The 115,343-nt window shown below is 65.2% G+C and carries 71 protein-coding genes, 1 tRNA gene and 3 pseudogenes (2 of these 75 cut by a window edge); 50 read left to right on the top strand and 25 right to left on the bottom strand.

Features of this window, described 5'->3' with window-relative positions:
- The 22 genes and pseudogenes from Q5Z10_RS15620 to Q5Z10_RS15525 all read left to right on the top strand — a co-directional run.
- On the top strand, nucleotides 1–2,694 hold the 3' portion of the coding sequence (locus Q5Z10_RS15620; protein ID WP_303636301.1) for a type I polyketide synthase. 2,481 nt of this gene lie to the left of the window's left edge; the window shows 2,694 of its 5,175 coding nt (coding positions 2,482–5,175); its start codon lies off the left edge, out of view; it ends in the stop codon at nucleotides 2,692–2,694.
- Nucleotides 2,694–10,967: a non-ribosomal peptide synthetase gene (locus tag Q5Z10_RS15615; protein WP_303636300.1), complete on the top strand. Its 8,274-nt coding sequence runs from the start codon at nucleotides 2,694–2,696 to the stop codon at nucleotides 10,965–10,967. Before Q5Z10_RS15620 ends, Q5Z10_RS15615 begins: the two co-directional genes overlap by 1 nt.
- A 70-nt stretch (nucleotides 10,968–11,037) precedes the next feature.
- On the top strand, nucleotides 11,038–12,114 hold the full coding sequence (locus Q5Z10_RS15610; protein WP_303636299.1) for a class I SAM-dependent methyltransferase: 1,077 nt from the start codon (nucleotides 11,038–11,040) through the stop codon (nucleotides 12,112–12,114).
- A 31-nt stretch (nucleotides 12,115–12,145) separates the two neighbouring features.
- A complete protein-coding gene (locus Q5Z10_RS15605; RefSeq protein ID WP_303636298.1) occupies nucleotides 12,146–13,165 on the top strand; it encodes a TauD/TfdA family dioxygenase in 1,020 nt (339 codons plus the stop codon).
- A gap of 356 nt (nucleotides 13,166–13,521) precedes the next feature.
- Nucleotides 13,522–23,628, top strand: coding sequence for a non-ribosomal peptide synthetase (locus Q5Z10_RS15600; RefSeq protein ID WP_303636297.1), 10,107 nt, complete (start codon nucleotides 13,522–13,524; stop codon nucleotides 23,626–23,628).
- 40 nt (nucleotides 23,629–23,668) lie between these two features.
- Entirely contained in the window at nucleotides 23,669–24,541 is an 873-nt protein-coding gene (locus Q5Z10_RS15595) for a thioesterase domain-containing protein (RefSeq protein ID WP_100461230.1), read from the top strand.
- A 175-nt stretch (nucleotides 24,542–24,716) separates the two neighbouring features.
- Nucleotides 24,717–27,911: a non-ribosomal peptide synthetase gene (locus tag Q5Z10_RS15590; RefSeq protein WP_303636296.1), complete on the top strand. Its 3,195-nt coding sequence runs from the start codon at nucleotides 24,717–24,719 to the stop codon at nucleotides 27,909–27,911.
- Between the two features lie 28 nt (nucleotides 27,912–27,939).
- Nucleotides 27,940–29,589, top strand: a complete 1,650-nt coding sequence (locus Q5Z10_RS15585; protein ID WP_303636295.1) for a cyclic peptide export ABC transporter — start codon at nucleotides 27,940–27,942, stop codon at nucleotides 29,587–29,589.
- Nucleotides 29,590–29,620: 31 nt separating this feature from the next.
- Nucleotides 29,621–31,054 (top strand): annotated as a pseudogene (locus tag Q5Z10_RS21475) (condensation domain-containing protein); the annotation flags it as partial.
- A gap of 9 nt (nucleotides 31,055–31,063) precedes the next feature.
- Nucleotides 31,064–32,416, top strand: a pseudogene (locus Q5Z10_RS21470) (amino acid adenylation domain-containing protein); the annotation flags it as partial.
- Entirely contained in the window at nucleotides 32,393–33,049 is a 657-nt protein-coding gene (locus Q5Z10_RS21465; RefSeq protein WP_503457464.1) for a phosphopantetheine-binding protein, read from the top strand. The pseudogene Q5Z10_RS21470 and the gene Q5Z10_RS21465, both read left to right, overlap by 24 nt.
- Nucleotides 33,046–36,537: a non-ribosomal peptide synthetase gene (locus Q5Z10_RS15575; RefSeq protein WP_303636293.1), complete on the top strand. Its 3,492-nt coding sequence runs from the start codon at nucleotides 33,046–33,048 to the stop codon at nucleotides 36,535–36,537. The genes Q5Z10_RS21465 and Q5Z10_RS15575 overlap by 4 nt, the downstream gene beginning before the upstream one ends.
- Nucleotides 36,538–36,976: 439 nt before the next feature.
- Nucleotides 36,977–37,873: a nicotianamine synthase family protein gene (locus tag Q5Z10_RS15570; protein ID WP_303636292.1), complete on the top strand. Its 897-nt coding sequence runs from the start codon at nucleotides 36,977–36,979 to the stop codon at nucleotides 37,871–37,873.
- On the top strand, nucleotides 37,870–39,372 hold the full coding sequence (locus Q5Z10_RS15565; protein ID WP_303636291.1) for an AMP-binding protein: 1,503 nt from the start codon (nucleotides 37,870–37,872) through the stop codon (nucleotides 39,370–39,372). The genes Q5Z10_RS15570 and Q5Z10_RS15565 overlap by 4 nt, the downstream gene beginning before the upstream one ends.
- Nucleotides 39,369–39,635 (top strand): acyl carrier protein, encoded by a 267-nt coding sequence (locus tag Q5Z10_RS15560; protein ID WP_303636290.1) that lies wholly within the window; start codon nucleotides 39,369–39,371, stop codon nucleotides 39,633–39,635. Before Q5Z10_RS15565 ends, Q5Z10_RS15560 begins: the two co-directional genes overlap by 4 nt.
- A gap of 3 nt (nucleotides 39,636–39,638) precedes the next feature.
- A complete protein-coding gene (locus Q5Z10_RS15555; protein WP_303636289.1) occupies nucleotides 39,639–40,631 on the top strand; it encodes an amidohydrolase family protein in 993 nt (330 codons plus the stop codon).
- On the top strand, nucleotides 40,628–41,881 hold the full coding sequence (locus Q5Z10_RS15550) for a GNAT family N-acetyltransferase (protein WP_197629713.1): 1,254 nt from the start codon (nucleotides 40,628–40,630) through the stop codon (nucleotides 41,879–41,881). The genes Q5Z10_RS15555 and Q5Z10_RS15550 overlap by 4 nt, the downstream gene beginning before the upstream one ends.
- On the top strand, nucleotides 41,871–42,815 hold the full coding sequence (locus tag Q5Z10_RS15545) for a 3-oxoacyl-[acyl-carrier-protein] synthase III C-terminal domain-containing protein (RefSeq protein WP_162291988.1): 945 nt from the start codon (nucleotides 41,871–41,873) through the stop codon (nucleotides 42,813–42,815). The genes Q5Z10_RS15550 and Q5Z10_RS15545 overlap by 11 nt, the downstream gene beginning before the upstream one ends.
- Before the next feature lie 15 nt (nucleotides 42,816–42,830).
- Nucleotides 42,831–43,274 (top strand): hypothetical protein, encoded by a 444-nt coding sequence (locus tag Q5Z10_RS15540; RefSeq protein WP_100461208.1) that lies wholly within the window; start codon nucleotides 42,831–42,833, stop codon nucleotides 43,272–43,274.
- A 106-nt stretch (nucleotides 43,275–43,380) separates the two neighbouring features.
- Nucleotides 43,381–44,682, top strand: a complete 1,302-nt coding sequence (locus tag Q5Z10_RS15535) for an ABC transporter permease (protein WP_303636288.1) — start codon at nucleotides 43,381–43,383, stop codon at nucleotides 44,680–44,682.
- Between the two features lie 8 nt (nucleotides 44,683–44,690).
- Nucleotides 44,691–45,950, top strand: coding sequence for an ABC transporter permease (locus Q5Z10_RS15530; protein ID WP_303636287.1), 1,260 nt, complete (start codon nucleotides 44,691–44,693; stop codon nucleotides 45,948–45,950).
- A gap of 78 nt (nucleotides 45,951–46,028) precedes the next feature.
- Entirely contained in the window at nucleotides 46,029–48,329 is a 2,301-nt protein-coding gene (locus tag Q5Z10_RS15525) for a M20/M25/M40 family metallo-hydrolase (RefSeq protein WP_303636286.1), read from the top strand.
- Between the two features lie 237 nt (nucleotides 48,330–48,566).
- Here the strand turns inward: Q5Z10_RS15525 and Q5Z10_RS21445 are convergent.
- The 4 genes and pseudogenes from Q5Z10_RS21445 to trxA form a co-directional block, all read right to left on the bottom strand.
- Nucleotides 48,567–48,692 (bottom strand): annotated as a pseudogene (locus Q5Z10_RS21445) (coiled-coil domain-containing protein); the annotation flags it as partial.
- A 167-nt stretch (nucleotides 48,693–48,859) separates the two neighbouring features.
- Nucleotides 48,860–50,494, bottom strand: a complete 1,635-nt coding sequence (locus Q5Z10_RS15515) for a CHASE2 domain-containing protein (protein WP_303636285.1) — start codon at nucleotides 50,492–50,494, stop codon at nucleotides 48,860–48,862.
- On the bottom strand, nucleotides 50,491–52,191 hold the full coding sequence (locus tag Q5Z10_RS15510) for a FecR family protein (protein ID WP_345783969.1): 1,701 nt from the start codon (nucleotides 52,189–52,191) through the stop codon (nucleotides 50,491–50,493). The genes Q5Z10_RS15515 and Q5Z10_RS15510 overlap by 4 nt, the downstream gene beginning before the upstream one ends.
- 106 nt (nucleotides 52,192–52,297) lie before the next feature.
- On the bottom strand, nucleotides 52,298–53,155 hold the full coding sequence (gene trxA / locus Q5Z10_RS15505) for a thioredoxin (RefSeq protein WP_303636283.1): 858 nt from the start codon (nucleotides 53,153–53,155) through the stop codon (nucleotides 52,298–52,300).
- Between the two features lie 122 nt (nucleotides 53,156–53,277).
- Here trxA and Q5Z10_RS15500 point away from each other — a divergent pair, with 122 nt between their 5' ends.
- The 8 genes from Q5Z10_RS15500 to Q5Z10_RS15465 all read left to right on the top strand — a co-directional run bounded on the left by Q5Z10_RS15500 (nucleotide 53,278) and on the right by Q5Z10_RS15465 (nucleotide 60,167).
- The gene (locus Q5Z10_RS15500) at nucleotides 53,278–53,880 is read left to right on the top strand and encodes a DUF998 domain-containing protein (protein ID WP_303636282.1); all 603 of its coding nucleotides are present in this window, start codon (nucleotides 53,278–53,280) and stop codon (nucleotides 53,878–53,880) included.
- A gap of 105 nt (nucleotides 53,881–53,985) precedes the next feature.
- Nucleotides 53,986–56,628, top strand: coding sequence for a leucine--tRNA ligase (gene leuS / locus Q5Z10_RS15495; protein WP_303636281.1), 2,643 nt, complete (start codon nucleotides 53,986–53,988; stop codon nucleotides 56,626–56,628).
- 139 nt (nucleotides 56,629–56,767) lie between these two features.
- Nucleotides 56,768–57,343 (top strand): LPS-assembly lipoprotein LptE, encoded by a 576-nt coding sequence (locus tag Q5Z10_RS15490; protein WP_303636280.1) that lies wholly within the window; start codon nucleotides 56,768–56,770, stop codon nucleotides 57,341–57,343.
- 12 nt (nucleotides 57,344–57,355) lie between these two features.
- On the top strand, nucleotides 57,356–58,393 hold the full coding sequence (gene holA, locus Q5Z10_RS15485; RefSeq protein ID WP_303636279.1) for a DNA polymerase III subunit delta: 1,038 nt from the start codon (nucleotides 57,356–57,358) through the stop codon (nucleotides 58,391–58,393).
- A 3-nt stretch (nucleotides 58,394–58,396) separates the two neighbouring features.
- Complete coding sequence (gene nadD / locus Q5Z10_RS15480) at nucleotides 58,397–59,062, top strand: nicotinate-nucleotide adenylyltransferase (protein ID WP_303636278.1); 666 nt, start codon at nucleotides 58,397–58,399, stop codon at nucleotides 59,060–59,062.
- A 58-nt stretch (nucleotides 59,063–59,120) separates the two neighbouring features.
- The gene (rsfS, locus tag Q5Z10_RS15475; protein WP_303636277.1) at nucleotides 59,121–59,534 is read left to right on the top strand and encodes a ribosome silencing factor; all 414 of its coding nucleotides are present in this window, start codon (nucleotides 59,121–59,123) and stop codon (nucleotides 59,532–59,534) included.
- Nucleotides 59,535–59,597: 63 nt separating this feature from the next.
- Nucleotides 59,598–60,068 carry a 23S rRNA (pseudouridine(1915)-N(3))-methyltransferase RlmH gene (gene rlmH / locus Q5Z10_RS15470; protein WP_019662111.1) on the top strand — a complete coding sequence of 157 codons (471 nt, stop codon included), beginning with the start codon at nucleotides 59,598–59,600 and terminating at the stop codon, nucleotides 60,066–60,068.
- A 22-nt stretch (nucleotides 60,069–60,090) separates the two neighbouring features.
- Nucleotides 60,091–60,167, top strand: a tRNA-Asn gene (locus Q5Z10_RS15465).
- A 64-nt stretch (nucleotides 60,168–60,231) separates the two neighbouring features.
- Here Q5Z10_RS15465 and Q5Z10_RS15460 read toward each other — a convergent pair.
- The 4 genes from Q5Z10_RS15460 to Q5Z10_RS15445 form a co-directional block, all read right to left on the bottom strand.
- Nucleotides 60,232–61,653, bottom strand: coding sequence for a basic amino acid/polyamine antiporter (locus Q5Z10_RS15460; protein ID WP_303636276.1), 1,422 nt, complete (start codon nucleotides 61,651–61,653; stop codon nucleotides 60,232–60,234).
- Nucleotides 61,654–61,756: 103 nt separating this feature from the next.
- The gene (locus tag Q5Z10_RS15455; RefSeq protein ID WP_303636275.1) at nucleotides 61,757–64,570 is read right to left on the bottom strand and encodes a TonB-dependent receptor; all 2,814 of its coding nucleotides are present in this window, start codon (nucleotides 64,568–64,570) and stop codon (nucleotides 61,757–61,759) included.
- Nucleotides 64,571–64,787: 217 nt separating this feature from the next.
- A complete protein-coding gene (locus Q5Z10_RS15450; protein WP_303636274.1) occupies nucleotides 64,788–65,447 on the bottom strand; it encodes an energy transducer TonB in 660 nt (219 codons plus the stop codon).
- Between the two features lie 319 nt (nucleotides 65,448–65,766).
- Complete coding sequence (locus Q5Z10_RS15445) at nucleotides 65,767–66,504, bottom strand: SIMPL domain-containing protein (RefSeq protein WP_303636273.1); 738 nt, start codon at nucleotides 66,502–66,504, stop codon at nucleotides 65,767–65,769.
- 130 nt (nucleotides 66,505–66,634) lie between these two features.
- Between Q5Z10_RS15445 and Q5Z10_RS15440 the strand changes: the two genes are divergently transcribed.
- The 4 genes from Q5Z10_RS15440 (at nucleotide 66,635) to tldD (ending at nucleotide 74,123) form a co-directional block, all read left to right on the top strand.
- Nucleotides 66,635–67,243 (top strand): Maf family nucleotide pyrophosphatase, encoded by a 609-nt coding sequence (locus tag Q5Z10_RS15440; RefSeq protein WP_303636272.1) that lies wholly within the window; start codon nucleotides 66,635–66,637, stop codon nucleotides 67,241–67,243.
- Entirely contained in the window at nucleotides 67,236–68,723 is a 1,488-nt protein-coding gene (gene rng, locus Q5Z10_RS15435) for a ribonuclease G (protein ID WP_303636271.1), read from the top strand. Before Q5Z10_RS15440 ends, rng begins: the two co-directional genes overlap by 8 nt.
- Before the next feature lie 30 nt (nucleotides 68,724–68,753).
- The gene (locus Q5Z10_RS15430) at nucleotides 68,754–72,614 is read left to right on the top strand and encodes a YhdP family protein (protein ID WP_303636270.1); all 3,861 of its coding nucleotides are present in this window, start codon (nucleotides 68,754–68,756) and stop codon (nucleotides 72,612–72,614) included.
- Between the two features lie 63 nt (nucleotides 72,615–72,677).
- Nucleotides 72,678–74,123, top strand: coding sequence for a metalloprotease TldD (tldD, locus tag Q5Z10_RS15425; protein WP_303636269.1), 1,446 nt, complete (start codon nucleotides 72,678–72,680; stop codon nucleotides 74,121–74,123).
- Nucleotides 74,124–74,164: 41 nt separating this feature from the next.
- On the opposite strand, the gene yjgA is transcribed toward tldD, so the two are convergent.
- On the bottom strand, nucleotides 74,165–74,755 hold the full coding sequence (gene yjgA / locus Q5Z10_RS15420) for a ribosome biogenesis factor YjgA (RefSeq protein ID WP_303636268.1): 591 nt from the start codon (nucleotides 74,753–74,755) through the stop codon (nucleotides 74,165–74,167).
- Nucleotides 74,756–74,823: 68 nt separating this feature from the next.
- On the opposite strand from yjgA, the gene pmbA reads away from it, so the two are divergent.
- Both pmbA and Q5Z10_RS15410 read left to right on the top strand, forming a co-directional pair.
- Complete coding sequence (pmbA, locus tag Q5Z10_RS15415) at nucleotides 74,824–76,191, top strand: metalloprotease PmbA (protein ID WP_303636267.1); 1,368 nt, start codon at nucleotides 74,824–74,826, stop codon at nucleotides 76,189–76,191.
- An 87-nt stretch (nucleotides 76,192–76,278) separates the two neighbouring features.
- A complete protein-coding gene (locus tag Q5Z10_RS15410; protein WP_303636266.1) occupies nucleotides 76,279–76,647 on the top strand; it encodes a DUF4870 domain-containing protein in 369 nt (122 codons plus the stop codon).
- Nucleotides 76,648–76,761: 114 nt separating this feature from the next.
- Here Q5Z10_RS15410 and Q5Z10_RS15405 read toward each other — a convergent pair whose 3' ends face one another.
- The 5 genes from Q5Z10_RS15405 to Q5Z10_RS15385 all read right to left on the bottom strand — a co-directional run bounded on the left by Q5Z10_RS15405 (nucleotide 76,762) and on the right by Q5Z10_RS15385 (nucleotide 81,710).
- Complete coding sequence (locus Q5Z10_RS15405; RefSeq protein ID WP_303636265.1) at nucleotides 76,762–77,640, bottom strand: polyprenyl synthetase family protein; 879 nt, start codon at nucleotides 77,638–77,640, stop codon at nucleotides 76,762–76,764.
- Nucleotides 77,630–77,890, bottom strand: a complete 261-nt coding sequence (locus tag Q5Z10_RS15400) for an exodeoxyribonuclease VII small subunit (protein ID WP_099843229.1) — start codon at nucleotides 77,888–77,890, stop codon at nucleotides 77,630–77,632. Before Q5Z10_RS15400 ends, Q5Z10_RS15405 begins: the two co-directional genes overlap by 11 nt.
- Nucleotides 77,891–77,926: 36 nt before the next feature.
- On the bottom strand, nucleotides 77,927–79,213 hold the full coding sequence (gene tilS / locus Q5Z10_RS15395; protein ID WP_303636264.1) for a tRNA lysidine(34) synthetase TilS: 1,287 nt from the start codon (nucleotides 79,211–79,213) through the stop codon (nucleotides 77,927–77,929).
- Between the two features lie 248 nt (nucleotides 79,214–79,461).
- On the bottom strand, nucleotides 79,462–80,007 hold the full coding sequence (locus Q5Z10_RS15390) for a WG repeat-containing protein (RefSeq protein ID WP_303636263.1): 546 nt from the start codon (nucleotides 80,005–80,007) through the stop codon (nucleotides 79,462–79,464).
- Nucleotides 80,004–81,710 (bottom strand): alkaline phosphatase, encoded by a 1,707-nt coding sequence (locus Q5Z10_RS15385; RefSeq protein WP_303636262.1) that lies wholly within the window; start codon nucleotides 81,708–81,710, stop codon nucleotides 80,004–80,006. Before Q5Z10_RS15385 ends, Q5Z10_RS15390 begins: the two co-directional genes overlap by 4 nt.
- 154 nt (nucleotides 81,711–81,864) lie before the next feature.
- On the opposite strand from Q5Z10_RS15385, the gene Q5Z10_RS15380 reads away from it, so the two are divergent.
- The 7 genes from Q5Z10_RS15380 (at nucleotide 81,865) to Q5Z10_RS15350 (ending at nucleotide 88,960) form a co-directional block, all read left to right on the top strand.
- The gene (locus tag Q5Z10_RS15380; protein ID WP_303636261.1) at nucleotides 81,865–83,199 is read left to right on the top strand and encodes a dicarboxylate/amino acid:cation symporter; all 1,335 of its coding nucleotides are present in this window, start codon (nucleotides 81,865–81,867) and stop codon (nucleotides 83,197–83,199) included.
- A gap of 273 nt (nucleotides 83,200–83,472) precedes the next feature.
- Nucleotides 83,473–83,967: a FapA family amyloid fibril periplasmic chaperone gene (locus tag Q5Z10_RS15375; protein WP_345783998.1), complete on the top strand. Its 495-nt coding sequence runs from the start codon at nucleotides 83,473–83,475 to the stop codon at nucleotides 83,965–83,967.
- A 17-nt stretch (nucleotides 83,968–83,984) separates the two neighbouring features.
- Complete coding sequence (locus Q5Z10_RS15370; protein WP_303639203.1) at nucleotides 83,985–84,587, top strand: FapB/FapC family functional amyloid domain-containing protein; 603 nt, start codon at nucleotides 83,985–83,987, stop codon at nucleotides 84,585–84,587.
- Between the two features lie 43 nt (nucleotides 84,588–84,630).
- Nucleotides 84,631–86,016 (top strand): FapB/FapC family functional amyloid domain-containing protein, encoded by a 1,386-nt coding sequence (locus tag Q5Z10_RS15365; protein WP_303636259.1) that lies wholly within the window; start codon nucleotides 84,631–84,633, stop codon nucleotides 86,014–86,016.
- A gap of 138 nt (nucleotides 86,017–86,154) precedes the next feature.
- Nucleotides 86,155–86,859 carry a C39 family peptidase gene (locus Q5Z10_RS15360; protein ID WP_303636258.1) on the top strand — a complete coding sequence of 235 codons (705 nt, stop codon included), beginning with the start codon at nucleotides 86,155–86,157 and terminating at the stop codon, nucleotides 86,857–86,859.
- Between the two features lie 13 nt (nucleotides 86,860–86,872).
- Nucleotides 86,873–87,625 carry a hypothetical protein gene (locus tag Q5Z10_RS15355; protein WP_303636257.1) on the top strand — a complete coding sequence of 251 codons (753 nt, stop codon included), beginning with the start codon at nucleotides 86,873–86,875 and terminating at the stop codon, nucleotides 87,623–87,625.
- Nucleotides 87,626–87,670: 45 nt separating this feature from the next.
- Complete coding sequence (locus tag Q5Z10_RS15350; protein ID WP_303636256.1) at nucleotides 87,671–88,960, top strand: transporter; 1,290 nt, start codon at nucleotides 87,671–87,673, stop codon at nucleotides 88,958–88,960.
- A gap of 51 nt (nucleotides 88,961–89,011) precedes the next feature.
- Here the strand turns inward: Q5Z10_RS15350 and Q5Z10_RS15345 are convergent, their stop codons facing one another.
- The 3 genes from Q5Z10_RS15345 to Q5Z10_RS15335 form a co-directional block, all read right to left on the bottom strand.
- The gene (locus Q5Z10_RS15345; protein WP_303636255.1) at nucleotides 89,012–90,364 is read right to left on the bottom strand and encodes a sigma-54 interaction domain-containing protein; all 1,353 of its coding nucleotides are present in this window, start codon (nucleotides 90,362–90,364) and stop codon (nucleotides 89,012–89,014) included.
- Between the two features lie 259 nt (nucleotides 90,365–90,623).
- Complete coding sequence (locus tag Q5Z10_RS15340) at nucleotides 90,624–91,373, bottom strand: C40 family peptidase (protein ID WP_442758921.1); 750 nt, start codon at nucleotides 91,371–91,373, stop codon at nucleotides 90,624–90,626.
- A gap of 131 nt (nucleotides 91,374–91,504) precedes the next feature.
- A complete protein-coding gene (locus Q5Z10_RS15335; RefSeq protein WP_303639201.1) occupies nucleotides 91,505–92,044 on the bottom strand; it encodes a C40 family peptidase in 540 nt (179 codons plus the stop codon).
- Nucleotides 92,045–92,155: 111 nt separating this feature from the next.
- Here Q5Z10_RS15335 and Q5Z10_RS15330 point away from each other — a divergent pair, with 111 nt between their 5' ends.
- The 6 genes from Q5Z10_RS15330 (at nucleotide 92,156) to Q5Z10_RS15305 (ending at nucleotide 97,738) form a co-directional block, all read left to right on the top strand.
- A complete protein-coding gene (locus Q5Z10_RS15330) occupies nucleotides 92,156–92,638 on the top strand; it encodes an FKBP-type peptidyl-prolyl cis-trans isomerase (RefSeq protein WP_303636254.1) in 483 nt (160 codons plus the stop codon).
- Nucleotides 92,639–92,737: 99 nt separating this feature from the next.
- Complete coding sequence (locus tag Q5Z10_RS15325) at nucleotides 92,738–93,982, top strand: DUF418 domain-containing protein (RefSeq protein ID WP_303636253.1); 1,245 nt, start codon at nucleotides 92,738–92,740, stop codon at nucleotides 93,980–93,982.
- 212 nt (nucleotides 93,983–94,194) lie between these two features.
- The gene (gorA, locus tag Q5Z10_RS15320) at nucleotides 94,195–95,553 is read left to right on the top strand and encodes a glutathione-disulfide reductase (RefSeq protein WP_303636252.1); all 1,359 of its coding nucleotides are present in this window, start codon (nucleotides 94,195–94,197) and stop codon (nucleotides 95,551–95,553) included.
- A gap of 161 nt (nucleotides 95,554–95,714) precedes the next feature.
- Nucleotides 95,715–96,635: a DMT family transporter gene (locus tag Q5Z10_RS15315; RefSeq protein ID WP_303636251.1), complete on the top strand. Its 921-nt coding sequence runs from the start codon at nucleotides 95,715–95,717 to the stop codon at nucleotides 96,633–96,635.
- A complete protein-coding gene (locus tag Q5Z10_RS15310; protein ID WP_303636250.1) occupies nucleotides 96,542–96,970 on the top strand; it encodes an MGMT family protein in 429 nt (142 codons plus the stop codon). The genes Q5Z10_RS15315 and Q5Z10_RS15310 overlap by 94 nt, the downstream gene beginning before the upstream one ends.
- Nucleotides 96,971–97,063: 93 nt before the next feature.
- On the top strand, nucleotides 97,064–97,738 hold the full coding sequence (locus Q5Z10_RS15305) for a rhomboid family intramembrane serine protease (RefSeq protein ID WP_303636249.1): 675 nt from the start codon (nucleotides 97,064–97,066) through the stop codon (nucleotides 97,736–97,738).
- A 50-nt stretch (nucleotides 97,739–97,788) separates the two neighbouring features.
- Here Q5Z10_RS15305 and Q5Z10_RS15300 read toward each other — a convergent pair whose 3' ends face one another.
- Both Q5Z10_RS15300 and Q5Z10_RS15295 read right to left on the bottom strand, forming a co-directional pair.
- The gene (locus Q5Z10_RS15300) at nucleotides 97,789–99,375 is read right to left on the bottom strand and encodes a phytoene desaturase family protein (RefSeq protein WP_303636248.1); all 1,587 of its coding nucleotides are present in this window, start codon (nucleotides 99,373–99,375) and stop codon (nucleotides 97,789–97,791) included.
- Entirely contained in the window at nucleotides 99,372–99,854 is a 483-nt protein-coding gene (locus Q5Z10_RS15295) for a VOC family protein (RefSeq protein WP_303636247.1), read from the bottom strand. Before Q5Z10_RS15295 ends, Q5Z10_RS15300 begins: the two co-directional genes overlap by 4 nt.
- 50 nt (nucleotides 99,855–99,904) lie before the next feature.
- On the opposite strand from Q5Z10_RS15295, the gene Q5Z10_RS15290 reads away from it, so the two are divergent.
- Nucleotides 99,905–101,635 carry a saccharopine dehydrogenase family protein gene (locus Q5Z10_RS15290; protein ID WP_303636246.1) on the top strand — a complete coding sequence of 577 codons (1,731 nt, stop codon included), beginning with the start codon at nucleotides 99,905–99,907 and terminating at the stop codon, nucleotides 101,633–101,635.
- Between the two features lie 121 nt (nucleotides 101,636–101,756).
- On the opposite strand, the gene Q5Z10_RS15285 is transcribed toward Q5Z10_RS15290, so the two are convergent.
- The 6 genes from Q5Z10_RS15285 to Q5Z10_RS15260 all read right to left on the bottom strand — a co-directional run.
- Complete coding sequence (locus Q5Z10_RS15285) at nucleotides 101,757–103,763, bottom strand: M13 family metallopeptidase (RefSeq protein WP_303636245.1); 2,007 nt, start codon at nucleotides 103,761–103,763, stop codon at nucleotides 101,757–101,759.
- A 418-nt stretch (nucleotides 103,764–104,181) separates the two neighbouring features.
- Nucleotides 104,182–106,281 carry a M13 family metallopeptidase gene (locus Q5Z10_RS15280; protein WP_303636244.1) on the bottom strand — a complete coding sequence of 700 codons (2,100 nt, stop codon included), beginning with the start codon at nucleotides 106,279–106,281 and terminating at the stop codon, nucleotides 104,182–104,184.
- Nucleotides 106,282–106,468: 187 nt separating this feature from the next.
- On the bottom strand, nucleotides 106,469–109,330 hold the full coding sequence (locus tag Q5Z10_RS15275; RefSeq protein WP_303636243.1) for a TonB-dependent receptor domain-containing protein: 2,862 nt from the start codon (nucleotides 109,328–109,330) through the stop codon (nucleotides 106,469–106,471).
- Between the two features lie 181 nt (nucleotides 109,331–109,511).
- Complete coding sequence (locus Q5Z10_RS15270; protein WP_303636242.1) at nucleotides 109,512–111,542, bottom strand: alpha/beta hydrolase family protein; 2,031 nt, start codon at nucleotides 111,540–111,542, stop codon at nucleotides 109,512–109,514.
- 153 nt (nucleotides 111,543–111,695) lie between these two features.
- Nucleotides 111,696–114,500, bottom strand: a complete 2,805-nt coding sequence (locus tag Q5Z10_RS15265) for a TonB-dependent receptor domain-containing protein (RefSeq protein ID WP_303636241.1) — start codon at nucleotides 114,498–114,500, stop codon at nucleotides 111,696–111,698.
- A gap of 445 nt (nucleotides 114,501–114,945) precedes the next feature.
- Nucleotides 114,946–115,343 carry the 3' portion of a TonB-dependent receptor domain-containing protein gene (locus Q5Z10_RS15260; RefSeq protein ID WP_303636240.1) on the bottom strand. Its footprint extends 2,401 nt past the window's final position, so the window shows 398 of its 2,799 coding nt (coding positions 2,402–2,799); its start codon lies off the right edge, out of view — the gene reads right to left on this strand; the stop codon is at nucleotides 114,946–114,948.

Below are 115,343 nucleotides of genomic sequence, written 5' to 3'. Positions count from 1 at the left end.
ATCGGGCACAGCCTGGGCGAATACGTAGCCGCCTGCCTGGCGGGCGTATTCGACCTGCGCAGTGCCCTGGGCCTGGTGGCGGCACGCGGTCGGCTCATGCAGAACGTGCCTGCAGGCGCGATGCTTTCCTGCCGTCTGACCGAGTCAGAGCTTCAGCCTTTGCTGGCTGCCACGGGATGCTCGCTTGCTGCAGTGAACAGTGCGGTGGATATGGTGGCCGCCGGAGATGTCGAGGCGATTGCACGGTTGCGCGCCCTGCTGGAGGCGCGCGATATCCGCTGTGGCGCCCTGCACACCTCGCATGCGTTCCACTCCTGGATGATGGATCCGGTGCTCGACGCCTTCCGTGCGGAGCTGGCTCACGTCGAGTTCAAGCCGCCGACGCGCCCATTCGTGTCAAACCTGACCGGCGCCTTCATCGAAGATGCGGAGGCGACCTCCATTGAGTACTGGCTCTCTCATCTGCGCGGAACGGTTCGCTTTGATGCCGGCATCGGCACGCTGCTGGAAGATGAGCACTTCATCGCCCCTGCCAGGGTGATGGTGGAGATGGGCCCCGGGATGACCTTGAGCTCACTCGTACACAGGCAGCGGCTGCAACCGCAGTCGATCGTCTCGACGCTACGTCCGGCGCAGGCGATGGAGAACGACAATGACGTACTGCAGCGGGCTCTCGGGCAGTTGTGGCTGGCGGGCGTGGACATTGACTGGCTGGCGGTACATCGCCATGCACCCCGGCGGCGGGTGCCGCTGCCGACCTATCCGTTTGAACGCCAGCGCTATTGGGTAGGCGCACAGAAGGCGCCAGTCGCGCTGAGCGTTGCGGGGAAGGCGGCACGCGTTGAGGACTGGTTCTACGAACCTGCGTGGCGCCTGCAATCGGTGTCGCTGCGGCCACCTGCGGACGCCCGGTCCGGCCTGGGCTGGTTGCTGTTCGCCGACAGTGCCGGTGTGGCCGACGCGATGGCAGCCAGTCTGAGCGAAGCTGGCGAGACGGTCACGCTGGTGCGCAGGGCAGGCCAACCGGCCGCAGCGCGCGCCGACGCTGGCTTGGTCATCCAGTCACCCGAGCGGGCCATTGAGTACAGGCAGTTGCTCGAGCGATTGGATGAGCGTGGCGTAGCCGTCACCAACATCGTCCATCTGTGGAGTCTGGAGGCATCAAGCACGTTCGATGTGGTGCAAAGCCTCGGGACCTACAGCCTGCTCGCGTTGACGCAGGCGTTGATGGCTTCACCTTCAGCGCGCGCAGTTGAGCTGACCATCGTGACCCAGGGTGCGTGGCGAGTCACAGGAAACGAAGCACTGGTGCCGGCCCAGGCCACGATAGGCGGCTTGGCAAAGGTGATTCCGCAGGAATCCGGCGTTCGCTGCTTCCAGGTCGACGTCGCCACGGCGGACAACACCGCGCCACTTCAGCCTGACGCCCTGGCTGCCCGGCTTATCAGGGAAGCTGCCTCGCACGGCCCGGACCGCGAGCAGGAAGTCGCCTTGCGTGGTGCACAGCGCTGGAGCAGGCATTATCACGCCGCGCGCAGCCCGCAGGGGCCCGTGCGTACATTGCGCCAGGGCGGGGTGTACCTGATCACTGGAGGGCTTGGGAACATTGGCCTGGCCTTGGCCGACTACCTGGCAGGGACGGTACAGGCCAAGCTTGTGCTGGTGACCCGGAACGCGTTTCCGCCGCGGAGCAGCTGGTCTGCCCACCTGGCCAACAGATCGACCGCGCCCCAACTCCTGCACCGCCTGCAGGCGCTCGCCGCGCTTGAGTCCAGCGGGGCCGAGATAGAGATCGTCACCGCTGACGCTGCCGACGTTCAGCAACTGGACGACGTGTTCGCACAGGCGCATGCCAGGTTCGGTCGCGTCGACGGCGTGATCCACTGCGCTGGCCAGGTGCACGATGCGATGGTCGGGCTGCAGGAACTGTCGCCTGCGCATTTCCAAGCCCAGTACCAGGCCAAAGTCCATGGCCTGCTGGCGCTCGAACACGTGCTCTCCGGCTACAGCGTCGATTTCTGCATGGTCATGTCCTCGTTGTCAGCGGTGCTGGGTGGCCTCGGATTCGGCGCGTACGCGGCAGGCAACGCGTTCGCTGATGCCTTCGTCAACGACCTCCACAGCCGGGGCGACGAGCGCTGGCTGAGCGTGAACTGGGACGGGTGGGCATTCGGCCCGTTGCCTGCGGGGGACACCTTCAGCATGACCGCCAGCGAAGGCCAGCAGGCGTTCGCGCAAGCCTTGCGAAGCGCCTGCGTGCCGCAGCTGGTCAATTCCACGGGGCTGCTTGCAGACCGGCTGCAGAAGTGGGTCGAACGTGATGTGCCGGCGCAGACAGCCGTGCAATCCCATGCACGCCCGGAGCTCGATTCGCACTTTGTCGGGCCACGCAATGCCATCGAGGGGCGGCTGGCCGATTCGTGGCAAACACTGCTCGGCATCGATCAAGTAGGCGTGCACGACAACTTCTTCGCGCTTGGCGGGGATTCATTACTCGCCACTCGTGTAATCAGCATGATCCGGCACGAGTTCGGGGTAAGTGACAAAGTGTTCTCACTGAAGGATTTCTTTGTGAAGCCGGAAGTCGGGGCCATCGCTTTCAAGATCGGTTCGCATTTAGAGGGGGTTGAGGCAGAAATGCGTAAGAACCAGCTGGTCGAGGCCGGAATGCAGGCAGAAGAGGGAATCTTGTGATGAAGACGGCGGAGCAGATCGTCGCGGATGCGACAGCCCATGGCGTGGTGCTGTACGTCAAGGAGGGGCAGTTGGCCTACGTCGCCGAAGCGGGGCGCTTTCCCGAGGACCTGAAAGAGGAGATCCGTGGCAGCCGGGATGCCATCGTAGCGATGCTTTCGGCCCGGGCAGCCGAAGAACTGGCCCGGATGCCGCCGGCCGTTCTCTCCATCGACGCTGTGCCAAGGCAGGAGCATATGCCGGTCTCGTACGCCCAGCACCAGGTCTGGCTCGCCGACCAGATGGATCCCGGTGGCGCGCGATTCAACATGTCGATGGCGCTGCGGCTGCAGGGGGAACTGCGGCAGGACGCACTGCACTTCGCGTTGGACGAACTGGTCAGGCGCCATGAAGTACTGCGTACCGTCTATATCCGGGTCGCTGATGCGCCTTTCCAGTGCATCCAGCCGGCGCGACCGGTGCCGGTCATGTACATCGACCTGACATCGCTGCCGGAGCCCGAGCGTGCGCAGGCGTTCGCTCGGCACCAGCGCGAGGAAGGGCGATCCGGCTTTGACCTTGCTACGGACCTGATGTTGCGGGTACGTCTTGTCGCCACCGCGCCACAGCAAGCAGTCGCGCTGCTCACCGTGCACCACATCGCCTCCGATGGCTGGTCGATGGGCTTGCTGATCCGCGAATTCGTCGAGTACTACACCGCGTACGTGGAGGGTCGGCCGGCCCGATGCGAACCCCTGACCATCCAGTACGCTGACTACGCAAGCTGGCAACGTGTGAACATGGAAGGCGAGGTGAGCGCCGGGCAACTGGGCTACTGGCGTGAGCAGCTGAGTGGCGTGCGCGAAGGGCCCGTTCTCTCCACTGACAAGCCGCGCCCGGCGCGAAGCTCGCTTCGTGCTGGCATCAAGGCCACCCCCCTTGGCACGCGGCTGTCCGCTGAAGTGCAGCGGCTTGCAGCCGCGTGCGGCGTCACTCCGTATATTGTGCTGCAGACCGCGTTCGCGCTGCTGATAGGGCGCTGGAGTGGACATGCCGATATCGTCATCGGCACGCCGGTGGCAGGGCGTACTGACAGGGCCGTCGAGCCGCTCATCGGATTGTTCGTCAACCTGCTGGCGTTGCGGACACGAATCTTCGACACGGACACGTTCACGACGCTCCTTGCGCGCAACCGCGAGACCATCCTGGACGCCTACGCCCATCAGGACCTGCCTTTCGAGCTGGTCGTGGAGGATGTGCTGAGCAAGCGGGATCCGAGGGCGTTTCCCCTGTTCCAGACGGTGTTCAACCTGCAGAACATCGGGCAGGACAAATTGCTGCTGCCCGGCCTTGAGGTAACAGGCCAGAACGCTGAGACAGTTGCAAAATTCGACCTTGAAGTGACGGTCGAAGAGGGGGCTGAGGGATTGTGGGTGCAATGGAAGTATGCGGCCGATCTGTTTGATCCATCCACCGCTGGGGCGCTGGCAGAGTGCTACCTGGAGCTGTTGCAGGGAATTGTCGCCGACCCCGGCCGTCCGGTGTCCTCGCTTGCCGAAGCGGCAGGCATCGCAGTGCTTGCTGCCGAAAGCCGCATCGCGCCCGCTGTGTCGACGGAAGCCGAGGCTGTAGAGACGCCCTTCACCGAACCGACGACGGCGACCGAACATCTGATGGCTTCGTTGTGGCAGCGGGTCCTCGGCCATGGGCGGATCAGCACGCAAGCCAATTTCTTCGACCTGGATGGCAATTCGCTGAAGGCCATGCGCCTGGCCACGCTGGTGGCGGAAGCATTCCACGTGCCGGCATCGGTTCGCGCACTGTTTGAGAACCCGACCATTGCCGCGCTGGGTCGCCATGTTGACGCACTTGCGCCGCAGGAGTCGGCGCGTATTCCGGTGGTGCCCGCTGACCAGCCCGTGCCCCTGTCGTTCGCGCAGCAACGGTTGTGGTTCATCGACCAGCTCAACGGCGGCAGCGCCCACTACAACATGCCTGTCATGCTTCGTGTGCATGGAGAACTCAGCGTGACAGCTGTGCAGAGCAGCTTGAATGCCATCATGGCGAGGCACGCGACGCTGCGGACTGTCTTCTCACAAACCAGTGAGGGGCCGGTGCAGCTCGTCCAACCCTGGTCAGCCCTGCCGCTTCCGATCGTTGATCTCCAGGCGCTGAATGCATCCGAACAGGAGCAGGCGGTGTCTGACGCCGTGCGCGCCGAAGCCGCTGCTGCATTCGATCTGGCCAGGGACGCCATGCTCAGGGCGAAGCTGCTGTCGTTGTCGGCGCGCGAACACATACTCATCATCGTGGTGCACCACATCGCCTCGGACGGCTGGTCCATGGACATCCTCCAGCGGGAGTTCGTGGCGCTGTACCAGGCATACCTTGAAGGGCGCGAGGCGAATCTGCCGGCATTGGACACAACGTATGCGGACTACGCATGCTGGCAGCAGGAATCGCTCACGCATGAAACGCTGGAGAGCCAAAGAAACTACTGGGATGCGCTGCTGCGTGGTGCCCCTGCCATGCATAGCCTGCCGCTTGACAGGCCGCGCCCGCCACGCCAGGAGTTCGCCAGCGCGCTGTGCCGGCGTACCGTTGGCAAGGCACTGCTGGACGACCTGGGATTGCTCGGCAAGCGCCACGACGCCACGTTGTTCATGGTGCTCCAGGCGACCTTCGTACTGCTTCTGTCACGCTGGAGCCAGCAGGAGGACATCGTCATTGCCTGCCCCACTGCGGGCCGCACGAACAGCCAGTTGGAGGGCCTGATCGGATTCTTCGTCAACACGCTGGCCTTCCGCCATGCGCTTCCGCCGGAGAAGAAATTTGAAGAACTGCTCGTGGAATGTCGGCAACAGGTGCTCGAGGCATTCGCCCGGCAGGATTTCCCCTTTGAAATGCTCGTCGAGCAGCTGCAGCCGGAACGGAGCCTCAGCCACACCCCCCTGACCCAGGTGCTCTTTACCCTCCACAGCGAAGACCAGGCCGAACCGCCAGCGCTTGACCTGCGTATCGAAGCTGCCGGTGGCGCTGACCCGCTGACCAAGTTCGATATTGAACTGCTGGCCATCGTAAAGGAGGGTGGCATTCAACTGGAGTGGCGCTACGCCTGCAGCCTGTTCGATGCTTCGACAATCACGCGCATGGCAGACAGCTTCGAGGTCCTGCTGCAATCGGTCGTCGATGCACCGGACCAGCGACTTGCTGCGCTGCCGGTCCTTGGTGCCCAGGAGCGCGAGCGCGCCCTGTTCGCCTTCAACGATACCGGGCGCGGGTTCCCCGACCAGGCGTTGATCCACGAGCTGTTCGAGTCGGTCGCTTCGGCACGCGCTGCGTCCACGGCCGTCATCTTCGAGGAGCAGTCCCTCAGCTATTGCGAACTCAACGAGCGGTCGAACCAGGTCGCGCACGCCTTGTTGGCGCTGGGGGTCGAACCCGACAGCCGGGTCGCCATATGCACGGAACGAAGCCTGGATCTGGTTGTTGGCCTGCTGGGCATCCTCAAGTCCGGCGCCGCTTACGTTCCGCTCGACCCAGGCTATCCCATGGAGCGCTTGGCTTACATGCTGCACGACTGCGCTCCCGCCGCGCTGGTCACCAACGTGCGCGCCACCCAGCTCCTGCCTGCGCTCGACATCCCGGTCCTGTGTCTGGACGACGCCGAGAGCGTCAAGTTGCTGCTCCGGCAGCCACGGCACAACCCTGATCCGCGCACGTTGGGACTCGGCTCGCGGAACCTCGCCTATGTCATCTACACGTCGGGTTCAACGGGCCTCCCCAAAGGCGTCATGAACGAACACCGCGCCGTGGTGAACCGATTGCTGTGGGCAAAAGACGCGTACTCATTGCGCACCGATGATCGCGTGCTTCAGAAGACACCATTCGGGTTCGACGTTTCGGTCTGGGAATTCTTCCTTCCGTTGTTGTCGGGCGCGGTCCTTGTCATCGCCCGCCCAGGAGGTCATCAGGAGCCGGACTATCTGGTCGATCTGATCGGCTCAGCTGGCATCACCATGCTCCACTTCGTACCCTCCATGCTGCCCGCGTTCCTTGAGCACGCTCACGTGGACGCCTGCAGGACGGTCCGGCGCATCCTGTGCAGCGGCGAGGCGTTGCCGTTCCCGATGCAGCAACAGGTCATGCAGCACCTGCCGGGCGTGGAGCTTCACAACCTGTACGGCCCGACCGAAGCGGCCATCGACGTGACGGCCTGGCGATGCGAAGCGGGCAGGTACGATGGCTTCGTACCCATCGGCGCTCCGATCGCGAACGTCCGGATCTACATCCTGGATGCACAGCGGGAGCCGGTGCCGGTCGGCGCGCCGGGAGAGCTGTATATCGCCGGTGTTGGCGTGGCACGTGGCTATCTGAACCGGGAGGAGCTCACCCGCGAGCGGTTTGTGAGCGACAGGTTCGATACGGATCCTGGCGCCATGATGTACAGGACGGGTGACCTGGCGCGTTGGTTGCCGGACGGCAACATCGAGTACCTCGGTCGAAATGACTTCCAGGTCAAGATCCGAGGATTCCGCATCGAGCTGGGCGAAATCGAGGCGCGGCTGGCTGCCTGTTCCGGCGTTCGCGAAGCTGTCGTTCTTGCCAGGAACGATGCTCCCGGCGATCCCCGCCTCGTGGCGTACCTGGTTCTCGACGCCGGGCGGCCGTTGAGTCCAGGTGAACTGCGCGCTGAGCTGGCGCGCAACTTGCCGGAGTTCATGCTGCCCTCGGCGTTCGTGTCCCTGGAACGCATGCCTCTCACCGCCAACGGCAAGCTCGACCGCGATGCACTGCCTGCCCCGGAGACCCGTGAGGAACCTGGGCACGCGAGCGGCCTGCCGTCCACGGCGACCGAGCATGCATTGTGCGAGATCTGGGAGGTGCTGCTGAAGCGGGCGCGCGTCGGTGTTCACGATAACTTCTTCGAGATCGGTGGGCATTCGTTGCTCGCAGCGCGGGCAGCCCACCTCATTGCCGAACGTTGCGGCAGGGCGGTACCGATCCGCAAACTGTTCGAGCGTCCAACCATCACCGAGCTTGCGCTGTATATCGATGAACAGGCCGAGGCAGTGAATGCGCCCATTTCTCCCGCCCCCTCCCATCAACGCATCCCGCTATCGTTCGCGCAGCAGCGGCTCTGGTTCTTCGACACCCTCGACAAGGGGAGCCCGCAGTACAACATGCCAGCAGCGGTGCAGTTGCATGGACCGCTCGATCACGAAGCACTGAGAAGGAGCCTGGAGACGATCATCGAACGGCATGCGGTACTTCGCACCGTTTACCGCTCGGATGCAGAGGGGCCGGTCCAGGTGATTCAACCCGCCACAGGCCTGAAGTTGCCGTTGGCGGACTTGACCGGGCTTGAGCCGAGCGCCCAGGCCGAGGCCATCGATCGAGAACTGCGTAACGAGCTGACAACGCCGTTTGACCTGGGCGCTGACCGGATGCTTCGGGTACGGCTGCTGGTACTGGCGGAGCAGCAGCATGTGCTGCTGGCCACGATGCATCACATCGCTTCGGATGGCTGGTCCATCGGTGTTCTGACGCGTGAGCTTGCTTTGGCGTATGCGGCCTATAGCGAGGGCGCTGAGCCCGACCTTCCGGTCCTGCAGATCCAGTACGCCGACTACGCGCACTGGCAGCGGCAGAACCTCACCGACGACAATCTGCAGGCGCAGTGGACGTATTGGGAACAGGCCCTGCGTGATGCCCCGGTCGCGCATAACCTGCCGCTGGATCGACCACGGCCGCCGCAACAGGATTTCAATGGTGAGATCATAAAGCAGCGTCTGGACGTGGATGTGCTGCGAGGCTTGAAGCAACTCGCGGCAAGGAGTGGTACGACACTCTTCGTTGTCCTCCAGAGCGCTCTGGCTGTGCTACTGAGCCGATGGAGCAACGAGTCCGACATCGTGATCGGTAGCCCGGTGGCGACGCGGACGCATCATCAGGTCGCACCGCTTATCGGCTTCTTCGTGAGTATGCTGGCGTTCCGCCACCGCCTGTCGCGCGACCTGAGCTTCGAGGAAGTACTGGCAAATGCCCGCCGCCAAGCCCTCAATGTCTTCGCCAACCAGGATATTCCCTTCGAAGTTCTCGTCGATCGCCTCCAGGCAGGTGGCGGGTTGCCGCACAGCCCGATCTTCCAGGTTGCCTTCAACATGCACAACAATGAGCCGCTGGAGCTCAGCTTGCCGGGGCTGCAGGCGAGCCTCCTTCCCGACGCAGGGAACATGGTGAGATTCGACATCGAGGTGTCGGCGACTGAGGCAGAGGACGGCCTTTGGCTCAACTGGAACTTTGCCGTCAGCCTCTTTGATGCGTCATCCATCCGACGCATGGCGGACGGTCTGGCGCTTCTTCTGGATGGCGTTCTCGCCGATGCTGGAGCACGCGTAGCGGACCTGCCCATTCTCTCGGCTGCCGACCGCTCACTGCTGACCCGTTGGGAGAAGAACGACTCAAGCTACCCTGCGGACCTCTGTATTCAGACGATCTTCGAGGATCAGGTCGAGCGTGCGCCAGAGGCGACGGCGGTGATCCTTGGCTCAGAACAGCTGACGTACGGTGAGCTCAACGAGCGAGCCAACCGCGTGGCGCACACGCTGCTTGCGCGAGGTGTCAAGCCCGACCAGCTGGTGGGCATCAGCGTCGAGCGCTCGTTCGACATGATCGTTGCGGTGTTTGGTGTGCTGAAGGCCGGTGCCGCGTATGTTCCGTTGGACGCAAGCTACCCGGATGACCGGCTGCGCGACATGCTTGAGGATAGCGGGGTAGGCATCGTGCTTACGCACGGGCGCATGTTGCAGCGGGGCCTGGTTGATGCCGGGTCCTGCATCGCACTGGATGACGAAGCCCTGTTCGAATCCAGTCCAGTGACCAATCCCGTCGTGCCCGGCGTGACGCCGGATAACCTTGCCTATGTCGTCTACACCTCCGGCTCGACCGGGCGACCCAAAGGCGTGGCGATTGTTCACCGCGGCGTGACCCGCCTGATCGATGACCCCGAATACGTTCCCCTGGAGCGCGGGACTCGCATGGGGCAGATCAGCACCTTTGCATTTGACAGTTCGGTACTCGAGATCTTCGGCGCCCTGTTGAACGGCGGGACCCTCATCCTGTACCCGGGCCGCGAACTGGATGTGGGCGGCTTGCCGTCCTGGCTGCGCGAGTACCAGGTCAATACGCTGTTCCTGACGTCTGCCCTGTTCGAAGCATGGGCGGAGCTGGTCCAGACGCGGGAAGATGTCGTCGTCAAGCACGTCATGATGGGAGGTGACGTCGTCTCTGCACGCTCGGTGGCGAAGGTCTATGCGCTGGACGCCGGGGTAACCATCATCCATGCGTATGGGCCGACCGAGAATACGGTGTACACGACATGCCACGTGGTGTCGCGCGATGACGCGCAGAAGGCCACATTGCCGATAGGGCGGCCGATCCGACAGACCAGCCTTCATGTGCTTGACGTTGAAGGGCAGCACGTTCCCATCGGCGTTGGCGGAGAACTCCATGTGGGCGGGGCGGGGCTTGCCCGGGGATACTGGCGGAGGCCGGAGCTCACGCAGGAGAGGTTCGTCTGCCTCCATGGCGACGGCGAGCGCGTCTACAAAACCGGAGACCGTGTCAAATTCCTCGCAGACGGCAACCTGCAGTTCCTTGGCCGGATGGACAACCAGATAAAGATCAGAGGTTTCCGCGTCGAACCCGGTGAGATCGAGTACCAGCTGCGACGTAATGCCCGGGTCGCCGACGCCTTGGTCTTGGTGGACGGCTCAGGTGTCGAGAAGCGACTGGTGGCGTATGTGGTGGCGCGGCAGCCCGCCCAGGATGCGCTGGCAGATCTGGTGGACTCGCTCAGGGAGGAGCTGAGGCAGACTCTGGCCGAGTACCTCGTGCCCAACGCGTTCATCGTACTGGACGCATTCCCCGTTACGAGAAACGGAAAAGTCGACCGGACAGCCCTGCCGAAAGCCAACTTCCAGTCCTACATCGAATCGCGCTTCGTGGCGCCTGCTACGGAAACAGAGAGTGTGCTGGCCAGGATCTGGCAGGACGTACTCGGACTGGACAAGGTCGGCACCACGGTCGACTTCTTCCAGGTCGGCGGCAATTCGTTGAACATGACACGGCTGCAGAATGAAATCAGGCGAGTCTACGGCGTCACCGTGCCGTTGAAGTCACTCTTCTCGCGCACCACCATCCTGGAGCAGGCGCCGCTGGTCGCAGGCCTTGCCGGAAGCGCAGGCCCTGGCGAACCTGCCGATGGGGAAATGATCGAAGAAGTGTTTTGATCAATCGCGTCGCCATCCAAATAACATAAGATCAGTTCGAAGGGAAAACATGACACAGGACTCGTTGAGCATGATCAATTCGTTCCGCGCTGAAGAGGCAAGGCCAGAAAGAACGACGGGCGAGGTAAGGGCGATGTACGAGAAGTTCCCTTATCCAAGTCCGATCATTGGCGAGGGCGTTATTCGCGATAACGCAAACATGCTTAGCGTGCTGTTTCCTGGTGAGGACTTTGCCGGCAAGAGGATCCTCGACGCAGGGTGTGGCACCGGCCAACGGGCCAATGGCGTGGCCAAGATGTTCCCCGACGCACGGGTGACCGGCGTGGACATGACCTCGGCATCGCTTGACGTGGCCAGGGAGATGGCAAGAAGGAACGGGATCGAGAATATCCAGTTCCTGCAGTGCGACCTGCTGAAGCTCGACCTCGGTACCAAGTTCGACGTCATCATTTCAAGCGGCGTCATGCACCACCTGGAAGATCCCGCCAAGGGCCTGCGGAACCTGCGTGCCCATCTGACCGATACCGGTGTGGTCATGATCTGGCTGTACCATTCGCTGGGCGAGTACGAGCGATTCCTCGGTCGCGAGTTGCTGCACCGCCTGTGGGGCGCGGACAAGTCCGACCTCGACCGTGGCGTGTCGCTGATGGATGCGCTGAATCTCGACCTTGGCTCACATCAGTACGGTAGTGTCTCTGGCCAGGTGGACAGGGAGGTCAGCTATCGTTCCATCAATGCCGATGCCTACATGCATCCCATCGTTGAGGCCTACCGGCTGTCCACAGGCCTCTGCATGATGTTGAACGCCGGATACGATTGGGCCTCGGTGGCGAGCATCAACATGATCGGGAAGAGTGCCCTTGTGGATATCGAGGGCGTCATCGACCCGATCTATGCCGACATCTCCCTGCAGTTGAACGACCTGTTCGACGACTTTGACCTGCAAAGCAGCTATCTGGACCTCGATCGTCTGGAGAAGCTCCATGTGATCGAGCTCGTCCTCAAGCCAACGGCCTTCACGATGATCGCCGGTAGTGCCGGCGCCATCTCCCATCAACCCGAGTGGCTGCAGAAAGGGGCGTTCCACAAGGAGGCGCTTGAAGCGTTGGACAAGTGTGGGTCAATGAATGTAAGCATCATCAAGTGATGTCTCCTGTGCCCTCAACGTGCCAATGGTGATGGATGTGACGAAGAAGAAATCGCTTCCACTGATAGTAAATGCCCCCGCTGGGCGCACCGATATCTGCGAGTGGCTGAAGGATGAGAAAGCCCCGTTGGAGAAGGGGCTCGCTGAGCATGGCGCGGTCCTGTACCGGGGTTTCGATCCTATCGACGCCAAGACGCTGGGTCAGCTGGTCAGCAGGCTGTCGAGCCAGGAGTTCGTCGGCACGGAGGAAAGCTCGCCAAGAAGCCAGATCGACGGGAATGTGTATACGTCGACCAACTATCGATCTGATCAGGAGATATTTCCCCACAACGAGAACTCCTACAAACGGTCGTTCCCGATGAAGCTGTTCTTCTACTGTGCGATGCCGTCGGAGGTGGGGGGAGAAACGCCGTTGGTCGATTGCCGCTCGGTCCTGCAACGGCTCGACCCACTGATAGTCAAGACGTTCTTCGAAAGGAAATGGATGTATGTGAGGAACTTCGGTGGCGGCATTGGCGTCCCATGGGAGGAGGCCTTCAGTACCACGGATCGATCGGTGGTCGAGCAGTATTGCCGCGATGAAGACATCCAGTTCGAGTGGACCGGAACGGATTCACTGCGGACGCGTCAGGTGAGGGATCCGGTGTTGCGCCACCCGCTTACCGGTGAGCTGTCCTGGTTCAATCACATCACGTTCTTCAATATCGCGACGCTTGATGAGCGGATCCGTGAGTCCCTTCTGTCGATCTGCGATATTGCGGACTTGCCGCACAATACGTACTACGGTGACGGAACGCCGATCGAAGCATCCGTGATGGAAGCGCTGCAGCGTGCCTACATAGCGGAAACCGTCGTCTGGAAGTGGGAGCGCGGCGATCTGATTGTGGTTGACAACCTGCTGACGTCCCACGCGCGCAAATCCTACGAGGGCGAGCGATCGATCATGCTGGCCCAGGCCGATCCGATCGCGAGGCGTGATCTGAGCGTTTCGGCTCAACAGCTGGACGATGTCGTGATGATTGGCGACGGAACGTTCGATGAGTATATTTGAGCATTGCGGCAGACTGCCAACCGTTGGGGAACGGAGCGGCGGGGACGGCGGGAACCGGACCGATGGCCCTGTCCGTGTAATGGGGAGCCCTTTGCAAGATGGAACTGCACGGAACGGGCCGGATCCAGGGGGCGTGCGGAGCTGGCCGGCGATGTCCGTGGAGGGCCGCGAGAGCCGGCGCCGGTATTCAGATTTTCAGAAAGCGAGTCCGGATGATACGTTGTGGGCTTGGCGTGCTTGAGCGCGCGCAGGCTCGGGGTGGTTGTGCCAGAGCGCCTGATGTCTTCAGTCTGATCGCGGCGTTTCTGTAACGGTGTAAAGGATTGTTCAAACCCTGTACTTGAAAGGATTTTAGTATGCCGATCGCCGTATTGGAAAAAGCGCGGGCAAAGAACGTAGATCTATCCGTTGTCGACGGCAGGCTGAAAGTGAGAGCCAAGCCTGGCGCGCTCGACGATGAGCTCAGGCAGGAAATCACCCTCAACAAAGAGCTGCTGATCGAACTTCTATCCGAGATCCAGTCGTCAACGGCGGATCCTGGCGGCGACCTCATCAAGCCGGTTGCAAGAGCCACAGCCGGATCGCCTCTTTCCTTTTCGCAGCAGCGTTTGTGGTTCATTGACCAGCATGAGGCGGGCAGCAGCCAGTACAACATACCGACCGCTCTCACCCTTCGTGGCGACCTGAACAAGGGTGCCCTGCAGAAGTCCCTGGACACGCTGCTGGAGCGGCATCAGGTTCTGCGCACTACCTACGCCGAGGTCGACGAACGGGCGGTCCAGATCGTTCATCCCGCGATGAAGGTGCCGATGCGTGAGCTCGACCTCACTCATCTCGACGAAGCCTCGGCGGCAGCGGAAGTCGAGCGCCTTGTCCGCTGCGAGGCCAACATGGCCTTCAATCTCCGGCAGGATCCCATGCTGCGTGTCAGCTTGCTCAAGCTGTCGGAAAGCGAACATGTGCTGTTGCTCACCATGCACCACATTGCGTCGGATGGCTGGTCAGTGGGAGTGCTGACGCGGGAGTTCGTCGCTCTTTACCAGGCCTTCCATCAGGAGCGCGACAACCCGTTGGCGCCCCTCGGCATCCAGTATGCCGACTTCGCCCTGTGGCAGCGTGAGACGCTCCGGGATGAGGTGGTGTCGGCACAGCTGGACTATTGGGAGAAGCAGCTTGCTGCCGCACCAACCGTCCACCGGTTGCCATTGGAAAGGCCGCGCCCGGCAGAACAGAGCTTTGAAGGCCGCATCGTCCGGCAACACCTTGATGCGACGCTGGGGAAGCAGCTGAACGAGCTCGCACGCGACAACGGCGCAACGCTCTTCATGCTGTTGGAAAGCGCATTCGCGCTGCTCCTTGCACGCTGGAGCCACGAGGACGATATCGTCATCGGAACGCCGATCGCCGGTCGGACCCACAGCCAGCTCGAGCCGCTCATCGGTTTCTTCGTCAACACCCTGGTCTTCCGGCACCAGTTTGACGGTGACCAGAGCTTCACCCACATGCTGCGCGATGCCGTGCGGAAGGCGCTGGACGCGTACGCGAACCAGGACGTGCCCTTCGACATGGTTGTGGAAAGGGTTCAGCCAAAACGGAGCTTGAGCCACAGCCCGCTGTTCCAGGTGCTGTTCGCGCTTCAGAACAACGAAGAGGCGACACTGGATCTTCCGGATCTGGCGATCAGCACCCTGACGGGCGGGCAACAGACCATCAAGTTTGATCTCGAACTGGCGATCAGCGAAAGCCAGTCCGGCCTGTGGTTGAACTGGACATATGCCTGCAGCCTGTTTGATGAAGCCAGCATCCATCGCCTCAGCACAAGTTTCGAGTCACTGCTGCGCCATGTCGTCGCCGCACCCTCAACGCCGATCTACCAGCTCGCACTGAGCTCAATGGCGGATGTGGAACCGCAACGGGCGCTCATGCGCCAGGCCGGCAAAGCCTGGCCTGAAGATGTCTGCCTGCATCGGCAGTTCGAAAAGTACGCTGAGAGCCAGCCCCATGCGAGAGCGCTCGTTTTCGAAGGAGCTTCGCTGACCTACCAGCAACTCAACGAGCGTGCCAACAAAGTCGCCCACTGGCTCATCCAGCAAGGTGTCGGGCCGGATTCCATCGTCGGTCTCTGCATCGATCGTTCCCTCGACATGGTGGTCGCCATCCTTGCCGCCTGGAAGGCGGGCGGCGCGTACCTGCCCATCGACCCGGCGTACCCAGCCTCCAGGATCGACTACATCCTTCAGGACAGCAAGACGAGCACTCTGCTGACAAGCTCGCAGGTTGCGGGGGGGCACGCATTCAACGTGGGCGCCCAGCTGTCGATGGATGACGAGCATGCTGTATCGGCGCTTGAGAGCAGTAATCCTGTCATCGATGGACTGACGGGCGATTGCCTGGCCTACGTCATCTATACGTCCGGCTCGACCGGTGTCCCCAAGGGTGTTTGCGTCGCCCATCGCAGCCTGAGTCATCTCTCCCGCCACCTGGACGAGATTACCGGGCAGCCTGCCGTCTGGGGATGGATGACCTCCTATGTATTCGATGCATCGCTGCAAGGATTGACGCGGCTTGGCCACGGCGGGTGCCTGGTCGTTCTGGACGACAGCCACAAGCTTGAGGTCGGCCGCCTCACGTCCGTCCTCGGGCAGCACCGCTTCGATATCCTCGACTGCACCCCGAGCATCGTCGAGAGCTGGCTCGACCAGGACTGCGGGTCAATGCTTCCCGACCTGCTTGTTGGAGGAGAAGCCATCTCGACAGCGCTATGGCAGCGCCTGGTGGAGTGGCAAGAGAGTCACGACCGTAAGGCCTTCAACGTGTATGGCCCGACCGAGTGCTGTGTCGATTCCACCTGGGCGCGGATTGCAGGAGAGATGCCTCATATCGGCAAGGCTCTTGGCGATACCACGCTTCACATTCTTTCCGACGATGGCCAGTTTGTTCCCGCGGGCGCGCCCGGCGAACTGCATATCGCCGGTGTCGGCCTCGCGCGAGGTTACCTCAACCGACCAGAACTCACCGCGAGCAGGTTCATCGTGGACCGCGAGTCCCAGGTCCGGCTGTACCGTACAGGCGACATCGTACGCTTGCGGGCAGACGGCAATCTCGAGTTCATGGGGCGGGCGGACGGCCAGGTGAAGATCCGGGGTTTCCGTATCGAGCTGGGCGAAATCGAACATCAATTGAACCAGCTCTCTGCTGTTCGCACGTGCGCCGTGTTGGCGATCGAAGGCCAGGCAAACCAGAAGCGCCTGGTTGCCTACGTCGTCCCCCGACAGCCCATGGACGTGGGGTTCAGCGACATCGATCTTGCCGCCGAGCTGCGTGCGGCGCTGGAGCAGTCCCTCGCGGCGCACATGGTTCCGAGCGCATTCAAGTTCCTGTCAAGGTTGCCTCTCAATGCCAGCGGCAAACTGGATAAGAAGGGCCTGGCGCAACTCGAGGTGACGGCTTCCTCCCATGATCGCAGCGCAGGTCCACGTAACGCGACAGAAGCGTTGCTGTGTGAGATATGGAAGACGCTTCTGCGCGTAGACGAAGTCGGAATACACGATAATTTCTTCCAGCTGGGCGGCGACTCCATTCTCTCCATCCAGGTGGTTGCACGCGCCAACAAGGCCGGCATCCCGCTGACGACCCGGCAACTCTTCGCGAGCCAGACGATCGCCGAGCTGGCAGTTGGCGGCGAAGGGGTCACCACGGCTGCAGACGCGCCTCAACAGACGATCAAAGGTGCTTTGCAGCTCCTGCCGATCCAGAAGGCATTTCTTGCCGCCGACCGGGAGCACATCCAGCATTTCAACCAGAGTGTGCTGCTTGTGACGCCGGCGACCTTCGACTTCGACGCCTTGAAAAGGGCTGTCGGCTCCATCCTTCAGCGACACGATGCACTCCGGCTGCGCTTCGAAAGCCAGGGGGATGACTGGTCGGCGACGCACGAGCCGCTGACGGACAAGATGATCGATGATTGCTGCCTGCATGAAGTGCTGGCGGCGGATGTAGACGGGGTGGGCATCACGCAGCGATGTGAACACCACCAGCTTGCACTCGGGATCGGTAGGCCACCCCTGCTGCGTGTCGTGTATTTCCAGGGTGCCGACTCCGGCAGGCTCCTGCTGGTCGCTCACCATCTGGTCGTCGATGGCGTCTCCTGGCGCATCCTCCTTGCGGACCTGGAGCAGGCATATCGCGTGCAACAGGGCAGCCCAGCGCCGGCTCTGGCACCCAAGACGTCGGCGTTCCAGCAGTGGGGGGCCGCGCTGGCAGACTATGCCAGGTCGGAAGCCCTGCAGAAGGAGAGGGCGTTCTGGCACGCGCAGCTGGCCGATACGATTCCGTCCTTCCCGGCGGACTTCCCGATGCGGTCCGCCGCCCGGCGCAGCACCACTCGGACCGTTCGCATCGGGCTGTCGGAAGCGGAAACGACCCGGCTCCTGCGCGAGTGCCCGGCAGCGTACCGCACCGACGTCAATGAGCTGTTGCTCTCGGCGGTGTACCTTGGCATGCGCCGTTGGACCCAGTCGCCGACCCTGCGCGTCATCCTTGAGGGACACGGTCGGGAAGATGTGTTCGAGGCACTGGACACCACGCAGACGGTGGGCTGGTTCACTACCACCTACCCGTTGACGCTTCGATGCGATGACGTGGAGATCCCGAGCGTGATCCGCAGCGTCAAGGAACACTACCGGGCCATTCCGAACAAGGGCCTCGGCTACGGTGTCCTGCGGCACCTCGCCGGCGACGCTGTGCTTGCACAGGCCGAGCAGGGGAGTCGGGCGCAGGTGGTGTTCAACTACCTGGGCCAGTTCGACCAGACGTTCGACGAAGCTTCGCTGTTCCGATTCGCGCCAGAGTCGACGGGCACGGATGTCGACCCCGAGCGCCGCCGCGAGCAGGTCCTGGAGCTCAACGGCATGGTGGTGCTGGGCAAGCTCCAGTTCGAACTGAGCTTCAGCGATCAGGAGTTCTTGCGGGCGAACATGGAGGGCCTGGCGGGCCACCTCGAAGACGCATTGAGGCGGGTCATCGAGCATTGCGCACCCGCCAAGGGAGCGGCGCCGGTTGCCCTGCGCCGCCAATCGGGCCTGTTGCCCAGCGACTTCCCGATGTCGCGCGTCACCACTGCCGATCTGGATGCGTGGCAGGCCCGATACACCATCGAGAACCTGTATCCCGCCACCTCGATGCAGCAGGGCATGCTGTATCACAGCATGCTCGATGCAAGTGCGTACGTATCGCAGATATACCCGACCTTCACCGGCCACCTGGACGCGGACCTGTTCCGACAGGCCTGGCAGGCGGTGGTTGAACGGTACGATATCCTCCGCACCGTCTTCGTTGGCGAAGGCGAGCAACTGCACCAGCTTGTCGTTCCCAATGCGGTGGTTCCCTGGGTTGAAGTGGATCTTCGCTCGCTGACCGAAGAGCAGCAGGCCAGGCACTTCGAAGATGCCCGCCAGCGGGACAAAGCGATCGGCTTTGACCCGTCCTGCGCACCGATGCTGCGCATCAGCCTGTTCTGGCTGTCCGACAACCGCTTCAGGGTCTTGTGGAGTTCGCACCACATGCTGCTTGATGGCTGGTCGACACCGCTTGTCTATCGCGACGTGATGGCCATCTATCAGTCCCTGCTGCGCGGCGACAAGGCCACGCTGCCGGCTGCCGCGCCATTTTCGAATTACATTTCCTGGCTGCAGGCGCAGGACAGGAGCGCGGCCGCCAACTACTGGAGGGCGCAGCTTGCCGATACGCAGGCGCCAACACCACTGGTGATCGATCGCATGCCAGGCAAGAGGGGCCAAGGACATCGGGCCAGGTCCGTGCAGTTGACCCGCGAGGTGTCTGACCAGCTCCAGGCATTCGCCAAGCGCAGCCATACCACCGTGAACACTCTCGTGCAGCTGGCTTGGGGCTTGCTCCTGCATCGCTACAGCGGCGAGGAGACCGTCATGTTCGGTGCGACCGTTTCCGGTCGGCCTGCAGCGGTGGCGGATATCGAGTCGATGGTGGGCCTTTTCATCAACACCATTCCGGTCAAACTTTCATTTGCGCAGACCGACGTCCTGCCGTTGATCGCCGCCCTCCACAGATCATTCCAGGAAAGCAACGACTTCGGCTACCTGCCACTGGCCGAGGTGCAGTCGTACAGCCCGTCTGCCAGCCACACGCCATTGTTCGACAGTCTGATCGCCTTCGAGAACTTTCCGATCGACGCCGCCGTCGGGACGACCGCCGACATGTCGGCGCATGGCCTGGCGATGGATGGGCTGGGATCGGACGAGCAGACGAACTACAAGCTGACACTTGTCGCCACGTTGCAGGAAGTGCTGACGATCAGCTGTCGATTCCGCGACGAGGATTTTTCCGAGGAGGCCATCGAGGCCATGCTCAGCGTACTTGTCACTTTCCTGGCACAGCTACCCAGCAGTGACTCGATCACAACGATCGAACTCCCGGACGATGCGTTCCACGTCCAGCTACGCCAACGAGCCCTGCAGCATGGCAAGGTCCCACGATCCACGGGCTTGGCCGACGGCGACCGGACAACGGTTGCACCAGCTACCCAGACCGAAGTGGACATGCTGGCGATCTGGCAGGACGTGCTCGGCGTGGAGATATCAAGCACACGAGACGGCTTCTTCGACCTGGGAGGCAATTCGCTCAAGGCCATGCGCGTGGCAGGCCGCGTCGCAACGCATTTCGGGATCGAGCGATCGCTCAAAGCGCTCTTCCTCCACAGCTCCATCGAAGGCCTGTCGAACTACGTCGACCGTCAGAAGCAGGTTTCCCGGGCGCATATCCCGGTGATCGACAAGCATGGCTCGATACCGCTTTCGTTCTCGCAGCAACAGCTGTGGGTGGTCGATCAGGTAAACGGCGGCAGTTCGCACTACAACATGCCATTCGCACTACGTCTGCGCGGCAGCCTCGATCGAGGTGCGCTGCGGAACGGCCTCGAAACCATCATCGCTCGCCATTCCGTGTTGCGTACCGTTTTCGTCCGGACTGACGAAGGTCCCGTTCAGATTGTTCAGCCCTCGCACGCCATCGATTTTCCTGTCATCGACCTGGCAGGCCTGGACGCCGCCGCGAAAGCCGCGGCCGTCGCCAGGCATACGGCGGAAGAGGCCTCCACAGCCTTCAATCTGGAGCGTGACCAGCTCCTGCGTGTACGCTTGCTCGCGCTGGATGAGCAGGACCACGTCCTGTTGCTGACCATGCACCACATCGCGTCCGATGGCTGGTCGATCGGCGTGCTCGCGAGCGAATTCGTTGCGCTCTACACCGCGTTGCACGAAGGTCGGGAGGCCACGCTGCCAGAACTCGATATCCAGTACGCGGATTTTGCGCATTGGCAGCGGACAACGTTCGCAGATGAAATCGAGCGGCAGTGGCATCACTGGGAGCGTGTGCTGCAAGGCGCGCCGCCTTTGCATGCGTTGCCCCTCGATCATCCGCGACCACCTCAACAGAAGTTCGCAGGTGCGGTGCATACGCAGGTGATCGGCCGCGAGTTGCTGTCGGCACTGGATGCCCTGGGCAAGCGCCATGACGCAACCCCATTCATGGTGCTGCAAAGTGCCTTCGCCGCGCTGTTGAGCCGCTGGAGCCGCGAAGCCGACATCGTGATCGGAAGCCCGGTCGCCTGCCGTACCAATGAGCAACTGGGCGCATTGATCGGGTTCTTCGTCAACACCCTGGTATTCCGCTACCAGCTCAACCCGGACAAGCGCTTCATCGATGTCCTGGCCGAGGGCCGCAAGCAAGCCATCGAAGCCTTCGCAAACCAGGATATTCCGCTGGAGATGCTTGTGGACCGCCTGCAGCCCGAGCGCAGCCTGAGCCATAGCCCCGTCGTGCAAGTGGTGTTTTCGCTGCAGAACCAGAGTGTGGGTGAGCTTCGCCTGCCTGGTCTGGAGATCGCAGGCGAGGGCGATCCCGCACCCGTGGCCAAGTTCGAGCTCGAATTGGACGCCGTGGAGCACAGCGGTGAGCTGCACCTGGCGTGGCGGTATGCCACGAGCCTCTTTGAAGCAGCGACGATCGAACGAATGGCAGCCGGCTTTGCGGTGCTGCTGCAGTCAATCGTTGATCGGCCAGAGCGGTCACTGCGCGAACTACCGCTCATGAGCGTAGAGGAACGCCGGAACGTAGTGGAGGTGATCAGCGGCCAATCCAGCCCGCATCCGTCCGAGTCGCTGATCCAGGAACGCTTCGAACAGGTGGCAGCCATCCAGCCGGACGCACAAGCGATCGCGTACGATGCGCAGTGCCTGAGCTACGGCGAACTGAATGCCCGTGCCAATCGCCTGGCACACCACCTGCTCGCGCGTGGGCTCGAACCGGGGGATCGTGTCGGCATCTGTATGGAGCACGGTCCTGAAGCGCTGGTCGCGGTAATGGGCGTGCTCAAGGCCGGAGCAACCTACGCGATGCTGCATTCCGATCTGCCTGCGGCAGGTCTGGTCCAGCGACTGCAGGACCTCGCACCCGTAGCGCTGGTGGCGCAGGTGGCGACGCAGTCGCTGCTGGATGGGGTGGCCGTCGACGTCCTGTGCATGGATGAAGCTGAAACCCGGGACGCGTTGGCACGCGCGCCTGCGCATAATCCTGATGCACGGGCGCTTGGCATTGACGCCACCAGTCTCGCGTGCGTGGCCTATGGTTCTGGACGTGCCGGAGATGAGCAGGGCGTCTTGGTCGAGCATCGAAACGTGCTCAACCTCTGGACATTGCTGGACACGATCGTGGGCAGTACCGATACGCCGACTCGAAGCGTCGCGCTGAATGGTTCCGTCGCCTTCGATGCATTCGTCGGCTCATTGGCCCAGCTGCTTTCCGGAGCATGCGTCGTGCTGCTTGCCAGAGATGCAGGTGCGGACGGGAAGCGGTTGCTCGATCAGCTGGTCCAGCAGCGGGTGGATCTCCTCCACTGCACGCCCACGCAACTGCAGCTTCTGGTTACTGCGGGGTTGCTGGAGGCGGGCTCGGGCAGCCGTTGCCATCGCGTACTTGTCGGAGGTGAGCCCATCCCAAGTGCACTCCACGCGTACATGCTGGCCGCCGCAAACGTGGCTTTCCACAACGTCTACGGCATGATCGAGAGCGGCCTGGCGGCGGCCTCTCCCGTCGCGGCACCGTGGCTGCACGGTTACAACATCGGTCGGCCACTCGGCAACGCCCGTGTCTACATTCTCGACGAGGACCGGCAGCCGGTACCGGTGGGCGTCGTGGGCGAGCTGTGCGTGGGGGCGGCAGGCGTCGCTCGCGGCTATCTCGGCGAAGTCAGGTCAACCGCAGAACATTTCGTCGCAGACCCCTTCGGTACCGATCCCGGCGCGCGTATGTACAGGTCCGGCGATCTGGGGCGCTGGCGCGTCGATGGCACCATCGAGTTGCTTGGGCGTACCGGTTCGCAGACCATCTTCAGGCGTTTGCATATTGATGCCGGCAGGATCGAGGCCGGCTTGTTGGGCTGTGCTGGCGTACAGGAAGCGGCGGTCGTGGTAAGGAAGGACCCCGCGGGCTTGGAAGTGCTGACTGCCTACCTGGTGGCCCTGGCGGGTCACAGGTTGAGCCCTGTCGATCTTCGTGCTCGATTGACTGTCGACCTGCCCGAGTACATGGTTCCCGGCGCGTTCGTGGTCCTGGACGCGTTGCCAAGGACGGCGGGTGGGCTGAGGGATCTCGATGCGCTCCCGGCGTTGACGTCTGTGGGTCCCGATGACCATGAATACGAGGCCCCCGTCGGTGAGCGCGAAGAGGTACTGGCTGGCATCTGGCAGGCGCTTTTCGGCCTCGACCAGGTCGGTCGCAACCAGAACTTCTTTGATATTGGAGGAAACTCGATCAGAGCCATCCAGACGGTAATGCAGGCGGGAAAGCTGGGCCTGGACATAAAAATCGGCAGCATCTTCAAGCTCCAGACCATCCGGGGGATCTGCGGTGTGGTGGATGCAAGTGCGCAAGCTGCACCTGCAACACGCCAGGCCTATGCGCCGCTATCCCCGTATCAGCATGACGTACTCCAATCCGGAGCCGCAGATGCCGGGTGCTGGCGCGCGCAGATTGAAGTGGGCGGCGAGGTTACCGAAACCCACTTCAGGCAGTGGGTGAAGGGCACGATTACCGAGCGTGATGCGTTGCTCTCGGTATTTCAAGCGACGGGCGATTCGTACCGCGTCATGCGGGTCGAAGCCAGTCGTGAGCTCCTGCGCTCGATCGTCAACATCCACGATGTTTCGGGGGCAGGTCCCGAGGCGATAGTCGCGGAGGTGGCGGCGGCCCGGCGCCAGGTCGAGCGCGCCATTGCCTCACTCCAGGGGCCCTTGCTGCGCGCCGATCTTTTCGTTGGCGACACGTCGAGCGTCGCTGTTTTGAGTGTCCACCGCGCATTGCTGGACGAGGTGCAGTGGGATACGCTCTCTGATCAGTTCCGCAGTGCATTCACAGGCACGATGCAGTAGGCGCAGGCGTCTGGATGCCGCCACAGGATGCGATGGAATCGTGATCGCCGAGGAAATTTTCATGAATTTGCCGGAAACGCTGTCTTCGACCGTTGTTGAACTGAATGATTCATCCGCGCGACGCATTGTGTTCTGTATGCATCCTGCCGGTGGCGGAGTGGGATATTACGAGGGACTGGCAACGGCACTCGAGCCGTACGCGAAGCTCTACGCGCTCGAGGAGCCCTTCATCTATGGGGACTTTGCCTATCGTTCCCTGCCAGAACTGGCCGAGTACCACGTGGATGTCATTCGTTCCATCCAGCCCGAGGGTCCCTACACGATCTTCGGCTATTGCTCTGGTGGCGTAATCGCTTACGAGGTGGCGTGCCAGCTTCAGCTGGGTGGGGCACAGGTCGATTCCGTGTCCATGTTCGGATCCAGCCTGGTCAGCGGTTTTGATTCGGCCGAGCGGGAGCGCGCGACTTTCCTGCGCGACTACATTGCAGCGCGCTATGGCATCGAACTGAGCGGGGTGAACTGGGAGCGTATGGAAACACTCAGTTTCCGTGAGGTGGCCGATGCCATCGTCGACAGTCTGCGCCTCCAGGGGGTAGTCGAGGCCGGCAACGATCTCGATTGGATAGGCAAGTGCATAGAGGCGATGTGCCTGATGCGCCAGGCAACGCGAAAGTACCGCGCGCCGTGCTCAAACCTCGACGTCAATCTTTACCAGTGGCACTACGTGGATCCCGAAGCTGCCGAGCAGATCAAGCCGTGGTGCGACTGGAATACTCTGACAGAGGGAAAGCTCACCGTGATCACGCCTCCAGAGCGCGACGGAGCAAGCGTGGATATCATGTATCCACCGTATCTCGAACAGACCGCCAGGCGGGTGATGCAGTTCACATTCGGATTGGGGCAGGCTGCTTGATATGTGGTTCCGACAGGGTTTTCTGCGGTAGAGTGATCGAGGCATATCCTCGGATCGCGGGTAGTGCAGACGCCTGGATCGGATGGAATCAAGTGGCGCGAGGGGTATGGCGACCACGGGTGATCGGCCTTGATTGAAGGTTGCTTTGGCAGCAGGGATGCAAAGGAGAGCCGTTGTGCACGCAAGCACGTTGCAACTCACCCCGACCCAGCGCGACATCTACTTGGAGGGGAAGCACTTCGGTGGCGTTGTCAACAACATCGGTGGTTGCCAGAAGTACGTTGGCGAACTGGACACAGAGCGGTTTGCTCGTGCTCGCCAACGGGTGTTTGAAGGCAACGATACCTACCGGCTGCGTTTCCGGGAGGTGACGGGCGGCTGTAAGCCGCTGCTAACCGACCGGCTGCCGGGACCGCTCCCAATGCACGATCATTCGGGCAACGCCGACGCCAGGGAGGCCGCAAGAGCGTGGATTCTGCATCGGTTCCGGGTGCCGTTTGACGATATATCCGATGCGGTATTTGAAGACGCGCTTATCAAGGTAGCGGAAGGGGAATACTGGTACTTCGCAAAAGCGCATCACCTCATCATGGATGGGTGGGGCTTTGCACTGCAGATGCAGCGTTTCCTTGAGTTCTATGAAGAACTCTCGCGGGGATCGGCCGGAAGCACCGCGCCACCCTCGTTCGTCGGCTACATGAGGGAACAAGCGGCCTATCCGGCAAGCGCTTCCTATGCGCAAAGCCGTGATTTCTGGCTGAACCAGTACGAGAGCATTCCTCGCCCCTTGTTTGCATCGAGCATCACACCGGCCCATCAGCCACCGGCGACCAGCCGCCGCACCAGCATCACCCTCGCCCCACCACTCTTCAATGCGCTATGCGAGCTGGCACGCCGGGCAGGCACGCATATCGTGTCAGTGTTCCAGGCCGCGCTCTACGTCTATTTTTCCCGGGCTTACGGCTGCGACGATCTGGTGATCTGCTCACCCGTCCACAATCGGCGCACGGCTGACGAGAAGGCGACCATCGGTTCTCTGGTCAATGTGAGCGCCACGCGCTTCAACCTGCCAGGCGATCCCTGTTTTGGTGAATTGCTGCGTGATGTCACGCTGTGGCAGCGGCGGAACCATCGTCACAGCCGTTTTCCGATGGGCGACCTGATACGGGCCCTGCGCGAGAAACACCCGACGTGGAATGGGCAGCTTCACCAGCTTGCCTTCAACTATCAGAAGCTGGACTTCGAGCTGGGCATTGACGGGCGCGCGGTTCAAACGGAATACCTCACGCACGACCACGAACAGGCGCCACTGACCTTCGTGGTATGTGACTACGGCGATACACAGGCAGTTGCACTTCATCTTGACTACCGCGCCGACTATTTCGACCAGAGTGAAGCCACCGCGATCCTCGATCGGTTGCACGGACTGTTGTGCCAGCTGGCTCTGGAGGACGACCTCCCGATCAGCACCTACCGACTCCCGACCGCCGTTGAAGCTGAAGAACTGCTTGGCGACTGGAGCGGCACGACATCGCCACTGCGCTGCGGCGTACGCTTGCACCAGTTCTTCGAAGAACAGGTCGCGCGGACGCCTGATGCGATCGCGGTCACCTGTGGAGACGAGGCCGTCTCGTACCGGGCGTTGGACGCGCAAGCGAGCCGCGTCGCCCTCCGCTTGGCCGCGCTCGGCGTGGGGCCTGATCGATTCGTCGGCGTCTGCCACAGCCGCACGCCCCGGATGTTGGCGGCGATCCTGGGGATCCTGAAGTCCGGGGCAGCCTATGTGCCGCTCGACCCGGCCTACCCGCAGGCCCGGATCGAATACATTCTTGGCGATTCTGGGGCCCAGGCGGTACTGACCGACTGCCTGGGGCGCGCCGTGTTGCCGGTCGGTACGCCAAATGTCATCGACATGGACGAACTGCTCAGCGCAGACGTCGGCACGCTGCAGGACCTTCATGAATCCGGTCAGACCGCGCGGTCCGATGCAGACCTTGCCTATGTGATCTACACCTCTGGCTCGACGGGTAAACCCAAGGGTGTACTGATCGAGCATCGCCAGGCATCGGCCTTCATACAGTGGGTGCTAGGCGCGTTCACCCGCGACGATCTGGACGGGGTCCTGGCTGCCACATCCATCTGCTTTGATCTTTCAGTATTCGAAATGTTCGCGCCGCTCGCCAAGGGCGGCCGTGTGGTGCTGGTTGACAATGTACTGGCCCTCAAAGGGCGGGGCGTAGCGGATGTCACGCTGATCAACACGGTTCCATCCGCGATCCGTCCGTTGCTGGACGCTTCTGCGATTCCCAGCTCGGTGCGTTGCATCAACCTGGCCGGGGAGCTGTTGCGACAGGACCTCGTCGACGCGCTGCATGAACTGCCTGGGGTCCGGGTCAACGACCTGTATGGCCCTTCAGAGGACACCACGTATTCCACATGGTGTCGACGCGAAAGAGGGGGCCATGAATCCATAGGCAGGCCTATCGCAAATACCCAGGTGTACGTGCTCGACCACCATGGCAGCTTGCTGCCCCCCGGTCTGGTAGGCGAGTTGCACATTGCCGGCGCCGGACTTGCGCGCGGCTATTTGAACCAGCCAGCGCTGACCGATGAGAAATTCATTCTTGACCCAAACACCGGCAAGCGCCTGTATCGCACGGGAGATAGGGCCCGGTTCGACGCAGACGGTAACCTGCGCTATGCCGGGCGCAAAGACAATCAGGTGAAGGTCCGCGGATTCCGCGTCGAGCTTGGGGAGATCGAAACCCGGATCAGCAGTCATCCAAGAGTGCGCGACTGCGCGGTGATCGTACGCAATGACGTCAGTACGGAAGAAAATCTCGTCATCGTTGGATACATCGTGGGTGGCAAAGATGGCCCGGGGATTGATGAGGTGCGTGACACGCTCACCGATGACGTGCTTGCGCATCTATCCACGACGCTGCCCGCATACATGGTTCCATCCGTATTCGTGGTGCTGCCGGCGCTTCCACTCACACCGAACGGAAAGATCGATCGAAATGCCCTGCCGGCGCCCACAAAGAACGCGCTCCATGCGCATGCGGTCGTCGAGCCCCGCAGCGATGTCGAGCGCAGGTTGCAGCGCCTATGGGGCTCCCTCCTGGCCCAGGACGCCTTGGATGCGCGGAAAAGCTTCTTTGCCTGCGGCGGCGACTCACTTCTCCTGATGCGCCTGGCAACCGCGATCGAGACGGAGTTCGAGCTCTCGCTTGATCTATCCGAGTTGTTCACCTGCGCGACCATCGAGATGCAGGCCATGCTCATCGAGCAGAAGGCAGCGCAGGCCGCAATACTGGTGGCCGTACGTGCAACGGCTGAAGAATCGTACGTCAACCAAATCACCTTGTAGTACGGATCCCCCTCCAGGTAGGTCGCCCATGCTGATGGTTGAGATTCATCGGAACAAAGCAAAAATCGTGCTGATTGGTGCGATCAGTGCACTTGCCGGTGCCGCCAACATCGTCTTGATGGTGCTTATCAACAAGTACATCCATGTCACTCGCTTCGACGCGACGAGCGTGGCCACGTTCGGGCTCGTCCTGCTGTCAGTCATTGGATTTACGATCCTTTCGCAAGTGCTTCTCTCGCGGCTCGGTGCCGAGACGTTCATGAAACTTCGAGAGGGGTTGGTGAAGGGCATTTCTAATCTGTCCGTCCAGCAGGTCGAGGCGATCGGCAGCCACCGGCTATACACCGCGTTGACCAAGGACGTGCCAGCGGTACATGAGCTGTTTACCATGCTTCCGGGCTATGTATTCAATGGGACCGTGGTCCTGGCATGCCTGATCTATCTTGGTACCCTGTCGCTGCAACTTTTCGGCATCTTCCTTGCTTTTCTTCTTCTGGCGCTGGGAGTGGCAAAGTTTGTCATCGCCAATCGCGCCGAAAGGAAATTCGTGGTGCGCAGGAAGATCGAAGACGACCTGTTCCGCTGCTACGAAGCCTTGATTGACGGCAACAAGGAGCTGAAGTTCAACCGCTGGCGTGGCGAAGCCTTTCTTGGGCAGGAGTTGCGAGAGCACGCCGAGAGCTACCGCAAGGCAACCGTATCGGCTGAAGCGCTTTGGGGCTTGTCTAGCAGTTGGGCATCGGCAATCGTCTTCATCGCCATCGGCGCAATACTGTTCCTTTCACCGGCCGTGGGCGTGCTGGATCGCGCCTATGTGATGAGCTTCATCATTGTCATCTTCTACATGGTAGGCCCGTTGAATATCCTGATGAACTCGTTCAGGACCATCTACGGCGCGAAGATCGGCTCCGCAAAGCTGGCGGAGCTGCAGCTCACCCTTCCGCTGGAGCCTGCGGCCATCACCCAGCATGCAATGGAACCTTTTCAGTCCCTCGTGATGCGTGATGTTGGCTTCACCTATGAGAGCCAGGACGAGGGCACAGAAGGGTTCAGTATCGGCCCGCTGAACCTTGAGATCACGCGTGGGGAGATCGTCTACTTCGTAGGCGGCAACGGCAGTGGCAAAACAACCGCAGCCAAGCTGCTGACCGGCCTGTATGCCGTAGAAGGCGGGGACATCGTAGTCAATGGCCAGGAAGCGGCCTCCCAGAGTCAGCACTTCCAGTGGTTCTCTGCAGTCTTCCAGGACTACTACCTCTTCGAGACCCTGGTCCCCAAGGACGATGCTCCGCTTCATCTGCACGAGGCATCTGCGCTGGTCAAGCGCTTGGGACTGTCGGCGAAGGTCAGCATCGAGAATGGGCGCATCTCGACGACCCGCCTGTCATATGGGCAGCGCAAACGTCTTGCCTTGCTGGTCGCCTACTTCGACAACTCGGACATATACGTATTCGACGAGTGGGCGGCGGACCAGGATCCTGAGTTCCGCGAGTTCTTCTACAAAGAGCTCCTGTTCGACCTGAAGCGCCTCGGAAAGACCATCGTGGTGGTGAGCCATGACGAGCGTTACTTCCACCTGGCTGACAAAGTCGTCAAGTTTGCTGGTGGGTCGATCGTTTCAGTGACGGAAAGGAGCGAGCAGGTTGCGCGCACCCCCCAGGCCTCGCTCAGCGTATGAATCCGGCGCCCATCATGCGGACCTGCGTGCAATGACTATCCAGGACCTTCTCCAACAATGCTTCGATGGCGGCCTGAAGCTGGCAGAAAGCGATGGCCAGCTGCACGTGCGTTTTCTGGGCAGAGCGCCTGAGCCTGAGTTGCTGGAGCTGCTGAAGCAACACAAGGACGACCTTCTCCGTCATCTCCGCACGGTGGCCCCCGGGGCAGCGACGGCAATTCGCCGCATCGATGCAGATGCGCGCAGCCAGGTGCCAGCCTCTCCCGCGCAATGCCGGATGTGGCTGATTGATCGTTTTGAACAGACGTCCACACCCTACAACATGGTCGGCGCATATCGCCTGGCAGGCGATCTGGATCTCGATCTCCTCGCGGCAGCGGTCGATGATGTTGTGACGCGGCATGAGGCGCTCCGGACGCACTTCACCGAAGTGGATGGCGAGCTGATGCAGGTGGTGCATCCAGCGCATCCCCTCGTGTGGGAACGCCTGGATGCTTCAGCCTTCGATGCCGATGGGCAGGAGCGCGCGCTCCAGGAGTTGTTGCGTCGTGAAAACCAACGACGCTTCGACATCGCCACCGGCCCGGTCCTCCACGTCGCGACGCTGCGTCTCTCGCGCGGCGTGGTGATCTTCGTCATGAATGTCCACCACATCGCATGCGATGGCTGGTCGATCGAGATCCTCAAGCGCGAGATCTCGGAGCGGTATGCCGGGATGACGGGAGCAGGGCAGGCCGGTCGCCCCCTACCGTTGCAGTACGTCGACTACTGCCAATGGCAGCGATCACACCAAAGCGAGCGCAGCGTGGCGGATCACCTGGCCTATTGGCTGGGTAAACTGGAAGGCCTGCCGCAGCTGCACGGCCTGCCGCTGGATCGGCCGCGGCCTGCCGTTCAGACGTACGCGGGCAGGCAGGTGTACCGGCACATCGGCCGTGAGTCTCTCCGCGCGATACGCGCCCGTTGTCAGGCGCAGGACGCCACGCTGGCTGCCTTCATGCATATGGCGCTTGCGGCATTGGTGGGGCTGTATTCGGCGGAACGCGACATAGTGATCGGCTTCCCGGTGGCCGGCCGGGCACACAGGGATGCTGATGGAACGGTTGGCCTTTTCGTCAACACCGTCCTGCTGCGTAGCCAGGTTGATGGCGGCACGCGCTTTGACGCGCTGCTGGACCAGAGCAAGCGCGACCTCATAGAGGCGATCTCGCACCAGGATCTGCCCTTCGAGGTGCTGCTGGAGAAGCTGAAGCCTGGTCGTAGTCGCGCCCATGCGCCACTGATGCAGTTGCTGTTGACCGTGACCGGCCAGGCACCTGATTTCCTGTTGCCAGGCCTGTCGGTCGACCGTCTGATCAACCCTGGGCTGCCGGTCAAGTTCGATCTGCAGGTCGATGTCGAAGAACGCGACGACGGGTTGCAGGTGACCTGGCACTTCAACGAGGATCTGTTCTTTCCGCGGTCGATCGAGCGAATGGCCGATGGATTCAACGCACTGGTTGAAGTTGCGGCCACCGATGGGGCAGCTACGCCGTACTCCGTAGCGGGCCCAGCCGCCCCGATGCGTGGCGATTGCATTCCATTGCCAGGCCGTCGGCTGGAGCAGGTGTTCGAGGCGCGCGCGCGTGCCCACCCCGATCTGCCTGCGGTAGTCCACCAGGGTGAGACGCTGAGCTATCGCGAACTCGACGATCAGGCCAGCCTGCTGGCCCAGCAGCTATGCAGCATCGGTGTTGGCCGTGGTTCCCTGGTAGGGCTGTGCGCAGATCGATCGGTGGAGCTTGTGGTCGGGATCATGGGGACATTGAAGGCCGGCGCCGCTTACGTCCCGCTTGACATGTCCTATCCACCGGGCCGGCTCGCTGCGATGATTTCCGACTGCGACCCACCAGTGTTGCTGGGGCAGCGACGCCACGAAGCGTTGCTTGCTGGGTTCAACCGGCCAGTGCTGTTTCTGGAGGACCTGCACTGCGCGGGCGTGTCCAACCATTTGCAGTACCTGCACACGGACGGGTCCGACCCCGCCTACGTCATCTATACCTCAGGAAGCACGGGGATGCCCAAGGGCGTGGTGGTGTCGCACGCCAGTGCCCTCAACCTCCTGGCGCACGTCGACAACCTGACGCCCATGCGGAGCCCCTGGAATGGCTCGCTATGGAGCAGCATCAGCTTCGACGTTTCGGTCTACGAAATTTTTGCACCGTTATGTGCCGGTGGGTGTCTGCACATTGTTCCGGAAACGCACCGTCTCGATCCCGAACGCCTGTTTGCATGGATGGCGGAGCATCAGATAGACAGCGCGTATGTGTACGCGGGCCACCTGGAATACCTGGGCGATCATCTGGCTGGCAGCGCTCGCAACCCACCTGCTCTGCGCAGGATGCTGGTCGGTGTCGAGCCGATTTCAAGCGGCCAGCTGGAGAACATCGCCGCGCATCTGCCCGGACTTGAAATTATCAATGGTTACGGTCCAACCGAAACCACGGTTTGCTGCACCACATTTCTGTTCCAGCCGTCGACGCTGCTTCCAGAGACGCGCGTTCCCATCGGACGGGCCGTCGCAGGGGCGGAGCTGTACGTCATGAATGGCGGCGGCATGCCGGCGCTCCCGGGCGCCCTGGGTGAACTGTTCGTGGGTGGCAGTGGCCTGGCCATTGGCTACCTGAACCAGCCGGAGATGACCCACAGCCGTTTCGTGGATATGTCCGTCGGAAGTGAGACGCAACGCCTGTACCGCACGGGCGACCTGGTGCGTTGTCTGCCGTCAGGCGATCTGGAGTTCATCGGGCGGGCGGATGAGCAGGTGAAGATCCGCGGATTCAGGGTCGAACCCGGAGAAATCGAGGTTCGTCTATGTGCTCAGGAGGATGTCCGCGACGCGACTGTGATCACGGTTGGCGAAGGCATTGACAGGAAGATCGTTGCATTCGTCGTTCCCAGGACGACGCACGCCACCACGGCAATTGACGACTTCTGCGCCGCTGAACACCGCGTCAGGACGGGGCTAAGGGCCTTCCTGCCCGACTACATGGTTCCCGCGGACATCGTGCTGCTGGATTCGCTGCCCATGACCGCCAACGGCAAGGTTGACCGTGCAAGGCTGCCGGTGCCGTTGCCACCGACGGCGAAGAGCAAGGCCACTCGGGTCGCGCCCAGAACACACACCGAGAGCAGACTGCTTGGCATCTGGCGGGATGTTCTGGGTCTTGAAGACATTGGTGTCACCGATGACTTCTTTGCTCTGGGTGGCCATTCCCTTCACATCGCGCGTATTACCAGCCGGCTTCGGCAGCACTTCCAGCTGGCCGAATCCGATATCCCGCTGGAGACGGTGTTCGAGAGCCCTACGGTGGAGAGCCTGGCGGTCGCCGTGGAAACTGCCCTTCGAGGTAGCCGCACCACGTCGAAGGAACACTATCTGGCGTCACTTGGACATGCTATTGAAGGGGGTGTTTTTTGACCATTGCTGAAGACATCTACCACGTCGCTCTTTCGGCCGACGTACTTCTCTACATGAAGGAGGGCCAGCTTGCCTACAGGTCCGTATCTGGCAGCGTGCCGGAAGGATTGCGTCGGCAGGTCATGGATCACAAGGCTTCGATCATCGAGTTCCTGCTCATGAAAGAGGCGGCGATGGCGTCGCAGCCTACCTCGATGGCATCGCTGACCCCAGCTGACGACCGGGCGGGTTCGCCGATGTCGGGGGCGCAGCAACGGGTCTGGTTCGCGCATCAGCAATCCGAGGACGGGAGCCTTTTCAACATCCAGGGATGTTTTGCGTTCGATGGAGTGCTCGATCGAACCAGCTTCGAGCTGGCCATCAGACAGCTGCTGGTGCGGCATGAAGTGCTTCGCACCTCATTTGTGGAGCGCGGGGGGGGAATAGATCGAAGCGTCCAGGTATTGGGGGAGACGCCACTCGCGGTGATCGACCTGTCATCGCTTCCGGAGAACGAGCAGGCGAAGGAGGTGCGCTCGCTGATCGCCGCCGACCTGAAGCAGCCGTTCGATCTTTCGCAAGGCCAGCTGTTGCGCGTGATGTTGCTGCGCCTTTCGCACACGCGCCATGTAGCTGTGTTCAACGTGCACCACATTGCATCCGACGGCTGGACCGTGGGTCTGTTGATAAAGGAATTGTGCTCGGCCTACACCGCATATGTCGCCGGTGATTCTGCTGAGCCCACGCCCGCCCGTCTGCAGTACGCCGATTTCGCCACATGGCAGGACGGCTATCTGCAAGGTGATGTTCTCGATGCAGGCATGTCCTTCTGGCGCTCGACGCTCGAGGGGCTGCCGCAGCTCCACAGCCTGCCCATGGACAAGCAGCGACCGGCCAAGCAGACCTTCCGGGGCGAACGTGTCCGCACCCTTGTCGAAGGTCCACTGCGGGAGCGTGTCCGCCAGTTCTGCCAGCAGCGCAGGGTGACGCTGTTCATGTTCCTGGATACTGCGTTGGCCGTACTGCTAAGCATGTATGGGAACGAGAACGACGTCGTGGTGGGCACGCCGGTAGCCGGTCGTACGCTTGCAGAAACAGAGAGCATGGTGGGCCTGTTCATCAATACGGTGGCACTGCGCTGCCTTGTGGATCCAACGCAAAGCTTCGATGCGCTGCTCCAGCAGAACAAGATCAGCATTCTTGCTGCACTGGCCAATCAGCATGTCCCGTTCGAACGCGTCGCGGAAGCGTTGGGGCATCGTCGCAGCCTCAGCCACAGCCCTGTGTTCCAGCTATGGTTTGTCCTGCAGAACAACGAGGATATCCGCTTCTCTCTGCCGGACTGCACTGTTACCGAGTACACCGACGTTCTGCCGCCGGCGGCCAAGTACGAGCTCAATCTCTATGCCAGGGAGGCAGCTGGAACCATTGAACTGGATTGGATATTCAACACCGATCTCTTCGATGAGTCGTCGATCCAATACGTGGCCAGCGAGTTCACCCAACTCCTGCAGTCCCTCGTCGACGCGCCTGAAGCGGCCTGCCACGCGCATGCGATCTTCAGCGGGTCGGCGGCCGGCACTGAGGCCGGACCGCTGCCGGCGTATGTCCAGCAGCTGGTAGCCAGCGACAGCGCGCTGCTGGATCAGATCATGACGTCCATGGCCGCACATGAGCACAGGGCCGCCGTCATCACCGAGACTGGCACGTATACCTACGGTGAGCTGGAACGACTTAGCCGGAAGTACGTCGCAGCCATCGCTGCAACCACCAGCTCGGCCCGGGTCGGCCTGCTGATGGATCGGGGCGCGCATGTGGTGGCCGTCATGTTGGCTGCACTGAAACTGGGCCGCACGTACGTTCCGCTGGATGTCGGTCACCCGCAGGCCCGCCTCCGCTACATGATCGAGCATTCGCAATGCGATCTCATCATCTGCGATCCAGCCAGCCGGGAGCTTGCATCGGCCCTGTCCAGCAACCTGGAAATCATTGAGAGGCCGGCCGCGGCAACACCCAGCATCCCGATGGTCGGCGGGCGCACGTCGAGCGCCCCGGCCTATATCCTCTATACCTCGGGTTCAACGGGGCACCCGAAGGGGGTTTCCCAGACCTGCGCGGGGCTCGGTTATCACGCGGGAAGCTATGTGCACTCGCTTGGAATCACCTGCGAGGACCGGTTGCTCCAGCTGGCCTCGTACAGTTTTGACGCTTCGGTTCTTGATACCTACGGGGCGCTCCTCGCTGGTGCCGCGTTGCATCTCGCCGATATCAGGATGATCGGGCGAGACGCGCTGCTCCAGATGATCTGTGACCGTGGTATCACGATCTATCACTCCACACCGTCGGTCTTCAAGTTCCTGTTCTCGGACGCGCCACCCGGCGCGGCAGCGGCCATTCGAAGCGTGGTGCTCGGCGGAGAGCCCATAGACGCACTGACCACTCAGCTTTTCCAGAAGACATTCGGCGCCGGGTGCCGTTTGATCGGGCTCTACGGCGCGACCGAATCTTCACTGACCACGCTGGTCGAGATCACGCGGGAGCAGCTCGTCGCAGGGAAGCGGCCCGGGCTGGGCCAACCCGTTCAGGGCACGCAAATCCGCGTTCAACGTGCCGACGGCTCGCAGGCACGTACTTTTGAGTCGGGACAGATCATCATCCGAAGCGATCATCTCGCCGAAGGTTACTGGCGTGCGCCTGAGCTGACCACGGAGAGGTTTCTGCCGGTACACGAACACGGCGTGGGGCGCGACTACCTGACCGGTGATGTCGGCTACCTCAATCCAAGCGGCGAGGTTTGTCTTACGGGGCGTCTGGATTTCCAGGTCAAGTTGAACGGCATCCGCATTGAACTGGGCGAGATAGAATGCATCCTGCAGCAACTGGATGATGTCGAGCATGCCGCGGCGGTCATATGCCCCGGCGATAGTGATGCCGGCGAAGCCAGCTTGATCGCATGCGTCGTGAGCAGCTCAGTGTCTGTTGCACGTGATCAGGCGGACAGGGTCGACCGCGAACGGTCGGCCACGGCGCAGTTGCGTTCCTATCTTGGCCGATGGTTACCGGACTACATGATTCCCGGTCGCATCGTGTTCATGGATCGGCTGCCCCAAACGACGAGTGGGAAGATCGACAGGCGTTCATTGATACAGTCGCTGCCGCCCGCTGCGCGTGCCGTGCACATCGGCCCGCGTGATCAGCTGGAACACCGGCTGGTCGAACTCTGGCAGCAAGTGTTGCAGGTCGATGCCATGGGTATTCAAGACGATTTCTTCCTGCTTGGAGGGCAATCACTCAAGGCCATGCGCCTGCTGGCGTCGATCGAACGCACTTACGGGACGACCCTGTCCATGAAGGAATTCTTCGATGCGCCAAGCATCCAGACATGTGCTGACTGGATCAGACGCCATGGCACGCCTGCCGGCATCGTCCCGCTGTGCCTGCCGTCCATTGAGCAGGCGCTACATGATCTGGAAAAGACTGACGAAGAAGTGGAAGAAGGCATGATATGAAGCCGCAGGGACTTCTCCCTGGAGAGAAGCCCGGGCACGTGGCAAGTGCGCAGTCCTGGCCTGCAGGGGGAGTACACTCAAGGGGGGAGTTATGCAGCAGATGTAAATGCCGTTGTCGTGGTGGTGCGCTGGCGCATGCGGAATGTGCGCGGCCCATTTCAGGCAGGGCGCAACAGCGTTTGGATTGCCATGTCAGCGGGGCACATGAAACAGATGTGTGTCTCGAAGGTCAGCTGAGATACGGATCATCGAACTGAAGGGGCAGTGTGAATCGTGTGCTGTTCAAGTTGCTAATTGGCAGGCTCACCTTCGCGTGGGGAATAACCAAGCGTGCGTACGCCCGTGTTCACATGGTCACCGTTGAAAAGCGTCACTCGATGACTCCGGTCAGTTGCTGACCCCGCCGCTCGTCTTTATGCGTCAAAAAAAGGAGTAATTCATGCATTTAGATCTCTTGAACACCATCGACAATGTGGAAGAGTGCGTCAGTTCGACAGTTGGTTGCCAGGCGGCGATAAGTGCGCTGATGCGCTGCTCCTCGTCATTTCACGAGGGTGTTGGCAATGCATTGCGGGTCATCCGAGAGAATCCTCAGCTAATCAGCGAGGCGGAAGCGAACTTTCATCTGCTCGACCCACTCGTCGAGTACCTCGAGGCAAAGGTATTTCTAGCCAACGATGTCGATCAGCTGTTGTTTGGCCTGGGCTATGGCCGTGAAGACATGGAGTTGCTGAACAACGCCTATTGCGCGTGGGAGACCGCGCTGGAGAAGATCTTCGTCGAGCGACTGTGCGCGGGAGTCAGTTCACTCAGCGATTACCGTCTCAACAGCCGCTTCCAGCGCTTGCTCAAGCGCGAGGTCTCGATGCTGAGTCAGCGAAATCATCGGCGTGCGCTGTTCATCGGATCCGGTCCATTTCCGATCAGCGCAGTATGGCTGCATAAGTATCTCGGCATCAGCGTTGACGGTCTGGACCTCTCCAGCGATGCCGTTGAGCGGTCGCGCGGCCTGATTGCCAAGTTGGGCCTTGAAGGCTCGATCAACATCATTCACGAGGACTCGCCGCATTATGATGTGGGAGCCTACGACGTCATCATCATCGCGCTCCTCGCAAAGCCGAAGAAGGTCATCCTCGACAACATCCATGCATCGGCCAGGCCTGACTGCGAAGTGATCTGCCGGACGTCGTCGGGTCTGCGCAGCGTGTTGTACGAACCAACGCCGATTTCGACGGAGATACTGGAAAAGTACAGCATTGCCGACGCCCGGGTCATTTCCGGAGCCGCCGACGACACCATTTCGTCTCTGCTGCTGCGCAGGGTTGGACGCGGATGAAGTTCTCCACCTTACTGGAGCGTGCCCGTCAGTACAGCGCGAGCACCTTTTCCGCACGGCGCGTCGATGGCAGCGATCACCAGGTAACGTTCCCGACGTTGCTGGACGAAGTTGAGACGCTGGAAACCAGGCTGACACAGGCGGGAGTCCGGCCGGGTATGCAGATCGGCCTGCAGGTGGGTAACGGCTACGAATACGTGCTGTGGGACCTGGCCGCCATCAGGCTGGGCGTACTCATTCACGCGGTTCCTGAAGAGCTCACATCCGAGAAGCTTGCTGCCCTGATGCAGCGGCACGACACAGCGTTGTGGGTATGCGAGAACCCTGATGCGTTGCCTGGGCACCCGTATCGTTGCAACATTGCTGACACCTGGACGGATCGACCCTTCATCGTTGACATCGAAGCCGGCGTGGTCGACGACCCGGATCTCTACACCAAAGTGTACTCGTCGGGCAGCTCGGGGTACCTGAAAGGTCTCAGTATCAGCCGCCTCGGCACCGAGGCCCTCGTTGCAGATTTCATCGGGGATTTCGCGCTGGATAGCCGCGACAGCCACCTTATTTTTCTTCCGCTCTCAAATTACCAGCAGCGCCTGTCCGTCTATGGCTGTCTGTGGGCAGGGGCATCGCTGCGGGTCGTCCGGCACACCTCGGTTTTCCAGGAGCTTGGCGCTTTCAAACCAAGCTTCATTGTTGCGCCCCCAGCGATCTATGAAAACATCTTTCATGTCCATGGGCGCGGATCGCATCCTGCGGAAAAACTCGGCCTGTTCCTGGGCGGCAACATACGTTTCATGATCACCGGAATGGCGCCGATCCGCACGGAACTGCTGCGCGCCTACAACGAACTGGGCTTCCAGCTGCTTGAGGCGTATGGCGTTACCGAAACAGGGATGATTGCCTGGAACACGCCGGCGGTTCATCGCGCAGGTTCCGTCGGACGTCCGATCCATCCTGAGCATCTTCACTTCACCGATGAAGCTGAAGTGGTGATCCGCCGTCCATTCCCGCTGGCCAAAGGCTACTTCGAAAGCACGGGCAGTGATGGCACACAGACCTTCCTCACAGACGGCACGATTGCGACCGGTGATGTCGGCAGCCTCGACGCCGATGGCTTCCTGTACCTGAAGGGACGCAAGAAAGAGATCATCCTGACCAGCGGCGGTGCAAAGTTCCACCCCGAGGAGCTCGAGCGAAAGCTGACCGGATTTTCCTGGATACGTCATGCAATTGTCCTGCAGTCCAAGCGCGCGCACGAAGTGGTTGCAATACTCGTGGCAAGCGATGCGGCCGAGGTGCCTGACAGCGACGTCGTTGATGAGGCTATCCGCTCGCTCAACCGGTCGCTGCCTGGCTACATGCATATAGCGCGCAAAGTCGTCACTCAGACGGCCCCCACCATGGACAACGGCATGCTGACGAGAAATCTCAAGTACGACCGAAAGGGAATATACCGACACTTCCAGGAGGAGATTGAGGGGGTCAAAGCATGGGCATGAACGTGGAACAGAGCAATGACCTGGAGAAGATCGCCCAGCTTATCCAACTGGCGATGGGCGAGGAGGTGTTGGCCCGTCCTATCAATGAAGAGACACGCTTTGTCGAGGATCTTGGAATGCAATCCATCAACCGGCTCATGCTGTTGAGTCTGCTGGAGCAGGAGTGCGGTGTCGACCTTGAATCGCACATGGCGCAGTTGGTCGAGCTGGAGACGGTTGGAGACACCATGCGTTTCATTGCCATCCTGGCAGCGAGGGGCTGACACATGTCCCGTCCCCAGCTGATCGTTGACGGCCATTGCCATCTGGCTTCGTCGCGCTGCATACCGCGCGAATTTTTCGTTGGCGTGGCGCGGAACATAGCCAGGAAGAAGTCCGCCCGGGATCGTCCCGCTGAGGCTGAGAATCTGGCCAGGTTGATGGAGCTGCAGTACCAGGATCACGACGCAGACCGGTTGGTCCGCAAGATGGATGAGGCCGGAATCGCCAGGACGGTCCTGCTCGCTCCGGACTTCACCTATGTCTTCAAATCGGAGTACAGTCTCGAAGACATGGCGGCCCAACATGCGGCCGTACGCGCACGGCATCCCGGCAGGTTCCACGTGTTCTTCGGTGTCGATCCGCGCTGGGGACGGATGGGGTATGACCTTTTCGAGCGGAGCGTCGAAGCCCACGGTTTCGAGGGCCTCAAGGTCTATCCACCGTGCGGATTTTCCCCGAGCGACGAGCGGATGTTTGCGCTGTACGAAATCTGCGCGGCGCGTGGCATGCCTGTGCTTTTGCACACCGGTCCTACCACGCCGACACTGGACTTCCGTTTCGCCGACCCGTATCTCATCGACGCCGCTGCAAAGCAGTTCCCAGGGGTGAACTTCATCCTTGCACATGGTGGCGTGAACTTTGTGGAGCAGGCGAAGCTGATGTGCAACTATCGACCCAACGTGTATCTGGACATATCGGGCTTCCCGGCGTTCATGACCGCTACAACGTGGCAGCAGCACCTAGCTGACCTCTTCGCCCAGGGTATTAATCACAAGATCATCTTTGGAACGGATTGGCCGGTTTTTTCCATGAAGGACGACCTCTCCGCCATGGTGATCAAACTGCTGGAGGAGAACGGTCCAATGCACGGGCTCCCGGAGGAAGTCGTTGCCGACATCATGGCCGGCACTCTGGAAAAGCTGCTGCCATTCCCACTCAACACCACAGGGAGCGTCGGCAGTACGTCGACGTTCGAACTCGAAGGAGAAAGTGCGTGAGCGTTCAGTACTCTTGGCCTACATTGATCGACATGGCAGCCGGTGCAGGGATCGTTGCCCTGTACAACGACGCTATCAAGCATACCGACGTGATCGGCTACCAGGCCGCACTTGACGAAGCGCAGGGTGCAGCGTTGATTGCCGGCATTCAAGGTGAACTGCAGCGCGGCGAAACGGCATTGATGCTGATAAGGGACGGTGAGCAATGCGTTGGAATGGTGCTGTTGTCATGGAGTGATATGCCCAATTGCCGGCATATCGCCACGCTTTCCAAAGGTATCATCCGCTCCGATTACCAGGGGCGCGGCCTTGTGCGCGACGCCTTCCTGAGCATCAGTGATTACTGCGATGCAAACAACTTCACCCTGATCATGCTGGATGTGCGGGAGAACTCCCGCCCGCACAAGCTTTGGCAAAGCCTGGGCTTTACGGAATACGGGCGCGTGAACGACTACGCCCGAATCGATGGTGTGTCGCATCCGGGCGTCTACATGCAACAGACGACGGCTGCCCTGCGCGGTCGCCTGACGACGACAACACCATCCCAGCCCATGCTGTCGCATGAAGAGTTCAAGCTGAAGCTCAGGTATGAACTGGAATCGCGAATCACCCTGACCCATCCCATCGTCAAGAAGATCCTCGATGGCACGCCGCAGTGGGACTTGCTGCGCAGAGTGACGCTGCAGGGCTACCAGTTGACCAAGCACTTCCTGGAGTACATCGAAACGCTTTACCATCACTGTCCGCGTGGCGTGCACAAGAAGCGACTGCTCTTCAACATGTTCGAAGAGGAGACTGGCCGGTTCTCCAGGACCAGCAACCATGTGGTCCTGATGGAGAATTTTGTTCGAGCCATTGGTATTCAGGACGCCGAGCGCGACGCTGCCATTGCGTTGCCCAATACCAGGGCGTTGATCGACTATCGGATGGATCTGGTGCGCAACCGGCATACCTTCCACATGGGTGCGGCAGCGGTGATGATCGCCAGCGAGGGACAGAATCTGGAGACTGCCGCAGGGGAGGCGCGCCACGAGTTGCTGCCGCGCATCTACGGCCTTACCGAAGCAGACCTGCGGTTCTTCTCGGTGCACCAGAAGGAAGACGTCGGGCACGTCGCCGAGGGGATCAGCCTCGTGGCTGACATCTGCACGACCCCAACCATGCAGCAGGAAGCACTGGAGGTCGTCCGCAAAACCTGCGACCTCTTCTATGGCATGTACGATGGGATGTACGAAGCCTATGCAACGTGACGAACATGCTGTGCAGGTCGGTCTGGGCGGGATCACGGTAGAGCTGGGCGAAATCAAGCGCGATGTGGAGGCCATTCCGGGAGCGCGGGAGAGATTTGCTGCGCTCAAGCTCCCCATGAGCAGTGCACTGCTGCGGTACCGGAGCTATCGCGAGAGCACGCTGGCTCCCTGCGATGCCATCGGATCTGTCGTGCTGCGCTGTCTCGAGCGCGTGGGTGTTGCGGCCGCGGACATAGACCTGTTCGTGCTGACGTCCGCGGACGCATCGTTCCTGGCCGATCGCAAACTTGTTCCGTCCCTGCTGGCCCGCCATGGGCTGGTTCGTGCGGTCCCAATGGCCATCGTGTCGCAGGAATGCACCGGGCTGCTGTCTGCCATCCACATTGCTAGCAGGTACATTCGGAGTGGTCTGTCACGACGGATCCTCGTCGCATCGTACGACCGCGGCGGAGTGGATGCGGATCGCATTCAGTCCTTTGGCGTGGTCAGTGACGCGGCGTCGGCCTGCCTGGTTTCTTCGCAGGAGCCGTTGGATTTCAAGGTTCTCGGCTTCGCCCAGTACGGAGATGTGCAGGGCATGCAGGGAGAGGATGACTTCGACCAGCGCCAGGCCCTGATCAACAGGGTGAATGCAGCGGCCCTCGCCGAGGCGGGTGTGTCGCTGGACGACATAGGCAGGGTATTTTCGACCAATTTCTTTTGGCCGCTGGCGAGTTTCTACGCAGCAGCGGCGGGGATACCGTCCAACCTGCTGCACGACGCGACGCTGTTCGATGTGGGACATTGCCTTTCTGCGGACGCCTTGCTGAACCTCGATGACTACCATCGCAGGGCGGAAGGACGACCCGGGCAACGCTACCTGCTGCAGGCATTTGCGATGGGCCTGCTGGCCAGCATGGTCGTTGAACGCTCCAGTTCACCCCTGCGTACCTGACCCTGGAGCGTCGTCATGTTCAGACCTCGAATCATCTGCAGTCCACGTGATCTGACAGACCCGGATGGTGGCAAGATCTACACCATCTCCGCCAATGGCGAGACCGTCGAGCCAGCGCCATTCGTGAGGCGGCTTGTGGAGGTGAAGCAGTTGCGTGAAGTCCCATGGGATAGAACGCCGCACTTCACCATTTTCCATCAGGGAGAGTCACGTCCGTACCTGATACTTGCCTGGTGGGGCAATGATAATGAGTTGTTTACGTCTGTTTCCGTGCAGACAGGCAAGGAATGGGTCGAGCAGCCCGACAGGTACTCGTTCTGTCTATACGACCTGGAAGTGTTCTGGGCAGAGCGCAACATTTTCATCGAGACACTCTATTGCCGCACGCCCAGCCTGGAGCGCTACCAGATGACAAGGCATCCATGGTCGTCGGATGCTTCGGATCCTGCCATTCGGTAACCCACAGCCCGCTCGGCGTCGCAGGGCATCCTGAAGTGCAACATGATGGCCATCGAGTTGTATTGATGGCACCAACCGGAAAAGCTAAAGGGAAGGGACGCATTACATGTTCAAGTACTACTTGAAGTTGGGTCTGCGCAACTTGCGACGAAATCCTGTGTTGACGCTGCTGATGGTCATGTCCATTGGCTTGGGCGTAGCGTCATCGATGACGACATACACGGTATTTCGTGCTGTCTCGGGTGACCCGATTCCTTCGAAGTCAAGCAAGCTCTTCTTCCCCCAGGTCGACGTATGGGGACCCTCATCAAGGCGCGGCGAGACCGAGCCGGCAGATGCCCTTACCTACACGGATGTAACAGCGCTGCTGCGCCATGGCCGCGCAGCAAAGCAGTCGGCGATCTACCCGGTAGGCCCGACACTCTATCCGACTGATCGTGCCCAGAAGGCGAAGACCATGTCGGGCGCGGCGGTCCATAGCGAGTTCTTCCCGATGCTTGAGGTGCCGTTTCTTCACGGAGCTGGTTGGTCCAAGAGTGACGAAGAGCAACGCGCACGGGTCGTTGTCATCAGCAAGGCGCTGAATCAACGAACCTTCGGTGGCGTCAACAGTGTTGGCCGCGAAATCACTCTCGACAACTCCAGTTACCGTGTGATCGGCATCATTGGCGACTGGGATCCTCAGCCGAAGTTCTACTTCGCCGCTGTCGGGTACGTATTCGGGCCGGCAGACGACGTGTTCATCCCATTCGCGACCGCCATCGACCAGAAGATCCCGACATCCGGCGTATTCGGTTGCAGCGCAAAGCTGGCTGAGCCTGGATTCTCCGGCGCGCTTGCGTCCAGTTGTATCTGGATCAGCTACATGGTCGAGCTCGACTCCGCCGGGGCGGTGGCCGCCTATCGCGACTACCTCAGTGATTACGCGCGCTCGCAGTACCCCGGCTGGCCGATCAACAACCGGCTGCGCGACGTTCGCGAATTCCTCAGTTACCAGCGGATCGTATCGTCCGAGACCCGGTTGTCGATGATGGTGGCTATCTGTCTGTTGGTCGTCTGCATGGTCAACACGGTGGGCTTGCTTCTTGCGAAGTTCCTGCGGCGATCTGGCGAGATCGGTGTGCGCCGCGCCCTTGGCGCGAATCGTTTCAATATTGCTTACCAGTTCGGCATGGAGTCGGCGGCAATAGGCCTGGCAGGTGGTGCACTTGGATTGCTTCTGACCTGGATAGGCATTGGCTTGATAAGGGGACTGCTTGCGCCTCAGATTGCAAGGCTTGTCCACGTCGACATTTCGCTGCTTCTGCAGACGCTGATACTGGCCGTAGTCACCACTGTGCTTGCTGGCCTGTATCCCACCTGGCGTGCCACGCATTTGCATCCCTCCATGCAGCTGAAGCAAGGTTGATCTGTGCCATGACTCTCCATCCAATTGTCTCCGCGCTTCGTCATCACAAGGCAGGCGCTCTTCTGATTGCCCTGCAGGTTGCGTTGACCCTGGCCATCGTGTGCAACGCGTTGTTCATCATTCGCGCCCGGTTCGACTCTATTTCTCGAGCTACCGGTATCGTTGAGAAGGACCTGCTCTTTGTGGCGTCGTCTTCCCCAAAGTCGGATATGAACACCGACGCAGGAAAAGAGGCCATCCGATCGTCAGTCGATAGCGATCTGATGGCCCTGCGCCAGCTTGCGGATGTCGAAGACGCCTACGAAACCAATTCGTTGCCCCTTACCGGCATGACATGGACACTGGGTTCAGGCCTGAGTACGGGCATGAATATTGAAACCCTCGTTTCCATGTACTGCGCCGATGAGCGCACGCTATCGACGCTTGGTCTGCAGCTGATCGCTGGCCGAAACTTCCAAAGCAACGAAGTGGGCAGCGGCAGCCTTTTCGACATCGTCCAGCCGTCTGTGATTATTGTTACCAAGGCGCTTGCTGACAGGCACTTCCCGCAAGGGGACGCGCTTGGCAAGCAGATATATTTCAGCAACGCGACCAAGGCGAGCACCATCGTCGGTATCGTCGATCGCCTCCAGAGCGCAGCGGCCAATGGATCTGCGGATGGCATGGTGTGGAGTTCGGCCTTGATCCCGCAGCGGCTGGTCGCTCCATCGCGATACTATGTCGTTCGCGCCAAGCCTGGTCGAGAAGCCGCTGCAACGAAGAGCGTGCTGGCAGCCCTGTATCTCCAGGATCCTGAGCGCGTGATCCCGGATGGATATTCAGGCGCGGATGCAGGAGTTCGCACCTTCGAGCAGATCAGGAGCGACGCGTATCGCAGCGATCGCCGGCTGTCACTGCTGATGGGCGGCATGAGCATCATCCTGCTCGCCGTGACCGGGGCCGGTGTCGCGGGCCTGTCCAGTTTCTGGGTCGGGCAGCGCCGACAGCAGATAGGTGTGCGCCGCGCACTGGGAGCGACGCGACGCAACATACTCAGTTATTTCCTTCTTGAGAATGCCCTCATCTGTGGTTCCGGCATCTTGGCTGGGGTATTGCTCGCATACGGCCTCAATCAATGGATGATGTCGCAGTTCGAACTGTCGAGGTTGTCGTCGGGGTATGTCCTGCTCGGTGCGGCGATGTTGTCGTTGTTGAGCCTGATGGCGGCTTTCGTGCCAGCGCTGCGCGCTTCGCAGGTTACGCCTGTCGAGGCCATTCGGTCGGCGTAGGTAACGCAGATTTATACATGTCAACACAGGCAGCGCTGGCGTATGTCGCTGGCGCAACGGCAATGTTAGGGGAACGGGATGTCTTCAAGTCTGGGAAAGGCGCGATCTCATTATTTCTTTGCAGCGGTTTTTCTGTTTCTCGCTATTGCATTCATCGCGTGGTGGCGGCTGCAACCGGTGGATCTGCCGCCGAAGGAACGCCAGGGAAATGACTTTCATGCGGTACGTGCACACGAGGTCCTGAAGGGGATCCTGGGAGACCAGCGCCCGCACCCGGTGGATAGCGCAGCAAATCGTGCGGTCGCTGATCGGATTACCGCTCAGTTGCGGGAGATCGGCTATCAGCCCCGCAGCGTGGAGGGTGTTTCGTGTAGCCAGAAGTCCCAGACCTGTGCGCGGGTACGGAACATTGTGGCGTCACTTGACGGTTCGGCTGACGGTAAGTCGGTCGTATTCAGTTCACACTACGATTCCGTCGGTGCAGGTCCAGGCGCAAGTGACGATGGAGCGGGCGTTGCGACGCTTCTTGAGATCGCGAGGCTGCTCAAGCAAGGCCCACCGGGCAGGAATCGAATCGTATTTCTCTTCAACGATGGTGAAGAAGCAGGGCTGCTCGGCGCCAGGTTGGTCGTAGAAGATCCTGAAGTACGAGACGCGGTTGCGGTCATCAATGCTGAAGCCCGCGGAACCTCCGGCCCGAGCGCCATGTTCGAGACCGGGGGGGGCAGTGGCTGGCTCGTCGATGCATTCTCGCGCAGTTCAAAGCGCCCACTCACCAACTCGCTTCTGAACACGCTGTACACGCTGCTCCCGAACGACACAGACCTGAGTGTGTTCAAGGCCAATGGCATGCAGGGCTTGAATTTCGCCTTCGGTGGTGACATTGGGAAATATCACACGCCACTGGACAATCTCGACCACATCGACCTGCGAAGCGTGCAGCAACAGGGCGATAACCTGTTTGGTTTGGCCAAGGCCCTGCGGGACGCGGACCTGAATCAGGTTGACTCGGCCGGGAACCCGCTTTACACGGATGTCATGGGGGCTGCGGTGGTCGGCGCACCCGCAATGTTGGCGCCCCTAGGTGCCATTGTCCTGCTGATTGCAATGGTGTTTGCAGCACGCCGAATCCGCAGGCACGTTCATTACAGTCTCAAGGACATGGTGCGAGGTGGGCTGGCACTTCCACTGGCCATCGTTGTCGGCGGTGCGACTGCCTATCTGCTCATGTTCGCCATGTCGATGGTGCACTCTTCGACCATTGCGTGGCACTCCGCGAGTGGAGCCAACAGGGTTGTGCTTTGGGCCTTCGTAGCGGTGACGGTGACGTTCTCGCTGCGTATCCTTGTGCGGCGTGCCGCTTCCACTGGCGTATGGGTCGGCCTGGGCTTTGCGTGGTTGATCTGCACTGCCCTCATCGCCATCGTGTTGCCGGGTGCAAGCTACCTCTTCCTGCTGCCCGGCATGGTACTGGTGGTGTGTGCGCTTGCCGCGCCGTTCGTGGTGGCTCGTGCAGGCCAGCATGGGTTGGGGGGGCTGGCCGTGGTGTCCGCGATGGGCTGCTTCCTGATCGTGCTGCCCCTGGTCTTCCTGTTCGAGATCATGCTGGGCTACAACGCAATTTACGGCACGCTGGGAGCCGGGATACTCATCTCGATGGCTTTCGCCTGGTTCGCGCCTCTGATGTGCCAGGAGCGGCTTCCTTCGTACCGGTATACGTTCGGTTCCTTGGCCGTGGCGGTTGTCCTGGCAGGATGGTTCTCCGTGCGGGCGCCGGCCTACACCGCAGATGCGCCGCAGCCCTTGAACCTGATTTACCTTCAGGGCGCAGGGGGCGACGCCCGCGTGGTGGTTGAGGCAAGTGGACGACGGCCACCTGTTGGGGTGCTTGAGAGCATGGGGCCTTCGACAACCCTTGCACAGGTTTTCCCGTGGACCTCAACACGCTTCTACGCAGCGCCGGTGCCGTCGGCAATGCTGCCCGATGCCACTGCCGCAGTGCTTGGCATCGAGTCAACAGACAAGGGAGGGCGCAGAATCACGGTGGAACTGCGAGCTGGGCCTTCGGTCACCGGGCTGGTGCTGGTGCTGCCAGCGACTGCGGCGCTGCGCTCGATCGACGTAAAGGATGGCCCCTCCGTGGAGTACTCCACGTCGGATGGAAGTCAGCACCATGCTTTCACTTGCCGCGGTGAGTCTTGCGATGGGACTCGGCTCGTGCTGGATGTCGCCGGGAAAGAGCCCATTCCTGTGACTTTGATACGGGTCTCTGCCGGATTGCCGGCGTCTCTTGAATCGGTGGCCCGACAGCGAGGACAGTTTGCCGTGCCGCAGAACAATGGTGACGAAAGCTGGGTATTGGGCGACACGCAGCTTTAAGCGTGAGGGATGCCACACGTTCTCCGGCAGAAGCTCCTGCGGGGCGTTGGTCTGGTCGTCTCACGTCAGTTCTGACCAGCCACCTGCCGCGTATCCTGCATCAGCCAGTTCGCGTTCTTTGGATGGCGCAGAAAATTCAGCGGGCTGGTGGTTGCCAGTCCCGCTGGGTTTCGAGGGTTGTAGATGGAAGACGTGCCGCGGAGTCAGGCGAGTGCCGTGCAGCTCGAGCATGGAGAGTGGAGCATAAGGGTGGGGCCGTTGCGCCCGCGCGGAGGCTTCCTGCGCAGTCACGCTCTTCCCTAGCGCGTCCAGCTCCTCGCAGGTGCGCAGCAATACCATGCGCTGCACATCGAGTTCTTCGCGATTGTTCCATGGCGTTGCGCGTCGTCGGAGTCTCCTTCCGGGGAAAGCATCACCCGACTGGCGCCCAAAGGCGCCGGATTCGAGCGCGGCGCGGCGAAACCACTGTGCCTGCGCACTTCGCGTGCGCATGGCGTATCCCGCAGCATCGCCGACAGGTCTGCCGGGCGCTACGGTCCGGGCGTGCCGCTGTCGATCACATAGCCATCGCGGCCGTTGTCCTTGGCTCGGTACAGCGCGTTGTCGGCACCTTCGACGAAGTGGTGGGGCTGCAGTTCGCCATCGGGTATGCGGGTGTAGATGCCGATGGTCAGGGTCACCCCCGCATCGGCGCCCTCGCCGGGGGGAGGCAGTGCGCGCACGCAGGCGATCAGGTCTTCGATCACCTGCTGCGCGCCCTCGGCCGGCGTGTCGGGCAGCACCAGCGCGAATTCGTCACCGCCGTAACGGGCGGCCATGTCGCGCGGGCGCCGTGCATGCGCCTGGATCAGGCGTGCGACGTCGCACAGCACGCGGTCGCCGACCTGGTGACCATGGCGGTCGTTGTGGTGCTTGAAGTGATCGACATCGATCAGCGCCAGGCTGAGTGGCTTGGCGCTGCGCCGCGCGGCATCGCATTCCTGCTGCAGCGCCTGCTCGAAGCGCAGGCGGTTGCCCAGGCCGGTCAGGGCATCGCGGTTGGCCTGGCGGTGCCAGGATGCTATCCGCCACGTGGCCCAGACCGTCAGCACGAGCACGATGCCCAGCAGCGCACTGGCCGGTGCCCACCACAGGCTGCCGGTGCGCAGCAGCAGCCAGCTCAGCAGCGGCGCGGCCGGCAGCGAGCACAGCGCCACCAGCCACGGCAGCCGCAGCCCGAGCAGCATCACGCACAACGCCACCAGCAGGCTGGCCAGCGCATCCTGCCACGCCCGCGGCAGCACCTGGATCTGCTTGCCCTGCAGCAGCATCGAGGCGATGTTGGCCTGGTACTCGCTGCCGCTCATCCAGTATTCGCGGGTGGTGGGGGTCAACAGGCGCGGAGCGATGCCGCTGGCGGTCATGCCCACCACGATGCGCCGGTCCTTCAGCATCGGCGCCTCCACGCGCCCGTCCAGCACATCGGCATAGGACACCTGCGGCAACCGTTCCGGCGGCCCGGCATAGCGCACCCGTACGTAATCGTCGCGGCGCCATTGATAGGGCGAATCCAGTTCCGGATCGGGATCGGGCAGGCCGCGGGTGCGCTCCGGCGGCAGGTCGGCCAGCGCCAGCCCGAGGGCCGGCCAGTGGGGTTGGCCGATGCCGGCACGCAGGTAGACACCGCGGGCCACGCCATCGCCATCGACTTCCACGTCACTGTGGCCGATCGCCGCCGCGCTGGCCGCGATCAGCGGGATCGGCAGCATTTCCTCGGCCATGCGGTCGCCGGCGGCGGGGGCGGCCAGCACCGGCAGCACCACCCGGCCATTGCGGCGGATGGCTGCGGCCAGCTCGGCATCCTGGCGCGCGTCGCGCCGGTCGGGCTCGGACAGCATGAGATCCAGCGCCACCCGCTCGGCGCCGGCATCGGTCAGGCGATCAAGCAGCCGTGCATGCACCGACCGCGGCCACGGCCACTGGCCGATCCGTTGCAGGCTGCCTTCGTCGATGGCAACGATCAGCACGCTGGGGTCGGGGCGGTAATCCCAGCTGCCGACCATCAGGTCGTACGCCGTTTCGTCCTGCCGCCACAGCCATTGGCCGTGGCTGACCACGGCGGTCGCCACGCCGGCCAGCAGGGCCAGCAGGATCCGTCGCGACCACGGCAGTGGCGACCGTCTCACAGCAGCAGCCACAGCAGCAGGGCACTGCCACCGGCGCCGTAGCACAGCCGGCACGGCAACCTGACCTGCTGGGCCGGCGAGAACGGGCCGGCATGGCCGTCGTCATCGATGTACTGCACGCGGATGTGCAGCGTGCCGCGCCAGGGGCGCTTGAAACTCACCTGCGGCTGGTCGACCGTGGCATCGACCAGCGGGGCGCTGAAATCGCCGCGGCGGTCGACCTGCACCCGGTAACGCTGGCCGTCGCTGCCGGCCTGCCAGCGCAGGGTCAGTTCACCATCGGCGGCCTCGGGTGGCTGCAGCGCGGGGTCCACCGGGTCATCGGTCAGCTGCAGCGGCAGCGCCTGGCCATACGGGCCCTGGTGGCCCTGCGCATCGCGCGAGGCGACGCGCCAGTAATACTGGCCGGCCGGCAGCGGGTCGCGCAGGCGCAGCTGGGTGTCGCTGCTGTCCTGCTCGCGCAGCGGCTGCAGGAACTGCGGTTCGTCGGCCACCTGCAGCACGCTGCTGCGGGCGCCGGGGGCCTGGCTCCACTGGAAGCGGGGGCGGTCGCTTTTGATGGCCTGGCCGTGCAGCGGGGCCACGGTCAGCGGCGGTGGCGGCTGGTCCCCCAGCACGAAATCCTCACTGGCATCGATGCCTTCCACGCCCTGCGCATCGACCGCGCGCAGCAGCAGGCGCAGCGCTCCCGGCGGCAGCTCGCCGATCACCAGCCGGGTATCGACGGTGGTGGTGGCAAACAGCAGGATTTCCGGCGTCGCAGCCTGCACCACCTCGATCCGGTAATGGTCGGCACCGGCCACCGGCTCCCAGCCGAGCACGGTCGGCAGGCTGCCCAGGCGGTTGCCCTCGGCGCGCAGGCGCGGTGCGGGCAGCAGCCCGGAAACCGCTGCGGGGGCCGCGTCGGCGCCCGCGCTGCGGCTGGCCTGGCCGGGCAGCACCACCTGCAGGCCATGCGGATTGCCGACCTGCACCTTGCCTTCCAGGACTTCGGTGGCGCCGGCATGGGCGTCATCGCCGGCGCTGACCCGGAACACCGTGCCGCGCACGCTGCTGGTGGCGGTGGGCGCATCGATGATGTAGCGCGAGGCCGGTCCGCGCGCCGGGGTGACCCGGTTGCTGGCGCGGCCCTGCTGCAGGCGCAGGCGGGTATCGACCATGCCGGTGCGGCCGTAGCGGCTGAGCTGGTCCAGGCGCAGCCGTGAGTGTTCGCGCAGCTGCAGCCGCGATGCATCGGCAAATTCAAGGGTGATGCTGGACTCGGCCTGGGTCTGGATCGCATCGCCGATGTGCAGCTGCTCGCCGGCGCGCACCGCGCGGGTGGCACTGCCATCGGCCGCGCTGAGCTCGACCTGGCCGCGCACCGCCAGCACCCGCGCCGGTGCCGGCTCGGTCCGCAACCAGCTGATCGGGAAGCGCAGCAGCTCGCCCGGCGGCAGCCGGTAGGGGTTGTCGATGCGGTTGTGCTGCTGCAGCTGCTGCCAGCGCACGCTGGGCTTGAGGTAGGCGCCGCCAAGGTCCCACAGGGTATCGCCGGGCCGGACCCGGTAGTTCCAGTCCTGCGCGCCGACCATTGCCGGCAGCAGGCACAGGGTATACAGCAGGATGCGCAGGAAACGCATGATGGAAGGAGAGAAACGGCCAACGGTCACGGAATGCTGTCCCGGCAATGCGGGGGCGCAGCTGCAAGACCCCATGGCCCCGACCTCATCCCCCCGAACGGATCGTGGCGGCCGTGCGGCCACCATCGCGGGCATTATTGCCCGCGTTCAGTGCAGGGATTCTGAACGGTACCGCCGCCGTTCAGAACAGCAGCGACGCCATGCGGCGGCGCGCGCGGCCCACCAGGTCCTCGTCGGTGATCACATTGAAGGCGTCGATGAGCGCCTTGCGCGGCAGCCCTTCCTGGAAACCGCGGTCGATCCGCAGCATCTCCAGGAACTGCTCCAGCGCGGCCTCGTCCTCGCCGGCCAGCAGCTGCTGGACGCCGCGCAGGTGGCGTGCCTGCAGGTCCTTGCCGTCGGCGGCGATGCGCGCTTCCAGCACGTCGGCCGCCGGGGCGTCCTTCAGGGCCGCCGCGAAGGCCAGGCGGGCGCGGCCGCGCACGGCGCGGTCATCGGTGGCCAGATTGGCCGGCAGCGCATCGATGAGGGTGCCGGCCTCGTCCACGCCGCCGATCTGCAGCAGGGCCAGGGCCAGGTCCAGTTTCAGTTCGTCCTTGTCCGGCTCGGCGGCGATCTGCGCACGCAGTACGTCCACCTGCGCCTGCGGGTCCAGCGGCGCCTCGTCCTCGACCAGGGTGTCGCCGACATCGGCCGGCACCACGCCATGCTGGGCCAGGAACTCGCGCAGCTGCCCTTCGGGAATGGCGCCGGGAAAACCGTCCACCAGCTGGCCATCCTTGACCAGGAACACGGTCGGCACCGACCGGATCTGGAACGCCGCCGCGATCTGCTGCTCCTTGTCGACATCGACCTTGGCCAGTTCGAACGCGCCGTTGTATTCACCGGCGAGCTTTTCCAGCATCGGGCCCAGGGTCTTGCACGGCCCGCACCAGGTCGCCCAGAAGTCCACCAGCACCGGGGTCTGCAGCGACTTCTGCAGGACGTCGGTCTCGAAGGTCGCGGTGGTGGCGTCGAATACGTACGTCGTCTCGCTCATGGGGGGCATCACCTGGCATCGGGAGACCGATTCTATGGTGACGATCGCGGCCGGTCTCAACCCGGGGTGCGGCAAATAGCTGACAATGCACGCTTCCTGCCGCCGTTGTTTCCGGAGCCTGCATGTCGTCCCTGTCCCCTCTGCTGCGCGGATCCGGCCTGATCGCCGCGCTGCTGTTCGTGCTGGCGGTGCTGGGGTTCGGCGCCGGCCTGGAGGGCTACGCGCAGGTCCGCCACCCGGTGGCACTGCTGGGTGCGCACGGGGTGCCGCATGCGCTGGCCTTCAATCTGCTCGGTTTCGTGCTGCCCGGCCTGCTGGCCGCAGTGACGGCCGAATGCCTGCGACGCGGGCTGCCGGCGCAGGCGGGCTGGGCGCCACGGGTCGGCAGCCAGATGCTGCTGCTGGCCGGCCTCGCGTTTGCCGCGATGGGCCTGTTGCCGCTGGATGTGGAGGATCTGCATGGGCCGGCCAGCCAGCTGCACGCCAGCGCGTGGATGGTCTGGGTGCTGGGCTTCGTGGCCGGCACCCTGCTGCTGGGCATCGCTGTGCTGCGCCAGGCGCACGGCCGCGCGCTGGGAGGGCTGGCCGTGGCCTGTGGTGTGCTGGCCGCATTGGCCGCCTTTGCCCTGCAGGGCGTACTGCCCGCCCCGCTGGCGCAGCGGCTGGCATTCGCCTGCTGGACGCTGTGGCTGGCCGCCGCGCTGCCACTGTCGCGACAGCGCTGAGACGGCGCCCGGGGGAGGGCGGCGCCCCCGGCCGGTGGGCAGGATTGGAGACGTTTGCCGCACTGCGGTACGCTGTACCGCTTTGCCGCCGCATCCGCGTGTTCCATGACCAGCGCTGAAACCAACGCCTACGACCCGCAGCAGGTTGAATCCGCCGCCCAGCAGTACTGGGACGCCACCCGTGCCTTCGAGGTCGACGAGACCTCGGACAAGCCGAAGTACTACTGCCTGTCGATGCTTCCGTACCCGTCCGGTGCGCTGCACATGGGCCACGTGCGCAACTACACGATCGGTGACGTGATCAGCCGCTACAAGCGCATGACCGGCCACAACGTGCTGCAGCCGATGGGCTGGGACGCGTTCGGCCTGCCGGCGGAAAATGCTGCGATCAAGAACAAGACCGCGCCGGCGGCCTGGACCTACAAGAACATCGAGCACATGCGCGGCCAGTTCAAGGCCATGGGCTATGCCGTTGACTGGTCGCGCGAGTTCGCCACCTGCCGTCCGGACTACTACGTCCACGAGCAGCGCATGTTCACCCGCCTGATGCGCAAGGGCCTGGCCTACCGTCGCAACGCGGTGGTGAACTGGGACCCGGTCGATCAGACCGTGCTGGCCAACGAGCAGGTCATCGACGGCCGTGGCTGGCGTTCCGGCGCGCTGGTGGAGAAGCGCGAGATCCCGCAGTGGTTCCTGCGCATCACCGACTACGCCCAGGAGCTGCTGGACGGCCTGGACGAGCTGGACGGCTGGCCGGAATCGGTCAAGACCATGCAGCGCAACTGGATCGGCCGTTCCGAGGGCCTGGAAATCCAGTTCGACGTGCGCGATGTCGACGGCACCGCGCTGGATCCGCTGCGCGTGTTCACCACCCGCCCCGATACGGTGATGGGCGTGACCTTCGTGTCGATCGCCGCCGAACATCCGCTGGCGCTGCATGCGGCGAAGAACAACCCGGAACTGGCCGCGATGCTGGCCGACCTGAAGCAGGGCGGCGTGTCCGAGGCGGAACTGGAAACCCAGGAAAAGCGCGGCATGGACACCGGCCTGCGTGCCGTCCATCCGGTTACCGGCGAGCAGGTGCCGGTGTGGGTCGCCAACTTCGTGCTGATGGGCTACGGCACCGGCGCGGTGATGGCCGTACCCGGCCACGACCAGCGCGACAACGAGGTGGCCAACAAGTATGGCCTGCCGATCGTGCAGGTCATCGCGCTGAAGGACCCGCGCAACGAGGACGAGCGCAGCTGGGACGGCACCCGCTGGCAGGACTGGTACAGCGACAAGAGCCGCCAGACCGAACTGGTCAACTCGGCCGAGTTCGACGGCCTGGACTTCCAGGGTGCCTTCGAGGCGCTGGCCGAACGTTTCGAGCGCAAGGCCCAGGGCCAGCGCCGCGTCAATTACCGCCTGCGCGACTGGGGCGTGAGCCGCCAGCGCTACTGGGGCTGCCCGATTCCGGTGATCTACTGCGGAAAGTGCGGTGCAGTGCCGGTGCCGGAAGAACAGCTGCCGGTGGTGCTGCCGGAGGACGTGGCGTTCGCCGGCACCGGTTCGCCGATCAAGACCGATCCGGAATGGCGCAAGACCACCTGCCCGGAATGCGGCGGCGCGGCCGAGCGCGAGACCGACACCTTCGACACCTTCATGGAGTCGAGCTGGTACTACGCCCGCTACACCTCGCCCGGTGCCCGTGATGCGGTGGACAAGCGCGGCAACTACTGGCTGCCGGTCGACCAGTACATCGGCGGCATCGAGCACGCGATCCTGCACCTGATGTATTTCCGCTTCTACCACAAGCTGCTGCGCGACGCGCGGATGGTGGACAGCAACGAGCCGGCGCGCAACCTGCTGTGCCAGGGCATGGTGATCGCAGAGACCTACTACCGGCCGAACCCGGATGGCTCGAAGGACTGGATCAACCCGGCCGACGTGGAAGTGCAGCGCGACGAGCGCGGCCGCATCACCGGCGCCACCCTGATTGCCGACGGCCAGCCGGTGGTGGTCGGTGGCACCGAGAAGATGTCCAAGTCGAAGAACAACGGCGTGGACCCGCAGGCGATGGTCGACAAGTACGGCGCCGACACCGTGCGCCTGTTCTCGATGTTCGCCGCGCCGCCCGAGCAGTCGCTGGAGTGGAACGAGGCCGGCGTGGATGGCATGGCGCGCTTCCTGCGCCGTTTGTGGGCGCAGGTGCAGAAGCATGCTGCCGACGGTGCCGCCCCGGCGCTGGACGTGGCGGCACTGGATGCCAACCAGAAGGCGCTGCGCCGCAAGACCCACGAAACCATCGGCAAGGTCGGCGACGACTACGGCCGCCGCCACAGCTTCAATACCGCCATTGCCGCGGTGATGGAACTGATGAACGCGCTGGCCAGGTTCGAGGATGGCAGTGACCAGGGGCGCGCAGTGCGCCAGGAAGCGCTGCAGGCCATCGTGCTGCTGCTCAACCCGATCACTCCGCACGCCAGCCATGCGCTGTGGCAGGTGCTGGGCCATGGCGAGACGCTGCTGGAAGACCAGCCGTTCCCGCAGGCCGACAGCAGCGCGCTGGTGCGCGATGCGCTGACCCTGGCCGTGCAGGTCAACGGCAAGCTGCGTGGCACCATCGACGTCGCCGCCGATGCTGCGCGCGACCAGGTGGAAGCACTGGCACAGGCCGAGCCGAATGCGGCCAGGTTCCTGGAAGGGCTGACGGTGCGCAAGATCATCATCGTCCCCGGCAAGATCGTGAACATCGTCGCTGCCTGATGTACCCGGCACCGGCCGCCCTGGTGGCGGCCGGTGCGTTGTCGCCACGCCCGGCCTGTCCGGCCGATGGCCCTGCGTTCACGCGGCCTCGGGCACGCTGTCTGTTGCCGTGATCGCCCGGCTCCGCCAGACTGTCTCCATGACCCGAATCCTGCTTGCCCTCGTCCTTGCCCTCGGCCTCGCCGGCTGTGGTTTCCACCTGCGCAACAAGCTGATGCTGCCGAGCAATACGGCACCGGTGAAGGTGGTGTCCACCGCACCGTACAGCGAACTGGTCAAGCTCTTGAACCGCAGCCTGCTGGCATCCGGTGCGAAGCTGGCCGACGAGGACAGCACCGGGCCCACCACCCAGCTGCAGGTCCTGTCCGAGCGCTGGGGCGACCTGCCCATCGCCATCGACTCGCAGGGCCGTGCGCAGGAGTACAGCCTGCGCTATGCGGTGATCTTCATCTTCCGTCGCGAAGACGGCACCGAACTGGTGCCGCAGCAGGTGATCGAACTGTCGCGCGACTACGTGTCGCCGCCGACCGACGCCACCGGTACCACCACCGAGCGCGAGATCCTGGCGGACGAACTGCGCCGCGAAATGTCCGCCTCGATCATCCGTCGCATCGACAGCGTGGTGCGCGCCGAACTTGAGAAGGGTGGCAGCCTTGTGGCCCCGAAGCCGGCACAGCCGGCGGCAGCCGGGCCCGCGCCTGCCGTCGAGAAGTGAGCCGGACACCCGATGGAACTGCGACCGGAACAGCTGGCCGGCCAAGCGGCTGATACCGCCCTGGCGCCGGTCTATCTGATCGCCGGCCCGGAAACCCTGCGGGTGCTGGAAGCGGCCGACGCCGTGCGCGCACGCGCGCGGGCGGCCGGTGTCGACGAGCGCGAAGTGTTCGATGCCGATGGACGCGACTTCGACTGGAACCAGCTCGACGCCAGCTTCAATGCACCCAGCCTGTTCAGTGCGCGCCGGCTGGTGGAAGTCCGCCTGCCCAGCGGCAAGCCGGGCAAGGACGGCGCCGAAGTGATCAGCCGGTTCTGCGCCAACCCGGCGCCGGACGTGATCCTGATGATCACCGCCAACGAATGGAGCAAGGCCCACCAGGGCAAGTGGGCCGAGGCGGTCAACCGGGTCGGCGTGCTGTCGGTGGCCTGGGCGATCAAGCCGCACGAACTGCCCGACTGGATCGAGCGCCGGCTGCGCGGCAAGGGACTTCGCGCCGAAGCGGCCGCCGTGCAGCGGCTGGCCGAACGGGTGGAGGGCAATCTGCTGGCTGCGGCGCAGGAAATCGACAAGCTGGCGCTGCTGGCCGATGGCCAGGCCCTGGATGTGGAACGGATGGAGTCGCTGGTTGCCGATGCGGCCCGTTACGACGTGTTCCGCCTGGTGGAGGCCACCTTCTCCGGGCAACCGCAGGCCGTGCTGCGCATGCTGGCCGGCCTGCGCGGCGAGGGCGAGGCGGTCGCCGCGCTGATGCCGATCGTGATCCGCGAACTGCTGGCCGGTGCCGCGCTGGCACGGGTGCAGGCGCGGGGCGGCAACCTCGCGGCCGAAATGAAATCCCGTGGCATCTGGGAATCGCGCCAGGCGCCGTACAAGCGCGCGCTGCAGCGGCACCCGGAGGGCAAGCGCTGGGAGCGCTTCGTCGCCGAAGCCGGGCTGGTCGACCGCATCGCCAAGGGCCGCGCCGACGGCGATGCCTGGCTGGCACTGGAACGCCTGCTGGTGGCGGTGGCCGAGGCGCGTGCCGTGCGCCTGCTCGCCCGGGCCTGATCGATGAGCCTGCGGATCTACTACGGGGGCACCTTCGACCCGGTGCACCTGGGCCATCTGGCGATCGCGCGGGCAGCGCGCGACGAACTGCAGGTCGCGGTGCGCATGCTGCCGGCCGCCGACCCGCCGCACCGTCCGGCGCCTGGCGCCGATGCCGAGCAGCGCTGCACCATGCTGCGGCTGGCCATCGGCGACGAGCCGGGCCTGCTGCTGGACCGGCGCGAGCTGGATCGAGCCGCTCGCTTCCCCGGCCGGCCCTCCTATACCGTGGACACCCTGCGTGAACTGCGCGCCGAACTCGGTCCGAGCCGGCCGCTGGCGTGGCTGGTCGGGGCCGACAGCCTGCTTGGCCTGCCGGCCTGGCATGAATGGCAGGCGCTGTTCGGGCTGGCCCATTTCATCGTTGCCGAGCGCCCCGGCAGCCCGTTGCGGGCCAGTGTCGATGGCGCGCTGGGGCGGGCCACCGAAGGGCGCTGGGCCGACACCGAACAGGCCTTGTTTGCCAGCCCGGCCGGTCGCATCCTGCGCCTGCACCACCCGCTGCGCGAGGAATCGGCCAGCGCCGTGCGCGCCCAGATTGCCGCTGCAGGGCCATGGCGGGCGATGCTGCCGCCGGCGGTGGCCGACTACGTTGCCGGCCAGGGCCTGTACCGCCCGGCCACGCCGTGAATGCCGTTGCGACGTTGTGCCCGTATAATCGCCCCCACGTTTATCGAGTCGATCCGCTTTGAGCAACCAGACCCAGCCCCAGACCATCAAGGTCGATCTGCCCAGCCCGCCGCCGTCCGTGCCGGAGCTGCTGGCCAGCGTCCGCCAAGCCACCGAAGACCTGAAGGCCAAGGACCCGGTCGAGATCGATGTACGCGGCAAGTCCAGCGTCGCCGATTACATGGTGGTCGTTTCGGGTACGTCCACCCGCCATGTGAAGTCGATCGCCGATGAAGTCGTGCGCTTCGCCAAGAACCTCGACGTCATGCCGCTCGGTGTTGAAGGCGAGCGTGAAGCGGAGTGGGTGCTGGTCGACCTGGGCGACGTCATCGTGCACGTGATGCTGCCGCGCGTGCGCGAGTTCTACGCGCTGGAGCGGCTGTGGACCGTCGGCGACCAGCCGCCGTCACGCGACGACGACGAAGTGGCCTGAGCCACGCGTTGATGCACCCTTCGACGGCGCCGATGGCGCCGTCGACGTTTTGGAGGATCGCTGATGAAAGCCCGCCTGATCGCCACCGGTGAGCGCGCGCCCAGCTGGGTCGCGCAGGGCTTCGCCGAATACCAGAAGCGGCTGTCGCACTGGCTGCCGTTCGAACTGGTGGAAATCGAACCCGGCCTGCGCGGCAAGGGCCGCGATCCGCGCCGGGCCACCGAGGACGAGGGCCGGCGGGTGATCGCCGCGCTGCCGAAGAATGCCTATGTGGTGGCGCTGGATGTGCCGGGCCGCCAGCTCAGTTCCGAGCAGCTGGCGCAGCGGCTGGAACACTGGCGCGGGCAGGGCAGGGACCTGGCGTTCCTGATCGGCGGCCCGGAAGGGCATTCGCCGGAGGTCTCCGCATTGGCCGATGAGAAGTGGTCGATCGGGCCGCTGACCCTGCCGCACATGCTGGTGCGCCTGGTCGTTGCCGAGCAGCTGTATCGCGCTGCCGCGATGATTGCCAATCACCCCTACCATCGCGCGTGAAGACTGGTTATACTGTTCGTCTGCCCGAATAGCTCAGCCGGTTAGAGCACTTGACTGTTAATCAGGGGGTCGTTGGTTCGAGTCCAACTTCGGGCGCCACCTTTGAAAACCCGCATCGCGAGATGCGGGTTTTTTTTCGATCGCGGCGCGGCAATGCGCGGCGCTACAGCGCCAGGTGGCCCCGCAGCAACGCGATCAGCGTAGCGATCGCCGCCGCCAGGATCGCGCCGAACAGGACCCACTCCCAGCCGGTGAACACACGTTCGCCCTGCTGGCGCCGGGTCAACGCAAACAGGCCGACACCGGGCACGTACAGCAGTGCCGACAGCAGCAGGTTGTCCAGCCCACCGGCGTAGACCAGCCACAGCGCATAGGTACTGGCCAGCAGCGCGACGATCAGGTCGCGCCAGCGTGCGCCGGGAGTGCCCGGGTATGCATCGCCCTGCCAGGCCAGCTTCGCGCCGAACGCGCTGGACAGGAAATACGGCACCAGGCTCATCGAGGCCGCCAGCAGGACCAGACTGGTGTAGCTGCCCGAGTTGACCAGCACCAGCAGCAGGAACAGCTGGATCAGGCCATTGCTCAACCACAAGGCATTGGCCGGCACGCCGCGCGCGTTCTCGCGGCCAAGGAAGGCCGGCATGGTGCCGTCGCCGGCGGCCGCATACAGCACTTCACCGCACAGCAGCACCCAGGCCAGCAATGCGCCCAGCACCGAGATGATCGAGCCGATGATGATCACCGTGGCGCCCCATTCGCCGACGATGGCACGCAGCACATAGGCCATCGAAGGATTGGGCATGGCGGCCAGTTCGGCCTGCGACAGCACGCCCATCGACAGCAGGCTGACCAGCACCAGCAGCAGCCACACCCCCACGAAACCGATCACGGTGGCGCGGCCGACGTCGGCGCGGCGGGCCGCGCGCCGTGAATAGATGCTGGCCCCTTCGATACCGATGAACACCCAGACCGTCACCAGCATCATGCCGCGCAGCTGCGTGCCCAGATCGCCCAGCGCGGGCGTGCCGAAGAAGTCGGCGCGGAACACCTGCATGCGGAATGCACCGGCGGCCAGCACCAGGAACAGCGCGATGGGGACCAGCTTGGCCACGGTGACCAGGCCGTTGATGATCGCCGCGGTACGCAGCCCGCGCAGCACCAGCAGGTGCACGGTCCACAGCAGCAGCGACGATGCGGCTACCGCGACCGGCGTGTTGTCCTCGCCGAAGGCGGGCAGGAAATGGCCGAGGCCGCTGAAGATGAGCACGAAGAAACTGGTGTTGCCCAGCACCGAGGCAACCCAGTAGCCCCACGCGGCGGAGAAGCCGATGTAGTTGCCGAAGCCGGCGCGCGCGTAGGCGTAGATGCCGGTGTCCAGGTCCGGGCGGCGGTTGGCCAGCGCCTGGAACACGAAGGCCAGCATCAGCATGCCGGCGCCGCTCAGCGCCCAGCCGATCAGTGCCGCGGCCGGGCCGGCACTGCGCGCCACGTTCTGTGGCAGCGAGAAGATGCCGGCACCGACCATCGACCCGACCACCAGGGCGGTCAGGGCGGCCAGGCCAAGGCGTTGCGGGCGAGCCGCCATCTGCCGTTCCTTCGGAGGGGCCTCCATCTTCGCCCCTGCGGTGTGTGCGGAACAACAAAGGCCCGGGCGTGAGCCCGGGCCTCTGCAGGTGACGCGCCTTCGATTACTTGAAGGTGTACTTGGCGCCGACGGTGAAGTAGCGGCCAATCGCGCCGCTGAAGTGCAGCGGGTTGTAGTTGACCGCACCGTAGGTGGTCGGGTCGAGCGGGGCGATGCGGTCGAACACGTTCTGCACCGAGGCGTTCAGCTCGAAGGCATCGGTGATGTTCCAGCGACCGGACAGATCGAAGGTGGTGAAGGACGAGATCTTCTCCACCGGCGTGCCGTCTTCATAGAAGGCCAGGTAGTCGCCACCGCGGCGGTCCTTGTTGTCCATGCTGTCGATGTAGTTCACCACACCGCTGACGCTCCACGGGCCCTGCTTCCAGGTGGTGCCGAAGTTGATCTTGTCCTGCGGCGTACCGATGCAGTTGGTCACATCGCAGTTGCCGTGGGTACCAACGTAATCGACGGTGGTGTCACCCTCGGTACGTTCGAACTTCAGGATGTGGCTCCACTGCAGGTCCATTTCCAGCTGGCCCGGACCGAGGTCGAAGGTCTGGCGCACATCGGTGTCGATACCGCGGACACGCGACGAGTTGGCGTTCACGTACTGGGTGTTGACCGCCAGGATGGTGCCGCTGTTGGCCACGCCGCCGATGTTGTTGCTGTCGCGCAGGACGTTGCCGGCGGCGATCGCGTCAGCGGTGCTGCCCTGGGCGATCTCGTTGGTGCGCTTGATTTCCCAGGCGTCAACGGTCAGCGAGGTGGTCGAGGTCGGCTGCAGCACGATGCCCACCGAGTAGCTCTTGGACTCTTCCGGCTTCAGGCCCGAGTTGGGGCGTGTGATGATCGCCACCGAGCGCGCGGTGCACTCGTTGTCCGGATCGATGGCGCAACGCACCGGATCGCGGGCGTTGGAGAACGCGGCCAGGCCGCCGTCGCCGTTCTCGGCCGGGTTGGGCGCGCGGAAACCTTCGGCGTAGCTGGCACGCAGCGCGATCCAGTCGGCCGGGGTGAACTTCACGCCCAGCTTCGGCGTGGCCTTGCCTTCGCCGCTTTCGTACTTGTCATAGCGCAGTGCGGCAGACAGCTCCAGCTGTTCCAGCACCGGTGCCGACAGTTCGACGTAGCCGGCGTACACGTTCTGGGTGCCGTCGTAGGCCGAGTAGCCCAGGCCGATGATGTCACCCTGGTCGGTGTAGGTCTGCGGGGTCAGGCTGTTGCTGGTCTTGCGCCACTCGGTACCGAAGGCCAGGCCCAGCGGGCCGCCCTTCAGGTCCATCAGGCTGCGCGAGATGGTGAAGTCGAACATGTCCAGGCTGGACTTGGCGCGGGCACTGATGGTCGGCGAGATGTAGTCGTACAGCGCCTGCGAATTCAGGCCGGCGTTGTCGCCGATGCGCCACACGCCGCCGGCGCAGGCCGGGTCACCCAGCGCGCACTGCACGGCGCTGTAGCGCAGGAAGCCGGTGCGCTTGTTGACCAGGTCGGTGCCCGAATGCAGGTAGGCGGTGTCGTAGCTCCACTCGCCCCAGTTGCCCTTTACGCCGACCAGGAAGCGGTTGAACTCGTTGGTGTTGTTGGTCACGCGCGGGCCGACATCCCAGGCCGAGTAGCGCAGGCGCGAGGCCTGGCCCGGAATCGGGTTGTCCGGATGGGTCGGGCTGAGCACCACGGCGCCGTCGCCGCTGCTGGCGTTGACCGGGCCACCGGGGTAGCCCCAGCCGCCGGAGGTGCCCGAGGGCGTATTGCTGAAGATGGTTTCCTTCTTGGAGTAGCCGATCTCGGTGTAGACCTCGCCGCCCTCGCCGAAGGCGAAGCTGGCACGGCCGAACACGTTCACGTACTTCTCTTCCGGGCTCAGGTCGCGGTACTGCTGTGCCGGATCCCACAGGCAGCCCTGTGCCTGAGCGGTGGCGTCGGTCTGGCCGGGAATGGTGGTCAGGCCGGCGCAGCCGGGCAGGGCCACCAGGAAGGCCGGATTTTCATCGTCCACGTTGCGGTCGTCGAACACCGAACCGTTCGGCCCGGTGCCGCCGGCGGTACCGCCGGACAGGTACGCACCGCCCAGGAACTGTGCATCGGCGGCGTCGTAGCCCCAGCGGCGGATATCGCCGGTGCCGATCCACTTGCGGTTCTTGCGGTCACTGATCTTGATCGCGTCGGACTTGCCGACGTCCAGGCTGAAGAATGCGTTCCAGCCATCGGTGGCGAGGTCGCCGGTGCCGGCGGTCAGGGTGGCCTTCTTCGCATCGCCATCGCCATCGCCGGACATGCCGTAGGAGCCACGCAGGATGGCGCCCTGGAAGTCGCTGCGCAGGATGATGTTGACCACGCCGGCGATCGCGTCGGAACCGTAGATCGCCGAAGCGCCGTCCTTCAGCACTTCCACGCGCTCGACGGCGTCGAGCGGGATGGTGCTGAGGTCGGTGAACACCTTCTGGCCATCGTCGGCCAGGCCGTAGGTCGCCATGCGGCGGCCGTTCAACAGCACCAGGGTCGAGCCGGCGCCGAGGCCGCGCAGCGAAATGCCCGCGCCGCCACCGGCGAAGCCGTTGCCGAAGGTCTTGGGAATGGAGCCGGCGCCGTCGGCGGTCAGCGTCTGCAGATACTCGGCGACCGTGGTCTTGCCGGTACGGTCGATTTCCTGGCGGGTCACCACCTGCACCGGCGACGGCGTCTCGGTGTTGGTGCGCGGGATGTTCGAACCGGTGACCGTGATCCGGTCAAGGTTGGTGGCCTGTTCCTGCGCGAATGCGGAAGAGGAAGCCACGGCGCCGGCCAGCAGCAGGGCGCCGCCGGTAAGGATATGGGTGATGGACGATGCCAGGTGGTTATGGCGGCGGCTGGCGGGCCGTTGGATCGGGTGTTTCACAGCTTCTCTCCTGACTGGAAAACTCGAACATTGAGGGCTGTCTCCGGTGTGCCCCGGGACGCGTCAATCTAGGTTTCTGGCAGGTGACGAAGCTGTGAAGTTTTGCTTAATTCGTAACGATTTCCGAACGAGGTCGGAATAAGCGGGCAGATTGGCCCTGTCCACAGCCACTCTGCGTTATAGCCGGCCCGGCGGCTGCCGGGCCGGCTGCGAACGCTCAATCGGGCAACGAGAACTGCACCGGAACCCTGCCGATGGCGGGCACCGCCACCCCGTCACGCTCGGCCGGGACGAAGCGCCAGTGGCGCAGCACCTGCTGGCGGGCGGCCTGGTCCAGGCTGCGCGAGCCGCTGCTGCGCTCGACGCTGACGTTCACCGGCTTGCCACTGGTATCCACCTCGACCCGCAGCAGGACGGTGCCCTGCTCATGGTTGCGCAGGGCCGGGACCGGATAGGCCGGCGGAGGGGCATTGCGGTACTGCAGCTGCACCCCGGCCATTGGCGTGGACGGCGCCACGCTCGGTGCCGTCTGCACGGGGGCCGGTTCGGCTGCGGGCAGGATGATGCCCTGGGCTTCTTCCAGCGTGGCGGTCGGGGCGGGCAGCGGCGGGACCACGGTCGGCGCAGCCTGCGGCTTGGGCACGACCTTGGCGACTTCCGGCTTCGGCTCCACCGGCAACGGCTCCGGCGGCTTCGGCTGTTCCTTGGGAATCAGCCTGACCTCGGTGGTGTCGCGCGGCAGCGCGGTGATGGCCTGGTAGGTCGCGGGGATCAACAGCAACAGCAATGCCAGCAGATGCAGGGCGATGGCCGCGCTCCAGGCGGCGATACGGGCGGGATCGAAGTGCAGGGGTACTACGGGATACGTACGAACCATGGTCCACCTCCATGCCAGTGTCGAAGTCCTCAACGCACCAGGGTCGCGGGTGGGGTTGCCGCACGCGGCTGGCAGCCCATCATTAGCGCGCGGCCTCCACCACTGCCTAGAGGCAGGGGAGGCGCCATTGGGCTGCGCTTCATGAAACGGCAGCGCCAGGCCATGCCCGGCGGAAGAGGCGCGCCGCTGCGCTCGCGGGGCATGGCCCCGCGCTACCCGGGCGGCAGGTGATCGACGGTGCGCCAATGAAAACGGCGCCCCGAAGGGCGCCGCGTGTGTTCTTCCGCTGCGCTCGCGGGGCATGGCCCCGCGCTGCCGGTCAGCGGCCCAGTTCGAACACCACGTCGAGGGTGACCGAGATCGTCGATTCGCCCGGCGCGACCGGGGTGGCCTTGTCCATCGCGGCGCCAGCCGACATCGCCCGCATCATCGGCATCGGGCGGAAGCCGCCGCCGGCGTTCTCGGAGATGCTGACGATGCGGCGCACCTGCAGCCCCAGCGAGCGGGCGTAGGTCTGGGCACGGGCCTGCGCCTTCTTCAGCGCGGCCAGGCGGGCTTCGTCATAGACCGGCTCGGGCTGGTCGATCTCGAACTGCGGGCCATTGATCTGGTTGGCCCCCTGCGCGGCCAGGGCGTCGAGCACCTTGCCCAGCTTGGCGATGTCGCGCACCTTCAGGCTGACCGTGTTGCTGGCCTGGTAGCCGGTGATCTTCGGTGCCTCGTTGTCGGCGTAGCGGTACTGGGGGTTGAGGCTGACGCCGCTGGTCTGCACGTCGCGCTCGGCGATGCCGGCGGCCTTGATCGCGGCCAGGACCTTGTCCATCTGCTGGGCGTTCTGGCGCATCGCGCTGTTGCCGTCGGCGGCCTGGGTGACCACGCCGGCCGACAGGGTGGCCACGTCCGGCACGCGGGTGGCTTCGGCGTTGGCCGAGATGTTCAGCAGGGTGCCTTCGGCCGGGGCGGCGATCGACGGCGACGAAGGGTCAGCGTGGGCGGTCATCGAGGCTCCAAGAGCGAGGGACAGGGCAAGCAGCAGCGGGGTGGCGGTGCGGCGCATGGGATCTCCTTGTTGTGCCGGTGAGGGTGGTGTCGTAGCGATGAACGCGCTGTGAGTCCAGACGGGGTTGCAGGCGTGGCAGGCGGGGTTGCCGACGATTCAGGTGCCGGCCTCAGGTTATGCTGTGCCGATGCTCTATCTTGCTTCCCGCTCCCCCCGACGCAACCAGCTGCTGGCCCGACTCGGACGCCCCTTCCAGGCCCTGGACCTGGAGGTCGTCGAACAGCAGGCGGCCGCTGAAAGCGCCGAACAGTATGTCTGCCGGGTCGCCGCCGACAAGGCGCGCGCTGGCCTGCACCGGGTCCGGGCCGAGGACCCGCAGGCGCGGGTGCTGGGCTCGGATACCGAAGTGGTGCTGGACGGTGAAGTCTTCGGCAAGCCGGCCGATGCCGCCGACGCGCGGGCGATGCTGACGCGGCTGGCCGGGCGCACCCACCAGGTGATGACGGCGGTGGTGGTGGTCGGGCCGGAGGGGGTGGACAGCGAGCTGGTCATTTCCGAGGTCACCTTCGCTGCGATCAGCGCCGCCGACATCGCCGCCTATGTCGCCACCGGTGAGCCGCTGGACAAGGCCGGAGCCTACGCCATCCAGGGCGGTGCCGAACGCTGGATCGAACACCTTTCCGGCAGCTACTCCGGTGTCATGGGGCTGCCGTTGCTGCATACCGATCGTCTGCTGGCGCGCTGCGGCGTGCCGGCCCCCACTGCCGATGCCGCCAGGGAGGCTGCCGATGTCTGAGGAAATCCTGGTCAATGTGACCCCGCGCGAAACCCGGGTCGCGGTGATCGAGAACGGCATGCTGCAGGAGCTGCACATCGAGCGCGGCTGGCGCCGGGGTGTGGTCGGCAACATCTACAAGGGCAAGGTGCAGCGGGTGATGCCGGGCATGCAGGCGGCGTTCGTCGAGGTGGGGCTGGAGCGCGCTGCGTTCCTGCACGCCAATGACGTGGTGCGGCCGGCGCCGGTGGCCAGTGCCGACACCGAGAACACCACCCTGCCGCCGCCGTCCAGCGTTCCCATCGTGGAGCTGCTGCGCGACGGCCAGGACATCGTGGTGCAGGTGGTGAAGGATCCGATCGGTACCAAGGGCGCGCGGCTGACCACGCAGATCAGCATTCCCTCGCGCTACATGGTGCTGCTGCCGCAGTCGAAGGTGGTGGGGGTTTCGGCCCGCATCGAGGACGAAGGCGAGCGCGCGCGGCTGAAGGCGCTGGTGACCGAACTGTCGGCCCAGCACGGCGGCTACGGCTACATCGTGCGCACCAACGCCGAAGGCCAGCCGGCCGAGGCCATCGCCGAGGACATCGCCTACCTGTCGCGGGTGTGGAACGTGGTCGAGCGGCGGGGCCGCGAAGCACCCTCGTGCAGCAACATCTACGAAGACCTGAGCCTGCCGCTGCGGTCGGTGCGCGACCTGATCCGCAAGGACGTGGACAAGGTCAAGGTGGATTCGAAGGAGACTTTCGCCCAGCTGCAGGCCTTCGTGGCCAAGTACATGCCGGTGCTGGCCGAGAAGCTGGAACTGTATTCGGGGGATCGCCCGATCTTCGACATGTTCGGGGTGGAGGATGAGATCGGCCGCGCGCTGGACAAGCAGGTTCCGCTGAAATCCGGCGGCTACCTGGTGATCGACCAGACCGAGGCGATGACCACCATCGACGTCAACACCGGGTCGTTCCTGGGCCAGCGCAACCTGGAAGAGACCGTGTTCCGCACCAACCTGGAGGCCGCGCAGGCGGTGGCCAGGCAGCTGCGCCTGCGCAACCTCGGCGGCATCATCATCATCGACTTCATCGACATGGACGATGCCGAGCACCGCCGCCAGGTGCTGCGCACGCTGGAAAAGGCGCTGGCCCGCGACCATGCCAAGACCACGGTGTACGACTTCTCGCCGCTGGGCCTGGTGGAGATGACCCGCAAGCGCACCGTGGAAAGCCTGGAGCGCCAGCTGTCGGAAACCTGCCCGCAGTGCAGTGGCCGCGGCACGATCAAGACCACCGAGACGGTGACCTACGAAATCTTCCGTGAGATCACCCGTGCGGTGCGCCAGTTCGATGCGGCGCGCCTGCTGGTGATCGCCTCGAGCAAGGTGGTGGCGCGGATCACCGACGAGGAATCGTCGGCGGTGGCCGAGCTGGAGGAGTTTCTCGGCAAGAGCATCCGCTTCCAGGCCGATGAGCAGTACCTGCAGGAGCAGTTCGATGTTGTTCTGCTCTGAGCCGGGCCGGGCGTCTTTGCACGGTGGGCGATGAGCGCGCCGCCGCGCCTGCGACTGCGAAGGATCCGCCGTCATCTCATCGCCGCATGCGCGGTTGGCCTGGTCGGGCTGGCGCTGCTGGTGGGCACCCTCAGCCAGCTGCTGCCGCTGGCTGAGCGGCATCCGGAGCGGATCGCCGCGTGGCTGAGCGAACGCGCCGGCCAGCCGGTGCGCTTTGAACGTCTGGACACCGCCTGGACCCGGCGCGGCCCGCTGCTGCAGTTGACCGGGCTGCGCATCGGCGCCGGCCCGGGACTGGCGATCGGCGATGCCGAGGTGCTGGTCTCGATGTACAGCGGCCTGCTGCCGGGCCGGTCGCTGACCGAGCTGCGCCTGCGCGGGCTGGCGCTGGACCTGCAGCAGGCCGCCGATGGCCGCTGGACGGTGCGTGGCCTGCCGCGTTCCAGCACCGGCGGCGATCCGCTGGACGCGCTGCGCCGGCTGGGCGAACTGCAGGTGATCGGCGGCCGGCTGGGCGTGCACGCGCCGCAGCTGGGCATCGATGCCACGCTGCCGCGCATCGATCTGCGCCTGCGCGTGGACGGCGAGCGCCTGCGGGTGGGCGTGCGCGCCTGGGCCCAGGCCCAGGCGCTGCCGCTGACCGCCGTGCTGGACCTGGACCGCAAGCGCGGCAACGGCCAGGCCTGGCTGGGGGCCGATCCGATCGATTTCCACGCCTGGGCGCCGTTGCTGGCCGCCGGCGGCATACGCCTGCGCGAGGGCAAGGGTGAACTGAACCTGTGGCTGACGCTGCGTGATTTCGCGCCGATCGCCCTGACCACCGATTCGGACCTGCGCGATCTGCGCATCGAGGGCGCACCGATGCCGGGCATTGCCCGCCCGGACCTGACCCTGCAGCGCGTGCAGGCGCGCCTGCGCTGGCAGCGTGTGGCCGACGGCTGGACGCTGCAGGTGCCGCGCCTGCGCCTGCAGGCCGATGGCCGCCAGCAGCAGCTGGACGGCCTGCACCTGCAGCTGGGCAGGCAGCTGCAGGTACAGGCCGCTGCGGCACAGGCGGGTACCGCACTGCGCGCGCTGTCGCTGAGTGACCGCCTGGCGCCGGGCCTGCGTCGCTGGCTGTACCTGGCCAGGCCACAGCTGGACGTGGGCGGCCTGCAGCTGCGCGGCCAGCGTGACGGGCCGCTGTGGGCGCAGGGCGAACTGCAGGCGCTGGGCTTTGCCAGCGTCGGCAACGCGCCGGGCCTGCGCGGCCTGGCCGGCCGATTCGAGGGCGATGCCGAAGGGTTCAGCCTGCAGCTGCAGCCGCAGCGCCAGTTGCAGTTCGACTGGCCGACCGGGTTCGGCGTGCGCCACGACCTGCACCTGGCCGGGCAGATCGTAGGCTGGAAGGACGAAGCCGGTGGCTGGCGCATCGGCACCCCGGCGATGCGCGTGGAAGGCACCGACTACGCCGCCGACGTACGCGGCGGCCTCTGGTTCCAGGGCGATGGCACGCGGCCGTGGATGCAGCTGGCGGCGAAGCTGGACGATGTGCCGATGACGGCGGCCAAGCGTTTCTGGATCCATTCCAAGATGAGCAAGGGCGCCACCGACTGGCTGGACATGGCGCTGGCCGGCGGCCAGGTGCGCAATGGCATCGGCCTGGTCAGTGGCGACCTCGACAACTGGCCGTTCGACGACAACGATGGCCGCTTCGAGGCCACCGGTCACATCACCCAGGGCGATATCCGGTTCCAGCACGATTGGCCGCTGATGCGACAGGTCGACGCCGATGTCGCCTTCATCGGGCCCGGCTTCCACATGCAGGGCCGGGGCGACCTGGCCGGGGTGGCGGTGCAGCGGTTCGACGCCGGCATCCAGGATTTCGGCCAGCAGCCGTTGTACGTGCGCGCCGACAGCCAGGGCGATGCCGGCAAGCTGCTGGCGATGCTGCGGCAGAGCCCACTGCACCGGGAGTACGGCGATACGCTGGACAACCTGGCTGCCAGCGGCCCGGCGAACGTGCATTTCGACCTGCTGCAGCCGCTGCGCCACGGCCAGGGCGGCGGGCACCTGCAGGGCACGGTGGACCTGGGCGGCCTGAAGCTGGTCGACAAGCGCTTCCAGCTGGAGTTCGACGGCATGCGCGGGCAGGCGCGCTACAGCAACGGCGGCTTCGCGGCCGAGGACCTGGCCGTACGCCACCTCGGTCAGGACGGCCGGCTGAGCCTGCGCGCCGGCGGCTTCGTGCGCGACCCGAAGCTGGCCTTCGAATCGACGCTGGCGGCCACCCTGGACGCCGGGGTGCTGATCGACCGCGCTCCGGAAATGGCCTGGCTCAAGCCGTACATCAACGGCACCTCGCCGTGGACGATCGCGGTCAACCTGCCCAAGGTCGCGCCGGGTGCGCCGGCACCGCCCAGCGAGCTGCGCCTGCACTCGGATCTGGTCGGGACCCGCCTGGATCTGCCGGCACCACTGCGGAAGCCGGCCGCCGAACCGTTGCCGACCACGGTGGCCGCGCAGCTGCCGATGGGCGCCGGGCGCATCGACGTGGCCTTCGGCCAGCGCCTGGCGCTGGCCGCACGCAGCCACAACAACCAGACCGGTGTGCAGGTGACCCTGGGCAGCGGCCAGGTCGACCGCGATCCGCCGCCCAGCGGGCTGACCATCAACGGCCGCAGCCCGACCCTGGATGCGCTGGAATGGATCGGCCTGGCCCGTGGCGCCGGCGGCGATGGCGATCCGATGCCGTTGCGCGCGGTGGACGTGCAGGTGGCGCAGCTGATGCTGATCGGCGGCGTGTTCGAACAGACCCGGCTGCAGCTGCGCCCGGGACCGCAGGCGCTGGACGTGCGCCTGGAGGGGCCCTCGCTGGCCGGCCGCCTGAGCGTGCCCAATGCCGAGGGCGGCACCATCAGCGGCCAGCTGGACCGGGTGCACTGGCAGTCGCTGCCAACCGTTCCCGGCGCGGCCGCGGCACCGGCACGGGTGCAGGCCGGTGCCGATGACATGAACCCGGCCACGCTGCCCGCGTTCGCGCTGGACATCGCCGATCTCACCTTCGGCAAGGTCGTGCTGGGCCAGGCCGTGCTGCGCACGCGCCCGCTGTCGGGCGGCCTGAGCGTGGAGGAACTGCGCTTCCGCGCGCCCGACCAGGAGATCGACATCCGCGGTCGCTGGCTGGGCAAGGGCGCGGGTTCACGCACCGAACTGAACGCGCAGATCCGCAGTGAGGACCTGGGCGGGCTGCTGCAGAACCTCGATTACGGCGGCCAGCTGCGCGGCGGTTCCGGTCATGCCCAGCTGCAGGCGGCGTGGCCGGGCGGCCCGTCGGATTTCCAGCTGGGCAACCTGCAGGGTCACCTGGACGTCGACGCGCGCAACGGCCAGCTGCTGGAACTGGAGCCCGGCGCTGGACGGGTACTGGGCCTGCTCAGCGTGGCCCAGCTGCCGCGGCGCCTGATGTTCGACTTCCGCGACTTCTTCTCCAAGGGCTTCGCCTTCAACCAGGTGCAGGGCGGGGTGCAGTTCGGCGATGGCATGGCCCGCACCGACAGGGTCCTTATCGAAGGCCCGGCGGCCAACATCACCATCCGTGGCCAGGCCGACCTGCGCCGCCAGCAGTTCGACCAGACCATCGACGTCAACCCGCGCGCGGGCAACCTGCTGACCGTGGTCGGCGCGGTGGCCGGTGGTCCGGTGGGCGCAGCGCTGGGGGCGGCTACCAATGCGGTATTGTCCAAGCCGCTGGGCGAGATCGGTGCCCGGACCTACAAGGTGACCGGCCCGTGGAAGGAGCCCAAGGTGGAAGTGATCGAACGCAGCCGCGAGCGCGCGCCACCCCCTGCGCCACGCGGCCCGGCGCCGGTGGTGCCGCCGACCGTCACCGACCTGCCGCGCACGCGCTGAGCGTGGTCCCGCGGTTTTCCCGGCGGCCTTGCCTGGCCGCCTTCACACCCCCAGATCGAGACCATGACTGATACCGCCCTGACGCTTGCCCAAGACCGCCTGTTGCGCCCTGGTGGCCTCGATACCGCTGGCCTGGAGCGCACCTTCGGGCAGCTGTTGGGCCCTGGCGTGGACTTCGGCGATCTGTACTTCCAGCACGCCCGGCGCGAGAGCTGGAGCGTGGAGGACGGCATCGTCAAGGACGGCGCCCATTCCATCGAACAGGGCGTGGGCGTGCGTGCGATCGCCGGCGAGAAGACCGGCTTCGCCTACTCCGATGACATCCACGCCGACGCGCTGCTGACCGCCGCGCAGTCGGCACGGGCGATCTCGCGCGAAGGCGGGGCCCAGTCCGGGCGCTCGCTGCTGCGTGGCGATGCGCGGGTGCTGTACCCGGCGCTGGATCCGATCGACGGCATCGGCAACGAGGCCAAGGTCGAAGTGCTCAAGCGCCTGGACGGGTATCTGCGCGCGGCCGACCCGCGCGTGAAGCAGGTGATGGTCAGCCTGTCCGGTGGCGTGGACACCGTGCTGGTGGCGCGCACCGACGGCGTGCTGGGTGCCGACGTGCGCCCGCTGGTGCGGCTGAACGTGCAGGTGATCGTCGAGCAGAACGGGCGCCGCGAATCCGGTTACGCCGGTGGCGGTGGCCGCTATGGCTACGACCAGCTGTTCGCCGACGGCCGCCCCGAAGCGTTCGCCCGCGAAGCGCTGCGGCAGGCCCTGGTGAACCTGGACGCGGTGCCGGCGCCGGCCGGGGTGATGCCGGTGGTGCTGGGCCCGGGCTGGCCGGGCGTACTGCTGCACGAAGCGGTCGGCCATGGCCTGGAAGGCGACTTCAACCGCAAGGGCACCAGCGTCTATGCCGGCCGCATCGGTGAACGCGTGGCGGCGCCGGGCGTGACCATCGTCGACGACGGTACGCTGGACGGGCGCCGCGGTTCGCTCAACATCGATGACGAAGGCCACCCGAGCCAGTGCACCACGCTGATCGAGGACGGCATCCTGGTCGGTTACATGCAGGACAGCCTCAACGCCCGCCTGATGGGCGTGGCGCCGACCGGCAACGGCCGTCGCGAATCGTTCGCGCACATGACCATGCCGCGCATGACCAACACCTACATGCGCGCCGGCCAGCACGACCCGCAGGAAATGATCCGTTCGGTGAAGAAGGGCCTGTACGCCGTCAACTTCGGTGGCGGCCAGGTCGACATCACCAGCGGCAAGTACGTGTTCTCGGCCACCGAGGCCTACCTGATCGAAGATGGCCGGATCACCGCACCGGTGAAGGGCGCCACCCTGATCGGCAACGGCCCGGAAACCATGCAGAAGGTGCGCATGGTCGGCAACGACCTGGCCCTGGACGAAGGCGTTGGCATCTGCGGCAAGGACGGGCAGAGCGTGCCGGTCGGTGTCGGCCAGCCCTCGCTGCTGATCGAGGGCATCACCGTCGGCGGTACCCAGGCCTGAGCACGGCGATGGCCGCCGCCACCGCCACGCCCGGCGGGGACTCAGTCCTCGTCGCTGGCGTCGGCCGCGTCGTCGGCCTCGACGTCGTCAGCGCCGGCCTTCAGGCCCAGCGCCGCCGGCAGCATCAGCGCACGCAGCACCTGGAAGATCTCGCGGTAGGCCCGCGGCGGCTTGTTCCTGGCCTTTTCGGCCTGGGCATTGCGGACCAGCGTGCGCAGCTGCTGGCGGTCGGCCTGCGGGTAGTCGTCGAGCAATGCGGCCAGCGCCTTGTCGCCCTCGGCAAGCAGGCGCTCACGCCAGTCTTCGACGCGGTGCATCATCGCCACTTCGCGGCGACCGGTTTCACTGTTGGCATCCAGCGCATCGCGGATGGCGTCCAGCGTGGCGTCCTCTTCGCGGCGCATGTGCTTGGCCAGGAACGCCAGCTGCCGCTTGTGGGCGATATGGGCCGTGATCCGCTTGCACTCGGCGATGTGCGGCAGCAGGTCCTCGGGGATCGGCAGGCGCGCCAGCTGGGCCGGAGTGAGCGACACCAGCTTTTCGCCCAGGGCCAGGACGTCGAGCGCGTCGCGCCGGTTCTGGCTGCGGCTCTTGTCGTGGAATTCACCGGTTTCTTCGTCGCGTCCGCGCATCGTCCCTACCTGATTTCTAAAAAAGTCGCCCGGCGTGATGCCGGGCCCAACCTGTACAGGATAAAGCATTGAACGTGATCGCCCCTGAAGTCGCCGTCGGCGACGACAGCCCGGCCCGGCTGGAACGGCTGGCCGACATCTCCCAGCAGCTGCTGGAGCAGGCCCGCGCGCTGGGCGCCAGCCAGGCCGAAGTGAGCTGCAGCGAAGACCGTGGGCTGGAGGTCAACGTTCGCCTGGGCGAGGTCGAGACCGTGCAATCCACCCGCGACCGCGGCATCGCCGTGACGGTCTACTTCGGGCAGCGCAAGGGCAGTGCCAGCACCGCCGATCTGAACCCGGCCAGCCTGGCGGCCACGGTCGAGCAGGCCTGCGCGATCGCCCGCCACACCGAGGACGATCCGGCCGCCGGCCTGGCCGACGCCGCGCTGATGGCCCGGGACTTTCCCGAGCTGGACGGCTGGCACCCGTGGGCGCTGCAGGCCGATGAGGCGGTGGACCTGGCGCTGGCCTGCGAGTCTGCCGGCCGCGAGGCCGATGCGCAGATCCGCAATTCCGATGGCGCCTCGGTATCGAGCATGCAGAGCGTGTCGGTCTACGCCAATTCGCATGGCTTCATCGGCCGCGAGCGCGGCACCCACCATTCGATCGGCTGTGCGCTGATCGCCGGGACCGGCGATGGCATGCAGCGCGACGGCTGGTACACCGGCGCACTTGCCCGTGAAGACCTGGAGGACCCGGCCAGCGTCGGCCGCCGCGCCGCCGAGCGTACGGTCGCCCGCCTGCAGCCGCGCTCGCTGTCGACCGGCAGCATGCCGGTCCTGTTCGCCCCGGAAGTGGCGCGCAGCCTGGTCGGCCACCTGCTGTCGGCGGTGTCCGGCGGTGCGCTGTACCGCCAGGCCAGCTTCCTGCTGGACAGCGTGGGCCAGCAGCTGTTCCCGGACTGGATGCAGATCGAAGAGCTGCCACACCTGCGCCGTGGCCTGCGCTCGGCGGCATTCGATGGCGATGGCGTGGCGACCCGGGCCTCGGCCCTGGTCAGCGACGGGGTGCTGCAGCGCTATGTGCTGGGCTGCTACTCGGCGCGCAAGCTGGGCCTGCAGACCACCGCCAACGCCGGCGGCGTGCACAACCTGCAGCTGGCCGCCAACGCCGGTACGCTGCAGGACATCGCCGCGCAGATGGGCGACGGCCTGCTGGTGACCGAACTGATGGGGCAGGGCGTGAACGGGGTGACCGGCGACTACTCGCGCGGCGCCGGCGGTTTCCGCATCGAGAACGGCCAGATCCAGTATCCGGTCGATGGCATCACCATCGCCGGCAACCTGCGCGAGATGTTCGCCCGGATCGAGGCGGTGGGCAGCGACGTCGACCCGCGCTCGCACATCCGCACCGGCTCGATCCTGGTCGGGCGGATGACCATCGCCGGTAATGATTGATGCCATTGATGGCGTAAGCTATGCGCGCCTGACGCAGCCAGCTTGGTGCTGGTGGGTCAAGACCACCCAATGAAAAGGAGTTTTGTCGTGAGCGAATTCGATAACGTCCCGCCGCCGGTGACCACCGATGTGCCGGCCGACCAGCGCACCATGGCCCTGGCAGCGCATCTGCTGGGCATCTTCACCGGCTTCATCGGCGCGCTGATCATCTGGCTGATCAACAAGGATGATGCTGCCAAGTCGTTCGTCACCGACCAGGCCAAGGAAGCCCTGAACTTCCAGATCACCGTGACCATCGCCATGGTCATCAGCATCCTCCTGATGATCGTGATCATCGGCGGCATCCTGGCCCCGATCGTCGGCATCATCAACCTGGTGTTCTGCATCATCGCAGCGGTCAAGGCCAACAACGGTGAAGCGTACCGCTACCCGTTCGCGCTGCGCCTGATCAAGTAAGACCGGCTGCACGCTGGAACGAAAACGCCCGGCATTGCCGGGCGTTTTTCTTGCCTGGCGGTAGCGCCGGGCCATGACCGGTGAGCGCGCAGTGCGGCAGCACCAGCGCCACGATCAATGATCGCGTTCCACCGCCAGGGTCGCCAGCGCGCGCAGCGCGTCGGCTTCTTCGCCGTAGCCGGCCAGTGCAGCCTGCATGCGTGCAGCAAGTTCGCGCAGCTGCGCCTTCGCGCCGTCCATGCCCAGCAGGGCGGGGAAGGTGCTCTTTTCCTGCGCCTGGTCCTTGCCCGCGGTCTTGCCCAACTGTTCGGAACTGGCTTCGACATCAAGGATGTCATCGCGCACCTGGAAGGCTAGGCCGAGCGCATCGGCAAAGGTATCCAGCTGCGCCAGCGCCGGTGCCTGCGCTTCACCGCACAGCGCGCCCATGCGCACCGCGGCGCGGATCAGCGCGCCGGTCTTCAGCCCGTGCATGCGGGTCAGCCCGTCCAGCGACTGCTGCTGGCCGGTGGCATCGATATCCAGCGCCTGGCCACCGCACATGCCGGCGGCACCGGACGCGTGGGCCAGGGTCTGCAGGCAGGCCACGCGCAGGCCGGCCGGCAATGGCGCGTCGGCCAGCAGGCCGAATGCGCGGGTCTGCAGGGCATCGCCGGCCAGGATCGCGGTGGCTTCGTCGAACGCGATGTGGGTGGTGGGCTTGCCACGGCGCAGGGCGTCATCGTCCATTGCCGGCAGATCATCGTGCACCAGCGAATAGGCGTGGATCAGTTCCACCGCCATCGCAGCGGCATCGAGCGCATCCAGCGGTGCACCGAACAGCTGGCCGCTGGCATACACCAGCAGCGGGCGCATGCGCTTGCCACCGCCCAGTACCGAATAGCGCATGGCCTGGTGCAGGCGTTGCGGTGCATCGGCCGGCGAGGGCAGGGCGGCGTCGAGCTGGCTTTCGATGCGGTCGCGCCAGCGCGCGAACACCGCCTCAGCCGTCATGGCCGGGCGGATCGAACGGTTCGGCGGTTTCCGGCTGGGCCGGATCGCTGAGCAGGCGCACGCGCAGCTCGGCCTGCTCCAGTGCCTGCTGGCACTGCCGGTACAGACCGACACCACGTTCGTAGGCGCTGAGCGAGGCTTCCAGGCTCAGCTCGCCGGTTTCCATCTGCTCCACCAGCTGCTCCAGCGATTCGAGCGACTGCTCGAACTGGGCGACCGGGGAGGCGTTTTCGGGGGACTTCTTGGCCATGCGACAAGTGTGGACGGCGCGCGCGCGGGGGTCAATTCACCAGCCGCCCGGACGCCACTGCAGCTGCGCGCCGCGTGCCTGCAGCCAGGCCTGGAGCGGGGCCGCGATGACCACATCGGCGGCCGCCAGTAACTGGTCGCCCTCGAACAGCAGCGGCAGCTGTGCGCGCCGCCATGGCGCCAGGTGCTCGCGCTGCAGGCAGTCCTTGAGTGCATGTGAATGCGTGCGCCCCGGCAGCAGGATGCGCTCGCCGCCCTGCCGCGCGCGCACGAGCAGCGGGCGGTCGAAGGCCGCGCCGCCGAGCAGGCGCAGCTGCCCGCCATCGGGCAGCGGCAGCGGCGCGCGGCCATCCCACGGCGCCTGCCAGTCCGCCGGCAGCGCGGGCAGCAGCGCCGGCAGCAGGTAGGCGTGGCCGCGCCACTGCTGAATGGCGTGATCCTGCCAGCGCACCTGCGCCTGGCGATCGCCGGGCGCGTCCAGCAGTTCCTGCTGCAACTGCTGCAGCACCGTGGCCGGCAGCGGTGCGGCACCGTGCGCGCGCACCCAGGCGCGCAGCACGCGCGCAGCGCGCGCGGGCGGGACCTGGCGCAGCAGTTCCAGCGACAGCACGCGGGGCGCCACTTCCAGGTGGGCGATCAGCTCTGCATCTTCCTCGTCCAGCAGCGCGCGGGTCCGCGCGCAATGCCCGGCGCTGCCGGCCAGCGCCGCGGCCGCATGTGGCCAGCGCTGCCGCAGCAGCGGCATGACGTGCAGGCGCAGGAAGTTGCGGTCGGCTTCGTCGCCTTGGTTGCTGGGGTCTTCTATCCAGCGCAGGGCATGGGTCTGCGCGTAGTCGCGCAGCGCGTCGCGGGGGGTGAGCAGGAGCGGCCGCCACAGGCGGTGGCCGTGCAGGGTGCTGTCGGCGGCCATCGCTGCCAGCCCATCGACGCCGGAGCTGCGCAGGGCACGCAGCAGGAAGGTCTCGGCCTGGTCGTCCTGGTGCTGGGCCAGTGCGAGTGTTTCGCCTTCGCGCAGTTCGGCAGCGAACGCCGCGCGCCGCGCCTGACGCGCCGCCGCTTCCAGGCCGAGGCCGGCCGCCGTGTCGACCTGCACGCGATGCACGGCCAGTTCGATGCCCATGGCATCGCATTGCTGCTGGCAGTGCCGTACCCAGGCATCGGCGCTGGCCTGCAGGCCGTGGTGCACGTGCACCGCGCGCAGCCGCGTGCCGCCGACCTGCGCGCAGCGCTGCAGCCAGTGCAGCAGCACACTCGAATCCAGCCCGCCGCTGTAGGCGACCAGCAGCGGGGATTGCAGCGCGACCACGGTGGGGAAGGTACTCACGGCGGGAAGTATAAGGGGGGGGGCCTGGCAGGGCTGCGCCCTGCACCCGCCGAAGCCGAAGCAACAGCAGGCGATCCGTGGGATGGCGGAATGGGTCTGGTTGAGGGGGCACCGTGAACCCGTCCTTGAAGTACCCCCTCAACCGGACCCACCCCGTCCCGCCCAGCAAGCAGAAAACCAGAGCCGCTATGGCTCTGGCTTCGGCTCTGGCTTCGGCAGGTGCAGGGCGCAGCCCTGCCGAAAAAAGCCTACTTCACCCGACGCCCCGAGCGGTCGATCCGGAACCACTCCCCGCCTTCCATCGGCGTATGCCCATCGCCATCAGGCGCGCCACGCCGGCACCCGTTGCAGACCTCGGCCACCCCATCCTGGAACGGCCACGCGAAATCGAACAGCGCCGGGATCACCTGGCGGAACCGCAGGTCGAAGTAACCCACGCGGTTGCCGACGCGGCCGCGCAGCAGGCCTTCCTGCGGCGTTTCCGGGCCATTGTCCCAGGTCAGCACCGGCAGACTGCGGCCGTTGCGGTCGACATAGTGGAAGCCCTGGTCGGCATACACCACGGCCAGGCCGTGGTCGTCGTAGTTCAGGTCCTGCAGCGTGTCCGCGCTGATCTGCGGCCGGTGATCGACCACCTCGCAGTGGGGCAGCGGCCACAACCCGTGTTCGTCGGTCAGCAGCCTGCACGCCGGGGCCTGCGCCAGCGCGCTGGAACTGGCCAGCACGCCGAGCAGCACCAGCGACCGCGCGAAGCGGCCGCCGGCGGTGGCAGGGTGTGCCGGCCGAGCCATCACCTGGCCTCGGCCTGGCGCTCGAAGGTGGCCGGTGCCGGCAGCTGCACCGGTACGCCCTTGTCATCGCAGGTACCAGCCTGGCACAGGCGTTCGCGCAGGGCCGGGGTGGCCTGCACGATCATGTGGTAGATCGCGTTCTGTTCCAGGGTGCCGCGGATCGCCTTGCTGCCCGGGCCGCGGGCCCAGATGCCGACGTCTTCGCCGCCGTGCGATTCGGACTTCATCGGCACCAGCGCTTCCTGCATGTAGTCGGGGTGCTCGGTATCGACGCCGTGCAGGTCCGGGCGGCCGTGGGCCGGTTCGAAGCTGCTGGGGTTGTGCGGGTAACGCTTCGGGCCGGCAGGCTGCTGGTTGCTGGTGCCGGTATGGCCGGGGCCGTTGGCGTAGCTCAGCGTGGTGTAGGGCTGGCCATTGCCGTCCAGCGCGTAATCCAGCTTGCCGGCGCCGTCTTCGCCGCCCTTGTCCTTGACCTTGCCCAGGATCGGGTTGCCGCGTGCCGGGTAGCCGACGAAGTTCAGGGTGTGCGAATGATCGGCGGTGACGATGATCAGGGTGTCATCGGCCGAGGTCAGTTCATTGGCCACGCGCACCGCGTCGGACAGCGCGACGGTTTCGGTCAGCGCGCGGTAGGCGTTGCCGCTGTGGTTGGCATGGTCGATACGCGCGCCCTCGATCATCAGCACGTAACCTTCCGGGTGCTTGGCCAGGTTCCTGATCGCCGCAGCGGTCAGTTCTGCCAGGCTCGGCTCACCGCCCGGATCCTGCGGGCGCTCGTACTCGTAGCGCATGTGGTCCGGTTCGAACAGGCCGAGGATGGCCGGTGCGTTGGCGGCCGCCTTCAACTGCGCGCTGTTCCACACATAGGCGCCCTGCGGGTGCGCCTGCTGCCATTCCTGCACCAGGCTGCGCCCGTCCAGGCGCTGGCCGACCTTGTCGTCGTACTCGGGATCGCGCTCTTCCACCGTGGTGAACTCACCGCGGCCGCCGCCAAGGGCGACCAGCGGGCCGCGGCCGTAGCGCGAGGTCGACAGCAGCTGCTGGGCGATGTCCTTGCAGCCGGCGGCCTTGGCCGCTTCGGTCAGGTCGGTGTCGTTTTCCCAGTTGCGCTCGGGCGAGTGCGCGTAGGTGGCCGCCGGGGTGGCATGGGTCAGGCGCGCGGTGGAGACCACGCCGGTGGCCAGGCCGGCGCTGTCGGCCAGCTGCAGCCAGGTCAACAGGCCCTTGGACAGGCTGTCGGCACAGTCGGTGCGGGTGCCGGCGCTGACGCCGATCGCGCCCATGTGGGTCTTCACGCCCGTGGTGATGGCGGTCATCGTGCCCGCCGAATCCGGCGTCTGCGAATCGGTGTTGTAGGTCTTGCTGAACGCGGTGGCCGGGAAGCGCTCCCAGGACAGCAGGTTCTCTTCGCCGGAGCTGCCCTTCTGCTGGCCCTCGTAGATGCGCGAGGCCGCCACGGTGGTCAGGCTCATGCCATCGCCGAGGAACAGGATGACGTTCTTGGCCTTGCCGGACATCGCGCCGTTGGCCGCGGCCTGGGCAGCGCCGCTGCGGTACCACCACTGCGGCGTTTCGCCGGCCGGGTGGGCGACCGGCTCAACGGCCACCTTCAGGCCGGCCGGGGCGGAAGCGGGGGCGGTGCTGGCGCAGGCACCGAGCAGCAGGGTCGTGGCGCAGGCGGCCAACAGGGAGATGGAACGGCGCATGGACGCAGGGATCTCACAAAGTGTAACGGGACGTTCATTATGCCCGGCGCCGCAAGGCACGCCGATGACACACTGATTTGCCAGCCGGGCGGTCGTTCCGCAGGCCGCCTTGGGCTATCGTTCCAGCATCCCTTCCTTCCCCTCTGGATTGCCTATGAAGCTGGTCTCTGCCTGGCTGCGGATTCCATTCTGGCAGCGCGTGGTCGGTGGCTTCGTGCTCGGCGCGCTGGCCGGCTGGGCGCTGGGCCCGGCCGCGGAAACGTGGTTCGGCCCGCTCGGTGAGCTGTATGTCACCCTGATCAAGATGATCGCGGTGCCGCTGGTGTTCTTCGCGGTCATCAACGCGATCTCCTCGCTGCACGGCCAGAAGTCGGTTGCCGCGCTCAGTGGCCGCACCTTCCTGTGGTTCGTGATCACCGCTGCGCTGGCGGTGTGCGTGGGCCTGGGGGTGGGCACCGTGCTGCAGCCCGGTGCCGGTGGCCTGCAGCTGTCGATGGCCAGCAACTACGTGCCGCGCGAAGTGCCCAGCGTGGTGCAGGTGCTGCTGGACGTGGTGCCGGCCAACGTGTTCTACGCGCTGTCGGGCATCGGCACCAAGGTCAACGCAGCAGGCGAGACCGTACTCGCCGCCGGACGCGGCTCGATCCTGCCGGTGATCTTCTTTGCCGGCCTGGTCGGCTTTGCCATCGTCAAGCTGGGCGAGAAGGTGACCGAGGCGCGCAAGCTGGTCGGGCAGATGAGCGACATCATGATCCAGGTGACCCGCTTCGTGCTGGAAGTCACCCCGATCGGCACGTTCGGCCTGATCGCCGGCCTGGTCGGCAGCTATGGTTTCGAGAAGCTGCTGCCGCTGGGTCACTTCGTGCTGGCGCTGTACGTGGCCTGCGCGCTGCACATCGTGGTGGTCTACAGCGCGCTGCTGCTGTCGCACGGGCTGAATCCGCTGAAGTTCTTCCGCGGCGCCGCGCCGGGCATGCAGGTGGCGTTCGTCAGCTCGTCCAGCTTCGCCGCGATGCCGGTGGCGCTGCGCTCGATCACCCACAACCTGGGCGTGAACAAGGACTACGGTTCGTTCGCGGTGCCGCTGGGGGCGAGCATCAAGATGGATGGCTGCGGTGCGATCTACCCGGCGCTGTGCGCGGTGTTCATCGCGCAGTACAGCGGTGTGCCATTGACCCCCGAGCAGTACGTGGTGGTGCTGATCGCATCGGTGCTGGGCAGTTTCGGTACGGCTGGCGTTCCCGGTACGGCGGTGATCATGGCGACGGTAGTGCTGAGTGCGGCCAACCTGCCGCTGGAAACCATCGGCTACCTGTATGCGATCGATCGCATCCTGGACATGATGCGCACCATGACCAATGTGACCGGGCAGATGCTTGTGCCGGTGCTGGTGGCCAAGGAAACCGGGCTGCTGGACCAGGCGGTGTATGACAACCCGTCCACCAATGTCGGCATGGACGATCCCGACCCGAGTCCGCCGCGCGCCTGAAGCGGCGCTGCAACAGGCTGTATCAGCCGCTGTAACAGGGTTGATACAGCCCCCGTGCGGCCTTGCGCCGTGATGTTTCCTGCGCGTTAAGGCAAACGCAATCCGCACACGGCTGTAACAGCGTGGCGCCAGCCGCCAGCCCCTTGCGCTGCGCAATGCCCCGCTGCGCCGACCTTCGCCGGTTGGCACGGAATCTGCTCTGTCCCTGCGCATACGCAACGGGAGAGCGGCATGGACAGCAGCAACCACTTCACGGTTTCCGCGCGGCAGCTGATGCTGCTGTTGGCGCTGGCCTGCCCACTGGCGGCCGCGGCCTCGGGTGCCCGCCAGGGCGTGAAATCGCAGCCGGGCGAAATGGTGCTGCTGCGGGACGTGGCGGCGCGCCCGGCGTACCGCATGGCACCGCCCGGCATGGCGCTCATCGCCGACCCCAAGCCGCAGCGCGAGATTGCCGCTGCCCTCGGCAGCAGCGGCGGCTCCAGTGGCATGGACGAACTCAGCGATGACGATTACGCCGGCCTGGGCGCCGGCCACGCCGGCAGCGTGAGCGCGCCGGGCGGTACCACCGTCGAGCGGGTCACCCAGCAGGCGCTGGGCGGCACCCTCGGCCGCTCCGGCGAAGGGATGATGAGCGGCAGCAGCCTCAGCGGTGCGATGAGCGGCCCGCTGGGTGCGGTCGGCAACACCACGCGTGGCATCGGCGATACCGTGCGCGGTGCGCTGTCGCAGTTCCCGCTGGGTGCGCCGGCACAGGCGGGTGGCAAGTGAAGCGCGCACTGCAGGCCATGCTGGGCCTGTTCGCGCTGGCATCGCCGCTGGCCGCCATCGCCGACGAGTACAGCGGCATGCTCGCGTATCTGGACGTGGCCCGCATCGACGGCCGTGCACTGGCCGGCGCCAGCGGTGCCATCGCGGTCAACCAGGCCGCCGGCGACCTCAACATCCAGGCCAACCTGCATGGCATGGCCAGCGGAGCGCAGGCCGCGGCAGCGATCGCAGCGCGCCAGCAACGCAGCGGCAACCGGGTGCTGTCGGCGCCGCTGGATGCCAGTGCGCAGATCGGCGGCCAGGCGTTGGCCGGCGCCAGTGGCATCGCATCGATCAACCAGACCAGCGGCATCGCCAACACGACGCTCAACGTCGTCAGCGCGACGCTGGCCCGGCAAGGCATACGCGAGTCCGATGACGCGGCGCTGGCCGCCTCGGACATCGCGTCAGCAGGGGGGCAGGGCGACACCGGTGACGGTGTTGCGGCGGGTATCCGCAGTGCCGGCGTCGCTTCGACGGCGCTGCGGGGCTTCGACGGTGTCCTGCAACTCAATCAGATCGCGGGAGCGCGCAATGACACGGCCAACGTGCTGACCATGGCCGTGCAGGGCAACCCGTGAGCAACAACCACCCGATGTATCACCTGATGAGAGAGAGGGCACCATGAAAGCGACCGTCAAACAGACCGTACTCGCCATGGCAATTGCCACTGCCTCGACCGCTGCGGCGGCCAATGGCTGGGACAACCAGAATGCCAGCGCGAACATCAACCACAACCATGTCGTGACCGAGACCCGCAACGACACCCACAACCATACCGACAACGAAGTCCGCAACTGGACCCGCACCAACACCACGGTGCGCAACAACACCGACACCTCCAACGTCAGCCGCACCCGCACGGTGAACGTCAACGAGCAGGTGCAGAAGAACAGCAACATCCAGGCCGACGAGCGCAAGGAAAAGAACAACCACGGCGTCGACGTGAACCTGGAGAAGGACCTGCGGCTGAGCTCGGACATCAACTTCTCGGGCGATCCGACCATCACCGGCAACATCGACCTGGACTCGGCCGCGATCGCGGTCATCGACAACCGCCAGTCGATCAGCAACAACCTCGGTTCCAACAGCCTGGTGACCAACTCCGCCTCCATCGCCGATGACGTCGGCGCCGGCGCGTCCGGCAACCTCGGCTTCAACGTGGTGGCCGGCGACAACAACGCGCAGGACAACGCAGCATCGCTGTCGGCCGCCGATGCGTCCTTCAGCTTCGGCATGGCTGACGCCGAAGTGTTCGTCAACCAGGCCGGCTTCAACAACACCACCATGAATACCGGCGTGACCAACGCGGCCGGCCTCGGTGGCAATGCCTTCGGCGGCGCGTCGGGCAACATCGGCGTGAACATCGCGTCGGGCAACAACAACGAGCAGAAGAACGCCCTTGCGGCCTCGGTGGCCACCAGCGCGATGGCGCAGTCGAGCATCAGCTCCAACCAGGTCTCCACCGGCAACACGGTGTCCAACGCCGGCTTCGTGCAGTCCTACACCGATACGGTGCAGGTCGGCATGCGCGGCGGCGTCAGCGGCCTGACCCTGGCCTACGGTGCCGGCACCTACCGCGGTTCCGGCAATGCCTACCAGATGGCGAACTACTACCTCGATACCTGGGATGGCGACCTGCCGCATCCGGATGGCAACAGCACCGGCCACATCGACCTGGACAACGAGATCCAGAACGCAACGATGAACCCGAATCGTCCGGGCGTGGGTGGGCTGGGCTTCGACACGCGTGAAAGCGGCACCAGCCAGTTCGTCGAACTGGGCGTGGCCGACCTGTATGCCAGCCTCAGCGGCACGGTCAGCACCACCCGCTGGGTGAACGTCAATGCGACCAACACCTCGGCATTGTCGGGCAGTGCCTTCTCCGGCGCCTCCGGCAACATCGGCGTGAACGTGGCCTCCGGCACCGGCAATCTGCAGGCCAACAGCCTGGCGCTGGCGGTGGCACAGCCGAGCACCGGCGGTGGCGGCACCGGCGGCGGCGAGTGATCCCCAGCGTGACCGCTTTCGCAGCAAGCCTGCGTTGAGCGCAACAAGCCCGGCCATCCGCCAATGGCCGGGTCCCCGGGAGCCCCTGTCCCTCCTCCCCCTTGGGCCAGGGGCTCCTTCCTTCTGCTGGAGAACATCATGGCCGGTCGTCGCTGCTACCTGCGTCTGTTGCCCTGCCTGCTGCTGCTGGCCAGCGTGCATGGCTGGGCGGGCGAAGTGGTGTTCAGTGGCGTGCTGCCCAACGGCGCACTGCTGCAGCAGAAGGTGGAGAGCATGCAGGAGCGGCGCTACCGCAACCTGGTGCGGCAACACACCGACTACAGCTGCGGCGCGGCCGCACTGGCCACCATCCTGCGTTACGCCTACCACCTGGACACGAACGAAGCGACGGTGATCGAGGGAATGATGGGGGTATCCGATCCACAACTGGTAAAGGAACGCGGCTTCTCGCTGCTGGACATCAAGCGCTATGTCGAATCGCTGGGCATGCGTGGACGTGGCTACCGCATCGACGAGACCCGCCTGCGCACGCTGCGGGTTCCCGGCCTGGTGCTGATGGATGTGCGTGGCTTCCGTCATTTCGTCGTGCTCAAGCAGGTGCGCGACGGCGTGGTGGAAGTGGCCGATCCGATCCTCGGCAACCGCAGCCTGTCGCTGTCCGAGTTCAGCGCTGCCTGGCCGTCACGCGCCGTTTTCGTCGTGATCGGCAGCGACTTCGACCGCAACACGGTGCTGCTGCAGCCCAGCGAACGGCCCAGTGCCCGGGCGCTGTATGCGCGGCAGGGACCGATCACCGATGCCGAACTGGTCGACTTCGGCTTCAGCCACGCCGACCTGTTCTGAAGGAGGCACGATCATGCAACGCCAACGTGTACTGCTGGCCCTGCTGCTGATGCTGTCGGTATCGCCGTTGCTGGCGGCCGAAGGGGCACCGGGGCGCGGCCTGAAGGAAATTCCCGATCCCGAACTGAACCTGATGCGTGGCCGCTACACCGTGGGGGGCAACAACGTGGCCTGGTTCGGCGTGACCATGGTGTCGCAGTGGCAGGGCGCCAATGGCGCAACCGTACAGGGCGCGCTCACCCTGGGCATGGACTTCCGCACCGGCGCAACCCCGAAGCTGACGTTCCAGCCCAGCGTCCAGGTCACCGCGGCCGATGCGCCGTTGCCGACCACCACCGGACGCAGCATCGACAGCACCGGCCTGGCCAATGCCAGCGGCCTGGTGCAGAGCGTGCAGGTGGCCGGCGATGGCAACACCGCGCGCAACGTGACCACGCTGACCGTGCGTGACGGCGTGGCGCCCGGCGCGGCGGCCGACGACGGCGTGCGCGTGGCACAGATGCAGCAGGGCGGGGCCAGTGCAACGGCCGTGCTCGATGGCAACCAGGCCCGGCTGATGCTGCAGGTCGATGGACAGGGCCTGGTCCAGCAGTGGATCCGCAATGGCAGCGTGGGGCAGGGCATTGCCCTGGCCGGCGATGGACAGACCGCCAGCAACCGGCTGCAGCTGGAACTGGTGCGCAACACCGTGGCGAGCAACCTGCCGTTGAGCCAGAACGTGGCGCAGGCGATCGGGTTGAACCGCGGCATGGGTCCGGGCCAGTAGCACGGCCCGGTCGGGGGGAATCGAGGCACAACGCAGGTCACCGACATGCATACATTCATCCGGCTTACCCCGCTGGCGCTGGCGGCGCTGGCGGCGACCGCCTTCGCCCAGCAGCCCGCGGCCACCGATGGCGCCGACATGCAGGCCCTGATCGCGCAACTGGAACAACTGAAAGCCAACTACGCGCAGGAGGTACGTCGCCTGCGCGAACTGGACATGCAGGTGCAGGCGATGCAGGCACGGCTGAGCGGTCGTGCGGGGTCCGGCACCGCGCCGGCTGCCGCGTTGGCGCCCGCCGCGGCGGCTGCGGTGCCACCCAGCAGCGAAGGCTACGCCAGCAGTGCCGCCGAGGCGCAGCAGGCCAAGCAGGAAGCGCGGCGCAGCGTCGACGACGTCAAGCAGCAGCAGGCCGCGCTGTTCTCGCGCCGCTTCACGCTGGAAAACAGCCTCACCTACGCCCGCTACGACCGCAAGCAGCTGACCCTCAACGGCTTTCTGGCACTGGATGCGATCTTCCTCGGCAACATCGCGGTGGAGAATGTCGAATCCGATTCGCTGACCTACAACCTCGCCGCCCGCTGGGGGGTCAGCCCCAACCTGACCTTGAACATGGACGTGCCCTATCTGGCGCGTCGCACGGTCTACCAGAAGGGGGGCGCCGGCGGCGCCGCTGCGGCCATCGCGCAGGAGGAGACCAACGGCAGCGGTATCGGCGATGTCAGCATGAGTGCCAACTACCGGCTGTTCGGCGAGCGCGGCTGGCGCCCGGAGACGGTACTGACCGGTGGCTTCACCGCACCGACCGGGCGTGCCCCGTATGGCCTGGACTGGAAGGTGATCGAACGCGACGACGATGACTACATCCGCTTCGCGGTGCCGCGCGAGCAGCCGACCGGCAACGGCGTGTGGCAGGCCAACCTCGGCGTGTCGATGGTGAAGACCGCCGATCCGGCGATCCTGTTCGCCAATGCCGGCTATGTGCATTCGTTCCCGCGCGGCTTCAGTGATATCGACAGCAACCCCGATACGGTCAACCCCGGCGACGTCAAGCTGGGCGGGTCGGTGTACTTCGGGGCCGGTGTCGCCTTCGCGTTCAACGAACGTACCAGCCTGAGCATTTCCTTCAGCGACAAGATCAGTACCCGCGCCTCGACCCGCTTCAAGGGCGGGCAATGGGTGAAGGTGATCGGCAGTGATGCCAATGCCGCGTCGCTGAACCTGGGGGTGACCTATGCATTGAACCAGCACACCACGCTGGTCACGCTGCTGGGCATCGGCCTGACGCCGGACGCGCCGGACTTCACCCTGGCCTTCAAGGTGCCCTACATGCTGTAGCGGCCAACGGGCCATGCAGACACCGCCGCCGGGCACCGCCCGGCGTCACCGCTAGCGTTCGGGCGGCAGCTGCAGCTGGTGCTTGCGGCACAGCCGGTAGACCGTCACCCGCGACACCTGCATGTGCCGTGCGCACGCCGACACGTTGTAGCCGTGTTGCCGCAGGGCCTGCAGCAGCACATCGCGTTCGACCTGTCCCCGCGCATCCTGCAGCGGGGCGCGCCGTGCCGGCGCATCGGCACCGGCCAGGTCGAGGTCGGCGGCACCGATCAGTTCGCCTTCTGCCACGATCGCGGCACGCTGCACCCGGTTCAACAGTTCGCGCACGTTGCCGGGCCAGTCGAAGCCGCGCATCGCCTGGCGTGCGCCGGGGTCGAAACCGCGTGCGCGGCCGGGGTGACGCTGGCGGAAGCTGCGCAGGAAATGCTCGGCCAGCAGCAGCACGTCGTTGCCGCGGTCACGCAGCGGCGGCATCGGCAGGCGCAGCACGTTGAGGCGATAGTAGAGATCGCGGCGGAAGCGGCCCTGGGCCACCGCCTGTTCCAGTTCGACATGGGTCGCGGCCAGCACACGCACATCGACCCGCAGCGGCTGGTTGCTGCCCACCCGCTCCAGGGTGCCTTCCTGCAGCACCCGCAGCAGGCTGGTCTGTGCATCGGCAGGCAGGTCGCCGACTTCATCGAGAAACACGGTGCCGCCATGGGCACTTTCGAACAGCCCGATGCGGCGCTGCGCGGCACCGGTGAAGGCGCCGCGCTCGTGGCCGAACAGTTCGGACTGGACCAGGTTGGCGGGAATCGCACCGCAGTTCACCGCCAGGAACGGGCGCGCCGCACGGCCGGAAAGCGCGTGCAGCGCCTGTGCCGCCAGTTCCTTGCCGGTGCCGGTTTCGCCGGTCACCAGCACCGGCAGTTCGACCGGCGCGAACTTGTGCAGGGCCGCGCGCACCGCCAGCAGCGCGGTGCTGTCGCCAATCAGCGCGGGGAGCCCGGCGCCAGCGCAGACCGACGCGCGCGGCGGGCCGTCGTCGTCGGATCGCCGCTGCATCGCGCCCAGCAGGTCCTGCAGATCCAGTGGCAGCGAGAACTGCTCCAGGCAGGCGCGCAGGATGGCGCCCCACGCCGGTGGCGGACTCCCCAGCCCGGGCGGCAGTACCGCCAGCCAGGGCAGGTGGTGATGTCGTTCGATCCAGGGCAGCAGCAGCTGCAGGGCGTCGGCATCGAGGTGGCGCAGGTCCACCACGGCCACCAGGTGATCGCGGCCGCGCAGACCCACCGCCATGCCGGGAGTGGGGCTGACGCTGCGCAGCTGCCAGCCGGCGGCGGCCAGCGCGGTGCGTTCGGCCGCCTGCGGCTGTCCGAACCAGATCACGCAGCGTGATGGAATCTCCAGGCTTGCCGCCATGCCTTCCCCCAGCATCCGGGCACCACGGGCGGCCTGGTCGGGCGAACCGGCGCGCCGCCCCGCGCCGGATTGCCGTGGCCGCACGGGGCAGCCGGTCGCGACCCTTGGGACCGTGACATGAAGGACCAACGCAGCCGGCGACGATCAGCGGCCACCATCGGGGCAGTTGCGACAAGGACGTCAGGCCCGTCGGCGTCCCGCCCAACAAAAAAGCCGCTGCGGAGCAGCGGCTTGTCAGGCAATGCGCAGGAGACCCCGGTCAGAGGTCGACGCGGCGGGCCTGCATGAACTTGTTGCCCCAGTAGCCGCTGAGCAGGGTGTCGACGCGGACATCCTTGCCGGTGCTCGGGGCGTGCAGGAAGCGGCCATCGCCCACATAGATGCCGACATGGTCGACCCGGCCCTTGCGGCCGAAGAACACCAGGTCGCCTGCGGCCAGCGCGGCGCGGTCATTGATCAGTTCGGCGTTGGCGTCGTGGGCCATCTCGCGCGAGACGCGCGGCAGCTCGATGCCCAGCGCGGAACGGAACACGTAGCCGACCAGGCCGCTGCAGTCGAAGCCACTGTCGGGATTGCTGCCGCCCCAGCGGTACGGGGTGCCAAGCAGGGTCATGGCCCGGCGCAGCAGCGACTGCACCTTGCCGTTGTCGGCGGCGGTGCCGACAACGCTGCCATTGGCGGCGCTGCTGGTGTCGTAGTTGGCCAACAGGCGGCTGAGATCGCCGGCCACCATGGCCGAGCGGTCCATCAGCGGAATGGTGTCGTTGGCGGCCAGATGCGGCAGCAGGGCCGCCAGCGTGGCACTGGCAGCGGCATCGGCGCGGCTGCGCTGCGGGGCCGCAGTGTCGGCCCTGGCGGCCGGGGCCACCTCGGCATCGGTGCGGGCGGGAGCGGATTGCGACCAGGCGGGGAGGCTGGTCAGACACAGCGCCAGGCCCAGGAGAAGCGGGCGGACACTACGCGAAGAAGCGGCGGTCTGGCCTTGGCACGTCGGGTCGTCGGTCGTCACGCGTCGGTCACAGGAAAAAAACGATGGGGCATCATGCCCTGTAAAAGCAGGGATAAGTTAAAAATTCCGTTAGTAATTCGTTAGTTTGGCAGTGATGACTGTCACAGTTTTGAACATATCGCCTGTTCAGCTTAGCGAAGAACACGTTTCGCGCCCGTGTAGTGATCTTTCCAGTAGGGACCGCTGAGCGAATCCAGGCGGACCGTGCCACCGGTGCTTGGGGCATGCACGAAGCGTCCTTCGCCGACGTAGATGCCGACGTGGCTGACGCTGCCGCGGCTGCCGAAGAACACCAGATCGCCGGTCGCCAGACGCTTCGGGTCGATCTTCGGCCCCTGTACCGCGGCCAGGTCGCGCGAGGTGCGCGGCAGCTTCAGGTCCAGCATTTCCCGATACACATAGGCCACCAGGCCGCTGCAGTCGAAGCCGGACTCGGGGGTGTTGCCGCCATAGCGATAGGGTGTGCCGACCAGGCTGATGGCGCGCATGAGCACCGAATTGGCCGCTTCGGGGTTGTCCGGCACGGTGCTGGGCCAGCTGGCAGTGGGCGGCGGAGCCGACGGGCGCACGGCCTTGCCGCCACCGCAGGCGGTGATCAGCAGGGGCAGGGCCAGCAGCAGGGCGGGCGCGAGGAGCCGGCGCGGGCCGGACGAAACTGGCGTGATGAGCATGATCTCCGGATAATGCGCCACCTTGGATAGGCCGTCATGATGGCGGCGTCCCCGCCGGGCGACAACCCGCCCCAACCCGCCTGCCTCCGGCAGATCCAGACAGAGTTGCGCATGAAGATCGAAAAAGACCGCGTTGTCCGCTTCCACTACACCGTCTCCGAGGCCGGCCAGGCGCCGATCGAATCGTCCAAGGACCGCGGCGAGCCGCTGGCGATCCTGATCGGCCACGGCAACATCATTCCGGGCCTGGAAAACGCCATGATGGACAAGGAAGCCGGCGCGACCTTCAGCGTCGACGTCACCGCGGCCGATGCCTACGGCGAGCGCCGTGACGGTCTGTCCCAGCGCGTGCCAAAGAAGCATTTCGGCACCGCCAAGCTGGTCCCGGGACAGCAGGTCGTGCTGCAGACCAACTTCGGCCCGCGTGCGGTCACCGTGCAGAAGGTCGGCATGAGCGTGGTCGATGTCGACCTGAATCATCCGATGGCCGGCAAGGACCTGCACTTCGATGTCGAGATCGTCGAGGTGCGCGAAGCCGTCAAGGAAGAGATCGAGCACGGCCACGTCCACGGCGACGGTGGTCACCACCACTGATCGCACCGCGATCGTGATGGCTGCGACGGCCCGCTTCGGCGGGTCGTTGCGTTTCTGCAGCAGGGCGCGACCATCCACGTCCTGCCGGGCGGCGGCATAATGGCGGACCTGCCCGCCGGATACGCCGTGAACGCCACGCCCCTTTCCCTGCAGCCGGTGGCCTCCGGCGAACGCATCGCGGTGCTTGATGTGCTGCGCGGGGTCGCCCTGTTCGGCATCCTGCTGATGAACATCGAGGCGCTCAGCGGTCCGCTGGACCTGGCCTTCACCGGCATCGACGCGCGCTGGCATGGCATCGACTACTGGGCCGATGCGTTCGTCTACGTATTCGTGCAGGGCAAGTTCTTCACCCTGTTCTCGCTGCTGTTCGGTGCCGGCTTTGCGTTCATGGCGCAGCGCGCCGAGGCCGCCGGCCGTGCGTTCACGCCGTTCTACCTGCGGCGCAGTGCAGGACTGCTGCTGATCGGCCTGTGCCATGCGCTGCTGGTCTGGTCCGGCGACATCCTGGTGCTGTATGCATTGGCGTCGGTACCGTTGCTGGCCTGCCGCGAAGCGCCACGCAGCTGGCTGCCGTGGATGGGGCTGCTGGTGTACGGGCTGGGTATCGCGCTGATGCTGCTGGTGGGGGCGATGGTGTCGATGGCCGCGCCGCAGGACCTGCAGAAGATGCTGGCCGGCGCACAGCAGGGCATCGAGCAGCAGCGCCTGGTGTACAGCCAGGGCGACTGGACGCAGGCCACCGTGCAGCGCCTGCGCGAATTCGGCGCGGCCCTGGGCGGCATGTTCATTTCCGGCCCGGAAGTGCTGGGCATGTTCCTGCTGGGCAGCGGCTTCGCCGCCAGCGGTGCATTGACCACACCGGAGCGTTTCCCACGGCTGTATGCCGGGCTGCGCTGGATCGCGCTGCCGGTCGGGCTTCTGGTCACGCTGGCCGGTGTGCTGTGGAAGCCCTACCTGGCCCCCGGTGTGTATGACCTGGCCACCACCTCGGCGATGGCGCTGGTGGCGGTGGGGGCGCTGCCGATGTGCCTGGGCTACCTGGCCTGGATCGTGCACTGGCGCGCACGCCTGGCATGGCTGGCGCCGGTCGGGCGGATGGCGCTGACCCATTACCTGGCGCAGTCGCTGGTCTGTACGCTGCTGTTCTACCACTACGGGCTGGGCGGGTTCGATGTGATGCCGCGCGCCGCGCAGCTGGTGTTCGCCGTGCTGTTGTTCGCCGTGCAGGTGGGGGTCAGCCATCTGTGGCTGCGCCGCTTCCGTTTCGGCCCGATGGAATGGCTGTGGCGGGCGATGACCTACCGGCAGTGGCCAACGCTGCGTCGCGACCCCGGGCAGGCCTGATCGATGCCTGCCAGGCGCGCCGTCGACCGTGAACGCCACCGACTCGGCGCGGTCGCGATGCGCTGCCGGCAGCGGCAGTTCACGTCTGGCCTGCACGGCACCGTGCCATGCTCGGCATCGGCATGGAGCGATTCCGCCGCTGGCCGGTCTTGTGGTCCGGCGCCCGCATGCCCGTGATCGACCCTGTTTCCTTTTCGACCCGAGCGATTCCGATGACTCCTGCGACCCATGACTACGACCTGATCGTCCTCGGCGGCGGCTCCGCCGGCCTGGCGGGCGCCATCCGCGCCGCGCAGTACGGCAAGCGCGTGGCGCTGCTCGAACCCGGCGAACTGGGGGGCACCTGTGTCAACGTGGGCTGCGTGCCGAAGAAGGCGATGTGGCTGGCAGCCGACCTGCATGAGCGCATCGGCCTGGCCAGCGCGATGGGGTTCGATGTGCCCGCGCGCCCGGCGCTGTCGTGGAAGGAACTGGTGATCCACCGCCAGGCGTACATCAGCAACATCCACAGCAGTTACAACAAGCGCCTGGATGAAACCGGCGTGGTCCGCATTCCGGCGCGTGGCCATCTGCTGGACGCGCACACCGTGGCCTGCAGCGATGGCGTGCACTACAGCGCCGGGCACATCCTGATCGCCACCGGTGCGCATCCGTTGCGGCCGGATATCCCCGGTGCGGAGCTGGGACTGGTCTCCGACGATTTCTTCGACCTGCGCGCCGCGCCGGCCGACGTCGCCATCATCGGCGGCGGCTACATCGCGGTGGAGCTGGCCGGCCTGCTGCAGGCGCTGGGCAGCAGGGTGAGCCTGCTGGTGCGCGGCCAGCGGCTGCTGGAGCGCTTCGACTACGAACTCACGGACCGGCTGGCGGAGAATCTCAGGCAACAGGGCGTGCGGATCCATTTCGACTACCGGCTGCGCGAACTGCAGCGCGACGGCGAGCGCGTGCGTGCGTTCGGCCATGACGGCCCGGCCGACAGCGTGTTCGATGCGGTGTTCTTCGCTACCGGACGCCGCGGCAACAGCCGTGACCTGGGCCTGGAAGCGCTGGGTATCGGCATCGGCGAGCACCAGCAGGTGCAGGTGGACGAATGGCAGACCACCAGCGTGCCGAGCGTGCATGCGGTGGGTGACATTGCCGGCAAGGTCGGCCTGACCCCGGTGGCGGTGGCCGCATCGCGGCGGCTGATGGACCGCCTGTTCGGTGGCCGCCCGCAGTCGAAGATGGATTATGAGAACGTGGCCAGCGTGGTGTTCTCGCACCCGCCGCTGGGGGCGGTGGGCCTGAGCGAAGAAGAGGCGCGTGCACGCTTCGACCAGGTGAGCGTCTACCACAGCCGGTTCCGTCCGATGCTGCAGGCGCTGGCCAACGGCAGCCAGCGCAGCCTGTTCAAGATGGTCTGCGCCGGTCCCGAAGAGCGCGTGGTCGGCATCCATCTGCTGGGTGAAGCGGCCGATGAGATCCTGCAGGGCTTCGCGGTGGCGGTGAAAATGGGTGCGACCAAGGCCCAGTTCGACGATACCGTTGCCATCCACCCGACCTCGGCCGAAGAAGTGGTGCTGATGCGCTGACCTGCGGTTGTAGGGTCGAGCCATGCTCGACTGCCGTGCGAAAGCAGTCGAGCATGGCTCGACGCTACAGAAGGCGGAAGTCGGGCACCGTGCGTGCCCATGCGACAATGGGCGCCCCCCATGCGTTTCCGGGCCGCCCGGTGCGGCCTGCCGTCGTCCTGATGTCCAGCCCTGTCCCCCGTATCGCCACCGCCTCCCCGCGCATTGCGCTGGGGGGTATCGGCCTGGCCGCGATCGGCGCCGTCGCCGCGTCGGGCAAGGCGATCATCGTCAAGCTCGGCCTGCGCCACGGCGTCGATGCCACCACGCTGCTCGCGCTGCGCATGCTGATGGCGCTGCCGCTGTTCGTCCTGATGGCGCTGTGGGCCGCACGCCGTGCCGGACCGCTGAGCTGGGCGGACCGGGCCCGCGTGGTGTGGCTGGGGTTCACCGGCTACTACCTGTCCAGCCTGCTCGACTTCCAGGGCCTGCAGTACATCAGCGTGACCCTGGAACGGTTGATCCTGTACCTGAACCCGACCCTGGTGCTGCTGATCAATGTACTGCTGGCGCGCCAGCGCCCGGGACGCTGGCAGATCGCCGCGCTGCTGCTGAGCTATCTGGGCGTGCTGCTGGCCTTCGGCCACGATCTGCAGCGCGAGGGCGGGCAGATCATCCTGGGCAGCCTGCTGGTGCTGGGCAGTGCGCTCAGCTACGCGCTGTACCTGTTCGGCAGCGGCCAGGTGGTCGCGCGCATCGGTGCGGTGCGGCTGACCGCCTACGCCAGCTGCGTGGCCGGCGTGCTGGTGCTGCTGCACTTCGCCGTGACCCATCCGCTGCCGCTGTTGTGGCAGGCGCCGGCTGCGGTGCAGTGGCTGTCGCTGGCCAACGCCACGGTGTGCACGGTGCTGCCGGTGCTGGCGATCATGCTGGCAGTGCAGCGCGTGGGTTCGTCGCTGGCCGCGCAGGTCGGTATGCTGGGGCCTGTTTCCACCATCGTGATGAGCCTATGGCTGCTCGACGAACCGATGGGGCCGGCGCAGATCGCCGGCACCGTGCTGGTCCTGCTCGGCGTGCTGCTGGTGACGCGCCTGCGGCGCTGACGCCGGAGCAGGCGCGTGCACGCATCCTGGCGGTGATCCACGCGATTCCAGCCGGGCAGGTGATGGGCTATGGCCAGGTGGCGATGCGCGCCGGCCTGCCGGGGCGTGCACGGCTGACGGCGCGCATTCTCGGCCAGAACGACGACCCCGCCTTGCCCTGGCACCGCGTGCTGCGCTCGGACGGGCGCATCGCCATGGCGGAAGGCTCAGCCGGCTGGCGTGAGCAGTCGCAGCGGCTGCGTGCCGAAGGCGTGGTGGTGGAGAACGGCCGGGTACGCATGCCGGCGGCGGACCCGCAGGCGGCGCTGGATGCCGCGGTGTGGGGACCGGGCTGAGCACCGCCGGCGACTGAACGCGCTGCGGCGGCCGGTCGCCAACAAGACATGGTGCTGCGGCTATGATGGAGGCCGATCCATGCCGGTGTCCCCATGTTCCCGCGACTGCCAACCGTCACCAAGGCCCTGCTGATCGCCAACGCGATCCTGTTCCTGCTGCAGCAGCCGTTCCTGCTGGGCATGCAGACCTTCGAGCCGTTCATGCTGCAACCGCTGCAGCAGGGCTTCGATGCGTTCTCGCCCGGCGGCAACTTCCAGCCGTGGCAGCTGCTGACCTATGGCTTCCTGCATGGCAGCTTCGGCCACCTGTTCTTCAACATGCTGGCGGTCTTCATGTTCGGCGCGCCGCTGGAGCAGACCTGGGGCGAGAAGCGCTTCCTGCTGTACTACCTGGTGTGCGTGGCCGGTGCCGGTGTCTGCCAGCTGCTGGTGGGCACGCTGCTGGAGAATCCGGCCACGGTGCTGGGCGCCTCCGGTGGTGTGTTCGGCCTGCTGCTGGCCTACGGCATGCTGTTCCCGAACCAGCGGGTGATGCTGCTGTTCCCGCCGATTCCGATGAAGGCGCGGACCTTCGTGATCCTGTTCGGCGTGGGCGAGCTGGTGCTGGGCATGACCGGCTGGCAGCCGGGCGTGGCCCACTTCGCCCATCTGGGCGGCATGCTGTTCGGCTGGTTGCTGATCCGCTACTGGCGTGGGCAGCCTCCGTTCAACAAGCGTCGCCCGCCCGGCCCGCCGAAGCGCCCGAACCCTCTGCGCAGCGTCAAATGATCCGAGGGAATCTGTGACGCGGCAGGTGCCGACCGTTGGCCGGCACACCTCTACAGATCCTGCAGCACCACCTGCGCCGCATTGTGGCCCGGCGCGCCGGTGACGCCGCCGCCGGGATGGGTGCCCGAGCCGCACAGGTACAGGCCGGGCAGGGCACCGCGATAGCCGGCCTGGCCGACCATCGGCCGTGCCGAGAACAGCTGGTTGGCACTGAGCGCGCCATGGAAGATATCGCCGCCGATCAGGCCGAAGGTGCGCTCCAGGTCCAGCGGTGACAGCACCTGCCGGCCAAGCACGCTGTCGGTGAAGCCGGGCGCATGGCGTTCGACGGTGGCGATCATCAGGTCGGCCACCTCATCCCGGTGATCATCCCAGTGCCGTCCGCCGGACAGCACCGGCGCCACGTGCTGGCAGAACAGGCTGGCCACATGCTGCCCGGGCGGCGCCAGCGAGTCGTCCAGCATGCTCGGGATCAGCATTTCCACGATCGGTTCGCGCGACCAGCCCTCGCGGCGCGCATCCAGCCAGGCGCGGTCCATGTAGTCCAGGCTGGGCGCCATGATGATGCCGGCAGCCAGGTGGTCACCCGGACCGGGCAGCGCGCGGAAATCCGGCAGCCGCGACAGTGCCACGTTCATCCGGAACGTGCCCGAGCCGCAGCGCCAGTTCGCCATCCGCTCGCGCGTTGGCTGCGGCACCTGTGCCGGTTCCAGCAGCTGCTGGTAGAGCAGCCTGGGATTGACGTTGGCGACCACGCTGCGCGCGTGCAGCGTCTCGCCGCCGGCAAGCTGCACACCCACGACGCGATCCTGTTCAACCTGCAGGCGCTGCACGCCGGCATCCACCCGCAGCTCGGCACCGGCCTCGCGCGCGGATGCGGCAATGGCCTGGCTGATCGCACCCATGCCACCGATGGCGTGGCCCCACGCGCCCTTGACCCCGTTGCACTGGCCGAACACGTGGTGCAGCAGCACGTACGCGCTGCCGGGTGTGTACGGGCTGGCGTAGTTGCCGACAATGCCGTCGAAGCCAAACAGGGCCTTGATCGGCTCGCTCTCGAACCAGCGGTCCAGGTATTCGGCGGCCGACAGGGTGAAGAGGTCCAGCAGTTCCTGCCGCAATGCAGGGTCAAGCACAGCCAGTTCGCGACCCAGCCGGCCCATCTGCCACAGCGCCGGCAGCGCACGCCAGCCGCCGCCCACGCCGAGATCGGGCGGCGCCCGCAGCGCCCAGGCGCGCAGCACGTCGGCGAAGATCTCAAGACGGGCTTCATAGGCGGGCAGCCTCTGCGCATCGCGCGCGGAGAACTTCGCCACTTCGGCCTGGGTGCGGCCCGGGGCCGCCAGCAGATAGCGGTCGTCAGGCAAGGGCAGGAAGTTGTTGACCGGCCGCGCAACGATGCGCAGCCCGTGCGCATGCAGTTGCAGGTCCTCGATCACTTTCGGCTGCAGCAGCGACACGGTGTACGAGGCCACCGAATTGCGGAAGCCCGGATGGAATTCCTCTGTGACCGCGGCACCGCCGAGCACGCCGCGGCGCTCCAGCACCAGTACCTTCTTCCCGGCGCGGGCCAGGTAGGCCGCACAGACCAGGCCGTTGTGGCCGCCGCCGACGATGATCGCGTCCCAGCGGCTCATCCGTTGCGGATGGCCGCTTCGATGGTGGCGATGTCGATCTTCTTCATCGGCATCATCGCGGTGAAGGCGCGCTTGGCCGCGGCCTTGTCGGCGCCGGTCACCGCATCCAGCAGCACGCGTGGGGTGATCTGCCAGGACACGCCCCAGCGATCCCTGCACCAGCCGCATTGGCTTTCCTGCCCACCGTTGTCGACGATCGCATTCCACAGGCGGTCGGTCTCGGCCTGGTCTTCGGTGGAGATCTGGAACGAAAACGCTTCGCTGTGCGTGAACGCCGGACCGCCGTTGAGACCGACGCAGGGAATACCGCAGACGGTGAACTCGACCGTCAGCACGTCCCCCTGCTTGCCATCGGGGTAGTCGCCGGGCGCGTGATGCACTGCGCTTACTTCGCTGTCGGGGAACGTCTTGGCATAGAACGTGGCGGCCTCCAGCGCACCGTTGTCGTACCAGACGCAGATGGTGTTCTTGTGAGCCATCGCAGCGCTCCGCAGTGGACGAAGCGGCAGCGATAGCATGGGGCGTGTTAATGCCGGATCGTGCTGCACTGCAGAAGCTGGCGGCGCCGCGCTACCATCAGGCAACGACACGACAGGGACGCGGCGTGAAGATCCTGGTGCTGGGGGGATATGGTGTGTTCGGCGGGCGCCTGGTGCACCTGCTGGCCGATCTGGCCGAGCTGGAGCTGCTGGTGGCAGGCCGTCATCTGCCGGCCGCGCAGGCCTTCTGCAGCCGCTACGAGGGGGCGTCGAGGCTGCGTCCGTTGCAGGTCGACCGGCAGCGCCTGGCGCCGGTCCTGCAGGCCGAGCGGCCGGATCTGGTGGTGGAAGCGTCCGGTCCCTTCCAGGCGTACGGAGCGCATCGCTATGGCGCAATCGAAGCCTGCATCGCGGCCGGCATCGACTATCTGGATTTCGCCGACGCGGCGGACTTCGTGTCCGGGGTATCCCGGTATGACGCCCAGGCCCGGGCAGCCGGCATCTACGTGCTGTCCGGGGTCAGCAGTTTTCCGGTGCTGACCGCCGCCGTGCTACGGCAGATGGCCGTGCACATGGACATCGTCAGCGTGGAAGGGGGCATTGCACCGTCGCCGTATGCAGGCATCGGCCTGAACGTCATGCGTGCGGTGGTGGGCTATGCCGGCTCGCCGGTGAAGCTGCGTCGTGGCGGTCGCGATGGGCATGGCATCGGCCTGGCCGAGAGCCGCCGCTTCACCGTCGCAGTGCCCGGCCGGTTGCCGCTGCGCAATCTGCATTTCTCGCTGGTGGAGGTGCCGGACCTGCAGGTACTGCCCCCCGAACATCCCACGATGACCGATATCTGGATGGGGGCAGGGCCGGTGCCGGAAGTGCTGCATCGCGTGCTGAACCTGCTGGCCAAGGCACGCCTGCATCTGAAGCTGCCGTCGCTTGAGCCCTGTTCGCGCCTGTTCTACCTGGTGCTGAACCTGATGAAATTCGGCGAGCATCGCGGCGGCATGATCGTACGCGCAACCGGGGTGCGCGATGGCGTTCCGATGCAGCAGAGCTGGCATCTGCTGGCCGAAGCCGATGACGGCCCCTACATTCCGTCGATGGCGATCGAAGCGGTGATCCGCAGGCAGCTGGCCGGGGATCGCCCGGCGCCGGGCGCGCGCGCGGCGACCCATGCGCTGGAGTTGCGCGACTACGACCGGCTGTTCGAAGGCCGCACCATCGTCACCGGGTTCCGCCGCGACATGCCCGGCGCCAGCCTGTACCAGCGCGTGCTGGGCGATGCCTACGCACGATTGCCGGCCTGCGTGCAGGCGCTGCACGCGCCGTCTGCAGCCCAGCGCTGGAGCGGCATTGCATCGGTTGAACGTGGTAGCGGGTTGCTGTCGCGGCTGCTGGGGAAGGTGTTCGGTTTTCCGGCAGCGGGCGAGGACGTGCCGGTCAGCGTCGAGTTCGCGCCGGAAGCCGGGGGCGAACGCTGGACGCGCACGTTCGCCGGCCGCCGGTTCTCGTCGCTGCAGACCGAAGGGACGGGCCGCAACGAGGCGCTGCTGGTCGAGCGCTTTGGCAGGGTGTCGGTGGCGTTGGCGCTGCTGGTCGAAGGCGGGCGTCTGCAGCTGGTACCGCGGCGCTGGTCACTGCTGGGCATTCCGTTGCCGCGTTGCCTGCTGCCGGGAGACAACAGTTTCGAGAGCGAGGTGGACGGGCAGTTCGTGTTCGACGTGGAGATCGGTGCGCCGCTGGTGGGGCGGATCGTGCACTACCGGGGGAGGTTGCGGCCGGAATGAGCGCTGCCGCGGGATGGCCTGGAGCGATGTGCCGGGGTGGATCCACGCCAAGCGTGGATGCGACGCCAACAGAAAAGGGCGCCATGAAGGCGCCCTTTCCATGACCGCTCCGGCGTGAACCTCAGCGCCAGACCTTGATCTGTTCCGCGTCGGTGCGCTGCATCGGCTGGCCCGGCTTGCAGCTGAAGCTGGCGCCGAAGGACGGCAGATTCGACAGCGGGCCGTTGGTGCGCCAGCGACCCGGAGCACGGATGTCGGCGGTCAGCCGGCGTGCGGCCTCGTTCGGCGACAGCTGCTGCGGCCACAGCGCGGCCCAGGCGCGGAAGAAGCCCTGCTGCTGCGCCGGCTTCGCCTTCGGTTCCTGCGCGGTGTAAGCGGCCCAGGCCAGTTCCAGGCCGGCGATGTCGGCCAGGTTCTCTTCCTGGGTGAGCGTGCCGTTGACCTTGGCGCCCTTGACCCCCGGGAACTCGTAGGCGCCGTACTGGGTGGCCACGCGGGTGCCCAGCAGGGTCCAGGCGGTCTTGTCGGCCGGCGTCCACCAGCTGCGCAGTTCGCCCTTGGCATCCACCAGCGCGCCCTTGGCATCGATCGCGCGGGTCAGTTCATGGCCGACCAGGCCACCGAAGCTGCCGAACTTGTCAGCGGCGTCGGCCTTGGCGTTGAACACCGGGCCCTGCAGGATTGCTGCAGTGACGATCAGCCGGTTCTGCGCCAGGTCGTAGGCCAGCGACGGCTGCTGCGGCAGCACGTCCCAGCGACGATCGGCATTGCCCTTGCCGATGCGCTTCATTTCCTCGCGGTGGCGCCAGGTCGAGGCGATCAGCATGTTGCCGCCGAACGAGCCACGGCCCATCGGCTGCACGCTGTAATCCAGGTCGCGCAGCGGCGTGCCGATCTCGATCTTCAGCGCGGCCAGCTTGGCCTGCGCTTCGGTCTTGGCCTCTGCGCTCATCCAGCTGCTGTTCTTGACCGCCTCGATCTGCACTTCGCGCACCTTGTCGACGATCCACGCCGCCTGGCGGCGGTCTTCGGCCGACAGGTGACGGGCGGCGTACTCGCGGCCGACCATCGGGCCAGCGGCCACGTTGATGGCATCCAGCACGCTTTCCCAACGCGGCGGCGGCAGGGTTTCACCGCGCAGCACACGGCCGCGGAACTCGAACTCGGCGTCGCGGTAGGCCTTGGACAGGTACGGCGCCATCGAGTCACCCACCCGCCAGCGCAGGTACGCCTTCCACTGGTCGGGCTTGAGCTTGGTGACCATGCCATCGAGCTGCTTGAACAGCGCCGGATCGGCCAGCGAGACCAGGTCGTCGTTGACACCCTGTGCCTTCAGGAACGCATCCAGCTGCAGGTTGCGATAGCGGCTGTTGAGGTCCTTGGTGGAGATCGGGGCGTAGTTGTTGAACGGGTTGTTGATGCCGGCCAGCGACTGCGCATTGCGGGCCAGCTCGGTCTCCAGCGCGATCACCGCCTGCGATTCGGCATCCAGCTTGGCCGCCGGGGTGCCGGTCAGTGCCAGGATCTGCTTGACGTAGTTGCGGTAGCGACCCATCAGCGCAACGGTGTCGGCATCGGTGCGGGTGTAGAAGGCCGGATCGGGCAGGCCCATGCCGCCCTGCATGAAGTAGCCGATATGGCGGTCGAGTGCCTTCAGGTCGACATCCGGACCGAAGTTGAAGGCGACCGGGATGCCGACCTGGTGCAGCGCGGCGATCGAGGCCGGCACATCCTTGGCCTTCTTGATCGCATTGATGCGGGTCAGCAGCGGCGCGATCGGATTGGAGCCATCGGCCTCCACTGCCGCTTCGTCCAGGCCGCTGGCCCAGAAGTCGCCCAGCAGCTTCTGCACGTTGCCCTGCGGGGCCTTCATCGAGGCATCCAGCAGTTCGCGCTGCTGCTGGCGGCTGCGCTCGACCAGCTGGCCCAGCGCGGTGGCGGCGCCGGTCTGCGGCACCGGATTGGCCTTCAGCCAGCCGGCGTTGGTGGCGTCGTAGAAGTCGCTGCACTGGGCGCTGACGGCCGGGGCGCGCGCGGCCTTCTTCTTGGCGGCAAACGCATCGTGGGTCGGGACCAGGGTCGCCAGGCTGATGCCCAGGGCGACGGCAAGCGGACGGAAGTTGGGCATGTGGAACGAATCCGTGATGGATTGAGGGCGGGCGAACTATAGCAAGCCGTGCATGGGCGCGGCATGCATGCATCACGCGGGATCCGCCGGGCATGGCCCGGCGCTACCGGGGATGACGGCGTGCGTGCATCGCGTGGGATCCGCCGGGCATGGCCCGGCGCTACCGGGAATGACGGCATGCATGCATCGTGTGGGATCCGCCGGGCATGGCCCGGCGCTACCGGGGATGACGGCATGCATGCATCACGCGGGATCCGCCGGGCATGGCCCGGCGCTACCGGGAATGACGGCATGCATGCATCACGTGGGATCCGCCGGGCATGGCCCGGCGCTACCGGGGATGACGGCGTGGGCGCTGCAAGCGCGAAGGCCCGGGATTCCCGGGCCTTCGCTGGTGAAACGGTAGTTCAGGCAGGACTTACCAGATCACGACCTGCTGATCGCCGCTGCGGGCCATCGGCGAACCGGCCTTGCACTGGAACGCGGCGGCGAAGGTCGGCAGGTTCGACGGCGCGCCCATGGCACGGAACTGCGCCGGTGCATGCGGGTCGGTGGCCAGGCGGACCTTGGCGTTTTCCGGGGTGTACTTGGTGCGCCACACGGTGGCCCAGTTGAAGAAGAAGCGCTGGTCGCGGGTGAGGCCGTCGATCTTCGCGTCTTCCTTGCCGGCCGAGGCCTTCTGCAGCGCGTCGTAGGCGGTGGCCAGGCCACCCAGGTCGGCGATGTTCTCGCCCAGGGTCAGCTTGCCGTTCACCGCCTGGCCGTCCACCTTGTACTGGTCGAACTGCTTGACCAGCTTGCCGGTCAGCCCTGCGAAGTTCTTCGAATCGGCTTCGGTCCACCAGTTCTCGAAGTTGCCGGTCGGCCCGAAGCGGCTGCCCTGGTCGTCGTAACCGTGGGTCATTTCGTGGCCGATGACCGCGCCGATGCCGCCGTAGTTCAGTGCGTCGTCGGCCTTCGGGTCGAAGAACGGCGGCTGCAGGATGGCGGCCGGGAACACGATCTCGTTCTGCAGCGGGTTGTAATAGGCGTTGACCGTCTGCGGGGTCATGCCCCACTCGGACTTGTCCACCGGCTTGCCGATCTTGGACAGGTTGTACTGGTAATTGAACGCGGTGGCCGCGCGCACGTTGCCCAGGTAGCTGTCACGGTTGGTCTGCAGGCCCGACCAGTCGCGCCACTTGTCCGGGTAGCCGATCTTCGGGGTGAAGGTTTCCCACTTGGCGATGGCCTTGGCCTTGGTTTCATCGCTCATCCAGGTCAGCCCCTGGATGCGTTCCTTCAGCGATGCGGCCAGGTTCTTCACCAGGTCTTCCATCTTCGCCTTGGCTTCCGGCGAGAAGGCCACCTTCACGTACAGCTGGCCGAAGGCTTCGCCGGCATCGCTTTCGATGGTGCCCAGCACGCGCTTCCAGCGCGGCTTCTGTTCCTTCTGGCCGTTCAGGGTCTTGCCGTAGAACTCGTAGTTCTCCTGCACGAAGGCATCGGCCAGGTAGGGCGAGGCACCATCGACGGTGTGGAAGCGCAGATAGGCGCGCCAGATCGACGGATCGGTATCGGCCAGGGCCTTGCTCACTTCCTGGTGGAAGGTCGGGATGGCCAGCGAGAACTTCTCCGGCGCGGCGACGTTCTGCGACTTGAAGAACTCGCTCCAGCTGAAGTTCGGGGTCAGCGCATCGGCCTCGGCCAGGGTGACCGGGTGGTAGAACAGCGAGACATCGCGCGACAGTTCTTCGCTCGACTTGGACGCCTTGGCCAGGCGGGTTTCGAACTTGACCACGTCCTCGGCCTGCTTGGCCGCATCGGCCGCGGCCACGCCGGACAGCTCCAGCACCTTGGCCACGTGGGCCTGGTAGGCCTTCAGCTTGTCGGCGTTCTTGGCGTCGGTGTAGTAGGTGGTATCGGGCAGGCCCAGGCCGCCCTGGCTGGCGTAGGCCATGTTCATGGCCGAGTTCTTGAAGTCGGCTTCGGCGCCGAAGCCGAACAGCACGTTCTCGCCCTTGGCTGCGCTGCTGCGCAGGTAGTTGGCGATGGCGGCCTTGTCCTGCAGGCCATCGATGGCGGCCAGGTCGGCCTTCAGCGGCTCGATGCCCTGGGCATTGATCCTGGCTTCGTCCATGCCGGTGGCCCACAGGTCGCCGACCACCTTTTCAATGTGGTCCGGGCTCTTCACCTTTGCCACCTGCTCGACCAGCTGGTGCTGCACGGCCACCGAACGCTCGTCGAGGATGGTGAACGCGCCCCAGCTGGTGCGGTCGCCCGGAATTTCGTTGGCGGCCAGCCACTTGCCGTTGACGTAGTCACCGAAGGCGGTGCAGGCGTCCTTGCTGGCGTCCAGATCGTTGGCGTGGAAGGCGTTGTAGGCCGGCAGCTTGCTCTCGTCCAGCGAATAGGTGGTGGCGGCCGCGGCCGGCGTGGAGGCGGTGGCATCCTTTGCCGGGGTTTCGTTCTTGCCGCAACCGACCAGCGCGGCCGAAACGGCCAGGGTCAGCAGCACGATCTTGGGAGTACGGGTCACTTGAATGGCCTCCAGGCCGAGTGAGTCAGGGAAGGGCCGGGGGACGGCCGTGGGCCGAACAATACGCCGCTGGCCCGGACTGCAAGGGTGTCGAAGGTCATGGCCGGACGCAAGGGCACGGCCCGGCGCCGGAAAAGACAGACCCGGCAAAAGCCGGGTCTGTCGGGGTGCTGCGGTTGCTACCGGATCAGAACTTGTACTTCAGGCGCACGAACGGGGTGCGGCCGTAGTAGTCGTACTGGGTGGCGAACGGGTGGGTGTTGCCGTAGCGCGAGGAGTAGACGCTGCTGGAGATCAGCGGCGGCTTGGCGTCGAACACGTTGGAGACACCGACCAGGATCTGCCAGTCTGCCTGCTCGTAGCTCAGCGAAGCAGTGTGATACCAGCGGCTGCCTGCGGTGATGTCGCGGTACGAGTTCGAACGGCCCTGGTAGGTGAAGGTTTCCAGCAGGTCCGGATCCTGGGTCGACGCGATGTACTGGGTCATCCAGTTGTAGGTCCAGTCGCCGCGCTCCAGGCTCAGGCCCAGGTTGCCGACCAGGTCCGGGCGACCGAAATCACCCAGCTGATCGGACGAGGACAGGCCGCTGGCCGCTGCGCTGTCGAACAGTTCGGCGGTGTCTTCGACGGTGTAGGTGACCTGCGAATCCAGCGAGAACTTGCCGAAGCTGAACTCGTGTTCCCAGTTCAGGGTCAGGTCCCAACCGCGGGTACGCTGGCGATTGATGTTCAGGTACTGCGCGTACACCTCGGTGATCATGTTCGCGTTGGTGCCCGAATTCGGGTTGCGGCGCATCAGGTCGCAGTACCGGTTCGGGTAGGTCGTCGACTCGTAGCAGCCTTCCAGGATGGAGGCCGCACTCAGCGCGGTGATCTGGTCGCTGACTTCGTAATCGAAGTAGTCGATGGCGATGCTCAGGTCGGCGAACTCCGGAGTGAACACCAGGCCCACGCTGCGCGCACGCGAGGTTTCCGGCTTCAGATCACCGCCGGCGCCGCCACGGGTGAACACGGTGGCGCTGCTGTTGCCTGCCGCGGTGTAGTCGCCCGGAATGCCGGCAGCGGCGCAGTTGGCAGCAGCATTGCTGTTGTTGCCTTCCGCCCAGCGGATGCACGGATCGATGGCGGTCTGCGCCTGGAAGCCGGTCTGGTTGCCCAGATACAGCTCGTACAGGCCCGGGGCACGGTAGGAGGTGCCGATGGTGCCGCGCAGACGCAGCGACGGGATGATCTGCCAGTTGACGCCGAACTTCCACACCTTGTCCGACCCGGACACGGTGTCGTACTTGAAGATGCGGCCCGAACCGTTCAGCGACAGCGATTCGAAGCCCGGAACGCCCTTGATGAGCGGCACGTCCAGCTCGACGAAGGCTTCCTTCACCTTCTCATCGCCCTTGGTGCGACCCGCGGTGGTCGAACCCCAGATGTCGGCAAAATCGGCACCCGGCTGGTCGTCGATCTTGTAGTTGCGGTACTCGACACCGACGGCGGAAGCCACGGCACCGGCCGGAAGATCGAACAGCTCACCGCTGAACACGGCATTGACCGTGGTCTGATCGTAGGTGGTCTTGCCCTTGGCCCAGACGCCGAGGATCGAGACCAGCTCGTCGACCTTCGAGCCATTCAGATAGCCCGGATCGAAGTAGTTCGCCGCCGCAGTGCCGGTGCCCGGGCGGCCGATGTCGCCGCTGATCGAGTTGCGGATGCCGAGGTTGCTGTACTTGCCGCTGGAGTGGCTGTAGTTGGCGTTGACTTCCCAGCCCCAGGTGCTGCTGCCGAAGCCACCATCGAACTTGTTGGCTAAGTAGTAGTAATCCACTTCGGTCTCGGACGCAGACTTGAACGGCAGCACCGGCTGGGCGCGGGTGGTGGTGCCCGGGATCAGCACGGTCGGGAAGAACTGGCGCCAGGCGAAGTTGTCGGTGGTGCGGTTGTTGTACAGGAACTGGGTCTTCCAGTTGAACGCATCGAAGCCGAAATCAGTGGCGAAGTAGACCGTCTTGCGCTCCTGGCGGTTGATGATCTGGCTCTTGCCATAGGCCGGGAAGTTGTACGGTTCCTGGTAGGTCGCCAGCGGGTTGCCGTTGGCATAGGTCTGGTTCACGCGCGGACGGTAGCCCGGGAACGGCCCCACCGTGCTGCCATCGGCGCTGGGCACGTAACGGACGGCGCCGACGTCGATGACGTTGTGCAGCATGTTCTGGCAGTTGGCCAGATTGGTGCCGGCCAGGATCGAACGGTCAACGCGGTCGATGCGGTTGCCCTGGTCATCCCAGACGATGTCTTCGGCGCACTTGAAGAAATCGCGGTCGCCGCGGGTCAGCTCGTTCTGGCGATACCACTCCACGGCCGCGACGATGCTGCCGTTGTCGAAGTTCCAGCCGTTGGCCAGCGACGCGGAGAACACCTCGCCGCCGCCCTCGGTGGGGACACGCCCGCTGACGGTCAGCTCGGGACGTTCGAAGTTCTTCTTGGTGATCAGGTTGACCACACCGGCCACAGCGTCGGAGCCGTAGATCGAGGACGAGCCGTCCTTCACGATCTCCGCGCGCTGCAGGACTGCGGTGGGCAGCACGTTCAGGTCGAATGCACCGACCGCGCCGCGGGTACCGGCCGGGCCCGGACGCTGGCCATCGAGCAGGATCAGCGTGCGGTTCGCACCCAGGCCGCGCAGCGAGAAGGTCTGCACGCCGGTACCACCGTTGGTGGTGAAGCCGCCGAACTGGTTGGTGATCTGCGTTTCGGCGGCACCGATGGCCGACTTCTGCAGGAACTCGCTGACGCTGGTCTGGCCCTGGGCCGCGTTGCGTTCGGTGTCGATGGTGAACACCGGCGAGGTGGTCTCGTAGTCGGCGCGACGGATCAGGGAGCCGGTGACGGTGACCTTGTCAAGATCGGTGGCCTTTTTCTCGCTGCTCGAGGCGCTTGACGCCGCCGCTTCCTGGCGAGTGGATTCCTGTGCCAGCACCGGTGCTGCCTGCAGGCAGGCAATGACTGCCAGAGCGAGCGGCAGGCGGCTTGGCGAAATGTGGCGAATTGAGTTGCGCATCGTGCAGATCCCCCATTTGTTATGCGTTGGTTAATGGAGTGTATGGGTGGAGTAAATTTAATGCAACATGAATGATGTCGTTCTGTAACTGTATGTTGCTAATAGAAAATTCAGGTTCTGGGCGAAAAAAAACCGCCGGCAGGCCGGCGGTTCTGGGGGTGAGCGAGTCGGAAATGGCAGGTCAGAGGCCGCCGGGTCCGCACTCCTTGGCCAGGAAGTCGGACATCAGGGGAAGCGTGGTACGGATATGGGAGGGGTACCAGGGCATGCTGTGGGGCATGTCCGGAATCAGCGCGAACCTGGCGGGGACCTTGCCCTGCACCGCGTTGTAGAACGATCGGGCATGGAACGCGGGCGTGCGCACGTCGCGGTCGCCCACATAGAGCAGCACCGGGATGTTGGCCTTGTCGGTGTTCTGGATGGGATCCATGCCCTTGACCGTCTGCCCCTGCAGGATGCGCTGCAGCCGATTCTCGCTCCAGGTCATGCCGACCCGGCCCAGGTCGGTGACCGGAGCGCCGGCAATGGCGCACTGGAACGGCGATGGGCCGCGCACCGTGGCCGCCGCCGCTGCAAAGCCGCCATAGGAATAGCCGAAGATCGCAACGCGATCCTTGCCGGCAATGCCCTGCTGGACCAGCCAGGCCGCAGCATCGTCGTTGTCGTCCTGCATGCTCAGGCCCCACTGCCGGTCGCCCGCGATCCAGTGGTCACGGCCGAACCCGGTCGAGCCACGGTACTGCGGGCGTATCACCGCGTAACCGCGCGAGGTGAAGTAGGGCACCCAGCCGGACACGTCCCAGCCGGCATGATCGCGGGACCATGGGCCGCCATGCGGATGGACCAGTGCGGGCAGCGCCGGGTCGCCGTCCTTCCAGCCGGCCGGCAGGTCAAGCAGGGCCGGAATCCTGCGGCCATCGCGCGCGGTGTACGTGACCCAGCGCTGCTCGCCGATCTGCTTGCCGTCGATCCACGGTCGCTCGCTTCCCAGCGTGGTGACCTTGGAGCGGTCGCCCAGCACGTAATAGGTGGTCGGCGAGCTTGCGCTGTTGGTGGAGAACAGCACGCGCGAAAGGTCGTCGTTGTAACCGGAGATGGCGACGTACTTGCCCGGGTAGGCCTGTTTCAGGCCCTCGTAGAGCGCCTTCATCTGCGGGTCGACATACACGGCCTCACGTCGTGGCCCATCCACGTAGAACCCCAGCACCTGGTTGAAGTTGCCTGGCTTGGTGCCGAGGATCAGTCCGCCGATCGGGTACAGCGGGTGCGCGGCCAGCGGTTCGTTGTCGAAGGTGCGGGTGGCTGGATCGTACAGCCGTGCCTGCACCTGTTCGGAAAACCTGTCGGTGAGGATGTAGAGCTTGCCGGTCTGGTCGTCGATGCCCGCCACGTCCATCGTGTAGCGTTCGCTGAGCCTGGTGGTCAGCGGATCGTGCTTTTCGAACTTTCCGCTCGACCTGTCCTTGATCAGGATCTGCTGCTCGTACTCGTTGGTACCGGCCGGCTCGATCTGGGTACGGGTAAGGAGCTCGCCGTTGCGCGGGTGGAAGAGTCCGGGCGTCGAGCGCGCATCGCCGCGGAACAGCAGTTCGGTCTGCCCGGTCTTGAGGTTGAACAGGTAGTAGCTTGCCGAGAACGTCGACTGGTTGATCTGGGAAATGATCACCCGGTCGGGGTCCAGCGGCAGCGAATGCACCAGCGACGCCGACCCGGCAAGTTCCAGGCAGCGCTGGGTCTGCTCGCTGATGCCGAGCTTGCGCGAATTGTCCGCGAACGCCTCGTCGAACGTGGTCTGCGAGGTATCGGTCAGGTAGGCCTTGGCGAGAAAGGTCTTGGTGGAGCCCACGGCATTGCCTTCACCGCAGCCGGCCAGCTGCGCGGTCAGTTCCTGGCGGCCGATCACCAGGCTGCGCCCGGCCTTGAGCGCACTGGCCGCAATGAACTTCATGCGGTCCCCGGACGGGGTGATGGCCACCGGGCCCGCACCCAGGTTGTCGAGGTTCCAGTTGGCCAGGGCGGTATCGCCGTTGTCACTGCCGGGGGCGGCGATGATCGCCACCAGCTGCTTGCCGTCGGGGCTCATCGTGACCGACTGGATGGCAGGAATCCTGGCGAAGTCGTCCACCGGCAACGGGGTGGCCAGGGCCTGGCCGGTGGCGAGGGCGAGCAGGGTGGTGGCGAGGCCCACGCGGGCCGGACGGGCACGTCTCATGTTCAGGCAATCCTTGGCTGCTGTGCTGGAAGATGAGCCGAAGATGAACGAAGGCCCGGTTATCGTCAACTCGGCGTGAAAAGCGCGATGTCCGGATCCGTAAACGAAGAGACCCCGCCGAAGCGGGGTCTCCCGAACACCGAGCCGCGGCGCTTACTGGCCGCCGAACTCGTACTTGGCCTGCACGTAGATGGCGCGCCCGTAGGCGTTGTACAGATAGTTGTTGTACGGCTGGCCGCTGGTGCCGCCGAAGCTGAAGCGCTGGTTGTCAGGCATCTTGTTGAAGACGTTGTTGACCATCAGCGACAGGGTCAGGTTGTCCATCGCGCGGTAGTTCACGCTCAGGTTGTAGGTGGTGTAGGAACCCCACTTGCCCGCCTTGTAGCCGGAGCTGTGCACGTAGTCGTAGCCATTGCCCACGTAGGCCATGTAGTTCGGCGTCTTGCCGATGTAGTTGGCATACAGGGTCGTGGTCCACTTGTTCTTGGCCCAGCCCACCGAACCGTCGGCACGCACCTTGGCATAGGAGTCGTAGATCCACATGGCGTACGGGTCGCGCAGCAGGTCCAGGTACTCGTCGCCCGGCTGCGGCTGCAGCTCACGCTTGAGCATGTCGGTGTAGTTGGCCGAGAACTGCAGCGAACCGAAGCGGCCGATGTCCTGCACGTACTTGAAGCTGGCGGTCAGGGCTTCCAGGTTCTGGCTGGCCACGTTCATCTTCGGCGTGTAGATCTCATCGAGCACGCCGGAAGCATCGCGGGTGATCCAGTCGGTCACGTTCTGGCAGCTGGCCGAGGTGTTGTTGGCCACGCCGTTGCGGCAGTAGTACTCGGCCAGCAGCAGCTGGTCGGAGCTGAGCGTGTTGACCTCGTTCTTGATCTTCCAGTTGTAGTAGTCGACCGACACCGACAGGTTGTTGATCGGTGCCCAGACCACGCCGGCGTTCCAGACATCGGCGGTGATCGGCTCCAGCTCCGGGTTGCCGGACTGGGTGCCGAACACCGACACGCTGTCGTACGGGCAGCCGGTGGTATCGGCCGGATCGTAGCCGAGCTCACCGCAGCGGTAGTAGTCGGTGGAGCCGTTGGCGTAGAACCCGCTTTCGCCCTGGAAGGCATCGGACAGGGTCGGGGCACGGAACGCAGTGCCGTACTTGCCGCGGAACAGCAGGCTTTCGATCGGACGGAACTCGACGCCGACGCTGTAGGTGGCCTTGTCGACGGTGTTGTCGGCGATCTTGAACGCGTCGTAGCGACCCGACGCGGTCACGGTCAGCGAGTTCAGCAGCGGCATGCGCAGTTCGCTGGTGACAGCGTAGTTGCTGCGGTGGCCGGCGCCGGAAACCGCGGTGGTGCCCCACACGTCACCGTCGATCAGGCGCTGGTCGGGGCTGTAGTCCCAGCCTTCGCTGCCGCCTTCCACCACCACGGCGAAGCCGGCGTCACCGCCCGGCAGCTTGAACAGCGACGCGTTGGTCACCTGCGCGCGGGTCAGGTTCTGCCAGGTGCGGCTTTCGTTGTAGGCAAAGCCGGTGAAGGTCTGGAAATCGCCACTGGGCAGCGGCGAATAGAACGCTTCCCAGTCCGGGCTGTAGATGTTGTAGCCGGCGCTGGTGGTGCCCAGGACCGGGCCGAGCACGCGCTGCTCGAAGTAGTCGTTGATCGGATCGTTCCAGCGCACGAAGCTGCGCTCGGTCAGCTTGTACTCGCCACGGGTGAAGCTCAGGCTGTAGTCCCAGTTGCCCGCCGAGCCCTTGCCGCCCAGGGTGACCTGGTAGGCCTTGTTGCGGTCGGTGTTGAGGATGTCGCGGTAGCCGCCGGCACCGATGTCCTCCGGCGCGAACACGCGCTGCAGGTTCATGTACCGGTTGCTGCCCTGGTCGTAGAAGCGGCCCCAGCCGGACGAGGTGCCCCACCAGGTGTAGTTCGAACCGGTGGCGTACTTCACTTCCTCCAGGCTGTACAGCGCATCGCCGAACAGCTGGAAGTTGTCATTCACGTCGAAGGTGGCCGAGCTGTAGATCTGGCCGCTTTCCTTGCCGTTCTTGATGGTCTTGTAACCGGTTCCGTACAGCGAGCCGCAGGCCTGTCCGGTCGGGCGGGTGCCGAGCACGGTTGTGCCGTCGAACTGGCCGGCTACGTTGGCGCACAGGTTCGGGTCCATCATCGCGTAGGCGTTGTTGGCCGCCGGCAGCAGCACCAGGAAGTCGTTGGAGACGTACTGCGGGGTGTAGCCGTCGGGGTTGTTGACCTTGGTCAGGTCACGCTGGTAGCCCCAGATCGGGCTGGTCTTCTCGTACTGCACGTTGACCAGCGCGTGCAAGCGGTCGTCGAAGCCGTTGAAGCCCTTGGCGCCGCTGATGCGCGTGCTGTTGCCGCCGCCCTCGGTGTAGGCGCCGCCACGGATGTTCAGCACACCGCCATCCATGCGGTCCTTGAGGATGATGTTGACCACGCCGGCGATCGCATCCGAGCCGTACAGCGAGGACTGCCCGCCGGGCAGGATCTCGATGCGCTCGACGATGTCGATCGGAATGCCGCTGATGTTGTTGAAGGTGTCGCTGCCGTTGTACAGCGCCGGATACGAAAGCATCGGGCGGCCGTTGATCAGGTACTTGGTGTAGCCGGGGCTGAGGCCGAACATGCCGGCGGCTTCGGCACCCTGGGTGAACGATGCCGAGGTCTGGCCGCCCTGCAGGCCGCCGGTGGTCAGCGAAGACTGCTGCAGCACGTCGGCGATGCTGGTGAAACCGCGGGTCTGGATGTCCTCGGCGGTCACGGTCAGGACCGGCGTGTGGTTCTCGATCTCGGTCTGCGGAATCAGCGAGCCGGTCACGGTGACACGGTCGAGCTGGGTGGGCGCGTTGTCCTGGGCGAAGGCTGCGCCGGAGGCGAGCAGGGTGCCCAGCAGGGCGAGCGTAAGCGGGTGACGCGGGAGCGAAGAGCGTTGGCGAGACATGGTGGATCCCCGTGTTAGCGATGTCTTGGCTGCCGTCTTCCGTGACGGCGTCATGGTTCGTTCAGTTGCATTCCATTCAGCTGGACCGTAACACGCGGTTAACGCAATCAACACGGGTTCGTCATGTAACAGTGCTGGGTCTGTGATGAAAAATGGTTTGGAATCAATGACAAAAGTTGAATATTTAGGAATGTTTCAAAGTGTTGCGTTACGCAATGCTGTTTGTCCTGGGTGATTTTTTCGTTCTGCATCAAGTGCTTGAGTTTTCCCTGGTGGCATGCAAGAGGCATTAATCAATGAGACCGGGTCCGTTGGTCCGTCTCATCCTTCCTGCAGGTGAAGCGACCCTGCCGACGCAGAGGAAGCGCAGCAGCAGACCCGATGCAAAAAAAAGGCCCCGCCGAAGCGGGGCCTGGTCCGGAATCACACCCGGAAAACGACGGGATTACTTGCCGAAGTCGTACTTGGCCTGCACGTACACGGTGCGGCCGTAGACGTTGTACAGGTAGTTGTTGAACGGCGTGCCGGACGTGCCCTGGTAGCTGTGCGCCTGCTGCTCGGGCATCTTGTTGAACACGTTGTTGACCATCAGCGACAGGGTCAGGTCATCCTGCACGCGGTAGTTCACGCTCAGGTTGTAGGTGGTGTACGACGCCCACTTGCCTGCCTTGTAACCCGATGCCGCGTGGGTGTACTCGTAGCCGTTCAGGCCAGCCAGGTAGTTCGGGGTGTGGCCGATGTAGTTCGCGTACAGGGTGGTGGTCCACTTGTCCAGGGACCAGGCCACCGAGGCGTCGGAACGCACCTTGGCGTAGCTGTCGTAGTTCCACATCGACTTCGGGT

The organism is Stenotrophomonas sp. 704A1 (assembly GCF_030549525.1).
Taxonomy (GTDB): Bacteria; Pseudomonadota; Gammaproteobacteria; order Xanthomonadales; family Xanthomonadaceae; genus Stenotrophomonas; species Stenotrophomonas tuberculopleuritidis.
Note: the sequence above shows the minus strand (reverse complement) of the source record. Positions and strands in the feature narration are given on the sequence as shown.

What these genes read in the sequence shown, in the direction of transcription:
- Q5Z10_RS15615 (WP_303636300.1), top strand. Translation starts at nt 2,694, where the DNA reads ATGAAGACGGCGGAGCAGATCGTCGCGGATGCGACAGCCCATGGCGTG.
- Q5Z10_RS15610 (WP_303636299.1), top strand. Translation starts at nt 11,038, where the DNA reads ATGATCAATTCGTTCCGCGCTGAAGAGGCAAGGCCAGAAAGAACGACG.
- Q5Z10_RS15605 (WP_303636298.1), top strand. Translation starts at nt 12,146, where the DNA reads ATGGATGTGACGAAGAAGAAATCGCTTCCACTGATAGTAAATGCCCCC.
- Q5Z10_RS15600 (WP_303636297.1), top strand. Translation starts at nt 13,522, where the DNA reads ATGCCGATCGCCGTATTGGAAAAAGCGCGGGCAAAGAACGTAGATCTA.
- Q5Z10_RS15585 (WP_303636295.1), top strand. Translation starts at nt 27,940, where the DNA reads ATGCTGATGGTTGAGATTCATCGGAACAAAGCAAAAATCGTGCTGATT.
- Q5Z10_RS15570 (WP_303636292.1), top strand. Translation starts at nt 36,977, where the DNA reads ATGCATTTAGATCTCTTGAACACCATCGACAATGTGGAAGAGTGCGTC.
- Q5Z10_RS15565 (WP_303636291.1), top strand. Translation starts at nt 37,870, where the DNA reads ATGAAGTTCTCCACCTTACTGGAGCGTGCCCGTCAGTACAGCGCGAGC.
- Q5Z10_RS15560 (WP_303636290.1), top strand. Translation starts at nt 39,369, where the DNA reads ATGAACGTGGAACAGAGCAATGACCTGGAGAAGATCGCCCAGCTTATC.
- Q5Z10_RS15555 (WP_303636289.1), top strand. Translation starts at nt 39,639, where the DNA reads ATGTCCCGTCCCCAGCTGATCGTTGACGGCCATTGCCATCTGGCTTCG.
- Q5Z10_RS15545 (WP_162291988.1), top strand. Translation starts at nt 41,871, where the DNA reads ATGCAACGTGACGAACATGCTGTGCAGGTCGGTCTGGGCGGGATCACG.
- Q5Z10_RS15540 (WP_100461208.1), top strand. Translation starts at nt 42,831, where the DNA reads ATGTTCAGACCTCGAATCATCTGCAGTCCACGTGATCTGACAGACCCG.
- Q5Z10_RS15535 (WP_303636288.1), top strand. Translation starts at nt 43,381, where the DNA reads ATGTTCAAGTACTACTTGAAGTTGGGTCTGCGCAACTTGCGACGAAAT.
- Q5Z10_RS15530 (WP_303636287.1), top strand. Translation starts at nt 44,691, where the DNA reads ATGACTCTCCATCCAATTGTCTCCGCGCTTCGTCATCACAAGGCAGGC.
- Q5Z10_RS15525 (WP_303636286.1), top strand. Translation starts at nt 46,029, where the DNA reads ATGTCTTCAAGTCTGGGAAAGGCGCGATCTCATTATTTCTTTGCAGCG.
- Q5Z10_RS15510 (WP_345783969.1), bottom strand. Translation starts at nt 52,191, where the DNA reads ATGGGGTCTTGCAGCTGCGCCCCCGCATTGCCGGGACAGCATTCCGTG.
- trxA (WP_303636283.1), bottom strand. Translation starts at nt 53,155, where the DNA reads ATGAGCGAGACGACGTACGTATTCGACGCCACCACCGCGACCTTCGAG.
- Q5Z10_RS15500 (WP_303636282.1), top strand. Translation starts at nt 53,278, where the DNA reads ATGTCGTCCCTGTCCCCTCTGCTGCGCGGATCCGGCCTGATCGCCGCG.
- leuS (WP_303636281.1), top strand. Translation starts at nt 53,986, where the DNA reads ATGACCAGCGCTGAAACCAACGCCTACGACCCGCAGCAGGTTGAATCC.
- Q5Z10_RS15490 (WP_303636280.1), top strand. Translation starts at nt 56,768, where the DNA reads ATGACCCGAATCCTGCTTGCCCTCGTCCTTGCCCTCGGCCTCGCCGGC.
- holA (WP_303636279.1), top strand. Translation starts at nt 57,356, where the DNA reads ATGGAACTGCGACCGGAACAGCTGGCCGGCCAAGCGGCTGATACCGCC.
- nadD (WP_303636278.1), top strand. Translation starts at nt 58,397, where the DNA reads ATGAGCCTGCGGATCTACTACGGGGGCACCTTCGACCCGGTGCACCTG.
- rlmH (WP_019662111.1), top strand. Translation starts at nt 59,598, where the DNA reads ATGAAAGCCCGCCTGATCGCCACCGGTGAGCGCGCGCCCAGCTGGGTC.
- Q5Z10_RS15460 (WP_303636276.1), bottom strand. Translation starts at nt 61,653, where the DNA reads ATGGCGGCTCGCCCGCAACGCCTTGGCCTGGCCGCCCTGACCGCCCTG.
- Q5Z10_RS15450 (WP_303636274.1), bottom strand. Translation starts at nt 65,447, where the DNA reads ATGGTTCGTACGTATCCCGTAGTACCCCTGCACTTCGATCCCGCCCGT.
- Q5Z10_RS15445 (WP_303636273.1), bottom strand. Translation starts at nt 66,504, where the DNA reads ATGCGCCGCACCGCCACCCCGCTGCTGCTTGCCCTGTCCCTCGCTCTT.
- Q5Z10_RS15440 (WP_303636272.1), top strand. Translation starts at nt 66,635, where the DNA reads ATGCTCTATCTTGCTTCCCGCTCCCCCCGACGCAACCAGCTGCTGGCC.
- rng (WP_303636271.1), top strand. Translation starts at nt 67,236, where the DNA reads ATGTCTGAGGAAATCCTGGTCAATGTGACCCCGCGCGAAACCCGGGTC.
- Q5Z10_RS15430 (WP_303636270.1), top strand. Translation starts at nt 68,754, where the DNA reads ATGAGCGCGCCGCCGCGCCTGCGACTGCGAAGGATCCGCCGTCATCTC.
- tldD (WP_303636269.1), top strand. Translation starts at nt 72,678, where the DNA reads ATGACTGATACCGCCCTGACGCTTGCCCAAGACCGCCTGTTGCGCCCT.
- yjgA (WP_303636268.1), bottom strand. Translation starts at nt 74,755, where the DNA reads ATGCGCGGACGCGACGAAGAAACCGGTGAATTCCACGACAAGAGCCGC.
- Q5Z10_RS15405 (WP_303636265.1), bottom strand. Translation starts at nt 77,640, where the DNA reads ATGACGGCTGAGGCGGTGTTCGCGCGCTGGCGCGACCGCATCGAAAGC.
- Q5Z10_RS15400 (WP_099843229.1), bottom strand. Translation starts at nt 77,890, where the DNA reads ATGGCCAAGAAGTCCCCCGAAAACGCCTCCCCGGTCGCCCAGTTCGAG.
- Q5Z10_RS15385 (WP_303636262.1), bottom strand. Translation starts at nt 81,710, where the DNA reads ATGCGCCGTTCCATCTCCCTGTTGGCCGCCTGCGCCACGACCCTGCTG.
- Q5Z10_RS15380 (WP_303636261.1), top strand. Translation starts at nt 81,865, where the DNA reads ATGAAGCTGGTCTCTGCCTGGCTGCGGATTCCATTCTGGCAGCGCGTG.
- Q5Z10_RS15375 (WP_345783998.1), top strand. Translation starts at nt 83,473, where the DNA reads ATGCTGCTGTTGGCGCTGGCCTGCCCACTGGCGGCCGCGGCCTCGGGT.
- Q5Z10_RS15370 (WP_303639203.1), top strand. Translation starts at nt 83,985, where the DNA reads ATGCTGGGCCTGTTCGCGCTGGCATCGCCGCTGGCCGCCATCGCCGAC.
- Q5Z10_RS15365 (WP_303636259.1), top strand. Translation starts at nt 84,631, where the DNA reads ATGAAAGCGACCGTCAAACAGACCGTACTCGCCATGGCAATTGCCACT.
- Q5Z10_RS15360 (WP_303636258.1), top strand. Translation starts at nt 86,155, where the DNA reads ATGGCCGGTCGTCGCTGCTACCTGCGTCTGTTGCCCTGCCTGCTGCTG.
- Q5Z10_RS15355 (WP_303636257.1), top strand. Translation starts at nt 86,873, where the DNA reads ATGCAACGCCAACGTGTACTGCTGGCCCTGCTGCTGATGCTGTCGGTA.
- Q5Z10_RS15350 (WP_303636256.1), top strand. Translation starts at nt 87,671, where the DNA reads ATGCATACATTCATCCGGCTTACCCCGCTGGCGCTGGCGGCGCTGGCG.
- Q5Z10_RS15345 (WP_303636255.1), bottom strand. Translation starts at nt 90,364, where the DNA reads ATGGCGGCAAGCCTGGAGATTCCATCACGCTGCGTGATCTGGTTCGGA.
- Q5Z10_RS15335 (WP_303639201.1), bottom strand. Translation starts at nt 92,044, where the DNA reads ATGCTCATCACGCCAGTTTCGTCCGGCCCGCGCCGGCTCCTCGCGCCC.
- Q5Z10_RS15330 (WP_303636254.1), top strand. Translation starts at nt 92,156, where the DNA reads ATGAAGATCGAAAAAGACCGCGTTGTCCGCTTCCACTACACCGTCTCC.
- Q5Z10_RS15325 (WP_303636253.1), top strand. Translation starts at nt 92,738, where the DNA reads ATGGCGGACCTGCCCGCCGGATACGCCGTGAACGCCACGCCCCTTTCC.
- gorA (WP_303636252.1), top strand. Translation starts at nt 94,195, where the DNA reads ATGACTCCTGCGACCCATGACTACGACCTGATCGTCCTCGGCGGCGGC.
- Q5Z10_RS15315 (WP_303636251.1), top strand. Translation starts at nt 95,715, where the DNA reads ATGTCCAGCCCTGTCCCCCGTATCGCCACCGCCTCCCCGCGCATTGCG.
- Q5Z10_RS15310 (WP_303636250.1), top strand. Translation starts at nt 96,542, where the DNA reads ATGGCTGCTCGACGAACCGATGGGGCCGGCGCAGATCGCCGGCACCGT.
- Q5Z10_RS15305 (WP_303636249.1), top strand. Translation starts at nt 97,064, where the DNA reads ATGTTCCCGCGACTGCCAACCGTCACCAAGGCCCTGCTGATCGCCAAC.
- Q5Z10_RS15300 (WP_303636248.1), bottom strand. Translation starts at nt 99,375, where the DNA reads ATGAGCCGCTGGGACGCGATCATCGTCGGCGGCGGCCACAACGGCCTG.
- Q5Z10_RS15295 (WP_303636247.1), bottom strand. Translation starts at nt 99,854, where the DNA reads ATGGCTCACAAGAACACCATCTGCGTCTGGTACGACAACGGTGCGCTG.
- Q5Z10_RS15290 (WP_303636246.1), top strand. Translation starts at nt 99,905, where the DNA reads ATGCCGGATCGTGCTGCACTGCAGAAGCTGGCGGCGCCGCGCTACCAT.
- Q5Z10_RS15285 (WP_303636245.1), bottom strand. Translation starts at nt 103,763, where the DNA reads ATGCCCAACTTCCGTCCGCTTGCCGTCGCCCTGGGCATCAGCCTGGCG.
- Q5Z10_RS15275 (WP_303636243.1), bottom strand. Translation starts at nt 109,330, where the DNA reads ATGCGCAACTCAATTCGCCACATTTCGCCAAGCCGCCTGCCGCTCGCT.
- Q5Z10_RS15270 (WP_303636242.1), bottom strand. Translation starts at nt 111,542, where the DNA reads ATGAGACGTGCCCGTCCGGCCCGCGTGGGCCTCGCCACCACCCTGCTC.
- Q5Z10_RS15265 (WP_303636241.1), bottom strand. Translation starts at nt 114,500, where the DNA reads ATGTCTCGCCAACGCTCTTCGCTCCCGCGTCACCCGCTTACGCTCGCC.